Below are 114,434 nucleotides of genomic sequence, written 5' to 3'. Positions count from 1 at the left end.
GCGTCCGTTCTGTGGCTGCTGCTCGGAGTGTTCAACGGGGTCATCTCCGCGGTGCATCCACGCTCGCTGGCCGACCGCGGCCTGACGCTGTTCTCGTTGTTCTTCTACTCGTTCCCGTCGTTCCTGCTCGGCCTGCTCCTGCTGTACTTCCTGTACTTCCAGCTCACTCTGGCTGGGTACAAGTGGTTCCCGGCAGGCGGCTACACCGGCATCACCCAAGGCGTCGGGTCCTGGTTCCAGCACATGCTGCTGCCCTGGATCGCGCTGGCGCTCCTGCTCGCGGCGACGTACACGCGACTGACCCGCGGAGCGATGCTGGACGTACTCGGTGAGGACTACATCCGTACTGCGAGGTCGAAAGGTATCCGCGAGCGCCGGGTGATCGTGCGGCACGGACTGCGCAGCGCGCTGACCCCGGTGGTCACCCAGTTCGGTATCGACCTCGGTCAGCTGATCGGCGGCGTGGTCGTGATCGAGACGGTGTTCAGCCTGCCAGGCCTCGGCCAGACAGCGATCGTGGCGATCAACCAGCAGGATCTCCCGGTCATCATCGGGATCGTCCTGTTCGCGTCGGCGGCCGTCGTGGTCGCGAACATCCTGGTCGACATCGCGTACGCCGCCTTGGACCCGCGGGTCCGGTTGCACTAATGGACGAGCTGGCGGTACTTCGCGGGCGACTGTCCGGTGACGCGTTTGAAGGCGTTGCTGAATGCGCTCTCGGAGCCGTAGCCGAATCCCTGACCGGGGCGGTGGGGCGGGGCAGTATGACACTGGGCGACGGAGTACACCGTGCGGTCGGTGGATCGCAGGGCGCGGCCGGCCGCCTGGATCCGCCAGTGGGCCAGGTAGTCGAGCGGGGACATCCCGATCAGGGTCTTGAACCGGAGCGCGAAGGTGCTCCGGGACATGCTGGCCTTCTCCGCCAGCTCGGCCACCGTCCAGTGGCGGCCGGGCTCGCGGTGGAGCAGCTCCAGCGCGGGCCCGATGCTCGGGTCGGCGAGTGCGCCGAGCCAGCCGGACGGACGGTTGTCGGAGGCGATCATCGCCCGGAGCGCCTGGACGAAGAGCACCTTGGTGAGCTGGTCGCGCACGTTGGCAACGCCGGGTTCGGCGTGCGCGAACTCCTCGCCGAGAAGCTCAAGCAGTGGGCGGAGCGCGGCAGCGGGCTTGCTGTCGGCGGGGATCCGGACGGTGGTGGGTAGATGGTCCAGCAGCAGCGCGGCGGTGGTCTCGTCGAAGTTGACGGCGCCACCCACGATGACGGTTCGATCCGGAGCAGCAGCGGTGGTGTTGTAGCGGACGGTGTCCGGGTAGCCGCCGGCTTCGAGGACGGCGTGCCCGTCGACCGGCTCGACTTCGAGGCCGGCGGCCGCCCCGAACGCCCGGGCGCTGGCCACCAGATAGCAGTCACCCGTTGCCAGATGCAACGGTTCGCTGTCGGCCGCGGTGATCCAGCAGCTACCGGCCAGGACAGCGCCGACCTTGATGTCGGCCTACCCGTCGAACTGCAGGGCCCAGTCGCCTGCGGCCTCGAACCGGGACGGGAGAGCGGCCTCGATGTTGAGCAAGGCAAGCATCTCCGACAGCGGATCCACCCCGATGACTCCTCTCAGACGATCGATCAAGTAGTCCGGACGTCTACTCATGGAGTATCCCCCGTCATCCTCCTAGCGTGGTGATCAGACTACGAAAGGAAGACTTCGATGAAGTTCGCTCAGCTCGGTGCGACCGGGCTCTACGTGTCCCGGATCGCTCTGGGCGCCATGTCCTTCGGTGGGGCGGGGGTACCGCCGTGGAGCTGGACGAGGTCAGCCGCACGCCGCTGCGCTACCCCGGCTGGCTCCAGGCCGACCAGAGCTGGCGCTACCCCGCGGCCTGATGTAGGTGGGTTGGCGGCTTGATATGGGCAGGTCTTGCCGATGAGCCGGGGTGGCAGTTCGCCGTACAAAAGAGTCGCCGGGTTCCGTCTGGAGCCCGGATCGATTCTTTCCAGGGGGAAACTGAATGACGCTCTCAGCGGCGCAGGTGGAGAAGCTGCGCAAACTGGTCGACGGCCGGGTCGTCGGGGCCGACGATCCGGACTGGGATGCCGAGCGCAGCGCCTGGCACCTGCTGGTGGACCAGCGGCCGGCCACGATCGTGCACGTCACCGACGCGGACGACATCGCCGCGACGATCCGGTTCGCGCGCGAACATGAGTACGCCGTTGCCGCGCAGCCGGGTGGGCACGGTGCGACGGACGCCATCAACGGGACGATCCTGCTGCGGACGGGCGATCTCACCTCGATCGACGTGGACCTCGCCGAAGGCGTAGTACGGGTCGGGGCGGGTGTCCGGTGGCGGGATCTCAACGCCGCGCTCACTGGTACAGGTCTGAGCAGTCTGCCGGGCAGCAACGGGGACACGACTGTCGTCGGGTATGCGCTTGGTGGCGGGCTGAGCTGGTTCGGCCGGAAGTACGGGCAGGCGGCGAACACGGTCCGGGCGTTCGAGTTGGTCAATGCCGATGGGTATCAGCAGCGGGTCACCCGGGAGGCGGATCCGGAGCTGTTCTGGGCGCTTCGTGGCGGTGGCGGCGAGTTCGGCATCATCGTCTCGGCTGAGCTGGAACTGGTGCTCGCGCCGCAGATCTACGGCGGGCGGATGGTCTGGCCGGTCGAACACGCTCGCGACGTACTGCGGGCGTTCACCGAGATCACCGCGAATGCTCCCGATGAGCTGACGCTGTGGGCCTGGCTGCTGAACCTGCCCGATCTGCCCTTCGTGCCCGAGCCGCTGCGGGGCAAGTGGGTGACGGCGGTCGACGCGGTGTACCTCGGGAACGAGGAGGAGGCGGAGAAGCTGCTCACCCCGCTGCGGGCGATCGCCGAGCCGCTCGACGACGGGCTGGCGTCGGTGCCGCTCAGCGCGGTGGGGACGATCGCGCAGGAGCCGGACGACCCCACTCCTGGTCTGCTCAAGTCGGTGCTGCTGAACTCCTTTGACGAGGAGGCGCTGGACGCGCTGCTCGAGGTTACCGCGCCGGGGAGCGCGTCGCCGCTGTTCCTCTTCGAGATCCGTCACTTGAGTGGCGCGTTCGCCCGTGCGGATGAAGGGCATGGGGCGGCTGGGTCCTTCGAGGAGCCTTATCTGTTGCTCTTCGGTGGCATCGTGCCGGTCCCTGAGCTGGCCGGGGCGGTCGCCGCCGCGATCGAGGGTGTGAAGGCGAAGCTGGCGCCCTGGATCTCCGGTCGGACGCTGCTGAACTTCGCCTCCGGTGAGCCACTCGCCGACATCTTCGCGCCCGAGGTGCGGGACCGGCTGCGAGCGGTCAAGCAACGCGTCGACCCGCAGGCGGTCATCCGGGGCAACCACCCGATCGTCTGACCAATACTCCGAACCTCAGCGGCAACCGGCCAAGGCCGGCTGCCGCTGAGGTTCGGCCGTTCCCGGAAGGCAGGCCTCATGCGCGGGGAGGTCAAGGCGCGGGTAGGTCAGGGGCGGATGGTTAGGCGGGTTGGCGGTGGGGGCTTGGGGTTAGGTTTAGGGATTTGGCGGTTCGGGCTGCTTCGCGGCGGGTTCGGGCGTTGAGGCGGGAGAGGATGGCTGAGACGTGGTGGTCGACCGTGCGGACGGAGACGACCAGTTTCTCGGCGATTTCGGCGTTGGTCAGGCCTTCGGTGAGGTGGATCAGGACGTCCAGTTGGCGGTCTGTCAGGCCGGCTGGGTTGTTCCGGGAGCTTGCCTGGATGCCGCGTGGGATCCGCGCAACCCCCAGCTCCTTGAGCCGGCACCGGACCAGCGCCGCCGCCGGTGCCGCGCCGAGGTGGAGCAGGGTTTGCAGCGACTCGAGCATCCGGTCGCGATCACCCGACTCCGCCTGCGCCAGCGCACTCTCGTACGGCGTGTCCTCCCAAGGGTCTGTGTGACTCAACCCGTTGCAGCTGCCATCCCAGCCGGCGGCCGCTTCCGCCAGCGACAGATACCGCGCCAACTCCCGGTACGCCGGGGTCGTGAGCGACTCGGCGCTGAACTCCGCACCGACCGTTCGGGCGATGTCAGCACGGTCGTTGAGCCAGGCCCATTCGACATACCCGGTCGCGGCGTACGCGAGGCCCAGTACCGAGCGCTGTTGTAGAGCCTCCTCCCAGGCATCGGACAGCAGTTGCTCCGCGCCGGTGTCGCCCTGCCGCGCCAGCACCCGGCCGAGGCTGGACGCGCTGAGGACCGACAGCATGCCGGGCTCCTCGACCGTGTCGATCAGCCAGCGCAGGTGTGCCGCAGCGTCCGCGAGGTCGCCACGGCGCATCGTCAGCAGCGCGCGGTGGGTCTCCAGGTTGTAGATGTGCGAGCCGAAGCCGCGCTCCCGGGTGAACTCCAGCCCGGCCGCGACCGTCTCCTCCAACTCGTCCCAGCGCCTTGCCCGGTAGAGCATCTCGACGAGATTCGTGTACCCGCGGGCGACCGCCTCGTAGTCGCCGGTCGCCAGCGCGGCGTCGATGCTGATCCTGAGGTTCTCCAGCCCACCCGGCTGGTCGAGGTCGCACCAGGCGAGGCCGACGTAGTTGAGGCAGAGCGCGGCGAGATCGGTCCGGCCGGCCAGCAGCGCGAGAGCGTGCGCCTGCTCCAGGGCCGGAATCGCCGCCGCCGGTGAGCCGGTCAGTACCAGCATCATCGCGTGACAGCCGATCGCGGCCGGCAACACCTCTTCGTTGCCCTGGGCAACTGTGAGAGCGCGGTCCACGGCGGCCAGCGCGGCGTCGGTCTCGCCGGCCAGGTAGCAGTGCCGGGACAGCTGGATCAGCGACTCGGTGAGCGGTACCTGGTCGGCCAGTTGCTCGAACAGCGCCACCGCTTCCCGGCAACGCTCGATGGCCTCCGGGAAGCGATGAGCGATGTGGAGCTCCCACGCGAACCCGGCCAGTACTGACGCACGATCGCCCGCCGGTAGCTGGTCGGCGTACGGGATGACGGCCTCGTAGTGTGCCAGCGCCTGCCGGTGGGAGCCGGCCTCAGTCGCCTTGGCTGCGGCCTCCGGGGCGTAGCGGACGATCGTCTCCACATCACCGGCTTTGACCGCGTGGTGGACGAGGGCGTACAGCTCGCTGCCGATGTCGCAGCCCAGGATCAGCTTGACGATCGCCGCGTTCAGCGCTCGTCGCCGGATCGCCGGCAACGACTGCTCGACCGCCCGCCGGGCCAGCTCGTGCCGGAAGCGGACACCGTCCTCGTCGCTCTCCAGTACGCCGCGCTGCTCGGCTCGCGTGACCGCGTCGAGCCGCCCCTGCACCAGCGGATCGAGGTGGTTGAGCGCGACCGGCGTCGGGATCACGGACAGCAGCTCGACCACGGTCATGCTCTCCGGATCGAGCGTGTGCAGGCGCGCGAGCGTCGCGTCGACCACGGTCGCCGGTACTGCGTCCGCCGGCCCGGCGAGTGCCTCGGTCAGGTAGAACGGGTTGCCACCCGTCAGCCGGAACAGCTCGCCACCGTCTCGCCCGGAGTCGCCGGCGATCGCCTTGACCGCGTCCACCGACAGCGGTTCGAGGGCGACCCGGCGTACCCGGACGTCGGTCAGCGCACCGAGGAGTGCGCGCAGCGGGTGGCGGGGGTCGATCTCGTCGGCGCGATAGGTCAGTACGACGACGGCCGGGACCCGTTGCAGCCGGCGCGCCAGGTACCGGAGCAGGTCCAGCGTCGAGTCGTCGGCCCAGTGGACGTCCTCGATCACGAGCACGGTCGGTTCCGGCGTACTGAACTCCGCGACGATCGCCTCGAACAGCAAGCCGTTGTCGTCCTGGGCGAGCGCCTTGTCCAGCGGGCCACCTGACCCGCGGACGGCATCCCGCAACGGCTGCAACGGCGGCGGCGCCAACATGTCGTCACACGCACCCCGCAGTACCCGGACGTCCCCCTCCAGCCGCCCGAGCACCTCCCGCACCACACTCGTCTTCCCGACCCCAGCCTCCCCCGTCACCAGTACGAGCGACCCCGTACCAGCCCGCACATCACCAACAGCACCCAGCAGCTCCCCCACCGCCTGATCCCGCTCCCACAGCCGCCCCCGAACGTCCCCCACGCCACTACCTCCACCTCGCGAACAATCTTCCCCACCCCAAACCCTCCAGGGCACTGCTGTGGGAACTGCTAGGGACGGATCAGTGCGGTCGTCTGAGCGGACGGAACCGTGTCGAGCTCGTCGGCCAGGTGGGTGGCTAGGAGGTTGTACTGGCGGACTGCTTGGGCTCTGTTGCCGGCGGTGAGGTGGAGTTCGATCAGGGCTCGGTGGGCGGATTCCAGGAGGGGGTCGTGGGTGATGGCCAGTTCGTAGAGGGTGATGGCTTCCGCAGTGTGTCCTGCGGAGGTGTGAGTTTGGGCCAGCTGGAACAAGGCCTGTTCGAAGCGTTGGTGGAGGGATTGGCGGCGGGTTTCGATCCAGAGGGAGCCGCCGAGGTCGGCTAGGTATTCGCCCTGGTACAGGTCGATGGCCTGCTGCAGGTCGGTGGTGGTTTCGAAGGTTGTGACGTCGTACGTGTGGTCCAGCGAGTGGTTGAACTCGTACCGCCCGCGCCGGAACGTCACCCAGTCCGGCCGGCCGAGCGTCCGCCGGAGCTGGTGCAGGCAGCTGTGGAAGCTGTTGCGAAGGGAGGTCGCCGAGGCGTCCGGCCAGAGCTCGGCGCCGATCTGGTCCTTGCGGACCGGTCCCGACCCCAGCAGGTAGAAGAACAGCTCGCGCGGCTTCGCATACCCCCAGTCGGCAGCGTCCAGCACGGCCTCGTTCCGCCGTACTTCGGAACCGCCGAGCGCGACGATCCGCAACGGCTCCACCCGCGACTCAGCGATCGTCAGCGGTGCGGCCGCCGGGCGTGCGGTCGGCTCCTCACCGAGCAGCTTCTCCAGGGTGACCATCTCCCCCTCCGCCCAGAACCCCCGGTACTCCGCCGGCGGTACCGCCTCGCGCGCTGCCTCGATCACCGCCGACACGTCAGCTCGCTCGACCGCCGGAACCGGTACGCCGAGCCGCTCGCGGATCAGCGCCGCGTGCGCCACCAACCGAACCGCCCGCTGAACCTCCGACCGGGCAACCGCCACACCAGCGAGCCCCTCGAGCGAACTCGCAACCCGCCACCGATTCCCGGCGTCGTTGTGCAGCCGCAGACTCTGGTCGAGCAACCGGTCGGCCTCATCGAGCTCCCGGTCCCGCAACGCCTCAGCGCCGAGCAACTGCAACGACCAGGCCAGCGTCGTCAGCTGCCGAGTCGTCTCACTCCGCTCGCGCGCCTCGGTCAGCAACGCCCGCGCGACCTGCCGCTCACCCCGATAGTGCGCGACGCCGCCCAGCAGCATCGTCGCCCAGCCGAACCCCTCACTGTCCCCATCGTTGTCGTACCGCGCCCGCGCCTCCCGAACCAGCTCTTCGGCATGATCCAGCTCACCTGCCAGCAGCTCCCGCATCCCCTGGTAATCAAGGGCCCTGGAGTACTTCGCTTCGTTGCCGATAGAGCGCCAGAGCTCCAGACACCGCTCCCCGATCCGCCGCGCTTCGTCGTACTCCCCGCGGCGCATCGCCACCCCACCGAGCCAGTGCAGCTCCATCGCCTCGACCGCAGGATCGCCAGCTTCCCGGTACGCCGCGAAGCCCGCGCGCAACCGTCGTTCGGCGTGCGCCGCGTCGCCTTGCAGGTGCGCCAGCGTCCCGGCCGCGACCAGCACCTCGGCCCGCACCGTGATCGGCAACTCCGCGGGCAGCCGGAGGACCTCCTCGAGCCACTCGCGCACTTCGCCGTATCGGCCGAGGAGGTAGCACGCCCACCAGACTCCGACCGCCAGCCTGGCGACGGACTCGACCTCACCGCTCTGGAGGAACCACCGATGAGCAGCCCAGATGTTCTGCCGTTCGAGACCGAGCAGATCCAGCCACTCCTGCTGCTCCTCGCCTTCCAGCTTGCCCGCTGCCTGCTCGGTCAGCTCCAGCACGTACTGCGCCTGACGGCGCGCCGGCCCGGTGTCGCCGGCCAACTGCTCCGCGGCGTACTGGCGAACGGTCTGCAGCAACCGATACCGCACCTCGTCGCCCTGCTGGACCATCACCAGCGACCGATTCACCAACTGGGACAGCGAATGCAGCACATCCGCCTCGCCCAGATCGGCCACCGCTTCGACGGCGTCGACCGTGAAGCCGCCGGGAAAGACTGCTAGCTGGGCGAGCAGGGATTGCTCCGGCTCGGCCAGCAGGTTCCAGCTCCAGTCGAGCGCGCCGCGCAGGGTTCGGTGCCGCGGCATCGCCTCGCGATCACCGCCGGTCAGCACGCGTAGGCTGTCATCCAGTCGGTGCGCGATCTGGGCCGGCGACAACGCGGGCACCCAGGCGGCCGCCAGCTCGATCGCGAGCGGGACACCGTCAAGCCGTTGGCAGATCAGCGCGATGTCGGCTGCGTTCGCGTCGGTCTGCTCGAACCCGTACGACGCGGCGCGGGCGCGTTCCACGAACAGCGTCCCGGCCTCGGCCCCCAGCGGCGGTACGGCGAAGACGAGCTCGCCGGGATTGCCGAGCGGCTGCTGGCTGGTCGCCAGCACGGTCAGTTCGGGGCAGGCCCGCAGCAAGCGCCGGATCAGGCGCGCGACCGGGTCGAGCAGGTGCTCACAGTTGTCGACCACCAGCAGGATCGGCTGTCCGGCCAGCCTTCCGGTGATCGCCTGCTCGGTTGCCTCGGGCAACTCCAGCGCATCGGCGACGGCGGACAGTACAGCGGCTGGTCCGGTCAGGTCGGCCAGCCCGGCCCAGCGGACCCGGTCGTCGTACGCCGGGCGCAGGCGATCGGCCAGCGTCAACGCCAGCCTGGTCTTTCCGCCGCCTCCCGGTCCGGTCAGCGTCACCAGCCGGTGCCTGCGGACCAGATCCACGAGCTCGGCCAGCTCGGACTCCCGCCCAATGAAACTGGACAGCCGGACGGGGAGATGTCCCTCCGCCATCTGGTCAGCCTAAGCGATCAGTGGGCAGGGGTGGTGGGGATTTAGGCAGTGGTTACCGATGTCCCGCACCTGGGTGGTCGCGGAAGGTTACGAGACCAACGAATGCAAAGGATGCAGTCAGATGCCCAAGTTTCTTCCCCGGTTGCTCGCCGGCGGAGTGCTCGTCGCCGCCGTCGGCCTGACCACCGCTCCGGCCAACTCGCAGCTCAGCCCGCCCACCAGCGCGGTCAGCGAGGTCGCCGCCCTGCACCGCGCGCCCGGCACCACCTTTCTCCGGACCGAGCTGTACTTCGGGTCGCAGAAACCCAGAGGCCAGGTGAGCCCGGCCCAGTTCGACCGGTTCGTCGACCAGATCGTCACGCCCCGCTTCCCCGACGGCCTGACCCAGCTGACCGGCAAGGGCCAGTTCCTCGGCTCGACCGGCCCGATCGAGGAGAGGTCGTTCGTGCTGATCCTTCTCTACCCGGTCATCGATCAGACGGCGAACCGCGAGATCGAGGAGATCCGCGCGTCGTACAAGAAGCTGTTCGAGCAGGAGTCGGTGTTGCGAGCGGACAGCCGCGACCTGGTCTCGTTCTGATGACCATGACACGTCGCCGAGTGCTGCTCGCCGCCGGGGCTGCCGGCGCCGCGTCCTCGCCCGGTTCGGCGTTCGGGGCGCCGCCGGCCGAGGCGGGCATCCCGGAGACGCTCGCTGCCTTCTCCGGGACCGGCCGGCTGCTCGCCACGCCGGACTTCCCGATCGGCCATCTCGGCGTCAGTTGGAGCGGCCCTCGGCTCGGCGGGTCGTTCCGGCTCCGGCGGGTCCGGACGGGTTGGGGTCCGTGGCTGCCGTTGAGGCCAGGCGATCCATCCAACAGCGGCCGCCGTACTGCGCTCCTGCCGGCGGGCGGAGCCGTCGGCTACCAGCTGACCCCGCCGCCCGGAGCCGTCGACGTCCAGACGGTCGCGATCAACACCACCGACGGCCCGATCGTCGCGCAGCCGGCCGAGAGCAGGCAACTGCGGGGTTTCCGGTTCGTCAGCCGGGCGGGGTGGGGTGCGGACGAGGAGCTGCGGTTCGCCCCGGACGGCAGCGAGATCTTCCCGCAGGCCTACTTCGGCGTCCAGACGCTCACCGTGCACCACACGGTGACGGCGAACCTCGACCCCGACCCGCCCTCGACCGTCCGGGCGATCTACTTCTTCCACACGGTCAGCCAGGACTTCGGCGACATCGGATACCACCTACTGATCGACCAGAACGGCACGGTCTACGAGGGCCGGTACTCCGGACCGGACCCGGTGCCAATCTTCCACGGACGGCTCGGCGACGGGCCGCGGATGTGCAACGGCGCCCATGTCGGCGGCTTCAACGCGGGTAACGTCGGCGTCTCGCTGCTCGGTGACTTCACCGATTCGCTGCCGACTCCGGCGGCCCGAGCGAGTCTGGTCCGGGTACTGGCCGCGCTGGCCGGATCGACGGGGGTCGATCCGCTCGGCCAGGTGAACTACGTCAACCCGATCAGCGGTGCGACGCGAACCGTGCCGGCGATCGCGGGCCACCGCAACTGGTCAGCGACGGCCTGCCCGGGCGACTCCTTCTATCCCCATCTCCCCGAAGTCCGCACCGACGTCCAAAGGTTGCTCCTAGCAACTGATGGCTGAACGATCCAGCGCGGACCGTCGCCGACTCAGGCGACGGTCCGTTCTGCGCAGGCTGTGGCGGCCGCTGCTTCGCGGCGGGTCGAGACGTTGAGACGGTTGAGGATGGCCGAGACGTGATGGTCGACTGTGCGGACCGAGAGCACGAGCTTCTCGGCGATCTCGGCATTGGTCAGGCCTTCGGCGATCAGTTCCAATACGTCGGCCTGCCTGGCGGTCAGGCCGATGGGGTTGGCACGGGTCGCCGGCGCCGGTCCACGCGGAACGACTCGCAGCCCCAGCTTCCGAAGCTTTCTGCGAACCAGTTCGGCAGCCGGGCGCGCGCCCAACTCGTCGAGCAACCGCAACGCCTCCAGGGTCGGCTCAGTCTCACCAGACCTGGCCAGCTCCAAGGCTTGCTCATAGGTGTCGCCCAGCCGCGCCCACTCCTGCGCCGCACTCGCCCAGTCGCCGGTCGCCGGCTCCAGGCCCGCGCGGACGCAGTACCGGTGGATCTCGGGCCAGACCGGTGTCGACTCCAGCTCACGCCACTCGTCGCGCAGGGCCGCGACCCGGTCGACATCTCCAGTGAGAAATGCCTGCTCGATCAGGGCCGGCACCGCGTACGACGGCACGCCTTGCGGGTTGGCCGTGGCTCCCCGGCGTACGAGGATGCGGGCCGCGAGAGGTTCGATGCGTGCCTGGAGGTAGTTGCCTGCGCCGGGTCGCATTGCGGCGAGGGTTGCCTCGGCCGCAGCCCAGTCGCCTCGACATAGTTGCACCAGGCAACGAATTATCTCCAGCCGGTGCTGGTCCGGAAGGTTGTCAGGGGTCGCAAGACGATCCAGCTCGTCCCAGCGCAGCTCGTGGTACAGCGTTTCGAGCGGGTCGATGCGATCCGCCGACGCGTCCGCGAAGTAGTGGAGCTCGGTCGGCAGTCCTGCCGCGACCGCCTCGCTGAAGCGGAACGCGTTGAAGAGCTCCCACGCATACTGACCAGCGAACTCAGCCGGTAACACGCCGAGCTTCCAGGCAGCCTCGAACATCCGCAAAGCCTCGTCCCGCGCACCGGCCGCGGCCGCCTGCTGACCGGCTCGAGGCGCATACAGCGCAACCGCCGCTGCCTCACCGGACGCGATCGCATGATGCGCGAGCCTGGCCAGGTACCGGTCGCTTTCCTGTGCCTGTACGTCGAGCGCGCGGCGATGCAACGCCCGTCGCGCCAGCCTCGGTATCCCCTGCTCGATCGCCAGCCTGACGATCTCGTGCCGGAAGCCGATTCCCTCGTGCCGCGCCTCCAGCACCCCGTACTGCTCGGCCTCGGCCAGCAACTCCGCATCGCCACCGGTCAACTGCTCGGCCAACGTCAGGTCGATCGTCCCCGGCACCACGGCCAACTGCTCGACGACCGACCGGCATTCGTCAGACAGTCGCGCGGTCTTGGCCAGTACTGCGTCGCGGATCACGTCCGGTACGCCGGAACCGGGCGCAGCGAGCATCGCCGACAGGTAGAAAGGATTCCCACCCGTCAACGCATACAGCTGCTCCGCCTCGGAACCGGCGACCCGCCGACGGACCTCGTCGAGCCCCAAAGGTGCCAACGGCAACCTTCGGGCACCTGCGGTCGCCAGTCCCCCGAGCCAGCGATGCAGACGTTCAGGCAGCCGACTGTCGTCAGCCATGGTCAGTACTACGACCAGCGGGTGGCCGGCGACGCGGCGAGCCAGATACCCGAGGAGGTCGAGCGTGGCGTCGTCGGCCCACTGGAGATCATCGATCAGCAACGCCGTCGGTGACTCCCCCAACCGAGCCAGCGATTCCTGGTAGCCCAGGTCGACCGGCCAACCCGCTTCCCGCAACGGCCCCAACCGCGGCGGCTCGGCCACATCGTCACAAGCCCCCGCCAGCACCCGGAACTCCCCACCCAGCCGACGAGCATGCTGCTCCGGCGGCCCGCTCCCCTCCAACTCGGCCGCGAAGGCCCGCAGCAGACTGGTCTTGCCGAGCCCGCTCTCGCCGGTGACCAGCAGCACAGCTCCGGTCCCGCCCAACGCCCGCTCAGCAGCAGCCCGCACCACGTTTCGGGGGTTCATGCCACGGCTCGGCCGCGGCCTGGCGTACCAGCCATCTCTTCGCCGTGGCCCGCGCGGCTGTAGAGGTGGATCTCCAGGCCGTCGGGGTCGTGGAAGATGACCAGCCAGCCGATCGTGGCCAGGACCAGTTCGTACTTGATGCCCAGGTCCGTCAGGTGGTCCTGCCAGGCGTCGGCCGCTTCCTTATCCTTGATGCCGAACAGCACCGGGTCGAACCCGGACAGCCCTGCGATGTCAGGCCGCTCCCGCAGCGCGAAGCCGGAGTCGCCCAGCCCGGCCAGCTCGTACGCGACTCCCCGGACCACCCCGTCCTCGTCCGGGAACTCGAAGAGCTGGGTCAGCTCGAATACCTTCTCGTACCACTCCCGGCTCAGCGCCAGGTCCTTCACCGGGAGCTTCACCGCGAAGATCCCGTCCAGTTCGGCTTTCATCCGGTCCCCCGAAATCGTAGAGTTGAACTACATGCAATTAGTTTGAAGCTGATTCCAACGAACTGTCAAGGAGTTTGTCACCGTGACCGAGAAGCGCCGCTACTCCAGCGCCCTGCGCGGCGAGCAGACCGAGCTCGCGCGCACCCGGATCCTGACCGCCGCCGGGGCGCTGTTCCTCGATCGTGGGTATCTCGGGACGACGCTGGCGGCGATCGCCACGGAGGCCGGCGTGAGCGTGCAGACGGTCTACAACGTGATCGGCGGCAAGCCCGCCGTCCTGAAGGCGGTGTACGACGTCGCACTGGCCGGCGACGACGAGCCGATCCCGATGGTCGACCGGCCGGTCTACCAGGCGATCGGGGCCGCCACCGATCCGCGGCAATGCCTCCTGCTGTACGCCTCACTGGCCCGGCAGATCTCCGAGCGGACCACGCCGTTGATCCGGATGGCCCGCGCCCAGGCAGCGACGGGCGACCGGGATCTGACGGAGTACCTGAAGACCCTCGACGCCGAGCTCGAGTTCGGCTGCCACTACATGGCGGGGCGCCTCGCAGAGAAGTTCGGCCTGCGCACCGGCCTGGACACCGACACCGCGGCCGACCAGCTCTGGTCGATCAACGGCTCCGACCTGGCCCACCGCCTGGTCAACGAACGCGGCTGGACCTGGGACCAGTACGAAACCTGGCTCGGCAACACCCTCACCGACCTCTTGATCGGCCAGGCCGACTCCGACTCAGGCGGGGATCGCCTCCAGTAGGGAGAACCGATCGTCACAGCGGACCACCCGGCTGGGCCGGAAGCCGGCAGCGGCCACCAGCGCCGCCCACTCCACCTCCGTACGGTCGTTGCCGCCGGCAATCACCATCATCTCGACATCGTCGAACTTCGAGTAGTGCGGCTCGTTGCCCGCGGGGATCATCGTCTCCACCAGCAACACCGGCGCGCCACCGCGCCGTAGTACGCGGAGCAGCTCGATCGCGCGCTCGTCGTCGAAGTTGTGCACGCAACTCTTGATCAAATAGGCGTCGGCGGGCGGGACTTCCGCGAAGAAGTCACCGGCGACCAATTCGACCCGACCTTGCAGACCGTTGGCGATGAAGACCTCATCGGCCGCCGGGAGCACCTCCGGTAGCTCGAACAGCACGCCGCGCATCTCCGGATAGGCCTTGAGCAGCTCGACGAGCAGACCTCCCGAACCACCACCGACGTCCACGACCTCGCCGTACTTCGAGAAGTCGTAGGACGCGACGATCGGCGCGAGCGCCTGGCCGTGGAAGCCCGCCGCCGCGGCGCCGAAGATCTGCGCCTCACCCGGATTCTCCTGCAGGTATTGGTAGATGCTCTTGCCGTAGATCCGGTCGAACGCGGGCTCACCCGTCCGCGCGGTATGCACGATCTGCGCGTACGGCGACCAGAACGGCTCCAGGCCGAACATCATCGCCGCCGACCGCAACGAGCCGGGCACGTCGGCACGCAGCAGCTCCGCGGTCTCCGTCAGCTCGAAGTGCCCATCGGCGTTCTCGCGGAACACGCCGACACTCGCCGCCGCACGCAGCAGCCGGTAGAGCGGTCGCGGTTGCGCGCCGACCCGTTCCGCCAAGTCTTCGACCGCGCAAGGCTTCTCCGCGAGCTCGTCGGCCACGCCCAGCTCGGCCAGGGCGGCGAGCACCGGCGGCACCCACTTCGCCGTCAAGTACTCCATCAACTGCTGCCTCGGTGTTACCACGCTTCCCCCTAGAGTCAGGCTACCTGACCATGACGGTAAGGTAGCCTGACCTTCATGTCAACAGAGATCCCCCGGTACTTCGGGCTGCTGCGGGTGGCCTTCGACCAGGCGCTGGCGGCGGTACTGGCCGAGGTAGGGCCACGGCATCCCGCGTTGCGGCCGGCTCACGTGCAGCTGTTCAGGTTCGGTGGGATCGACGGGTCGCACACGGCCGAGCTCGCGGCGCACGCCGGGATGACGAAGCAGTCGATGCACGAGCTCGTCACGCACCTGGAGCGGCACGGCTACCTGGTGCGCCAGCCGGATCCGACCGACACGAGGGCACGCCGGCTCCGGCTGACCACGGCCGGCCGCAGGCTGGAGCGGCAACTCCACGACGCGATCGCCGACGTACTCGACAACTGGGAACGCGACCTCGGACGCGACCGCTTCGACCAGCTGTGGGCGATACTCCAGCAACTCACCGGCGAGACGACACCCCTGCCCGATCGAACCTTGATCCGCGTTGATCCGGTTGTATGAGTGGTGGCTGGCTGATTTGGTGAGGAGGAGGCGGTTGTTGTGACGATTGCGGTGTATGGCGCGGGTGGGATCGGCTGTTATGTCGGCGGGCGGTTGGTGTCCGGTGGAGCGGAGGTTGTGTTCATCGGGCGGCAGCGGCTCGCCGGTGAGCTGGCCGAGCATGGGCTGCACCTGACCGACTACCTCGGCGCGGACCTCGTAGTACCGGCTGTTCGGTACGAGACGACGCCGGCTGCGGCTGCTGAGGCCGATCTCGTGCTCGTCACGGTGAAGTCGGCCGGTACGGCGACGGCCGCCGAGGAGCTCAAGGCGGTGCTCAAGCCGGGGGCGACGGTGGTGAGCTTCCAGAACGGCCTCCGCAACGGCGAGGTGCTGCAGGAGCGGTTGCCGGAGCACACCGTGCTGACCGGGATGGTTCCGTTCAGCGTGCTCAACCGCGGTGGCGGTGCGTTCCACCAAGGGACCGAGGGCGCGCTCGACGTACAGAAGAATGCTGCCCTTTCGCCTTATCAGGCGGCCTTCGAGCGGGCCGGGCTCCCGCTGAAGCAGCACGACGAGATCCTGCCGGTCCAGTGGGCGAAGCTGCTGCTCAACCTCAACAACCCGGTCAACGCACTGTCCGATCTCCCCCTGCGCGACGAACTGGCCCAGCGCTCCTACCGCCGCTGCCTGGCCGCCGCCCAGAGCGAGACCCTCTCCCTCCTGAAGGCTGCCGGAATCACCCCGGCCCAACTCACCGCCTTGCCAGCTCACCGCATGCCGGCCGTACTGCGCCTACCGGACTTCCTCTTCAAGCGCCTGGCCAGCAAGATGCTCGCCATCGACCCGCACGCCCGCACCTCGATGTGGGAAGACCTCCAGGCCGGCCGCCGTACCGAGATCGACTACCTGAACGGCGAGGTGATCCGCCTGGCCGAGTCGCTGGGTCGCACCGCCCCGATCAACACCAAGCTGGTCGATTTGATCCGAGCAGCCGAAACCGGCCGATCCACGGCGATCCCCGGCCCCGAACTGCTCAGCCTCATCTCCGCCTGAACCGCTTCTCAGCTGTCCCTCAACTCGCTACGGCGGTGGGTTCGCGGAGGTGGGAGAGCAGGTCGGCCAGGCGGCGCTGGGCTCGGGCGGTTCGGCTTTTGACTGTGCCGAGGGGCAGGCCGAGTTCGGCTGCGACCTCTGTCTGGGTGTAGCCGTGGTAGTAGGCCAACTCCAGCACTTCGCGCTCCTCCGCGCGGAGTCGGCGGACCGCGTCACGAACCTGCCAGGAGCGCCAGATGCGCTCCATCGACGGTCCCTCGTCCGACAGTTCGCGGACCACCTGTAGCGATACCTGATTCGCCGTACGCCGCTCGCGCCGATACACGTCGACAGCCGCGCGCCGCGTGATCGCGTACAGCCACGGCTTCAGTTCGCGCTCAGGATCAAATCCGTCGGCCGCCCGCCATGCCTGCACGAACGCGCGCTGGACGGCGTCCGCTGCCTGCTCGCGATCGCCGAGCAGGCTGATCGCGGTCACGAACATCGGACCTGCGTACTGCTGGTACATCTCGTGCAGCGCGGCATCCTCCCCGCGCTGGAACCGTGCCCCCAAAGACTCTGCGTCCCCCGGTGTCATCCCTAACCCTCCTCTGGTCTCCTCTCCAGAGTTCGGGTGAACCACCTACCGGGGCATCGGTAAGCCCTACCTATCAACCTGCCCAGAGGTGCCCAATTGGGCCGCCGCGGGCAGCCGCCCGGAATCGGCGACCGGCCACTCCAGCGGTCGCGGCCCGAGCGTGGTCAGCTCGGTCAACTGCAGTACGCACCAGGGCGACAGATCGGTCCGCAATGCGACCTCCGACCACTCGACCCACTCGTACGTCGCCACCTCGGTCTCGTTGGCCACCGGCTCCCCCGCAGCCGTGACGCGGAACACCGGGCACAACTCGTTCTCGACGATGCCGTCGGGCATCTCCGCGCGATACCGGAACTCGGGAAGTACCAGCTCCACCGTGGCCGCGACCAGCCCGAGCTCATCGGCCAGCCGACGCCGTACGGCGGATTCCAGCGACTCACCCGGCAGCGGATGACCACAACAACTGTTGGTCCACACGCCCGGCCAGGTGCGCTTGCAGAACGCCCGCTGAGTCAGCAGCACCCGCCCACGCGCATCGAACACGTAGCTGGAGAACGCGAGGTGCAGCGGCGTCTCGGCGTGATGCACCGTCGCCTTGTCCTCGGTCCCGATCGCCCGGCCGGACTCGTCGACCAGAACCACCCGCTCCGTCTCCATCCGTTGAGCCTAACCGCTTCAAGATGGGCAACCACTACCGATGCCCTGCCCCCTGCCCGCCACCTACAAAGGTCAGGTGAAGAGGAGCACGAAGGATTCAGAGCTGACGCAACGCCTGGCCCGCCGGCTACCTGGGTGGGGCATGACCGGATGGACGCTCGAGGAGGTCGAGTACGCGGCGAACTCGCCGACCACCGCCGGCCTGTACCGGCTGCGGCTCGGCGATGACTCGAGGTTCGTCAAGGTGCTGCGGTCGTACAAGCGGTGGCCTCCGCTCGACCTGCTGCCCGGCGAGTTCCGGGCGATGGCACTGGCGGGCGACCTTTGGCGGTACGAAGCAGACGTCTACCTGGACGGCCTCACCTACTCGCTACCCACCGAACTTCGCCTGCCGGCGCTGTACCGCGTCGACCTACTGGACGACGACCACCTGGTGATGGTGCTCGAAGACGTCCGTACTACGGAACTGCCATGGGACCGCGAGCGCTACGGACGCGCCGCGGAACTCCTCGGCCGCCTGAACGTCAGGCTGACGAGGAACGATGCGTTGCCACCCGCTGCCGACCGGTCGCCCGGGCGGTTGACCAGGCTGATGGTCACTGGCTTCGTCGAGCAGTTCGCGCTGCCGCCGCTGCTCGCTCCGCAGACCTGGAAGCATCCGCTCCTGGCCGGGTCACGGCTTCGCGACGACCTGATCGAGCTGGCCGGCCGGATCCCGCAGTCGCTGCACGAACTCGCGCAGCGCCCGCAGCTGATGAGCCACGGGGACGCCTGCCCGCAGAACCTGCTCGTACCGGCCGATGCCCCGGACACCTTCGTCGGGATCGACTGGTCGCTGAGCGGGTTCGTCGCCGCCGGCGATGATCTCGGGCAGCTGCTGATCGGTCGCGCGCACTCCGGTGACCTCTCGGTCGACGAGCTGGCCGAGCTGCGTGAGCTGGTGATCCCCCGCTATCACGCCGGCCTGGTGGCAGAAGGCCGTGGCAACATCAGCGAGGACGAAGTACGGGCCGGTCTGGACGGCGCACTGGTCCTTCGGAACGCGTTCATGTCGTTGCCGCTGGACCGGCTGGCCGAACCGGTGACGGACGAGCTGGCCCGGCTGGTGGATCAGCGACTGGAACTAACTCGGTACCTGGTCGAGCTCGGGGCTGTTAGCCTCAAAAGGTGATCAAGCGATTCGCGCAGTATCGACCGGCTCTGGGACGAGCCGGCCTGCTGTAGTTCGCTTCGCCCAGAGCCTCCGAGGCAGGAACCGTCATGGTTCCTGCCTCTTCCCGTTGCCGGAGGCGCTTGACCCGGGTGCCTCTTCGCCCTTGAGAGGAACCACATGAACGAAGTACCGGCCGTGCTCGAGCGGCTGCGGCGGACGACCGACGCGATCATCGGCGAGGACGACCTGATCGAGCGGCTCACGTCCGGTCGCAAACTGCGGATCAAGTACGGCGTCGACTGCACCGCGCCCGATCTCCATCTGGGGCACGCCGTCAACCTGTGGATGATGCGCCAGTTGCAGGACCTCGGTCACCAGGTGGTCTTCCTGCTCGGCGACCTGACCACCAGGATCGGCGACCCGACCGGCCGCTCCGAGACGCGCCCGACGCTCACGCCCGCGCAGATCGAAGCGAATGCGGCGTCGTTCCTCGACCAGGTCTCACTCGTTCTGCGGACCGAGCCGGAGCTCTTCGAAGTACGCCGGAACTCCGAGTGGTACGGCTCGATGGAGGTCGCGACCCTGCTCGGGTTGTTCAGCCAGGTCACGCAGGCGCAGCTGATGGCGCGGGACATGTTCCGCGATCGGGTCGCCGCTGGGCGGGAGATCGCGCTGCACGAACTGATCTACCCGGTACTGCAGGGCTACGACAGCTTCGCGATGGACAGCGATCTCACCATCGTCGGGTCGGACCAGCTCTTCAACGAGCAGCTCGGCCGGCACTTCCAGCAGCGGCTGGGCGCTCCGTCGCAGGCAGTCGTCATCACGACGATCACGCCGGGGATCGACGGCGGGCCGAAGCAATCTAAATCACTCAACAACTACATCGCTTTGACGGATACTCCGAAGGACAAGTTCGGCAAGCTGATGAGCCTGCCGGACCCCCTTGTCCAGACCTACGCACACGTCTACACCGAACTTCCGCCGGACGTCGTCGCCGCGCTCGGCGAGGCCGTCGCGCACGGCGGTCCGGCGGCCCGCGACGCCAAGCTGAAGCTAGCCGCCGCGGTGGTGACCCGCTACCACGGCGCGAACGTCGCCAAGGCCGAACGGGTGGCGTTCGCCGAGCAGTTCAGCCATCGCAGCATCCCGACCGACCTTCCGGAGGTGACAGTGGAGACGTCGCAACCAACCGTTCTGGAGTTGCTGCAGGCCGCGCGTCCTGAGCTGAGCAACTCCGAACTCCGCCGCCTGATCCACCAGGGAGCTGTCTCGATCGACGATCAGAAAGTGCTCAGCCATGACCGACGCGTCCTCCTCGACCGGGCCCTCACCCTCCGCTCCGGCGCCCGCACCTTCCACCGGATCGTCCGGGCCCGTGTCTGAGCCACTGTCTGAGCCACTGCCCGAGACCATGACCGTGGAGGCGCTCGTCAGCGTCGGGGACCGGTACGCCGGAATGGTGCCGGCCTTCGAGGTGGACCGGCCGTGGTGGTCGGAGGTCGAGGGCATCACCCGGCACCTCGACGAACTGCTCGGAGTACCGACGTTCGTACTGCGCCTGGTATCCGCCGACAGCGCGTGGACGATGCGCGGCGGGCGAGTCGTGTTCCACGTCCAGGCGGCGGGCGAGCCGCGTCCCGGCGTACTCGATCTGACGCCGCGTCCCGACTGGCCGGACATCATCAAGCCGCATCCTCTGCGTGCCACCTGGGCCGAGATCGACGGCCCGCAACGAATCGTGGACTGGGCGACCGGCATCATCGGAAGCGCCGATGTGGGCAAGCCGATGCAGTTCAAAACCTGGAACCTCTCCTGCCTGATCCAGTTGCCTGCGGCAGGCGGTGGCGCGTGGGCGAAGGCGACCGGTCGCTTCTGCAGTGTCGATGCCGACGTCATCAACCACGTCCACCAGTACGACGTCGCGCTCGCGCCGGCCGTTCTCGGGGTCGACCTCGAGAACCGATGGTCGCTGCTTGCGCATGCGCCCGGAATCGACTGCTGGACACCAGATCCGGCGACCGTGCAAGACGTCGTCAGCCGCTGGGTCGCAGTACAGGCGTCCATCGCGGGCGACGAACTGCGCGTCCCCAAGCTCCTCCCGGAGGATCTGCCGGCGGAGCTGGATCGCTTACTGGCAGGTGAAGTGAGCGAGCGCCTCTCGCCCGCGGAACTGGCGAAGGCCCACGTACTACGCGACCAACTCCCCGGCATCATCTCCGACCTGAAAGCAGCCGGCCTCCCGAACACCCTGGTCCACGGCGATTTCCACCCCGGCAACTGGCGCTCGGACGGTACTGACCGGGTCATCGTCGACTGGGCCGACAGCTACCTCGGCCACCCCGCCACCGACCTCCAACGCCTGGCCAACTGGCTCCCGGAGGAGAAGCGCGACCTGGCGATCCAAACGTGGGTCGCTGCCTGGCAACAACACCTACCAGGCAGCGACCCCCTCCGTGCTCTCCCTCCGATCAGCATCCTCATCCACGTACTCGGAGCCCTCACCTACCAACGCTTCCTCGACAACATCGAGCCGAGCGAGCGCATCTACCACGAGAGCGACCCGACGGACGAGATCCGCGCCGCCGTCCTCGCAGCAGGTATCTAGTCGTGCTGGAAGCGGGCGGCAGTCCAGGCAAGGATCTCGGCCTTGGCTGCGCCCATCAGTCCGTTGTGGTCGATACCTGGGTAGATGTTGTAGGTGAGATTGTTGCCTGCAGCACGTAATTTGTCGGCGGTCGTGGTGGTGGCCGGAGCGTAGACGACTGTGTCGGCAGTGCCCTGGGCGAGGAAGATCGGTTCGGCGTGGTGCTCCACCGGTATCTCGGCGTCGGCGACCAAGAGGGACAGGAGGCGTTCGGCCTCGGGAGTGTCCACGTCGTAGAGGTCTTGGCTCTTCTTACCTGCGGCCAGCTGGGCGATGGCGGTGTAGCACTCGGTGGTGATCGCCTTCTGGTACAGGTCTTTACCGAAGTCCGTCAGATAACGGCCAGGGGCGAAGCTGTGCGGGTGGGACGCCTTGGTGCCGGCCAGCAGGAGGATGACGAAGGGGTTCGCGGGGGTGTCCGCGGTGAACGGGTGGACCGCGGCGAAGGTCATCCGCCATTGGGAGATCGGCGCGGTCGAGATCGTGCCGCGGTAGTCCAGCTCCGGCGCGTACCTGTCCTGCAACGCACCGGCGAACAACACCGCCTGCGCACCCTGCGACTGACCGGATGCGACCCACCTCCGCCCGAGCGACTTGTCGGCCTGGCGTCCGGCCCGGACGATGTCGATCAGCCCATAGGCCTCGGACTTGCCGTTCACATACGGGTGCGTGCCCGGCGTACCGAGGCCTTCGTAGTCGGAGGCGACGATCGCATAGCCGGCCGCGATCCAGCTGGTCAGGTAGTCGACGTCGCGCTGCGACCGGCCGTTGACCGAGTTCGCGCAGTTGTCCGCGATGCCGACGGTGCCGTGCGCCCAGCTGAGCACCGGCCAACCGCCCTTCGGCGCCTTGCCCGGCGGCACGAACAGCGCACCTGACACGACCGTCGGACGACCGTCGAAGCCGGTCGACGTGTAGTACAGGCGTTGAGCCTTCGCCGCCCCGGGCAGCCTCAAGCTCTCGGGCAACTGCTCGATCTTCACCACCTTGCCGGGTGGGCGATAGCCATCCGCATCGGCGGTCGACGCCAACCCGGTGACCAGTACTGCGGCCAGCAAGACGGCTCCCGCGATCCGCGCCAGCCGCCGTCCACTCTTCATTTCCCGATTCATACCGCTCGACTCCCGATCAGCCAGGCAGAGGACGCATAGGCGACTCCCCCGGCGGTTTGATGAGCTTCCAGATCCGCACGCAACGCCTCGAGCGCCCGCGTGCGCGTTTCGTCGTCCAGCCCGACGAGCAGCCACCCCAGTACGCCGAGCACGAACTGCTCGGCGGCGGGAACATCAGGGCCGAAGTACATCGGCTCGTCCAGCGCCTCGAACCCGGGCTTGGCGAAACCGGCCTCGGTCAGCACCTCCGCAACAGCCGAGGGATCGGCCTGCGAGAACGGCCCGGGCGCACCCGGAGGCGGCGACGGCAGTTCGCGGCCCGCCCTCAGAGCCGTCGTCAACGACAAGAACCACTCGTTCTCCGCGGCCGATCGCCAGCTGAGCAGCGCGAGCCGTCCACCGGGCCGGGTCGCCCGTCTGAGGTTCTTGAAGGCGGCGACCTGGTCGGCGAAGAACATCGTCCCGGTCCGGCTGAGAACGACGTCGAACTCCCCGTCGGCGAACGGGTGGACCTGAGCGTCAGCCTGCACGTACGCGAGATTCTCCGACCCCGCCGCCGACAGTGCCGCGATCGCGAGCATCGGTGACGACAGGTCGACACCGAGCGCAGTACCGGAGCCGGCCAACCGCACTGCTGCTTCGGTGACGCTCCCCGTACCGCAACCGACGTCGAGCACCCTGTCGCCGTCCTGGATCCCCGCCTGCCGCAGCAGCGCCTCGTCGTACCGATGCAACGCATGCTCGAACAGATCGGCTTCCTCAGCCCAGAACACCCCCTCGCCGGTGTCCCAAGCACGCAGTTGATCCGCGTTGGCCGGATCGATCTGGACAGACATACTGGTTCCCTCCTGCTGAAAATGCACCCAGTTCTGCACCCAGTACGCCGCCGATCCGGTTCGGGATCACCCTTTCGTCTGGCAATGTGGGCGCCGATGAAACCAACCCTGAAGTCCTGCCTGAACGGCGCCCGCTCGCGCGCCGAGCACCCCGCCGTACCGGTGACTCCGGCGGAGATCGCGCTCGCCGCGGACGGGGCTGCCGAGGCGGGTGCCGTCGCGGTGCATTTCCATCCGCGCGGGGCGGACGAGCGGGAGAGCTTGCGATGGTCCGATGTGCGACCGGCGGTGGAGGCAGTACGGGCTCGGTGTCCTGGGCTGGCGCTCGGTGTGGCGACTCGGGAAGAGATCGAGCCCGACCTGGAGACACGGCTGGCCCTCCTCGGTGAGTGGGAAGCGGGGCCGGACTTCGCGAGCGTCAACTGGCACGAGGAAGGCGCGGAGCGGGTCGCCGAGTTGCTGATCGAGCGAGGGATCGGGATCGAGGCCGGACTGTTCACCCCCGACGCCGCCCGGAAGTTCCTCGCCTGGCGCGGACCGGTCGTCCGCGTGCTGGTCGAGGCGTTGCCGGGGATCTCGCCCGGCCAGGACGGAGTCGCGGCAGCCAAGGCGACGCTCGCGGTACTTCCGGCGGGCTTCGAGTTGGTGGTTCATGGGGAGGCCGAGTGGGCCTGGCCTGTACTGGAGTGGGCGCGTTCGCGCGGCTACGGGCTGCGGGCCGGGTTTGAGGACATGCTGACCGGGCCGAACGGGGCCGGCGTCACCGACAACGGCCAACTGGTCGCTTTGATGAGGGGGAGCGCGTGACGATTCTGGTAACCGGGGCGACGGGTAATGCGGGTGGAGCGGTGGTTCGCGCGCTGGTCGCGAAGGGGGTTCCGGCCAAGGCGCTTGTGCGGAAGGCGGTGGAGTTGCCCGCGGGGGTTGAGGCTGTGGTTGGTGATCTCAATCGGCCGGACACCTTTGTCGAGACGTTTGATGGGGTCAGCGGGCTGTTCCTGCTCAGTGGGTACGAGCGGATGGACGAGTTGCTGGCCAACGCAGTAGAGGCCGGTGTACGCCGAGCTGTTCTGTTGTCGAGCAGCTCGGTGGTCGGCACGGATACAGACAACGCGATCGCGCAGTACCACGGTGCTGCCGAGACCGCTGTCCGGGAGTCCGGGCTGGAGTGGACGTTCCTGCGGCCGAACTCGTTCATGTCGAACACCCTGCGCTGGCTCGACCAGCTCGAAGCGGGTGAGGTGGTCCGGTTGCAGTTCCCCGAGGTACCGATCTCGACGATCCACCCGGACGACATCGCCGACGTGACGGTCGCCGCGCTGACCACGGACGGGCACGCGCGGACGGCGTACCGGCTGAGCGGTCCCGTGGCGCTGCGGCCGGCGGAGCAGTTGGCGATCGTGGCCGAGGCGATCGGACGGCCGTTGCGGGCCGACGAGCTGAGCCGGGCGGAGACGCACGAGGAGCTGTTCGGGTCGATGCCGGCCCAGTACGCGGAGGCGATCGAGGCGTTCTTCGGCGACGGGATCATCGACGAGACGACCGTGACGGACACCGTCGAGAAAGTGACCGGTCACCCGGCCCGGACCCTGCAGGAATGGGCCCGGGAGAACGCGGGACTGTTCGGCTGACCGAAGGCCTACAGCGAGGGGCTCAGGCGGGGCTACGGGCTAAACGTCGACGCGGTCGAGGGAGCGGACGGTGACCTCGTAGCCGAGGTTGACCACCAGGGCGAGTGCGACGCCGGTGCAGCGGTGGCACCAGCGCGCCTCGTGGTTGGGCCAGAGCGCGACCACGTCCGCATCATGACCGTGGCATTCGGCGCAGTCGTCTCTGGAGTGCGGGTACTGCGCAACGGGAGGGGCGGAGCTCTCGGCACCAAGCGTGGCCGGCTTCGTCATGCCCCTAGCGTGCTCTTACTTTCCCCGGGCGCGCAAACGGTCGGCGCGAGTTTTCTGTCGGCCAAGCGCTGATCTCGCAGAAAGTAATCAGATGGATACTTTTCGCTAGGGATTCGCCACCGTTTCACCGGATGTTTGGGGAACCGGTGTGCCGGTCGACCCAGCAGGCGTCGGCGTGAGCGTGTCCGTCGGCTCAGGCGTGGGCGTGTCCGTGGGCGTCGGGGTCGGCTCGGGCGTCGGGGTCGGGCTGGGAGTCGGCGTCGTCGGCCCGCCCGGATTGCGCGGCGGCAGCGGCGGCGGCTCGGGGAACTTGGGCGGTACGGCGGTCGGCTTCCCGCCCGGTACGCCGCCCGTCGGCCTCCCGCTCGGCGGCGGTACGGCCGGGACCGTCGGCTGGGTCGGCGGCAGCACCAACGGAGGCTTGACCGTCGACGGCTGGGTCTTGACGGGCTGAACCGGTGGCGGCAGCGTCGTCGTGGGCAAGCTCGGGGGGTCCGTCGGAGTGTCAGTCGGAGTGGCGGGCGGGCTGATCACGCCATCCGTGTCGGGCACGGTGATCGCGGACTGGCTGTAGGTCTGCATCCAGCGCAGCACCGTGGACACGTAGTCCATCGAGTGGTTGTACCGCAGTACGGCCTGCACGAGGCCCTGCGGATCCTTCAGGTTCGCGCCGCCCGAGCAGAGGTAGTCCCCCGCCGCCCGCGCCGCGTCGAAGACGTTGTGCGGATCCTTCACCCCGTCACCGTTGCCATCGGCACCAAAAGCCTTCCAGGTGCCCGGGATGAACTGCATCGGCCCGACCGCCCGATCCCAGCGGGTATCACCGTCGTACACGCCCTGATCGGTGTCCGAGATCGCCGCCATCCCCGGCCCGCCGTCGAGCGTCGGCCCGAGGATCCGGCCGCGGGTGAGCCCGTTCGCGTCGACCCGGCCGCCACTCGCATGCGCCGACTCGACCTTGCCGATCCCGGCCAGCAACGGCCAGGTGATCCCGCATCCAGGCACGGCGACGGCCAGATCGTTCGCCGCTTTCTGGTACGCCGCGAGCACGGTACCCGGGATCCCAGAGGGGTTGCCGACGACGGTAGTACCTGCCTCCGTGCCGCCAGGCACAACAGGCTGGCCTTCCGTGGTACCGGTGACCGGCACCTCGACCTGCGACCTCTGCTCGGTCGGGATGCTGCCGTCGACCCCGGTACCGCTCGGCAGTTCGGCGGCCAGGTCGTCGAAGACGGAGTCCGGGCGCGGCCCGATCGCTCGCGCATCGACCACGAACTCGTTCGCCGCGCCCTCGCCACCGAGCGCGATGACCAGCACCATCGCGCCGACCGGCGCGAGACACGCCCAGCCCGCGACGACCTTGATCCGCCAGGCGTCCCCCGCGCTGAACTTCTTCACCCGAACCGGCCTTCCACGTAGTCGGCGGTTCGCCGGTCCGCCGGGCTGGAGAAGATCGTTGCCGTCGGCCCGGATTCGACGATCACCCCGGGCGTGCCCTGTTCGGCCAGGAAGAAGGCGCAGGTCTGCGAGACCCGGGCGGCCTGCTGCATGTTGTGCGTGACGATCACGATCGTCACCTCCCGGCGCAGATCGTGGATGGTCTCCTCGATCCGCCGGGTCGAGGTCGGGTCGAGCGCCGAGCAGGGCTCGTCCATCAGCAGGACGTCCGGCCGGACCGCGAGCGACCTGGCGATGCACAGCCGCTGCTGCTGACCACCCGACAGCGCGCCGCCGGGCTGGTTGAGGCGATCCTTGACCTCTTTCCAGAGGCCCGCCTTGGTCAGGCACTCCTCGATCAAGGTGCCGCGCGCGCTGCCGGCCACCCGCGTGCCGGTCAGCTTCAGGCCGGCCATGACGTTCTCGGAGATGCTCATCGCCGGGAACGGGTTCGGCTTCTGGAAGACCATCCCGATCCGCTTGCGGGTGTCGGTGATCCGCCGCTGCGGCTCGTAGATGTCGTCACCGTCGAGCAGGACGCTACCGGCCAGCGACGCGCTCGGTACCAGTTCGTGCATCCGGTTGAGGATGCGCAGGAAGGTCGACTTACCGCAACCGGACGGGCCGATCAGCGCGGTGACCTGCCCGGACTCCATCCGCAGCGAGATGTCCTCGAGCACCTTGTGACTGCCGAACCAGGCGGCCACCCGATCGCTCTCGAGCACACTGCCACCACTGACAGGTGGCAACACCGTGGTCTCGTCATCCGCGATCGCCGGGACGGTTGGCAGTACCGCTGTCATCAAGGAGTTCCTTCCGAACTTGTACTACGGATGGGTGCGATCGGGTCAGAAGTTGCGCCGGCGGAACAGCCCTGCCAGCGCACGGCGTACCGGATGTCCTGGCTGAGCGATGATCCGGATCCCCGGCGAAGCGACACCGGCGGCGAGCCCGGCGACGAGCAGCGCCGGGATGCCCCACGCCAGCCAGCCCAGCGATTCCCCTTGGGTGACTTGCGAAACCGGCTTGATGCTGCCGCTGGCCAGCGGTGGCGCCTTGGTCGGGTTGGGCGTCGGGGCACCCGGTGTGGTCGGCGCACCGCTCGGTGTCGGAACGCCGTTGTTGCTGTTCGGCGCCGTCGGCTGGTTGTTGTTGCCGTTCTGGTTCGGCGCCTGCGACGCGGGCGGGTTCGTCGTCGGGTTCGGCGTGTCCGGCACCGGGTCGTCCGGCGGAATCGGCGGCGTCCCGGTCTGGTTCCGCACCGCCAGGGCAACAGCCGCCGCCTGGTCCTGCATCGGGCCGGTCAGCGCGAGATACCCGGCCGGCAACTCACCGGCCTCCTGCCCGTAGAGCTGTCCCTCCGTCGCCAGCCACTGGATCGTGTCTGCGTACCGGGTCGCCTCGGTGGGTTTCAGCGTCGCGGTCGGTACTTCGGCGTAGCTGATCATCGTGCCTGGATAGCCGCGCTTGTCCATCTTGGCCTGGTCGATCCGCCAGACCCCGGTCGCCTTGTCGGCTGTCGCACCGTCCAGCGCATACGACATGCTGTCGGTGGTCGGCGCGACGAACTCACCCGCCGAGTTCTGCAGCTTGACACTGGACATACCGGACTTCTCCAGCTCGGACGTGGTCGTCAACGCGAGCAGGTTCCGGAAGCCTGTTTTCTGGGCCTCTTCCCGCTTCGGCACAATCGGGCCACCGGTGGTCGGCAGCGACGGCGCCTGGCTCAACGGCCACGCGGTCAGCAGTACGTCGGCGGCCTGCGACCAGGAGTTCGAGGCCTGCGACCACAACTCCTGCGGAGCGAAGAACGAGTAAACTCCCTGGTCGGCCGGCACCTTCCAGCCGTCGTTGAGCTGGTACTCGTCGCGCGGCATCAGCCAGCCCTTGTAGGTCTTGTTGACTGTCATCCCCCACTGGTCGGTCTTGCCCTGCACGAAGGCGCGGGCGGAGGGATCGGCCCAGATCCACCGAGTCAGCGCCAGCAGGACATCGGTCTTGAACGGCGGGACAACCATCTGGGTGCCCTGGGCGCTGGTCAACCCGGTCCATGTCCGGGCATCCGGGTTCAGCTGCTGGAACTCGGGATCGTTGAGCAGGTTCGGCGGATTGGTGCCCGCGTTCGGATTCACCGGGTCAGTGCCGCCGACCCGGTACTTCCCCGGATAGGACTGGGTCAGCAGTTTGGCCACCAGCCGCTGGTTCAGCTTGATCTCCGGAACCTGCCCGCCACCGGCGTCTTCTGACTTGTCCCAGTTGTAGCCGATCGCGAAGCCGGAGATGCCCACCGGCGCGTAGGCGGGCTTGCGTTTCTCGACCACTCGCTCGTCCGAAGCCGACGGCTCGGTCACGATCGCGCCATCGGATTCGTAGCCAGAAGGGGCGAGCGGATCGGTCTGGCTGAGTTGGCGACGCGATTCGGGTTCCCAGCCGCGGGTGAAATCCAGACTCGACGGGCTGGACTTCGCACAACGGGCCGGCACCCAGCGACGCATCGCCTCGGCCATCAGTTCGGAGCCGATGAACTTGGCCGAGTCGCTGCGATCCAGGCACAGCGACCCGGGAGGCGCGAACGACAACTTGAAGACGTAACGCTGGTACCAGTTCGCCAGCAGCGGCCAGTAGTTCACCTGCGCGTCGACCTTGAACTCCGACTCGGAGGCGCAATATTCGCGCTCGGTCTCGCCGATGACGCTGGCCGGCAGGCACGGGTGCTGCGTTATCGGTACGATGACCAGCGAGCAGGGGACGTTCTGCGTGCACCCCAGTGAAGCGTTCTCGGCCTTGGTGTTCGCCCAGGTCTGCACCTCACCGGTGCCGTTCGGTCGGGTGAACCCGACCCGCTGGTTGGCCGTGCCGGGGGTGTAGTCGTCGATGCTGGATGTGGGCAGCACCTCCGACAGCCCGGTTCCCATCCACCCGAGAACGTCAGGCTCCAGTTCGGGGTTGTGAGCGGTGTGATACGTCCCGTCCTTCTTCCGGAACGGGAGGGTGTAGAGGGTGCCGGTTTCATTGCCAGGGAACAACTGCCACTGCGAGGTTTCCTTCGGGGCATAGCTGCTACCCCGGTAGGCGCCGGGCCAGTTCCCGATCTCGCTACTCATCCAGCAGTCCTCGCGGGTGGGCGCGAAGCCCCGGCACTGCATCACGGCCATCGGGAACGAGGTCGCCTCGGTCGGCGTCATGCCGGTCCAGGAGACGTTCAGGCTCTGCCGCGTCAGGCCACCGGTCCGAGATACCGACACGGCGCTGTTCCCCCGGGTCAGCGTCACCTTCGTACTCGACGGTTCCGCCACCAAGGCCTCATCGACCGGTACCGGCGGATTCTCCGGGTCGTCGGCCGCGACCACGGCCCGCGTCCCGGCTTCGCGAGGCGGGGCGGCCAGCGCCGAGGTACCGGACAGGGCGACCATGATCGCGACCAGGACGAGCGCAGCACCTCGGCTGCGTCGGCGGCGGATCAGCCTCACGTTGACCTCCAGATATTCAGCGCCCGGGCGGACGACACAGTCGATGGTCGCCGGGTCCCGATGCTCGGACCCCACGGTGGGGTGAACTGGACATGAACCGGTGGGCGGAGAGCTTGCGCTCCCCACCTACCGGATGGGTTACTGCGGCAGTCTCAGCCGTATTGCGGCGTCCCGGAGTTTGCGCGATGAGTCGTCAGATCCGGCCGCACTGAGGTGGTGCCGGAGCCGTTGCCGAACAGGGCCGACAGATACGCCGGTATGCCGGAGCCGGAGCCATACGGCCGCGGGATCGTGACGCCCGGGCGGATGGTGATGTTGGGGGTACCGGTGGCATTGAACGACGCCAGCCGGCGGACAGACGCCGGTGTTTGGCTGTTGTAGAGCGTAGCCAGGTCATTCTCGAAGAATTGGCTGGTATCCGAGCCGACCATCACCAGATCGTCGGCATCCGGAGTGAACGGGGCATCGGCGGCAGCCGGGAGTGTGGAGCCGGCGACCAGGGTGAGCGCGACCATGGCAGAAACGACGATTCGCATCCGGGTTTCCTTTCGGTGGAAGGCGAAACGGCAGTGGGCCGGGGAACGAGTCCCCGGCCCACTGCGTGTTTACGACTGCGAGATCAGATCCGGCCGCACTGACCGAGCGCGAGCTCGAGGAAGCCGTTGGCCTTGATGATGTCGCCGGCCGTGGTGGTGGCCGGGTTCGTGTCGGAGCGGGTGCAGATGAACGGCACGCCGCCGGTGGAGGTGGTGCCGGAGCCGTTGCCGAACACGGCCGACAGGTACGACGGGATCACACCGCTGACGGCCTTGACGACCTGGAACAGCGTGCGGTCGTAGGAGGTGGAGTCGGGGGTCGGGATGGCACCCAGGTAGGTACCGGTCTTCTGCGCGGGGGTGAGCAGGTTGTACCGGCCGACCGAGAACGGCACGATCGAGTTCGGCGTACCGGCGATCGGGGCCGAGGCGTGCTCCTGGATCGGGGCGCCGGCGTAGACGTCCTTGACACAGGCCGGCAGCGTGGTGGCGTTGATGCCGACCTGGGTGGCCCAGAAGTTACGGGTACCGGAGTTGATCTGCGGGATCAGCGGCTTGATCGTGGTGCCGACCGGGATGGCCGGGTTGATCGTGTTCCAGTCGGTGATCGTGCAGTTGTAGATGCCGGTCAGCTGCGCGTCGGTCAGCGAGACGACCGAGCCGGTGCTGGTGTTGGCGGCCCAGCGGAGCTGGTCGGTGGCGAACTTCAGGAAGCGCGAGTCGGCGCAGTCCGAAGCACCCTTGGGGCGCGACGAGCGGGCGACGTCGATGTTCGTGCTGCCACACAGCGCGGTGATGCCGGCGCCGGAGCCGTTCGGCCGGTTGATCGAGACGCCCGGGCGGATGGTGATGGTGGCGGTGCCGGTCGCGTTGAACGAGGCCAGCTTGCGAACCGGGGTCGGGGTCTTGCTGTTGTACAGCGCCGACAGGTCGTTCAGCACGAACTCGGAGGTGTCCGAGCCGACCTGCACGATGTCATCGGCATCCGGAGCGAACGAGGGGTCAGCGGAAGCCGACAGGGCGGAGGTGGCGACCAGCGCGACCGCGGCAGCGGCGATGGCGGCGGTACGGACGGTACGGGTGAAACGCATCTCGGGAGTTTCCTTCCTCACCTGCGTTTACGCGGTCTTGTGGACCGCGGTGCCGCGTCTGGCGGCAACGACCCCAATCCATCGTGGCAACGCCACCGTGGCCCGGCCTCCAGATGAACCACACATGGCCTCATGGCTAGCCAAAAACGGCGCTACCTGCCCAATCCCCCACCACAGAAGGAAAAAACAAACGGCCGGATGAGAGGAGCAAGAGCCAGGCCAGAAGAGAAGCAGGGCCGTGGAGGGCAACTCCAGCGCGGCCCTTCCCAAACAGCACGCCTTCAGCCGTACCCTCCGTCTGGTCCGCACCCTCCTCAAGAACCCAGACTGAGCTGTTCAAGCCCATATCTGGTGGGCTTGAACACCAACCACAGCAGCCACAACGCACTTCCGGCGAAGGGAAGCGCAGCAGGCGTCGCGAGCCGGATCCAACGCCGAACCTCAACGCAGGCTGCCTTGTGCGTACTGGTTCGAGCGCTCGAGTACGTCGCGCGCGTACTCCGAAGAGCGGTTGTACGTCGTGATCGCCGCCCACCAGCCGGCGCCGGTGCTCATCGTCGACGTTGACGCGCAAAGGTAAACAGCAGCAGTAGCCGCAGCATCGTCGAGGTCATGCGGCCGCGCCACCCCATCACCGTCACCGTCCACACCCCAACGCCGCCACGTACTCGGCAGGAACTGCATCGGCCCAACCGCCCTGTCCCACCGAGTATCCCCGTCGTACTGCCCGCCATCGGTATCACCAATCGCCTGTACGCCGGGCCTGCCGTCGAGCGCCGGCCCAATGATCGCCGGACTGCTAGTCCCATCCGCTGCGACAGTTGCACCATTGAAGCGCCCATGCGCGGACTCGACCGAGCCGATCGCCGCAAGGGTCACCCAGCTCAGCCCACACGACCCGAACTGCTCCCCAACCGCATAGGCAGCAAGCGCACGCGGCTCAACAGAAACCTTGCCACCGACCCGATCCGCCCACTCGCGATAGCGACCGGCAGCACCCCAACTGTCCGCCTTCACCGCCCGGCCGGCAGCGGGCATCGGTACAGGCGGAGGCGGCTCGGGCGGCACCCCACCCGAAACCACCAAAGCATCGGAAGTGGCGCGCCCGGAGCCCGGGCGCGCCACGATCAGGAAGGTCGTCGCGATCAGCAGAACGGCGATGACGCCGATCAGCACCACTCTGCTTCTCACGATGTCCAATCAGGGTCTCAGCAAGGCTTGCTGAGACCCCAGGCGGCGACGTTCAGCGTGTCCTGCGTGCCGGTCAGACCGGTCGCCGGCGAGTACGCGTCCTTGCCGAAGTCGACGTCCTTGTCGTCAGCGGTCCCGCCGATGCCGTCGGCGCCGACCCCGAAGAAGGCCGGGAAGTTGCCATCGGCATCCATCAGGTCGGTGACGGCGTTGTCGGGGTCGGTGTCGAAGTTGCCGACCAGGTGGCCGATCTCGCGCGACACCAGGTTGCCGAGCGCCTGGCCGACGAAAGCGACGCGGTTGCTCGCAGGAGTCAGGTACTGGTTGAAGCTGTACGGTCCGTCCGGCTGGCTCACGAGATCGAGCTGTACCAGCGCGGTCTCCTCGTGCGCGAAGTTGCCCGGATCGACCGACTGCGACGTACCGATCGTGCCGAGGCCGGACTCGGCGGGAGTACCACCGACGACGACCCGCGAGACGTTCGTGGCGCCGAAGGTGTCGGCGTCGTCACGGCTGTTCTTGAGGTTCACCGCGACGTCGGGGTTGAGGCCCTTGTTGATCAGGTCGGTCTTGACGTTCTCCTTGACGACGGCGACGGCCTTGCTGATCACCGCGGACTCGTCCGCGGCGGTCAGGCCCCAGCTCGGCAGGAAGGACGACAGTCCGGACAGCTGGCTGACACCGGTACCACCCAGCGGAGCGGTGTCGACCTGGCCGCCGTTGAAGTCGAGGAAGAACGTCTGCGGGCCGACCGGGTCGGTCTGCGTGCCCGGACGCGATGAGACCAGGTTGAGGTCGTACGCGCCGAAGCCGTCGGTGACGGCGACGGTGTACCAGCCCGCCTTGCCGGCGACGTAGGAGAAGTCGACGTCACCGCGCGGTAGCGGCGACACGGCCGGCACCGAGAAGGTGGCGCTGAGGTCGGTGCTGATCGCGACGCTGTTGTTCGGCTGGATCACAGTGAGACGCTTACCGGAGTCGGCCAAGCTGCCACCGAGAACGTCACCCTTGTTGAGGTAGACGCCGTAGTAGTCCTTGTCGACCGGAGCCGCCGCGATCAGTACCTGGTAGGCACCCGCGTCCGGGTCGCCAGGACCGCTAGCCGAGTTGTTCGGGTCGGTCGGGAAGTCGTTCACGGCGCTCTTGCCGGTGACCAGGACGTAGTAGTCGCCGCCCGCGGTCAACCGGTACGCGAGCTTGCCCTGCAGGCCGAAGCCGCCGTCGTCGTCCGAGGCCAGCAGTTGGCCGGCCGCGTTGTAGACCGCGACGACCGTGTTCGTGCTGGCCAACGAGCCGTCCGTGCTGACGGTCAGCGTCTGCCCAGCGACGCCGGTCACCTTGTAGAAGTCGAAGTCGCCGGTCTTGTCGCCGAGGGCCCCGTGGGGGCCGTCACCGAGCTGGCCGGTGGCGGTGATCGCCTTGCGGCCACCGGTACCGATACCGGTCGCCGTGGCGAGCGGGATCGAGCCGTTGTCCTCGTCACCGGCGGCGATCGCGACCGGCGCCGGGGACAGCGTGCCGTGCACGGTGGCCGTGCCGGTCTTGCCGTAGCCGGTGCCGAACGCGCCCAGGTTCTGCTGCTTCGCGATGGTGTCGTTCTGGCCGGCGGCGGCGGCCGCCTCGTTCTCGTTGTAGTTCAATCCGCTCGTCGTGGACGCGGAGGCGCCCTGCACCGAGACGGCGACCGCGACGACGACTGCCGACGTGGCCAGCAGCGTGCGCCTGATCCTTGGGTTCATGCTGAGTTTCCTCCCAGAAAGCTCACGGCCGCAGGCGGAATTACCCGCGGCCGGCACCACCCCCGAGCAGGTCCACCCCCAGCGAACCCGTTCCAAATGCTAAGGAGAAAGCACCCGCAAAAGCCTTTTGCGTAAGGTTGTTCAGGTAATGGGAATGACCAGTTAAACAAGATTCGGCAGGAGTCCCGCCACCTGCTCGAAGACCCTCCACAGCAACGCGAGAACGATCGGCGCGCCGAGCAGGTACGACTCCCACTTGCCCACCCGGCTGCGGAACCACACGATCGCCGCGACGGCGACGATCAGCGCCTCCAGCCAGAGCACCAGTGGCAGTACGCCGGACAGGTCGACACCGAGCGCCTGCTGGCTCTGGGGCACTCGCGAGACCCGCTGCCCCGGGTCGGGTTGCACCTGACCGTCGAACAGTTCGGCATCCAGATACACAGTTGCTGAGGGCAATGGCTTACCTTCGGCCGTGACCAGTGTGAGTCTCGACGTACCGTCTGCTGGTGGAGCCGGCAGCGGGTCGCCGGCCCGGCGTACGCCGATCACGCGGTACCCGTACTGGCCCTGGCCGGTGACGACGTCGATCCGCGAGCCCACAGCGAGCTTCGGCACCGAACGGAACGGTGCACCGAAGGTCAGGCCGCGTCCGTAGATCACCGAGACGCCGGCCTGGCCGGGCAACGCGGTGTCCGATCGATGGCCCGGGCCGTCCTGCAGGACGGCGCCAGTCGTTCCTTCCTTGATCACCTGCCGAATGCCGAGACCCGGTATATCCAGTACTGCGACCGGATCGCCGGGCACGATCCCCGGGCCCAGGGGCGCGGTCGCCTCGGCGAGCTGGCCGCGGAGCTTGTCGTAGGAGACGTCCTGCGCGCGGTTGTACTGCAGCGCGCCGAGCATCAGGACATAGATCAGGAAGGCCGCGATCCCCAGTGCGAACAGGCGCAACGCGTCGGAAACGAGCTGCGGCCGAAGCTCGATCTCACCCTTGACCTTCGCCTGCACGCGGGCCACCGTCCGGGCTGGAACCGAGGGTCTCGCAGTGCCGGGAGGTGCGGTACCGATCGCCGTCACTTGCCTGCCCGCTTCTGTTGCAGGTAGCGCGAGACGATGGTCGGGATGAGGAGCAACAGCAGTATCTCTGCGGCGGTCAGCAGCCCGAGGTTGCGCAGCATGTTGCCGCCGCCGCGGTTGGAGTTCAACTCGGTGACGCTTCCGGTCGGCTCGTAGGCGCCGTTGCTGCCGCCGGCCTGGACGACCTGGCCGGTTTCGGGGTCGATCGACGTCTGCGGGGCGCCCGGGGTCGGCTGGCCGGTGCTCGGATTCACCCCAGGGTTGTTGGTGTTGCCGTTGTTGTTCCCGTTGTTGTTGTTCCCGTTGTTGCCGCCGTTGTTCCCGTTGTTGCCGTTCTGGCCGGGGTTCGCCGGGTTGACGGTGGTGACCTGGCCGCCGGGGTTCGGCTGGCTGGGCGCCTTCACGCAGACGCCGTTCACCGCCGGGCCGGCCCCGTCGCGGTCACACGGCAGTGGCTGCGGCGCGACCTCGGCGAGCAGGTTGCGGTTCAGGTTCTTGCCGTCGAAGGTCGGGTTGCCGCACTTCTTGATATCGGTCGACGTGGTCGGGCTGCCCGGTATCTTGGCCACCTGGCCGAACGCGGACTGCACCAGGTTCAGCGGCAGTGGCGAGTAGCCCAGCGGTGCGGCCTTCTGTTGTCCCTTGCAGAGGAAGTACGACGCGAAATCGGCCAGCGTCTGGCCCTTGTCGGCGCTCAGGTTCGCGGTCGGCAGGATCATGTACGAGTACGACGACAGCGGGTACGTCCGCGGGTCGGTGTGGTTGTACACGCCGGTGAGCTTCTGGGTCAGGTACAGCAGACCCGGCTTGGTCTCGATCTGCGCTCTCGTCAGTGCGACGGCGGTGTTGTACGCCGTCGGCAGCGTGTAGTAGCCCGCCGTGTTCTTGACCTTCGCCACCGGGTAGTCCTTGCCCAGCGCGTAGGAGTACTCGACATACCCGATCGCGCCGTCGGCGTAGTTCGCCGAGATGTAGCCCGCCATCTGGCTCGAGCCCCCCTGGGCCTTCACCGCGGGGAAGTTCGTCGTCGGGAAGTACGAGGTCTGGCCACACTTGCGGCCCTGGGTGGACTGGCAGAAGCCGTCCCAGACCGCCTTGTGCTGGGTGTTCATCCAGAGCGTGAACTGGGCAGTCGTGCCCGAACCGTCCGAACGGACCACCGGGATGACCTTCTTGTTCGGCAGCGCCTTGCCGTTGTTGTCCCGGGTGACCTGCGGGTCGTTCCAGTTGGTGATCTTGCCGGTGAAGATCTTGGTGATCGTGTCGCCGGACAGCCGCAGGTCACGGTAGAGCTTGCCGGCGACCTTGATCTGGTACATGAACGCCGTACCGCCGGCCACGATCGGCATGTAGGCATACGGCCGGCCGGCCGAGGTGTCGAGGTTGCCGGTGAACGGATCCTTGCCCTGGTAAGGGATCTCGCTGATCGCGAAGTCGACCAGCTTGTTGGCGTAGTCGAGCCGGCCGCGCGACGATCCGCCACCGCCGTACTCGACCCGCATCCCAAGCGGTTCGACGTCCCGGATCCATTGGTCCAGCGCGTTCTGCGACCAGGTGGAACCGGTGCCGTAGATCGGGGCATAGGCAGTGCTCCCGGCGTTGGCGGGAGCAGTACCGGCCAGCGCTGCTGCGCAGGTGAGCAGCAACGCGAGCACCAATGCCCCGGTTCGGGGCACGAGGTTGCGGAGCCGACTCCCGGCGCGGAGGGTCGGTCGTCGCATGAGTGTGTCCTCTCAGAGGGTGATCAAAAGGTGGATCAGCGGGAGCCGGACCGGCCGCGGCCGGCCATCCAGCGGGAGAAGGCGAACAGCACCAGGACCAGCAGGAGCAGGAGGGCGGCGGCTCCGAAGGCCCGGCTGATGTAGTTGTCCTCGGGTGATTGCGACATCTTGAAGGTGAACAGCGGCAGTGAGGTCATCGGGCCGGAGAACGGATTCAGGTTCAGGTACGTCGTGTAGCCGGCCGTCAGGAGCACCGGGGAGGTCTCGCCGATTCCGCGGGCGGTACCGAGCACCAGGGCCGTGGCGAGGCCGGGGCGTGCGGTCGGCAGCACCACGGACCAGACCGTTCGCCATTGGGTCGCCCCGAGTGCGAGGGAGGCTTCGCGCAATCCGCTCGGCACCAGGCGCAGTACGACCTCGGCGGAGCGCGCGATGATCGGCAGCATCATCACCGACAACGCCATCGCCGCGACGAAGCCCGACAGGCGAAAACCCAGTCCGATCAGCAGTACGACGTACGCGAACAAGCCGGCCACGATCGACGGCAGCGCGGTCATCGCCTCGACCACCGAGCGGACCAGCTTGGACGCGCGGCCGCCGACCTCGGTCAGGTAGACCGCACACAGGACACCGAGCGGCAGGGTGACTGCGATCGCCATCGAGATCTGGATCATGGTGCCGGCCAGTGCGTGCAGGGCTCCACCGCTCGTCAGCGGCTCCAGCGGGCCCGCGGTACTGAGGTCCTTGGTGAAGAAGTTCCAGTGGACCAGCGATTTGCTGCCGCGGATCAGGGTGTAGCCGATGACGCTGGTCAGTGCGATCCCGACCAGGCCGGCGGCGCTGTGCGCGATGATCACGGCGAAGCGGTCGGCCAGCACGACCCGGCCGCGGCGCAGACCGGTGATGAGGGTGTACAGCGCAGTGAACGACATCCACCAGCAGACGATGAAGCCGAGCGTCCCCTCGGTCGGCAGGATCCGGCTGTAGAGCACCCAGGTCAGGCCGAGCCCGGCAGCGACCGAGCCGAACAGGCAGGCCCGATCCTCGACGTCGACCACCCGCAGCCGCCGGCGTTCGGGCTCCGGCTCCGGCTGCAGAGCCAGCTCCTCGAGCGGCTCGTCCGGGAGACCATCGACTGCCGTACGGCTCGAGGGCAGCGGCGGCAGGAACGGGCTCTGGCCGCTGCCGGGTCGCGGCGGTTCGTACCGGGGTCCCGTTGAGGGCAGTGTCCTCATGACGGTTCAGATCTCCGTTCCGGCGCCGCTGCGGCTGCGGGAGACGACGAAACCCGCGACCAGGTTGACGATCAAGGTGATGATGAACAGCACCAGGCCGGCGGCCATCAGCGCGTTGAGCTGGGATCCCGACGCCTCCCCGTAGCGGAGGGCGATCATCGACGAGATCGTGATCGAGCCGGACTGCAGGACATGCCAGTTGATCTCGAACAGCGGGGACACGATCATCACCACCGCGATCGTCTCGCCGAGCGCGCGGCCGAGGCCGAGCATCGTGCCGCCGATGATGCCACCGCGGCCGAACGGCAGTACTACCGCGCGAACCACTCCCCAGCTGGTCGAGCCGAGCGCCAGCGCGGCCTCGCGCTCACCCATCGGCGTCTGGTCGAAGACCTCGCGCATCACCGCACAGGCGATCGGCATCACCATCATCGCGACCACGACGCCGGCGATGAACGCCGAGGACGCATAGGTCGCGCCGTCGAAGATCGCGGCGTCCGGGTCGGTGTCGACCCTGAAGACCGGGATCCAGCCGAACCAGTCGGTGATCCAGCGGGACAGGTGGATGATCCGCGGCTGCAGCAGGAAGAATCCCCACAGACCGTAGACGATCGACGGGACGGCGACCATCAGGTCGACCAGCGCGACGAGCGACTTCTTCAGGCCCTTGGGCGCCCACTCGGTGATGAACAGCGCGGTGGCGAGCGCGACCGGGAACGAGATGGCGATCGCGATGGTGGCGATCACGATCGTGCCGAACAGGACCGCGGCGACGCCGATCTGGTTCGCCTCGGGGTTCCAGGACTGCTCGGTGAAGAACTTCCAGCCGTACGTCTGCAGGGTCGGTTTCGCCTGGTACGCAAGGAAGATCCCGATCCCGCCGGTGATCAGCAGGACGAGCCCGCCACCGCCGCGGGCGACCCAGCGGAAGATCAGGTCGGAAGGCGCCAGCGAGGAACGCAACCGGCGTGGGGGTGGTGGAGTGTTCGCGGGTGGCGGAGTGCTCGCGTCGCCGCCGGCCGGTGGCGGGGGTGCGGTGGTGGTCACCGGGTGGTCTCCCGGTGACCGGCCATCGTGACCTCGGCTTCTTCGACTGCCTGGGTCAAACGATGGAATGCCCGGCGTGCGTCGATCCGGCGCGCGAACACCCCGGGACAGCGCACGTCGGGACCGCCTGCCGAATTGAGCTCCCAGCGCCAACGCCCCTCCGCGTCACGCCGCAACTTCGGCTCCGCCTCCCGGACCAGCCGCCGTACTGCGAGCAGCTCGTCCCGTGGCGACATCGTTGTACTGCGGCCCATGGCCAGCGGCCGGTTGTTCCCCGACAGCAGCCGCCATCCGCGATCACCTCCTCGCGGATTCTCGAGGAACTGCATCCTCACCCCCACCCTTCTCCCCTTCTCCCCTTCTGCTCTCTCCCCCAGAGTGATCAGATCTGGAGAGTCACCGGTGGGAGACAACGCGTGGTGAACCACGCCGAAGCGGTGCATGAACAGGACTGCGACTCAGTCGCAGAAGGAGAGAATGACTTTTCAGGCCGGGCTGAGGGCGGCGACGTATTCCGTTCCGGTACAGGTGATGCCGAACTTCGGGAAGATGTACGAGACCGCGAAGTCATGCGCGGCACCGTCGAGGCCGGTCATCGCGTCGGTGAGGTAGACCGTGTCGTAGCCGTGTTCGTCAGCAGCGCGGCCAGTGGACTCGACGCCGAAATTGGTCGCCATCCCGGCCAGTACGACGGTTCTGATACCGCGCGTTCGCAGGATGCCGTCGAGGCCGGTCAGGTGGAAGGCGCCGACCGTGCGCTTGACGATCTCCACGTCGCCCGGCTGCGGGTGCAGCTCGCTGCCTTCGGGCTGGACGTCGATGCCCGGGCGTTCGACCCGGCCGGTCTTGCGGACATCACCCTCGTCGCGAGTGAACCAGATCATGGGCGGACCTTACGGTCTGGGAAATCGATTTCTCAGCTGTTCATCACCGATTCGGAGGGCTTGAGAAGTGTTCGCGGGAATGGGAACCGTGTCCCAGCAGTTGGCCACCCGATGGACCGCCGTGTTGCTTCGCGCAGCAGACTGGGTCTCGCAGTCAGACTTCCAGCACTCACCCGCAGGAGAAATCCATGAGTTCTGCTCCAGCCCAGATCGCCGTCACCGGACTCGCGGTGATGGGCCGCAACCTGGCCCGGAACCTGGCCCGCAACGGTTTCCGCGTCGCCGTCCACAACCGGTCCAAGGCTCGTACGGACGCGCTGATCGAGGAGTTCGGCCACGAGGGTGAGTTCACCCCGGCCGACGACCTGCCCGCGCTCGTCGCCGCGCTGGAGCAGCCGCGCAAGATCATCATCATGGTCAAGGCCGGCGAGCCCACCGACGCGGTGATCGACGAGCTCGTGCCGCTGCTCGACCAGGGCGACATCGTCATCGACGCCGGTAACGCGCACTTCGCCGACACCCGCCGGCGCGAGGACGCACTGAAGGCCAAGGGGTTGCACTTCGTCGGCGCCGGCGTGTCCGGTGGCGAGGAGGGCGCGCTGAACGGCCCGAGCATCATGCCGGGCGGATCGGTGGAGTCGTACGAGTCGCTCGGACCGATCCTGACCAAGATCTCCGCGCACGTGAACGGTGAGCCGTGCTGCGTGCACGTCGGCCCGGACGGCGCCGGCCACTTCGTGAAGATGCTGCACAACGGCATCGAGTACGCCGACATGCAGCTGATCGCCGAGGCGTACGACCTGCTGCGCAGCGTGCTCGGGCTCAGCGCCCCGGAGATTGCCGACGTGTTCCGCGAGTGGAACACCGGCGACCTGGAGTCGTTCCTGATCGAGATCACCGCGGAGGTGCTCAGCCAGGTCGACGAGTCGACCGGTGGGCCGTTCGTGGACATCGTGCTCGACCAGGCAGAGCAGAAGGGCACCGGGCGCTGGACCGTACAGGTCGCTTTGGACCTGGGTATCCCGGTCAGCGGGATGGCTGAGGCTGTCTTCGCGCGGTCGCTGTCGGGCGATGTCGTGCGGCGGGAGGCGGCGGCCGGAGTACTGGCTGGGCCTTCCGAGGGCAAGGTGTCGGTCGATCGGGACGCGTTCATCGAGGACGTGCGGCACGCGCTGTACTCGTCGAAGCTTGTTGCGTATGCGCAGGGGTTCGACGCGATCCGGGCGGCTTCGGACCAGTACGGATGGAACATCGACCTTGGTGCGATGGCGAAGATCTGGCGTGGCGGGTGCATCATCCGGGCGCGGTTCCTGGACCGGATCAAGGAGGCGTACGACCGGGACGCGGCGCTGCCGTCGTTGCTGGTTGACGACTACTTCAAGGAGGCCATCGTGACCGGGCAGGACGCTTGGCGGCGCGTGGTTGCGACGGCGGCGACTGCGGGCGTACCGGCTCCTGGGTTCTCGGCTGCACTGTCGTACTACGACGGGCTGCGGGCTGAGCGACTGCCGGCTTCGTTGATCCAGGGGTTGCGGGATCTCTTCGGGGCACACACGTACCACCGGATCGACCGGGAGGGTGCGTTCCACCTGGACTGGTCGGGGGATCGCAAGGAGCACTCGGCCTGAGCCAGCCTGGCTTGAGCCTGGGGGCTTGAGCCTGGGGGCTGGAGCCTGATGGCTTGATGCGGCGTGGGATTGGCGCTGAGGGTCGAACGTATGTTCTAATAGACTCTCAGCGCCAGCCCGCTTCGGCGGGGACATGTCACCCAGGGAGATCGCCGCAACGATGACTGTAGACACCTTTGCAGTAGAAGCTCAGACCGACGCCGCCGACACTCCCGACGCGGCGCTCGACTCTTCGTCGACGACCGACGCGCCTTCCGCGTCAGCGACCGACTCAGCCGTCGCTGACACAGCCGTCACCGACGCGCCGGTCGACAGCCCGGCCGACGACTCGGACTCCGCTTCCGAGTCCGGCCCGGTCGCCGCCGAGAAGCCGAAGAAGGCACCGGCCAAGAAGGCCGCCCCGAAGAAGACCAAGACCCTCGAGCTCACCCTGACCGTCACCGGCACCGCCGACGGCGAGTGGAAGGCCGAGCTCAAGCAGGGCAACAGCTACATCGCCAAGAACCTCCTGGTCGCCGCCGCAGCCGTCTCCCGCGCAGCCAAAGAGCTGCACGAAGACCTGTCCGGCCCGATCGACGAGGTCATCGACGCCGCCCGCGAGCAGCAGGCCGCCAAGGTCGCCGCCCTCGAAGCGGAGCTCGAAGCAGCCCGCAAGGCCCTCGCCGAACTCGACGACTAGTTCCCCCAACCTGCCGGCTCATCACCAGCAGGCACCACCCGCCACCCGCCCGGCTCGCCCCGGCGGGCTGGCGGGTGCACTAGCCAACCACTCGCGATACTCACCCACACCGACACCATGCTCGCTCCTCCATCGCTCGCACGGCACTAGCTCCCACCCGCCCAGGCGCAGTCTCCTCTGTCGCCCACTAGGTGAAAGCGAACCGTTGACCCCGGCGGTTGGGCGGTTGAGGTAGGTGCTTGCACGAGCTGTCCCCGCAATCGCAGCGCCGTCAGAACCGAGGCTGAGTGGTTGCTGAACTCGTCGGCGGTACTGCTGATCGCTCGGCTCAGCCGGTGACTGCTGGACCCGTCGGCGGTGCTAGTGGTCGCTCGATTCGCAGGTGGTTGCTGGACTCGTCGGTGGTGCTGGTCGTTGCCCGGCTCGCTGCTGCTGGTTTGCTCGGCCCGCCGGTGGTTGTTGGTGGGTTGCTGCTCTCGTCGGTGGTGATGGTGGTTGCTCGGCTCGTTGCTGGTGGGCGGTGGGGTGCTGCGGTTGCGTGGTGGCGGTTGTTGGACTGTTTTGAAAATTGACTCGCCTGGCGGTCGGCACCTTCCCTGTGCTGATCGTCGGGTGGTTTCTTCGATGCGCTGCGCCAGAGGCGTCCGGTGCGGCACGTCGGAGAAGGTGATGAGGAGGTGCCGGGTCGGTTGCCTGCGACCGAACGCAGTGCGACCGATCCGGCCCGCCCTTGTCCTGTCCCATAGCTCGCCCGGTCTGTCCTGTGGGTCGTCCCGGAGGATCGCGTGGCTTGTCACGGGGGCCGTGGGTCGTCCGGGAGGTCCCGAGGCCCTCAGGCCAGGCCGGCACCGGCAGTGCGCCGTACGACGATCCGCCGCCCGAACGTGTCGTGACCAGTCTGGGCGCCGACCAGGACGCGGTACGGCGCCAGGGGGTGGAACGCCTCATCGAGTATCTGCCTGGGCTGACTCTTCAGCAGGCGACGGATGCACTCAAGTCGGCGAGCTGCGATACGCCGCAGCGCTTGAAGGTGCTGAATGAGCACCTGGGCGAGTTCCCGGAGTCGCTGCTGACGGCGTCATCTCAGGTCCCGACGGCGCTGGTCAAGCTGGCGTATGCCCTGCGCGGTCACGGCAGGCATGACGTCGCACTGCCGATCTGTGCCAGGTGTGGCGAGGCCAAGCGGAGGTTGGCGTCGGTCGACGGGACGGGTGGCCGGTTGTGCGAGCGATGCGCGCAAGGGTTGGTCCAGAAGCAACCGTGTGCGTGGTGCGGCCGGCTCCAGCGTGTTGAAGCACGCCGCCCGGAAGGCGGGATCTGTAGCCGCTGCCACCAGGCCGACCCGTCCAAGCACGAACCCTGCGCTACCTGTGGACGCACCCGCCGGATCGCCCACCGCCTCACGGACGGTTCCGGACTGTGCCAGGCATGTGGCCCGAGACGCGTGTATGTGTGCAGCGGCTGCGGCGCGACTGCTCCGGCACACAAGATCGGCGAGCAGGGACCCGTTTGCGAGACCTGCTACCGCCGCCCCGAACGTCCCTGCGGCGCGTGTGGCCAGACCGCGCGGATCTACCACCGCGCGACCGCCCACACGCCGGATCTGTGCGACAACTGCTACCAGGGAATCGAAGCAGCGTGCACCGTCTGCGACCGCACCCGGTTCTGCCGCCGCAACCGCTCCACCGGCGACCTGGTCTGCGATGGCTGCCGCCCAGAACCCCAGCAGCTGTGCAGCTTCTGTCACCGAACCAGACGCATCCGAGCTCTCTGGCCAGCCGGGGCAGCCTGCAGAGCGTGTTACCAGACCGTCCGCGCCACCCCCGCACCCTGCACGGACTGCACGACCGTCCGTGTCCTGATCGGCAAGACCCCCGCCGGTGACCGGATCTGTGGACCGTGCGCGGGAGTCGACATCGACTACACCTGCCGGGCCTGCGAGCAACCAGGCGACTTCTACGTCGAGGGCACCTGCGACCGCTGCCTGCTCAAAGAGCGCATCGACGACCTCCTCACCGGGCCTGATGACACTATCGATGCCCGCCTGGAGCCGCTTCATCAAGCGCTGCAGGCCGTCCCGCGGCCGCGGTCGACGCTGAAATGGCTGAAGAGGTGCCCCGCCGCGCGGCTCCTGGTCGCGCTCGCCCAGCAACCCGACCTGATCAATCACGACCACCTCGACCGATCCCCGCACACCCAGGCCGCGCACTACCTGCGCGGAATCCTCGTACGCACCGGCGTCCTGGCCGAACGCGACGAACACCTCGAACGGATCGGCCCATGGGCCGACCGGCTCCTGATCGAGCAGCCACAGCATGCCCACCTCATCCGGCCTTTCACCCACTGGTACCTGCTCCCCCGTGCCCGGCGACGAGCCCGGCAACGCCCATTCACCACCTACTCGGCGCAAACGCCCCGCGCCCAGGTGCGTGCGGCACTGGACCTACTCAACTGGATCCACGACCACGACACCACCCTCGACCGCATCGACCAGCACGACATCGACCAGTGGCTCAGCACAGGACCATCGAGCCGCTACCACGCCGCCCTGTTCCTGCGCTGGGCCACCAGCCGCCACCTCACTGCACCTGGCGCTGGACTCACCGTCCCCATGCGGCGGACCAAGGCCCCTGGACCGTTCCTCGACCCCCAGCAGCAGACCGCCCAGCTGCACCGCTGCATCCACGACACCGCCCTGCCCCTCGACATCCGCGTCGCCGGGGCGCTGATCCTGCTGTTCGGCGTGCCAGTGTCACGGATCACCACCCTCACGACCAAAGACATCAACATCAACGACAAGAGCGGCCCTCAACTCCGCCTGACGCTCGGGAACGGCCCCTGTCCACTTGCCACCCACACTCGCCGGCCTCATCCTGCAACTGCTCGACGAGCGACACGACCCGGCCGCCGTCAGCCAGGGAGCCAGTCACGCCACCGGTCCTACTCCGTACTTGTTCCGGGCATGATCGCCGGCCGGCCGAGCAACCCCATCGCCCTCACCTGCAAACTCAACCGTCACGGCATCACCGCGATCGCCGCCCGGAACACCGCTCGACGCGCCCTGGCCGAACAGCTACCCGCGTCCGTGCTCGCCGACCTGCTCGGCATCAATGTCTCCACCGCTATCAGCTGGGCCCGCCAAACCAAGACCGACTGGACCACCTACATCGCCGAACGATGACCCAGACCGCAAGGAAACCTGGCAGGACAGTCGCACGCATCTTCGAATATGAGTTCCGTGGTGGCATGTTCGGACGATTCACGGTGCGCCCGAAGGGTGCTATGCGATCTGGGACGGCGCCGTGGGCGGTTGGCGAGCCCGCGGGCTCCAAGACGAACTCACCGCAGCCGAGCAGGCAGTCGAGCTGGAGATCCAGTACGACGCCACGGCCCACGCTCCGCCGACTCGGTGCGGCTCCTCCCGATCCCACAGCCGGTACGCCGCGCAACCTGGTCCGAAGGCCAGATAGAAGCCTGGGGGCGAGACACCGGCACCGGAGCCTGGTACGCCAAATTCCGCGACCCATCCGGCGTGGTCGGCCTCGTCCTGGGAAACGACGTTCGCCCGATCAAAGACGTACGACACTGAATGGCCGGTAAGCAGCCGGCCTGTCTCGACTCCGGCCGCAAGGCCGAAACTTCGCCGAGCCAGGTGACCCGGCCTACGCGGGGCACCCCCGGCCCGTTGCTGACTGCACCAGTCAGCCGCCGAGTATCAATCAACCGCATGGCTAGGGCCCAGGATTGTGACGGGGCGCCTACGAGGTTGCCAACAGTCTCTGCGACAAGCTGCAGTTCGCGTGACGGGTGTCCGCGTGAGACGTCGATTCGGCGGGTGCTGGCCACTAGCGGCGACCCACCTGTCGTCGGTGACTGTCCTTCCTTTGGGTGGCGTGAGACTGGTGTTTCGCCGTGTATGTCTTGGATCGTTCACAGTTGGACCATGTGCGGTGGTTCCCGCTGGCCCCGGGCTGTAGTGGTCGCATCCGTCATTCTCGTGACTGGTCTCGAGGCCGACAACCAGCACACGCCGCTCCCGCTGCTGACCCAGTACGGCCCGTGGCGAAGAGAAACCGCCGGGCGCCGAGGAGGTTAGCCGAACCTGCGCGTCAGATCGGGAAGACATGACACGCCGAGAACAACAGGAGGCCGCGGTAGGGACCCAACAGGACTCTGCCTCGCTCCCCAGACGGACCCACCCATATCGGCTCGCTCGACCAAGCTGGAGGCGTCGGGCAGCCAAGATGGCGGGGCGGTTCGCCAGGGTGATTAACCGGCGGCCGTGGTTTCGTCCGTGAGCTTGCGCTGGATGTCCTGTCGCAGTTCCTTCTTCGACACCTTGCCCACATTGGACAACGGAAGAGCAGTCCTGAGCTCGACGCGTTCGGGGAGCTTGTACTTCGCTAGGCCGTGGGACAGGAGGAATTCGCCGAGGGATCGTACCGTCAGGACCTCGGCGCTAGGGGCCATGACGAGGTAGGCGCAGACCCGCTCGCCCAGTACCGGGTCGGGCATCGCGACGAGCGCGGCATCGGTGATGTCCGGATGGCGCATCACCAGCTCCTCGACTTCGTCGGCGTGGATTTTTTCGGCGCCGCGATTGATGACGTCTTTGATCCGGCCGTCGATGGAGTAGTAGTGGGTTCCGGCAATCGTGTGCCGCCGGGCGAGGTCGCCGGTGCGATAGAAGCCGTCGGCGGTGAAGGTTTGGTAGTTGTGTCGTTCGGCTCGGTAGTAGCCGCGGATCGTGTAGGGACCGCGGACGCACAGCTCACCGAGCTGCCCGTCGGGCACCTCGACGTCGTCGCCTGGCTCAAGGATGCGAACCTCGTCACCGGGGGAGATGGGAGTGCCGACTGTGTGGTGCCGGACGTCCTCGGTGGCGTCCGCCGGGGTCACGAGGAACATCCCTTCGGCCATCCCGAACTTCTGCCGGATGGCGATGCCGATTTCGTCACGGAGGCGCTCGGCGATGTGGATCGGCAGCTTCTGACCGCCGACGACGAAGTCCTTCACGGAGGACAGGTCGACGTCGCGGCTGCGCACTTCGTCGAGCAACCTGATCGCCAGGGCCGGAGGCACAAGCGGAATGGTCTCGGGCCGGGTCGACTCGATCAGGTCGAGCACGACGCCGACGTCGGCCGATGGCGCCAGTACAAGGGTCGCGCCGCTGAGCAGCACGGGCTGCAGGGCCACCGAGACGCCGGCATTGTGCATGATCGGCAGCGGGTACAGCACGACCGTGCCTGGACCCCAGCCGAGGACGTTCGCCCAGGCCCTCGCGTTGTAGGCATACTCCTCGTGCAGCCGGGGCGCGACCTTGGGCAGCCCGGTGGTCCCGCCGGAGAGCTGGAACGCCACGATCTGCTCGGGGTCCATCGTGCGATATGGCAGCTCGGCGGGATTACTGTCGTGCCCGAGGAGCTCGTCATATCCGAGGGCCGGACCGAAGGTCGCGCCGCGAGCGACGATCAATTTCTCGATCGCCCCGTCGGACAGCAAGGTGCGAGCATTGCCGGGCAACTGCCCGCGGCCGAAATCGGCCTGGATGATCAGGCCGCGCGCACCGACGTGGCGAGCGAGTACGGCGACTTCGTGGACGCCGTGCTGCGGCAGGGTGCACACCGGACGGATGCCGGCCAGCAGGCAGCCGAGGTATGCCACCACCGTCTCGGCGACGTTCCCCATCTGGAACATCAGCGCGTCGCCCGGCTCCAGCCCGGTCTTGGCCAGCAGACCCGCGGCGAACTTCTCGGCGTTCTCGGCCAGCTCTCGATACGACCAGCGAAGCTCCGGCGTGATCAGTGCGGTCCGGTCGGCATGGGCCGCGGCTGCTCCCATCAGCTCGGCGGGCAGCGACAAACCACGCCAGTACCCCTTGGCGCGGTAGTGGGCGCGCACGTCAGCCGGATACGGCACGAGTCCCGCGTCGTCGACTCTGTGGTCCGGAACCGAACTCGCCATGGTCTTCGACATGAGCGACAAATTACTCTCGTCGACGCTCATTGTCCACAGATATGTAGAAGTATTGACGCAGACGTCAATGCAGTGTCGGCTTGGCCCTCCGGCGACACGCGGGTTCTAATGCCTCATGCCGAAACCGACGACGAAGACCCCGGTTCGCCGCGAGCTGGTCATGAATCAGCTGATGGAGGCGGCCGAACGGCTGTTCGCGCAGAAGGGCGTGGCCGGCACCTCGTTGCAGGAGCTGGCGGACGCGGTCGGACTGACCCGGACGGCGATCTACCACTACATCCGTGGCAAGGAAGACATCCTCGAAACCCTGGTCGAGGGCTTCACGCTGCGCACTGCGCGCGATCTGCGAAGGCTGGCCGCGTCGAACACCGGCTCGGCGATGGATCGGCTGCGTGAGGCGGTGACCGGCATGGCGTTGATCGTCGCCCAGCATCCGCAGCGCTTCCGGCTGTTGCTGACCAGTGAGGGTGCGTTCCCCGAGCCGCTCGCGAAGCAGTATCGCCGGGCTCGACGGGAGACGCTCGCCGCGCTTGAGGAGCTGATGGTGCAGGCGATCAAGGAGGGGTCCTGCCGGCCGGTCGACCCCGAACTGGCTGCGTTCGCGCTGGTCGGAGTGTCCAACTGGGTCGCCTTCTGGTATCCGCGGCCTGAGGGTGCGGGAGCCGCAGAGCCCGAGCGGTTGGCGGCGAGTCTGGCCGACATCGCTTTGCAAGGCGTGCTCAGCGAGCGAACGGCGAGTGGCGACGGTGTTGCACACGTCATCGGGTTACTGCGCGACGACCTAGGCCGGTTGGAGCGGATGCTCGAAGGCAGCTGAGGCCCGGCCCGGCCGGAAGCCTTCACAATTTGACTCTGTCGTCGAAAACTAGTCACTAGTGTCGACGCGAGAGGATTTGGCGATGCCCGCACCGGTCCGGATCGGCCTGGTCGCCCCGAGCTCCAACGTGACGATCGAAACCGAGATGCCCCGGCTGCTCGTCCCCGAGAGCATCGCGGGTGCCTATGCCGAGTCCCTGGTGACCAGGGCACGCAAGCTGGCCGTCGGCAACCCGGCCGAGGCGGAGGTCCAACTCGGGCCGATCGTGGACGCGCGCCAGGCGGCCAATGTGGACCGGATCATTGCCGGCTGGGCGCAAAGGCCTCGTGGGAGGGACCCGCGACGGCCCTTTCAACCCACCGACCGTAATGGTCGATGTCACGCCGAGGATGCCCGCGTTCGATGAGGAGGTCTTCGGCCCCTATAGCGGCTGTCACCACCTGCACCGAGATCCCGGCGTACCCGTACTGACGAGAGCACCTCGGAGTTGATCTTTACGTCTGAGGTGATCTTCAAGCGGAGTAGCACGACTGATACCGGGTCCTCGGCCCGGGGACTGAACGGAGCACCACGATGACAATCCCGAACTTCTACACGCCGCGAAGCCTGGGCTCCACCGGCCCGCTGGTCGGGCCTCTGGGTCTGGGCATGATGGGAATGTCAGAGTTCTACGGGCCGGCCGATGAGGCCGAATCGGTCGCCACCGTCCATGCCGCCCTGGACGCCGGGGTCACGCTGCTGGACACGGGCGACTTCTACGGCATCGGCCACAACGAACTCCTCGCTCGCGACGCCCTACGGGGCCGCAACCGCGACCACGCCGTGATCAGCGTGAAGTTCGGCGCGCTGCGCGACCCTGGCGGCGGCTGGGCGGGCTACGACGGAAGGCCCGTGGCTGTGAAGAACTTCGCCGCCTACAGCCTGCGCCGCCTCGGCACCGACTACATCGACATCTACCGCCCGGCACGACTGGATCCCCACGTGCCGATCGAGGACACCGTCGGCGCCATCGCGGAACTTGTCCAGGCCGGCCACGTCCGTCACATCGGCCTGTCGGAGGTCAGCTCCGACACGTTGCGCCGGGCCGCGGCGGTGCACCCGATCACAGACCTGCAAATCGAGTACTCCCTGCTCTCACGGGGAATCGAAGCCGACATCCTGCCCACCGCCAGGAAACTGGGAATCGGGATCACCGCCTACGGGGTGCTGTCCCGCGGACTGCTGTCCGGCCACTGGAACACCTACCAGAAGTTGACCGATCACGACTTCCGTGGATACAGCCCACGCTTCCAGGGCGAAAACCTCGAGCGAAACCTGGCCCTGGTTGACGCGTTGCGCAGCGTGACCGAAGGAAAGGGCATCACGGTGGCGCAGGCCGCGATCGCCTGGGTCGCCGCCCAAGGCGCGGACATCGTGCCGCTGGTCGGGGCTCGGCGCCGCGACCGCCTCACTGAAGCACTCAGCGCAATAGAGGTGACATTCACCCCGGAGGACCTGGCTGTTATCGAAAAGGCCATCCCCAGTGGCGTGGCCGCAGGCACGCGCTATGCCGCTCTCCAGATGAAGGACCTCGACAGCGAGCACTGAGCAGACCGGCGGACGACATCGTCGGGACCGTCCTGGAACGCAAAGGAGGTGCAGTGATTCAGAGTTCACAGGTCGGTCGCCAAGCAGCGCGGCGACGCCGAGTACGAGCTCGTCGACATCGCCGAGTACCACCTCCCGCACCTCGACGAAGCCGTCCCGCCGTCGCTGGGGCAGTACGCGCACCCGCACACCAAGGCATGGGCCGAGAAGATCGGCTCCTTCGACGGCTACGTTTTCGTCACGCCCGAGTACAACCACTCCACGTCCGGCGCACTGAAGAACGCGATCGACTTCCTCTACGGCGAGTGGAACAACAAGGCAGCCGGCTTCGTCAGCTACGGCAGCGCCGGCGGCACCCGTGCCGTCGAGCACCTCCGCCTGATCATGGGCGAGCTGCAGGTCGCCGACGTCCGGGCGCAGGTCGCGCTCTCGCTGTTCACCGACTTCGTCAACTTCAGCGAGTTCAACCCGGCCGCCCAGCAAACCGACGCCGTCGGCAGGGTGCTCGACCAAGTGGTGTCCTGGAGCGCTGCGCTCGCCGCAGTCCGGGCGTAGCCCCGGTGGGATGAAGCTGGACGTCCCGAATCCGGCTCGCCAGGCGGACGAATTCATGCACGCGCCGGGGCGACGCGCCACGGTAGTACTGCAGGAGGCGCAGGTCCGCGCGCAGTTCGGGAGGCATGGAGGAGGACAGGTCCGGCGTGATGAACGGCTCCGCCGTCACCGTCCGGCCATGACCGCTGGGACCTGACGCTCCCCAGGAGTAGAACAGTGGGCTCTCGGTGGCGGTGCGGCGCCAGTCGAGGCCATGATGTTCGCCCCAGATCGAGAGCTGGTTTCTGGGGTTCCCCGCCGAGAACGGCCTGATCGCATACGGCGACGTCAGCGAGGCGGGCGGATCGGTCCGGCGGCCTCAGCTGAAAATCACGAGTGTCGAATTATTGACACTAGCGTCCATTCCCTGTCAGGGTGGCTGCGTGCCCTTCGCAAGTTCTCCAAGGCACGGAACGAGGCGAGCCATGATGTCCATCGAGACAGGTTCGGCAGCACGGCTGGATGCTTTGCCGGAGAAACCTGAAGCAACTCAGGTCGGAACCATGCATGCGTGGAGGCGATGGGCTACCAGGCATCGGGTGGCGGCTGCGATGCTTGGAGGCTTGGCCGGCGTTCACATCGCCAGCCTGCTGGGCTTCTGGTTCGGTGGCTTCGGCCTGACCCGCCTGGACTACAACACCGCCAACGGCATGGTCTATCTGCCGGATGGCACGCACCTGCAGCAGTTCCTGGTCGGCGGCTTGAGCCATTACGTCGACGGGGTGCTCTTTGCCGTGATCTTCGCGATCGCGATCGCGCCCCGGCTGCCCTTGCCGGCTACAGCGATGGGCAACGTGGGGAAGGCCCTGCTTTTCGGCACGGTGCTTGGAGTCCTGGCGTTGTTGGTCACTGCTCCCTTCGTGTTCGGGCCGGCAAGGGGTGTCCATGACGCTCTGATCGCCTTTCACTCCGGGTGGGAGTACGTGCTGAGCGTCTTGATTTTTCACTGGCTCTACGGCCTTCACCTCGGACTGATCTACAACCCGCTGGACGGCGAGGCCGTCCTTCCTCCGGACCGACAAGGACAGAGACAGATATGAAGACGTTGGACGTGACCGCGTATGGCGGGGTCGAGGTACTGCAGGTCGTCGACCGCGACGACCCGCCTCCGGTGGAAGGGCGGGTTCGGGTCCGCATGCACGCCGCAGCGGTGAACCCGGCCGACTGCCGGATCCGGCAGGGCCTGATGGCCGCCCGCACGCCCGACCTCCAGCTCCCGTTCGTGTTGGGATTCGATGTGGCCGGCGTACTGCTGGATGGCGCCGCGGGCCTGGTGGAGGGACAGCGAGTCGTCGGCATGATCCCGTGGTTCGCTGACCCCGGGCACGGATCAAACGCCCAGGTGGTGACGGTCGACCCGACGTGGCTTGCTCCGCTGCCCGACCAGGTGGCCTGGGAGATCGCCGGCTCGTTTCCGCTGAACTCCCTGACCGCCAGTCAAGCTCTCGAGCTCGGCGCACTCGAACCGGGACAGACCCTGTTCGTCACCGGCGCGTCCGGGGCGGTGGGAGCATTTGCGGTCCAGCTCGCCACGGCGCACGGAGTTCGAGTGCTCGCCACGGCCTCGGCAGGAGACGAAGATTTCGTTGCCGGTCTTGGCGCCCAGGTCATCACCCGCACGGAAGCGGCAAGCATGCTGACAGCGGTGAAGGAGTTCGCCGCGGAAGGTGTCGACGCCCTCTTCGACGCTGCCGCGATTGGTGGTCCGATTCTGCCGGCGGTCAAGGACGGCGGGGCCTTCGTGGCGCCGGCTGCCCCGGCGGCGCCACCAACCGAACGTGGCGTACAGGTGAGCGCTGTGCAGTCGCGGCCGGACGCCGCCCTGCTCGCCCGCCTGGCGGGCGAGATCGCCGCCGGGAGCCTGGTCAGCAGGGTTGCTGATTTCGTGCCGCTCGACCAGGCTCGTTCGGCCCACGAGCAGACCCAGGCGGGTGGCCTGCGCGGAAAGCTCGTCCTCGATCTCTCCCATGGCCGCTGAATTGAACACTGTGACGCTCAACAACGGCGTCACGATGCCCACCTTGGCGTTCGGGACGTTCCAGGTACCGGACCCAATCGCGACCCGATCACTGCAGACGGCGTTTGCCAGCGGCTACCGCAGTGTCGATACCGCCGCGATCTACGGCAACGAACATGGTGTCGGGCAGGCGATCGCCGCGTCCGGTGTACCGCGAGAGGACCTGTTCGTCATTACGAAGCTGTGGAATGCCGATCATGGCCACGACGAGACAATGCGCGCCTTCGAACAGAGCCTGAGCAATCTCGGCCTCGACTATGTCGACCTCTACCTGATCCACTGGCCCGCGCCCCGCAATGGGCTGTATTCCGAATCGTGGCGAGCCATGGACGAGCTGCACCGTAGCGGCCTGGCACGCGCGATCGGCGTGTCGAACTTCCTTCCTGAGCACCTGGAACGAATCGCCGATCTGGGCCTGACGGTACCCGCTGTCAACCAGATCGAGGTCCATCCCACCTTCGCGAACAGTGATGGCCGGAGCGCCAACACGAAGTACGGGATCTTGACCCAGGCATGGGCACCGCTGGCGCATTCCAGGATCCTCGGCAACCCCGTCGTGAACCGGATCGCGCACGAGCATGGCCGGACCCCCGCTCAGGTGGTACTCCGCTGGCATCTGCAGCAGGGACGGCCCGTCATCCCGAAATCGGTCACGCCGGCCCGGATCGTGGAGAACAGCAAGTTGTTCGACTTCGAGCTCAGCCCGGCCGACGTCGCCTCGATCGACACCCTTGACCGCGGCGCGCGGATGGGGCCGGACCCCAACCTGCTGCACTGACTCCTACCGGTGCCCGCCCCCCGCGGACGCGGGGAATCGGGTGCCGAGCCAGTGCGCCATCGCCTGGCCCGCCAAGGTGGCTCCAGAGGTGGCTCCCTCGGTGAGCGGAGCTCCGAAGTGCTTGCCTTCGACCCGCACATGGGTCACGTCGGCGGCGGCGAAAGCCGCCACCATTGCCTGCGCGTCCGCCGGAAAACACGCCTGGTCGCCGGTCAGCTCGACCAGCAGAACCGGCACCCGGACCGAAGGGGCGCAACGCAGCAGGGCCGCCCGGCTCGACCGGCCGGACCAGGTCGACAACCAGGCTTCAGGTGTCGTCAACCTGCCGAACCCGATCACGCCGTAGTTGGTGAGATCCGGACGGCCCCCAAACAGCGATCCGTACGGACGGTCGTTGGCATCGAGGGACAGGTCGACGCCACGCAAGTCGGCGTCGGTTCGGTGTACGACGATCACGCCGGACGCCAGCGCCTCCCGCCGGTCTCCCGGGTCATTGCTGCTCGAGTAGCGCCGCCGCGCTGCGTCCGCGGCCGCGGCCCGCTCATAGGCCAAGGCGTCGATGCGATCGACCCGGCGCTGCTGGGCCGCTCGATACTCCGCGATGAAGTCACCGGAGTAACTCGAGGACGCCGGCGGGACGACGAATCCGTTGCCCTCGGCATACGGATCGAGCCTCGGATCGATCGACAGGGGGTCTGACTCGTCGACCACCGAGGGATCGATGACTCGCAGCAGCAGCTCGCCCTGCCCGGGGTGTGGCGCCATCAGCATCAGCCCGTCGGGCACCGGCATCGTCGCCTCGGCCAGCGGGACCGGTTTGCCGCCCGGCGTCGCCGTGAGCCGAGCGGACGAGGTGAGCGCAGCCTGCTCGATGTAGAAGGCAGCCAAGGATGCGCCGCCCGAATGGCCCACGGACACCACGGACTCGAAGTCGCGCCGACGAAGGAAGGCATGCCCTGCGGCCATGTCGAGTACGGCTTGTTCGTGCAGCAACGTAAGGTCGTTACCCATGGACCTCGAGCCTTGCGTCCACACGGCGTAGCCCGCGTTGAGCAGTTCAGGGACCAGGATGTGGTGTGAGAAGTCCTGCCGGGGATGCATCAGGAAGGCCACTGTCGTGGCTCCCGGCACGACCCTGAGCAGGCCGTTGACGCCGGCACCGTCGTGAGTCGTCAGTTCGTGCGCGGACGTCACCGTACTGGTTGGCATCCGGGCCGAAGCGATGTACCGGCCCGCGCCCAGGCGCTCTTTCTGGTCCGACGTCATCGTGCCGCGACCCGTAGCGCATCTTTGTCGTGCTGCACGATGATCGACCGCTCTAGACCGGCGACAACGCTGTACCAGACCGCGTGACGGCACCCCGTCGCCTGCCGGTCGATCACCAGGTCGTCCTGGGCACTGATCCGGAAGTAGGGCCCCAGCTTGTCGATGGCGACGATCGGGTCTCGAGACGCCACCTTCACGATGCTCTCGTTCTCCGGCACGTCCAGGACGTAGATCCGGGCGGTCACGACTTCACCGGCTCGCGGTCACGCAGGCCTGCCTGGCCGTCCTCCCAGGCGGCTGCTCGCGCCACGATGAGTTCGGCCTTGCGGGTCAGCAGCTTGTCCATGGTCGGATCGTCGCCCGATGCCACCTCGCACAGAGCGTCGATCGTCAGCGCGGCGTCGAGATCCTCCTGCGGCGTCACCGGACGCAGCGCACGGGTGATCTCGATCATGTAGCCGTTGGGGTCGTGGGTGTAGATGGACTCGATGGTCTCGTGCATCACCTGCATCTCCACCGGCCACTCGGAATCGTCGAGGCGGCGGCGGTACTCCATCAAGTCGTCCTCGTTGCCGACGTGGATGGCCAAGTGGCGCGAGTTGACGAAGAAGTCCGGCGTGTCGTGGCCGAGGCGGCCCCAGGCGTCGCCGGGTGCCGACTGATCGCCGAACGGCTCGAGCCCGAAGTAGTAGAAGAAGGCGATCCGGTCGTCGTTGCCGATGTCGAAGAAGAAGTGGATGAAGTCGGGGTGCTTGTCTGGTCCCCAGCCGGCCGCGCAGATCGAGTGAACGACCGGGAACTTCAGCACATCGCGGTAGAAGCGAACGGTCGCCACGGGGTCGAACGTGGGGAAGGCGGCGTGGTCGACCCCCTGGACCCGGTGTTCCTTCTGCACTGTCATGTTGACCATCTCCTAGCAAGTAAGCGATCAATGACCCCTCAGGCCACGGTGAGCGGCGCGTCGGTGCGCAGCAATGAGCCGGCATCCGGAATGTCGACAGGCAGACCGAGGCTGCGGAGGATGGAGTAGGCGCCCGCTGTCGCGGCAGAGAGCACGGGGACCCCGAACTCGTCCTCGGCTGCTTGCACCAGATCAAGCGACGGCATCTGGACGCAGCAAGAGATAACCAAGGCATCGACGTCGGCCAGGTCGAGGCTGCGCGCAGCAGCCATCACCCGCTCCCTCGGGATACAGCCGACATCGCTGTTGTCGGCCACTTCGAGAGCGCGCCAGTCGGCTACCTCGATGCCCTCCGCTTCGAGGTAGCCGACCACTTGCTCCGCGAGCGGCCTGAGATAAGGCATCACCAGCGCGACTCGCGACGCGTTCATCGCATGCAGCGCGCCGACCAAGGCACCGGCGCTGGAAAGCACCTTGGCCGTCGAACCCCCGGTCGCCAGCTGCTCGGCGATGGCGATTTCGGTACGGCGATGCTCAGCGGGACCGGAAGCCATGATGGCAACCAGGCAGGCATACAACACAACGTCTACACCGGCGTCGCCGATCTCGAGAACGCAGCGCTCCCGTTGGGCGTTCATGGCCCGTAGCTGCTCAGGAGTCACCGAGTGCATGCGCATCCGGCTCGAGTGGAAGGTGAACTCCACTTCCGTGGAGCGAGCCAGGATACGTGGCAGCTCGGATTCGACAGTGACGTTCGAACTCGGAACGACGAGGCCAACACGCTTCAGAGCGGACACGGTTTCTCCGTTCGACATATTCCGACGATAGTGTCAAGTATCTGACATTACCGTCATATAGTCAACGGATGCCACTCCGCGGCTGGGAGCTCAGAGCCGGACGAGACCGCCGTCAGCCATGATCGTCTGGCCGGTCACCCAGCCGCTGCTGTCGCCCGCCAGGAACAGCACAGTCCCGACGACGTCCTCCGCTGTCCCCGGACGCTTGATCGCCTGAGCCTGAGCTAGTGCGTCGATGTGTTCTTCGTCGATGATGGCCAGTCCTCCCGGCGTCTTGGAAGCAGTCGGGCCGACGGCGTTGACCGTGATGCCATGCTCGGCGACATCGTTGGCCAGGCCGCGGGTGAAGCCGATGACGCCGGCCTTGCTGGACATATAGTGCGCGAGGCCCGGGATGACGAGACCGATCGAGTTCGACGTGATGTTGACAATGCGCCCCCAGCCGCCCTGCTTCATGAGCGGAAGCACGGCCTTTACCATCAGGAACTGCGAGTCGAGGTTGATCGCATGCACTCGCCGCCAGAGCTCGAAGTCCACCTCGTCGATGCCGACGTTAGGGTAGATGCCGGCGTTGTTCACCAGGATGTCGCAACGACCGAACTCCTGCTGGAGAAGGGCAGCTACCCTCTCGGTGGAGCCTGGATCAGCGACATCGGCGACGAGACTGACCGCGCGTCCGCCATATGTCTCGACCTCGGAGGCGGTTTCCTTCGCCTCAATGAGATCGACTACGAGAATGTCGACGCCGGTTCCGGCGAGACCGACACTGATCGAGCGGCCGAAGCCCTGTGCACCTCCGGTGACGACCGCGACTCTGCGCGCTTCCGGCATGGGATGTCCTTTCGAACTCGGGCGCGCTCAGAACGGGTACGAGGCGATCTCGTCGCGCACGGTCATCCACTTCCACTCGGTGAACTGGTCAGCGTTCGTGAGGGTGCTGTGGTTGAAGCCGTTGCCAGAGGCACCAACGCCGCCGATGGGGCCGTAGACCTCGTGCAGGACAGGCTGGTCGTTGATGTGGACGATTCCGGCATGGATGCCGTCTGCGATGCGCTGGGCCCTGGCCAGGTCCGGTCCGACAACAGCGGCCGCGAGACCGTAGCTGGTCCGGTTGGCCAGGTCGATCGCCTCGTCGTCGGTACTGAACGTCGCGATCGGTGCGACCGGTCCAAAGATCTCCTCGTCGAAGGCCGGCATGCCTGGCCTGACGCCGGTCATCACAGTCGGCTTGAAGAACAGGCCGTCGCGATCGCCACCCACCAGGATCGTCGCGCCTTGCTCGACGGTCTCGGCGACGACCCGGTCGACGTTGGCCGCCTGCCGCTCGTTGACGATGGGACCGAGATGGACCTGCCCGGCGTACGGGTCACCAACGGCGAGACTCAACGCATGCTTGACGAGCGCTTGGGCGTACTCCTCGGCAATGCTCTCGTGTACCAGATGGCGACCGGCCGTGAGGCAGATCTGCCCCTGATGGAAGAAGGATCCCCAGGCGCCCGCACTGGCCGCCGCCTCGATGTCGACCCCCGGAAGGACGACGTACGGGTTGTTGCCGCCGAGTTCCAGGGACACCCGCTTGAGCATCCCGCCGGCTGCGGCTCCGATGAGCCGTCCGGCACGTGTGGACCCGGTAAAGCTGACCATGTCCACGAGAGGTTCGCTCACCACCGCTTCACCAGTGGGAGTATCGCCCGGCAGCACGTGAAACAGCCCCGCCGGCAGGCCGGCCTCCGCCAGCAACTGGGCGAAGATCGCACCACCGCACACGGGCGTTTGGGGGTCCGGCTTCAACAGCACCGCATTTCCCGTCACGAGGGCCGGCCCGATGGCGCGCATTCCTAGCAGGAACGGCGAGTTCCAAGGAGTAATGATGCCGACCACGCCAATAGGAACGCGCCGCGCGAAGCTACGGCGCCCGACCTCCGCCGTCGCCGCCATAATGCCGATGGGCTCGCTCCCCAGGTTGGCCGCCTCGAGAGACTCGCGCGCCGTCATCTGAACTTCCCACTGGCCCTTCGGTCCGATGGAACCTGTCTCGCGGACGATCTGCTCGGCGATCTCATCGGCACGCTCGAGCACAAGCCGGGAGAAGTCGCGCAGGACATCGCCGCGGAGCGGACCGGGGACCTGTGCCCACTCGACCTGCGCAGCACGCGCTCTGGCAGCTGCGGCAGCGACGTCGCCGCTGGACGCAACGCCGATCTCACCGAGGCTGGCTCCGGTGGCTTTCTCGGTGACGTCCATGCTCCCGTCGCCGGGCAGCCGCCAACCATCGCTGTAGATCTTGCCGCTCCAGGCCTCCTGGCCGGCGAGCCATGTGTCGCGCATCTTCGTCCTCAGTTCTCTTGGTCGCCGTGCCCTGAGCCCCCATCGGCCCGGAGCGAGTGTGGCGTGGTTGAGATGATCCGCCCGGTGTGGAGCGCCGTCAACCATCTGCGTCAAATTTTCGACAGGTAAGTGAAATGCAGCAGGGCGGTCACCCGGAGCTGCTGATGGTATTGATGACGCGTCACCAGTATGGTGGTGACATGTCATCAAATACCGAGTACGCCCCCAGCCCGACGTCGTTCGTCGCGGACATGGTGGAGAAGATCGAGCAAGCAGGAACGACCACGGTGATCGACCATGGGAAGGGCGTCGTGCTCCTGACCATGCGCGGCGCCAAGTCCCTCAAGATCCGCAAGGTCCCGTTGATGCGGGTCGCGCAGGACGGCCACTACGCCGTAGTGGCATCGCTCGGCGGCGCACCGAAGCACCCGGTCTGGTACTACAACCTGAAGGCCGAGCCGAAAATCCAACTGCAGGACGGCGAAGTCACCAGCAAGTTCGTCGCCCGGGAACTGGAGGGCGAGGAGCGCGACTTGTGGTGGACGCGATCGGTCGAGGCATGGCCCGACTACGCGAACTACCAGACGAAGACGGACCGGATCCTCCCCGTCTTCCTCCTCGAACCGGTCATCAACTGAGCAACACACACCGAGGTGTCCAATCCTCTGTTCCGGGCCTCGCCTTGCTCTGGCGGCTCGGGACGCGAACGTCGTGTCCGACCACCCTCAACTGTTCGACCGTCATGACGGGTCGTCCTCGTCGAACCGGAAGAACAGCACCGCCCGGACTCCTTCGGAGCTGACGGCAACCAGTCCCGGTTCACTGTCGGCCTGGGCGAAGTACGGAACTCATGGTCGGCCAGCAAACGTGGGCTAGCGTGGAAGACCTCAGCTAATGGACTCGACCACGGTCGCCGTACTCAAATCGTTGGACGAGGACGACGATGATCAGTGATTCCGTGCCCACTGAAGGAGAGGCTAGCGCTCTGGACAGGGCACGCATGTTTCATCGTGAGTGTTGCCGCCTGCGCTCTGAGCGCCGGTGACTAACTGGCGGAATCCCCTACTGGAGCACGCCGACTGGCTCCCCGGGGGACTCCAGAGTCGCACTCTAAGCCAAGCGCGACTGATCGGGCCTCTGGCCAGCCGTTGCAGCGGTTGTCCGCGGAGTCAAGGAGTGGCTGGCGATTGGCAAGCCGCCGAATACGACACGAACGGAATAAGTCATCTGCGCCGGTACCAACGTATGAGTACGTCACCGTCGTCAACCGGCGTGGAGTGGGCTGACGGGGCGGTTGTTCGGGTTGGGGTTCTTGTTCCGTTGAGTCGGCCTGGGTGGGGTGAGGCGGGGCGGCATTTGCTTGCTGGGTTTGAGTTGGCTGTTCGCGAGGTCAATGAGGCCGGTGGGATCGGCGGGAGGCCGCTTGAGCTGGTCGTTCGGGATACCGCAGCTGATCCGCAGAGGGCCGCGGCGGCTGTAGATGAATTGGCTGGGATGGGCGTGGCTGCCCTGGCTGGGGAGTATCACAGCGTTGTCGCTCGTGCTGTTGCTGCCAGGGCCGATGCTCTTGGGCTGCCGTTCCTTTGTTCGTCCGCGGTTCTTGACGCGCTCACCGAGCAGCCGACGGACTGGGTTGCGCGGCTCGCTCCGCCGCAATCTCGTGGCTGGCAGGTCTATGCAGACTTTCTGCTCCGCGCGGGGCACAGCCGGATCGCCGCCGCTTCCCAGTCGAGTGTTTATTGGGCAGCTGGGACTCGCATTCTGCGGGACTACCTCGCTTCACGCGGCGGGAGCGTCGTCGAGCTCGATCTGGGCGTGCTCACCCCCTCGGCGGTGTGCGACGAACTCGTCGACAATCGTTCGACGGCCGTGCTTCTTCTGGCCGGTCATCCGGAGCCGGCGGTGTCGATCGTCAAGGCTGTCCGCCATGACCGGCGCCTCGCCGGGATCATGATCGGTGCTCCGGCCGGGCAACCGGAGTTCGCTGAATGGGCGACGCTGCTGGGCGAGGACGGCGCCGCGATTCCGTTCTTGCGCTACCTGCCTGAGCGCCTGAGCCCACTCGGTGAACGAGTCGAGGCGGCGCTGCGTGAGCGGCTGGGCGCAGCGCCCTCCTTCGTTGCGTTCGAGGGCTACGACACGGTCGCCGTACTCGCCGAGGTTGTCGGGTGGGCAGCGGCAACGACTCCCGCTGCGCTGCGTTCTGATGGCGCGGAACGGGCGCGCATTGCCGAAGCCTGGCCGCAAGTTGCGGTCGAAGGGACTCGTGGGCAGATCCAGTTCTCACGGGTGCCAGGCATCAGCGTTTGGCAATGGGCTCAGGCGCCGATCCAAGTTGTTGATCGAGACCCGGCGCACTTCGATCGCTTTCGGATCCTTCACGCCCGTTGAGGGGGCATGGAGGTGTACTGCGGTGAAACGGGGTGTGACCGATCCGGCACGCCGTTGCGCTGGGCGAAGCGGTGACGGGCGACGTACCTTGTTTGCCTGGGCCGGTCCGATCGGGCCCTGACCGCTCCGAACAGAAGAGGTCAGATGAGCACATTCCAAGACCTGGGATCGTTGTTGCTCGTTCGTGGTGCCGATGAGCTGGAGCACGCGGGTGGCACGTTGTATGTGCACCTGCATCGGGTCGCCAAGCGGCTCGGCTCGCTCGGGGGTTCCGAGACGCTGGTACTGGCCGGGCTCGCGCACGCGGCGTACGGGACGGATGGGTTTCCGACGCATCTGTTCGACTGGCAAGAGGAACGTCCGGTGCTCGAGGCCGTGATCGGGCCGGAGGCGGAGCTGCTCGTCTACCGCTACGGTTCCTGCGATCGCGAGACCAGCTGGCGTGATCTGGCCGAGCACAGCACGGTCACCGATCGCTTCACCGGTACGGCGGAGGAGCTGACGTCGAAGGAGTTGCGCGACTTCGTCGATCTGACCATCGTCAACGAGCTCGACGTTCTCGACCACGCCCCGGACCTCAAGCCCAAACTCCACGCGTTCCTGCAGGAACAGATCCCCCGCTGGCAGTCCCTCGCCTCCCCCGCAGTACTGGCCGACGCCAACCGCGCCCTCGCTCTCTAACCGACGGCTCCGCGCCGGCTGGGTGCTCAAAGTCGCGGGGACGGGTGTCTCGGGAATGCGGCGAGGGTGGTCGACGAGGTGCCGGGCTCGGGGGCGGTTAGTCGGCTTGGGCGAAGGTTCGGATGGTGGTGATGACGAGGGCCAGCAGGGTGGTGGCGACGGTGGTTGCCACGCAGAGCCAGAGCGGGAGGCCGGTCAGCAGGGTGATGGCGGCGAAGGTCAGTGGGGCTGCGTAGAAGCCGGCGACTCGCGGGTGATTGTTGATCCAGCGCAGTACCACGGGGATCGGCATCCCGATCGGCGCCAGCAACCCGCCTACCGCCAGGGCGACCGGCCAGCCTCGCTGGCTGAGCACCAGCGCGACGATGAGTAGCCAGCAGAATGGCGCGAAGGCGAGCAGCCACCAAGGCGGTTGCCAGGGATCAGCGGGATCCGCCGGGTTCTGGGCGGGATCTTCTTGCGTCACGCCCATCGCCTCCTCAGTCGGCTGGGCCCGCCTGTTCGAGTCTGGCACCTGCCCGACCGATCGCTGGAAAACGGACGGCTGCCGACGCATGATCGGAACATGGCTCGCTACGAAGTGATCGCCCGCGCCGCCGTCGACCAGCACCAGTCCACGTCCGCCTACTTCACCCTGGCCATGCTCTCCGGGCGCCTCGACAACGGCATGCACCTTTGCCGGATCGAGGACCTGCCCGACGGCCGGGTCGCGCTCGTTCTGCAGCACAAGTTCAGCCCGCGGAAGCAGGACCAGGCGGCGCTGATGGCGAACCGGACGCTCGCCCAGCTCGGCATCCCGGCCAGCCAGGTCCTGCAACTCGACCTGCTCCGGTTGTCCCGCAAGGGACCTGTCCTGGTCCGCTCCTGGACCGGCCCCGGCAACCCGCCCGGTCCCGACCTCAGCGGGGACCGTGAACCCCGCAACCCGCTGCCCAATCCGCCGCACTTGAACGCCTCACTCGATCTCCCCAAAGACTGACAGGACGCAGCCGCCCTCTCCGTAGATACGCACGGGGTGAGTGGCTGGTTCAATTCGGTACTCCGGAAGCCGCCGGACGGGGCTGCCCACGGAGCAGAGGCCGGTGCAATGTCACCGGCTCACAGCATCAGACGGTGAACACCTCGAAAGCCGCCGCGTACGTCGTACCGAGCCGGGTGCCGTGGGCGCGACTGATCCCTTCCAGGAACTCGGAGGCATCGAAGTGCGGCCAGTTCAGCCCGTCGATATAAGCCTTGTGCGCCTTCAGCGAGTCGACGCCGACCTCGAAGGTGCCGGTCGTGTCGACGGCGTGCTTGCTGGTCGGTGAGCCACCCGCCCACACCTGCCGGACGCCGCCCCAGCGCTCGCCGTCGTCGGGGAAGATCCACCGGTTCGCGGCATCCCGGACGGCGTCCAGAGTCGCCCTGCCGGTGTTGATGTGGTCGGCCTGGTTCAGTATCGCGTCGCCGTCCCAGGTGTCGTGGAAGTTGTTCGTGATGACGATCTCCGGCTGGTACCGCCGGATGACGCCCGCGATCAGCCGGCGCAGCGCCACGTCGTACTCGATTGTGCCGTCGGGCTGGCCGAGGAACTCCACCACCGAGACGCCGACGATCCGGGCCGACTCGATCTGCTCGGCCTCCCGCAGCGGCCCGCACTCGGCCGGCGCGACACCGTCGATCCCCGCCTCGCCCGAAGTGAGCAGGACGTAGATGATCTCCTTGCCCTGCCCGGTCCAGCGCGCGATGGCCGCAGCCGCGCCGAACTCCAGGTCGTCGGGGTGGGCGACAACTGCGAGGGCCTTGGTCCAGTCCTCGGGCAACGCTTCGAGCGGCTCCGGTGCAGTCATGGCGAAAGGCTACGACCGCGACGGCTCCACGGGGTAACGCTTTGCCCCGGAAGACCGGATCAAGCCCAGAAGAACCTCAGGATCCGAAGACCTGCCGGGTGTAGGGGTTCGCGAACGCACGCTGCGGATCGAGCCGGTCACGGACAGCGAGGAAGTCGTCGAACCGTGGATACCGCTCGCGGAAGTCCGAGGCGCCGAGCGTGTGCAACTTGCCCCAGTGCGGCCGCCCGCCGAACGCACCCGCGATCTGCTCGAACGCGTCGAAGTACTTGTCGTGCGCGAGCCGGTGGTACTGGTGGATCGCGATGTACCCGGTGTCTCGCCCGTACGCCGTCGACAGCCAGATGTCGTCGGCAGCGGCGACCCGGACCTCGATCGGGAACGGCAACCGCTCCCCCGACCGCTCGACCCACGCGCGCAACTGCTGCACGACCTCGACCACGTGCTCCCGCGGTACGGCGTACTCCGACTCGCGGAACACCACGTTCCGCTCCGAACAGAACACCTTGTACGACGAGTCGACGTACTCGCGCGCCGACAATGCCCGCGACGCCAACTGGTTGATCCGGGGCGTCAGCCCTGGCCGCCGGGTCACCAACCGGTTGGTCAGCTCGAAGACGCGGTTGGACAGCAGCTCGTCGTCGACCCAGCCGCGCAGCCGGCTCACCGGCGAGGCGCCGACGCCGTCCGCGACCCGGTTGTTCCGCTTGGTCAGCGCGAGGCCGGTGTGCGGGAACCAGTAGAACTCGAAGTGATCGTTGCCATCGGCAAGTTCATCGAAGCCGGCCAGGACGTCGTCCAGCGGCAGCGGCATCTCCTGCGCGCGGAGAAGGTACGCCGGTACGGTCTGCAGGGTGAGCGCGGTGATCACGCCGAGCGAGCCGATCGAGACGCGGGCGGCGTTGAAGACGTCCGGGTTCTCCTCGGCCGAGCAGTGCAGCACCGAGCCGTCGGCGGTGACGAGCTCGAGCCCGACGATCTGCGTCGCGAGTCCACCGAGCTTCGCGCCGGTACCGTGCGTGCCGGTCGAGATCGCTCCGGCGATGGTCTGCTTGTCGATGTCGCCGAGGTTGGCCATCGCCAGGTCGAACGACGCGAGCCCGGCGTTGAGCTTGGCCAGCCCCGTCCCCGCGCCCAGTGTCACCCGGCCGGACGCCTGGTCGGCACTCGTGATCGAGGCGAGCCCGTCGAGCCGGACCATCACCTGCTCAGGTACCGAACAACCGGTGAAGGAGTGGCCGGAGCCGACCGCCTTGAGCTGCTTGCCCTGCTCGGCCGCCGTCTTGACCATCGCCGCGACCTCGTCGACCGAGGACGGCCGCAGGAGCTCCACGCCGGTCGCCGACTCGGTACCGGCCCAGTTGCGCCAGGTGCTCATCCGAAGTTCTTCCCCTCACCCCGGTACGTCACGAGCTCGGTCAGCTCGGTGCCGTCGATCGCGTGCAGTGTGTCGAATCGTTCCAGCATCTCGCCCGCCTTGGCATAGCGCATCCAGACCCGGTCGCCGATCTTCAGTCCGCGCGCGTTCTCGCCGGCGACGGGTGTCTGGACCTCCCCCGCGCCTTCGGTGCCGAGCAGACTCAAGCCGAGCGGCCAGCTCGGCGACGGCTGGCGGGACTTCTTGGCCGGGCCGGACGCGATGTAACCGCCGCCGAAGAGGGTCGCGATCCGCGGCGTCGGGCGGCGGACCACCCCGAGCGCGTACGCGACCGCGTGCTCCGGCTGGAAGACGTCGTACTTGTCGAAGAGCGTCGGGCCGTAGAGGCCGGACCCGGCGGTGACCTCGGTGACGGCCGGATCGGCACTGCTGACCTCGATACTGCCGGTACCACCGGAGTTCACGAGTCGCAGCGGCGCGACCTGCTTGACCGCGTCGACGACCAGGCCGCGGCGGTCGGACAGCTCATTGGCCGACAGCTTCTTGACCAGCCGGACGGCGGGCGAGGTGTCCGGCAGCCCGGCGATCTGGGCCTCGTAGAACATCACGCCGATCAGCTCGAAGGCGTCATCGGCGACCACCCGGCGAGCCAGGTCCATCACCTGCTCAGGTGTGCGCAGCGGCGATCGGCGGACGCCCAGATGCTGACCGAAGATCCGCAGCGACGCGTCCACGTCGAGGCAGACCCGGATCGGCTCACCGCCGCCGGTCACCGACTTGATGAAGGCAAGCTGCTCGAAGTCGTCGATCATCAGCGTGATCCGCGATGCCAGCTCGGCATCGCCGGCCAGCTCCTTGAGCGCCGCCCGGTGCACGGTCGGGTAGCCCATCAGGATGTCGTCGACACCGTCGCGGGCCAGCCAGATCGCCTCGGGCAGCGAATAGCTCATCACGCCGTGGAACCCGGGGCGGTCCAGCGCGGCCTTGACCAGCGCGCGGCACCGGACCGACTTGGACGCCACCCGGATCGGCGTACCGGCGGCGCGGCGGACCAGATCGTCCGCGTTGCGGCGGAACGCGGCCAGGTCGACCACCGCGTACGGCGGCTCCAGCTCAGCCGTCAGTCGCGTGTACCTGTCGAAGTCAGCCATGTCCTGAGCTTAGGTCCAAAAAATACTGAAAGGTAGTACATCTTTACGGCAAATCGATCACAGCCTCCAGCGCCGGTACGACGCTCCGCGCCCAGGCAGCCTGGGTGTCGGGGGTGGTCGAGGACTGTGCCAACAAGGCCACGGTAGAGCCCTTAAGCGCAGAAACCTCGACAAAGGACTCAGCATCTTCGTAGGAGCGCACCGACGCGGCCGCCTCCGACGACGACCAGAGCTGCTTCACCTGGAGGCTGCCCTTGGCTCCACAGGCTGCCATCCGCGCCTGATAGCCGCCGTAGTACCCCTTAGCCCGCCCTGCGTCGGCGAAGCGCAGTACGAGGACTGTGGCCGGCTTGCCGGCGCCGGTGAGGTAGGAGCCCTGCAGTGCGTGCTCCGGGACCGGCAGGGAGCTAGTCGGCAGCGGATTGCCGCAGCCGACCGGGAGAGCCTCGTAGGCAGCCTGCTGGGGTGCACGGCTGCGGGTCCAGGTCTCGTTGCCCACGAAGCCGGCCTCGGCGCCACCGGGGTCCGTGTAGGTCTTCCAGCCGGTACCGAGCTTGGCGGGAGCTGGGAGGTTCTTGGACGACACCGGGCCGGCCGCGGCGGGTGGAGGTGCTGTTGCTTGCTCCGGGAGCTCTGGCGGCTGAGCGGCGTCGGTCGGCGCGACTGTGCTCAGTGTGTTGGTCGGGATGGGGACAGTGCCTCCGGCCGACGCAGCCGTAGTCGGCGGCGACGACGACGGCCCTGCCGCTGGGCTGGAGCTGCAGCCGGCTACGACAGCCAGTAGCCCGACCCCAGCGACCAGCAGGCGAGCAGCCGCTAGCTGCGCTTTCATCAGGGCTCGAAGTGCTGGTAGTCGGGCTTACGCCAACCGGCGCCCCAGAAGTAGCCCGCGGCGCGCAGCGACTTCGTCGGCACGCTCGTACTGAACAACATGCCGGGACGGACGACAGTGCGGTTGCGGTAGGCGAGCCCGTTCGACGGGTACCAGACGTTGTTCGCCGCGAGGTACGGGTTCTCCACGGTGTTGATGTCGATCGCCCAGCCGTACGAGTGCGGGGACAGCGCGTACGGGTTGCCGGTCACCTGGCGGCAGTTGAAGACCGAGGTGTTGTCGGCCGCCATCGCCTTGATGTCGCTGCCGCCGAACAGGTCGACCCGCTGCATCCGCCGGATCGGGAACTTCGCGTTGAAGGACGCGGTCCAGACGGTGATCATCTTCGCCACCGCCGCGTCCCGGACGACCAGCTCGCCGCGATGCACGAGTCCGTCGAAACCCCAGTAGTTCAAGGTGAGATAGCGCAACTGCGACGGCTTCACCGGGCAGCCGGCCCGATAGGTCTTGTTGATCGACGCCGCCGAGATGAGCGACACCTTGGCGTTGACCAGGGCCTTGATCGTGATGACGGCGTACGCGGAGGCCTCGACCGCGGTGGATGCGACGTTGAGCGTGACGACCTGCACGGTCTTGGTGGAAGGCAGGCTGTCCGGCACCGGCACTGCGAATGTCCCGTTCGGCGCGATCCACGCACTCGTCAGCGTCCGCCATCTGCCGTGGTAGCGGTCCTGCAGGCCGACCAGCTTCTTGCCCGGCTCGGGCGGGGTGAGCTTGCCGGTCATCTTCACGCCGGTCACCACGATGTACGACGCGGCCGGCTTGGTCATCACCAGCTTGCGGTCGAGGACCGTGACGATCCGGTCCGGGGTGTTGCCGACGGTGCTCGGGAACTTGGCGCCGATCACCACACGGAAGGTGGCGGCGCCGGGGTTCGGGGCGGTGTAGAGGAACTTGTACGCGCCGTTGGCGACCGTACGGGTCGAGCCGTGCAGCACCCAGCCGGTCGGCCGCTTCTCCCACAGGGTCAGGTACGAGTGCACCAGACCCGTCTCGAGCCGGCCCGTGAAGGTGATCGGGCGGTCCTCCCAGGTGGCGGCCGGCTGGTTCAGCGTGATCGGCAGCATCCCGGGCGTGACCGTCGGGGTGGGCGTAGGTGTCGGCGTCGGCGTCGGCGGTGGCTCAGCCGGGGCCGGCGTGGTGACCGCGGGCGGAGTACTGATCACTGCGGCCGGTGGAGTCGGTGGCGGCGTCTCCGTTGCCGTGGCGGTCGTCGGCGCCAGTCCTAGGCAAAGCGCCGCCACCACAGCAGCCGATCCCAAAGCGCGAGGCTTCATGGGTCAGTCCTCCCCACATCGGGAGGGCCACCCCAGCCCTCCTCTCACCTACTAAGAGGCTTGTACCCAGGAAGACGTCACAACTGACCCAAAATGTTCGACTATTCGTGCAATCTCTTGACGGCGGCGTCGATCCGCTCGTCGGTTCCGGTCAGCGCGACCCGCACGTGCCGCTCGCCCGCCGTGCCGTAGAAGGCTCCCGGCGCCACGAGAATGCCGCGATCGGCCAGAGCCGCAACGGACTCGTAGGCGTCATACGACGGGTGCGAGGCCCAGAGGTAGAGGCCGCCGTTCGACAGGGTGATCTCCCAGCCGGCAGCAGTGAGCGCCTCCCGCAGTACGGTCCGGCGGCGGAGGTACCGGGCGCGCTGCTCGTCCACGTGGGTGTCGTCGGCGAAGGCGGCGGCCATCGCGGCCTGGATCGGCGACGGCACCATCAGGCCCGCGTGCTTGCGGACTGCCAGCAACTCGGCGACCACTGCCTGGTCACCCGCGACGAAGCCGGCGCGGTAGCCGGCCAGGTTGGAGCGCTTGGAGAGGGAGTGCACCGCGAGCAGGTTGTCGAAGCTGCCGCCGCACACGTCTGGGTGCAGTACCGACACGGGCACCGAGTCCCAGCCGAACTCCGCGTAGCACTCGTCGCTCACGAGCAGTACGTCGTTCGCCCTGGCCCACTCGACCGCAGTACGCAGCTCGTCGGCCGGAGTGATCTGGCCGGACGGGTTGCGCGGGGAGTTGAGGTAGGCGACCCGCACCGGGCCGTCGTACTGCGTAGGGTCGGCGACCGGCACGCTCGTCGCGCGAGCGAGCGCCGCGCCGGCCTCGTACGTCGGGTAGGCCAGGTCGGGGATGAGCACGGTGTCACCGGCGCCGATGCCGAGCAGCGTCGGCAGCAGCATGATCAGCTCCTTGGTGCCGATCACCGGGAGGATGCCGGTCTGCGGGTCGACGTTCGGCACGTCCAGCCGCCGGGCCAGCCAGTCGACGGCAGACTGGCGGGCGGCCGTCGTACCGATGGTCGTCGGATACGCCGGTGCATCGGCCGCGTCGGCCAGCGCCTTCTTCACCAGCTCCGGCACCGGATCGACCGGACTACCGATCGACAGGTCGACGATGCCGTCGGGATGCGCTGCCGCCTTCTGCTTGAACGGGGCGAGCTTGTCCCAGGGGAAGTCGGGCAGACGACTGGAGGTGGGTGCGAAGGTCACCCCTGCATTGTCTCCTGTACCGCCTGCTCGCCGGCACCGACCGCCCGCTCTGTGGATAAGAAGGCAGCGGTCGCGCTGACTACCGCCGGGTCCCGGAGGATCCGGTTGTGACCGAGGCCGTCGGTGAGGCGGAGTCGAGCACCTGGCCAGAGTTCGACGAGCCGCACGCTGCCGGCGGCAGCCGTCTCGCGATCAGAGCGATCGTGGAACACCTGCAGGGCGGGCAGTTCGCGCTCCTCGACGAGCGCATCGATCATCGGCGTCACCGCGAAGCTCTCCATCGGGCCGAACTTGCGGGTGAAGCGCCGCAGGAAGCTCGCCCGGATCCGCGGCCCGAAGCCGAGATGCGCCTGGTACTGATCCAACCCGTCACGGAAGTCGGTGGCCGTCGCGAGGAACACGATCCGCCGCGCGCTGAACCCGTCGCGCAGCGCCAGCGTCACCGCGGGCGCGCCCAGCGAGTGCGCGATCACCCCGTACGCCGGTCCGTAGGCAGCGACGACAGCCTGGAAGGCATCAGCCAACTCCGGCAGGTTCGACCGCTGAGCGCCTTCACGACCGGGCGCGGACTCCCCGTGGCTCGGCGCGTCGAAAGCGATGACCTGGAAGCCTGCGTCGAGCAGCGGCGGGATGAAGGCGGCGAGCTGGAGCCCCCAACCACCCCAGCCGTGGACGAGGTACACCGTCGGGCCGTCGGCCGGGCTGCGCCCGGTGGCGCTCCAGCTGCGCCCGCGGATGACGCCGTTCTCGAAGGGCAGCTCGAGTTGCGTCGCCTCGGGCAGCTCCACCCGCAGCCGCCTCGCCTTGTCGGACACCTGCGGCAGGCGGAACCAGATCGAGTCCAGCAGCTTCCCGCCCAGCGCGGGCGCGACCCGCTCGAACAGCCTGAAGAGCTGCTGCTGTCTTTTTTGAGACCGACCGTTCGTGCTTTTCTTTGCCGACATCGCCACTCCTGACAGGGGAAAGGATCTTCAGAGTTTGGCGGCCTGGAGCAGCGCGTCGAACGCCGTGCGCGCCCGGTCCTCGGCCTTGGGGTCGGCCAGCAACCGGCTGGCCAGGTGGTACGACATCAGCACACCGCGGATGTCGAAGGCATATTGCTCGGGATCCGCGTCGGCGCGGAACTGTCCCTCACTGATCCCGGTCCGGAAGACGGTGGAGATGGTGTCGATGTAGTCGCGCTCGATCCGCACCACCCGATCGCGGACCGGACCGGCCGGAGCGTCGTCCAGCTCGGCCGAGACGCTCGTGAAGAAACATCCACCGGGCAAGGCGAGATCGCCGTTGTCCCAGCGCAGCTTGCGATCGAAGAGCTCGCGCAACCGCGGCTCACCGCGAGGCAGCTTCAGCGCCGGCCGCAGCACCCGCTCGGCGAACAGCTCGCCGGCCCAGTCGATCACCGCGACCTGCAACTGCTCCTTGGACCGGAAGTGCCCGAACAGCCCGCTCTTGGACAGCCCGGTCGCCTCCGCGAGCACGCCGATGGTGAGCGCGCCGAGCCCGGCCAGGCTGACCTGACGGGCCGCCTCCTCCAGCACTGCGGCCCGCGTCTCCTCGCCTTTGCTCACGCCACCAATAAAAGCACGATCGTTCGCACCATGGCAAGGCGATTCAGCAGGGCTTGCCCGGATCGACCTTCCGGTGGATCTGATCACCGATCACCTTGAGCTGCGCCAGCTGCTCGGGCGCGAGCGCATCGATCACATACTCGCGAACGGCGGCGACATGTCCGGGCGCCGCCGCGACCACCTGCTCATACCCGGCGCCGGTGAGCTCGGCGACCGTGATCCGGCCATCCTCGGCATCTGGGCGCCGTACGACGAAACCGCGCTTCTCGAGTCGCTTCACGACATGCGACAAGCGGGACAGCGACCCGTTGGCGAAGCCGGCCAGGTCGCTCATCCGGCGGGATCGATCCGGCGACTCCGACAAGCCGGCCATCACCAGATACTCGAAGTGCGTCAGCCCCGAGTCGCGCTGCAACTGATAGTCGAGCGCCGCGGGGAGCTTGAACATCAATGCGGCCAGCGACAGCCATGCGTCGAGCTCGTCCGGCTCCAGCCAGCGCACCTCGTCATCCGCGGTCATGGTCACAACTCTAACCGAGTTAGTTGACGCTTCAAGTCATTAGGTCTACCGTTTGTGTTGATACATCAACTAACATAAAGAGAGCGGATCGTCACTGATGAATGTGTTCCTCTGGATCGTCGCCGGCGTGCTGGCCGCGTTCTTCCTGGGCGCGGGCTTCACGAAGCTGAGCCAGTCGAAGGCCAAGCTCGGCGAGAACCCGCAGATGGGCTGGACCAAGGACTTCTCCGCCGGAACGCTCAAACTGATCGGTGCCGCCGAGGTGCTCGGCGCGCTCGGCCTGATCCTGCCCGGCGCCTTCGACATCGCGCCGATCCTGGTCCCGCTGGCCGCGTCCGGCCTGGCGATCATCATGGCCGGCGCGATCATCACCCACGCCCGCCGCAAGGAGTACCCGGTGATCGGCATCAACACCATCGTGCTGATCCTGGCCCTGGTCGTAGCAATCTTCCGCTTCGGCCCCAACAGCTTCTGACCCTCCACATTTCGGCGGTCAACCGCCAAGCTTGCGGGTTGTCACCCGTGCTCCTCACCAATCGCGAACTGACTCACGACCAGCCTGGCAAAGAGGGGACAACCCACCATTTCGGCGGTTAACCGCCGAAATGGCGCGGGAGGGGAGTTACAGGTAGAGGCCGGTTTGGCCGTCTTCTAGGCGGCCGGCGGCTACCGCGTGGAGGTCGCGTTCGCGGAGTAGGACGTAGTCGTCGCCGCGGACCTCGACCTCGGCGCGGTCCTCGGGGTCGAACAGCACCCGGTCGGCCACCTCGACGGTCCGGACGTTGGCGCCGATCGCGACCACCTTCGCCCAGGCCAGCCGGCGGCCCATCTGCGCGGTCGCGGGGATCAGGATGCCGGACGACGACCTGCGCTCACCCTCGGTCTCGATCGAGACCAGGACCCGGTCGTGCAGCATCCGGATCGGCAGCTTGTCGTCGGACAGCTTCTTGCGAGCGGTCACCGGCGACCCACCAGCTTGCGGATCATGATCAGCATGCCGAGGACGCCCACCGCCGCGGCACCGACGGCGACCAGCTTCTGCGTCCGCAGCTGCCCGCGCTCGTCGAACACCTGGGCCCTGGCCTGTTCGACCTGCCGCTTGGCGACGTTCTTCGGGTGCGCCCGGTCGACGAGTTCGTCGACGGTCGAGGCCAGTCGTGCACGGGTGGCGGCGATATCCGCCTCGATCTGCTCGGTGGTCCGAGCCTGCGTGTCCGACACCAGGGCTCCCTTCACAGTGTTTGATCACATCTTTGCAGGTCAGGCTTGGAGATCGACGACCACCTTGATGTCACCGGGCTTCTTGACCAGCGCGGTGGGCCAGTTCGACAGCGGCACCGACCGGGTGAGGAGCCGCTCTAGCCAGGCTGGATCAGCAGCCAGCAAGACCTCCACGGCTTCCGCGTAGTGCCGTTTGGCCGCGTTCACCGTCCCGACCAGCACAGCGTTCCGTACTACGAGCTGCCGCGTCAGCGCATCCAGCTGGACGTCGATGGACGCCGGGCCGGGCGAGATCCCGGTCAGGCACATCACTCCGGCCGGTGGCAGCAGCTTTGCGCAGTCGAACACGAGCTGCCCGGCGCCGGTCGCCTCCAGCACGACGTCAGGCGCCACTGCCAGGTCGGAGAGGTCATTGAGGTACTCCGCGCCGAGGTCTCGCACCAGCTGCGGCTTCGGGCCGTCGGTGGCGAGGTCGAGCACGTGGACCGTGTAGCCGCGCTGCTTGGCGATCAGTGCGGCCAGCAGGCCGATCGGGCCGGCTCCGGTGATCAGTACGTGCTCCGGGCCGTACCAGGATCGTGCGCCGACCTGGTCGATCTGGTCCCACGCCTTGGTGAGGATGCTGGCCGGCTCGATCAGGACTCCGAGGCGCCCGAGCTGCCTTGGCACCGGTACGGCGTAGTACGGGTCGACCCGCCAGCGCTCGGCGCCATAGCCGTCCATCTCCTTGATGCCGCGCTCGGTGTAGCGGCCGTTGCGGCAGAAGTCCCACTCGCCGCGGGCGCAGGCTGGGCAGGGCAGTGGGTCGGGGCGACGGACTATGCCGGCGACCAGGTCGCCGCTGGCGAAGCCTGAGCCCGCAGGGGCCTCTAGGACTCGACCCAGCGACTCGTGGCCGATCACGAGCCTGTCGGCGCCGGGGCGGCCGCTGCCGAAGAGGCCGCTGCACAGCTCTATGTCCGTGCCGCAGATCCCCGCGAGCAGTCCCTCGACCAAGATCGAGCCGTCGGACTCCGGCGGCTCCGGTACCTCGCCGACCGACGCAGAGTCGGCCTTGCCCGGCACCACCGTCATCGCCCGCATGTGACCACTCTGCCCCAATCAGGCCAGTTGACACTGTCAGTTGACGGCTCAGGCCAGCCGGGTGATGTCCACCGTGACATCGATTGCCGTGGCGGCTCCTCCCGAGTAGATGCCCTTCAGTGGTGACACGTCGCCGTAGTCGCGACCAGTGGCGACCCAGACGTGCCGGTGAGCGATGGGGATGTCGTTGGTCGGGTCGTACCCCCACCAGCCGCCGGTCCAGGCCTCGATCCACGCGTGGCTCTCACCGACCACGGTCTCCCCCACCGCCGCATCAGCCTTGGTGTGCAGGTAGCCGGAGACATACCTGGCCGGTACGTCGACAGCGCGCAGCATCGCGAGCGTCAGGTGCGCGTAGTCCTGGCAGACGCCTTCACCGGCCTGCCATGCGTCTACTGCCGACGAGTGCACGCCAGTGGTGCCGCGCTGGTAGGTCAGGGTGCCGTGCACCCACTTGGAGATGGCCAGGACCGTCTCGGCCGGGCTGAGCCCTTTGCGGAGAGCTCTCGCGATAGCGGCGAGCTCCCTGTGTTTGGGGACGTACTCCGCGAACTCCAGGTACTCGCCGTACCGGTCGAGGCTTTGGGGCGAGCGGACGTCCGCCCAGGTCGCCTCTTCCTCCGGGGTCGGCTGGGCGGTGGTCTCGACGACCGAGGCCGCGATGACCTTCAGCTCGGTGTGCGGAGCGTGCAGGTCGAAGGAGTTGACCTCGGTACCCCAGTAGTCGGTGTAGCGGTAGGACCGGGTGGCCGGGACTGTCTCCAACCGGGCGACCATCAAGTTCTGCCGGTCGTCACTGCGTGGAGTGAGCCGCGCTTCGTTGTAGGACTGCGTTACTGCTGTGGCATACCGGTAGCCGGTGGTGTGCACGACCCGAAGGCGCCACTTCATAGGTTCACCTCCGCGTTGTTCCACTCGACCCAGGGCACCGTATGGAAGTACTGCTGCGAGACAGCCTCGCCGACCTCTTTCACTGTCGTCTGCAAAGCCTGCAGGCGCCCGGTGAGGTCGTCGAGCAGCTCTGCCGGTCGCAGGAACTCCAGATCGCTCCGGGCTTTGCCGAGCAGCCGACTCGCCTCCGCGCTCGCTCCGATGCGAGCGGACGGGCCACGGTCGAGCTCCTCCAGGCAGGACTCGGCCTTGGTCAGTGCGTGGAACACAGACCGCGGGAACAACCTGTCCAGCAGCAGGAACTGCACCACGCGGGATGCGTCGAGAGCACCCCGGTACGTCCGCAGGTAGGTGTCGTGAGCACCCGCAGAGCGCAGTACTGTCACCCACCCCGGCGACGTGGGCTTGTCGCCCACCCGGGACATCAGGAGCCGCACGATCATGTCGACGCGCTCCACCGACCGCCCGAGCACCAGGAAGCGCCAGCCGTCGTCCCGGCTCATCGTGGAGTCAGCGAGACCCGCGAACATCGCGGCCCGGTCCTCGACGAAGGTGAAGAACTCGTGCGGCCCCACCCGGCGAGCAGCGCGCTGTCGCTCGGGTACTGCGTTCCACATCGAGTTGATGCAGTGCCACAGCTCGCTGGAGACGACCTCCCGCGCCACCCGGGTGTTCTCGCGGGCACTGGAGATGGACGACACGATCGAGCCGGAGCGGTCCGGGGACATGGCGACCAGCTCGGTCAGCGTCCACACGTCCAGGGAGGTCCCCTTGGGCGGCTCGATGCCGAGCACCGCCAGCAACCTTCGGCTGGCCGTGTCGGCGTCCACCGTCGCGTCCTCGAGCAGTTGGTGCACCGACACGTCGAGGATCCGGGCCGTGTCGTCCGCGCGTTCGACGTACCGGCCGATCCAGTACAGCGACTCGGCATTGCGTGCGAGCATCGTCAGCACCTCCCCATCACTGTTGCTGCTGTTGGGCGACGTTGAGCTCCGGGCCCTGCTCCGGAGTACTGGCCTCGTCCGAGCGCAGACCGGCCGCAGCCAGGCCACGGCCGCGCAGCTCGGCGTTCCCCGCAGACGCCCTGGGCGCCAGCACCCAGGTGTCCTTGGAGCCGCCGCCCTGGGACGAGTTCACGATCAGGCTGCCTTCCGGGATCGCCACCCGGGTCAGGCCACCGGGCAGGACGAACACGGACTCGCCGTCGTTCACCGCGAACGGCCGCAGGTCCACATGTCGCGGCTGCAGTCGCTCACCGACCTTGGTCGGCACAGTGGACAGCTGTACTACGGGCTGCGCGATCCAGCCGCGTGGGTTGCTCCTGATCCGGCGGCGCTGGGCGGCGAGCTCCTTGGCCGACGCGTCCGGGCCGAACACGATGCCGTAGCCGCCCGAGCCCTCCACCGGCTTGGTGACGAGCTCGTCCAGCCGGTCGAGCACCTCGTCGTGCTCGGCGGGCAGCCAGCAGCGGAAGGTGTCCACGTTCGGCAGCAGCGGGGTCTCGCCCAGGTAGTACTTCAGGATCTCCGGCAAGTAGGTGTAGACCAGCTTGTCGTCGCCGACGCCGTTGCCGATCGCGTTGGCGACCACCACGTTGCCGGCCCGCGCCGCGTTCACCAGGCCCGCGACGCCGAGCACCGAGTCGGGTTCGAAGTGCACCGGGTCGAGGAACTCGTCGTCGATCCGCCGGTAGATCACGTCCACCCGCTGCTCGCCCTCGGTGGTCCGCAGGTAGATGACGTTGTTGCGGGCGAACAGGTCCCGGCCCTCGACCAGCTCGACGCCCATCTGCCGGGCCAGCAGCGAGTGCTCGAAGTACGCCGAGTTGTAGACGCCAGGGGTCAGTACGACCACGTTCGGGTCCGTAGTACCAGCTGGGGCCGACGCGCGGAGGGAGCGGAGCAGGTGGACGGCGTAGTCGCCGACCGCGCGCACCCGGTGCTTGGCGAACAGGTCGGGGAACACCCGGGCCATGGTCCGCCGGTTCTCCATCACGTACGACACCCCGGACGGGCTGCGCAGGTTGTCCTCCAGCACCCGGAAATCGCCCTGCTCGTCGCGCACCACGTCGATACCGGCCACGTGGATCCGGACGCCGTTGGGCGGGGCTATACCGGCCGCCTGGCGGTGGAAGTGCTCGCAGGAGGTGATGAGGCGGCGCGGCAGTACGCCGTCCGCCACGATCTGCTGGTCGCCGTAGATGTCGGCCAGGAACGCCTCCAGCGCCCGGACCCGCTGGACGATGCCGCGCTCCAGCCGGGACCACTCCGAGGCCGTGATGACGCGCGGGACCAGGTCGAGCGGGAACGGCCGCTCCTCCCCGGACAGCGAGAAGGTGATGCCCTGGTCGACCAGCGCCCGGTCCAGCGCCTCGGAGCGCGAGGTGAGGTCGGCAGGCAGCAGCGGCGTCAGCGACTCGTGCAGGCGCCGGTACGCCGGGCGGACCTCCTCCGCCGGGTCGAACATCTCGTCGTACGCGTCGGCATGCGGCCGCCCCGGATCGAGGTAGCCGTCGAACAACTGTGGGCCAGCGGGGCGGATCGGTGCGCGGCTCATCTCCGCATCTTCACTCACCGGCGGCCGCCTCGCACCAGGATCGGGCGTCAGTTTTCCCGCACGTAACAAGCGAACCGCATCCGTGTAACACAAGCGCTTGCACGAGGCCCTGAAACGCTTGTCGGCGGCGTACGGCAGAATGTCGGACAATCACCCGAACCGCTCCGTTCCGCTCCGTGGAGGGCACCTGATGTCCGAACGTCTGTCCGTCGGCGACGCCGCACCTGACTTCACCCTTCCCGACGCCGATGGCAACGACGTCTCGCTGGCGTCGCTGCGCGGCAAGAGCGTGATCGTGTACTTCTACCCGGCCGCGATGACGCCGGGCTGCACCAAGCAGGCCTGCGACTTTCGCGACTCGCTCGACTCGCTGCAGGCCCACGGGTACGCCGTGCTCGGCATCTCGCCGGACAAGCCGGCCAAGCTGGAGAAGTTCCGCGACCGCGACGGCGTGACCTTCCCGCTGCTGAGCGACCCGGACAAAGAGGTGCTCACGGCGTACGGCGCCTTCGGGGAGAAGACGATGTACGGCAAGAAGGTGACCGGCGTGATCCGGTCGACCTTCGTGATCGACCCGGACGGCAAGGTCGCCGTCGCGCAGTACAACGTGAAGGCCACCGGCCACGTCGCCAAGTTGCGCCGCGATCTCGGCCTCGACTGATTGTCAGGACATTTCGCGAAGGTAAACCCGTACCGTTTCATGGCCCCGGCCCACTGAACGGTCGCTTCAACGACTCGGCCGTGTGAGTTGGATCACAGCAGGTTCTCACCTGTTCGCAGCGGAAACACTACGTTCCGTCACATTTCCCGGCCTCTGAGGGACGAGTAGTACCGCGAGCCCAGTCGGAGTTCAATTACAACCCCCCATCCACGGCGTGAACTTCGGCGTCGCTCTTCGCCCTGACCAGTGCAAACCGGGTAATCTGCGCGCGCAGTCTTGCCTCTGGGAGGGAGGGATCTGCCGCGATGGGAAAACACTCCTCTGCGGTGACAAAAAGTAACACCAGCAACAACAGCCGGCGTCCGCTGTACCTGACCGCCGTCGGCCTACTGGTGCTGTCATTGGGCGCCGTCTTTGTGGTCCGCTCCTTCGGATCGGAATCGGGCAGTGACGGATTCCTGGGTGGCAAGTCGTGTGACGACCCGACCCAGGTCCGGCTCAGCACCACGCCCGAGCTCCAGCCCTTGCTGGAGGCTGCGGCCAAATCGCTGGCGGCCAAGAAGGACGACAGCACCGCCGCCTGCCTGCAGTTCAGCATCACCGCGGCCCCCTCGTCCAAGGTGGCCAGGGACGTCGCGAACAGCACCGAGGGCCGGCCCGATCTGTGGGTGCCGGACTCGACCCTGTGGGTGTCCCAGGCCGACGACGGCCAGAAGATCCCGGCCGTCGCCGTTCCGTCGATCGCGAGCTCGCCCCTGGTGCTCGTCGGTCTGCCGCCCAACTTCGCCAACACCGCGTCCTGGCTGGGCGCGTTCACGAAGGCGGCACCAGCTCTGCTCGACCCGTTGACCCAGTCGCCCGGCGCGCTGGCGCTGCTGGCCATCCAGGCGGAGCGGACCAAGACGTCGGCCACCGACACCGACGTCAGCGAGGTCATCGTGCCGACGGCCCAGAAGCTCGGGTCGATGGCGAAGCCCTACACGGACGTGAACGGGTTGTTCGGCCGGGCCGCGCAGGCCGGCAGCAACCTGGTCGTACCGGCGTCGGAGCAGAGCTTCGTCAAGTTCCAGGACGAGCACCCCGACTCGGAGCTGAAGGCAGTCGTGCCGCGGACCGGCACCTTGCTGCTCGACTACCCGATCGTGGTCACCGCACAGTCGAACGACGAGACGTTCTCCGAGGCGGCCAAGGCGCTGGCGGCCGAGGTGAGCGGTCCGGCGTCCACCCAGGCGCGCGACGACGCCGGCTTCCGCGACTCGGTGGCCAGTGACCTCGGCGCGGGACGTGGCGTCGGAACGATCACCCGGCTGACCGCGCCGGCGACGGCTGCGATCAACAAGGTGCTCGGCGACTGGACCCGGCTGTCACTGTCGGCCCACTCGCTCGCGGTGGTCGACGTGTCCGGCTCGATGGCCGAGATGGTCGGCAACAAGACCCGGATGCAGCTCACCATCGAGGCGGCGGTGGGCGGCCTGGGGCTGTTCCCGGACAACGCCGCGCTCGGCCTGTGGACGTTCTCGACGAAGATCGGGCCGCTGGACTCCGACTTCAAGGAGCTCATCCCGATCGGCAAACTGTCCCCCAACCAGCGACAGAAGATCACCACCGCCCTGGCGGTGCAGAAGCCGATCAAGGGTGGCGGAACAGGTCTGTACGACACCGCGATCGCCGCCGTCCGGGCGGTTCGCAGTGGCTACGACTCGAGCGCCGTGAACGCCGTCCTGCTCTTCACCGACGGCAAGAACGACGACCCGGGCAGCCTCAGTCTGGCCAAGACAGTGCAGACGCTGGAAGGTCTGCGCGACCCGGCCCGGCCGGTCCGGATCATCGCGCTCGGCATGGGCCCCGACGCTGACGCCAACGAGCTGCGGGCACTCGCCGCGGCGACCGGCGGCCAGAGCTACGTGGCGAAGAACCCGCAAGACCTGCGGAACGTGTTCATCAGCGCCCTGCAGAGCCGCTGAACTGAAGGATCGGGGTCCCCCTAAGATGTTTCCCGGGGGGACGCCGATCCTTCCTGGCCAGAGTGGTGGAATGGCAGACACGCCGGCTTTAGGTGCCGGTGCCCTCGGGCGTGCGGGTTCAAGTCCCGCCTCTGGCACACACGCTGCGCATACCTGCGCTACGAGAAGTATCAAGTAACCCGGCTTCGTGAAGCGCTTCGGTGCTTCACGAAGCCGTCCTGCGTTTGGCCGTTGGGGGCCACCCGATGAGCGCCCCGGTCGACCTGCGTATCCCGGCGCTTCGAATGCCTGCAGCAGCAGGCAAGTTGGCCCCTTCCTCACTGCCTGACCGCGGCCCTCTTCCCCTGCCCATATTGGCCGCACGACGTACCTCGGCGACCATCTACGGCTTGTCGTCGATCGATCACAGCGGTCGCCTAACCGACGCCCGCATCATGCGTCAGCTGGCCTGGTCGCACGACCTCGCGCTGACCTTGACTGCGGTACGCGGAGTCCTTCTGCTCAGACCTGAACCCACTGGATCCTTCTACCTCACGTCACAGGGCCATGTGTGCATCCCTGCACCACTGCGGCACCTCTGCGCACTCACCACCGGAGATCGAGTTCTCCTGGCTGCCGACCCGACTACCTCTCTGCTGACGATCTACCCACCAGCCACCCTCGACACCCTCCTGGCTGGCGGAGCTGGACTATGACCCAAACCAGCAGCGCCGAAATCGAAGCCGCCCGCCTTCTGCTCGCACGTCTAGGCGTCAGCGTCGCCGACCTCCTGGCAACCGCCGCCCCACCAACAGCCGTTCCTACCTTCGCCGAATACGTCCCCATCGTCAGCGCAGCCGTCGGAGCCGGAACTCGCCGCGTCTACAGCTCCTACTGGAACCGCCTGGTCGAACACTGGGGCGCACGCCGCCTCGACGAACCCACCCCCACCGAAATCCGGCAACTCACCGAAACCCTCAAAACCGCCGTCACCGTCCGCCGCAATGCCCGCGGCGGGCGCTCCGCAACCGAACACTTCATCGCAGCCCTCCGCTGCGTCTACACCAACGCCGAGAACGACGGCCTCATCAGTCCCGGCGCCAACCCGGCCCTCAAGGTCGCCAAACCCCGCCGCCTCACCTCAACGCGACGAGCAATCCCCGACGCACAACTGGCCGAGATCAACCAGATCGCAGCCACGACCGGAAACGACCCCGCCCTCGACAGCCTCATCCTCAGACTCCACACCGAAACCGCCTGCCGACGCGGCGGAGGGCTCGCCCTGACTCCCCGCGATCTGGATGCCACCCAGTGCCTAATCCGGCTCAACGAGAAGGGCGACACCGTGCGCTGGCAACCGGTCTCCCCCACGCTCATGTCCCACCTCCTCCACCACGCCGAATCCCGCAACGCACCACCAAACGGCCAACTCCTCCGCTACTCCAACGGCCGTCCCATCACCAAACGCCGCTACGACTACATATGGGAGCGCATCGGACGACAGCTGCCCTGGGTAGCCACCCAACAAATCTCCACCCACTGGCTCAGACATACAACCCTCACCTGGGTCGAACGCAACTGCGGCTACGCCCGCGCCTTCGCCGGCCACACCGACGCCCCCGCCGCAGGGACAACCGCCACCTACGTCAAAGCCACCCTCCCCGAACTCGCCCAAGCCCTCGCTACCCTCACCGGCGAACCACACCCACTGGCCAACAGCTGACCCACAAGTCCAAGCCACAAGACTCGGCCCTCCAGCACGGTCTGCGTTGCTGGAGACGGTGTGGCGGTGCAAGGTAATGAGCTGGGTAGAGTGGTGGCATTCGAGCAGGGTCCGCGGTGGCGGGTGGTGTTCCCGGACCTCGAGCCCCTGGCGGCGTCGGACCGGAGGCGGCGACTGGATTCTCCGGCCCTGACGTTCAGAGCATCGTCTTGCTCGGAGCAGCTGGTGATTATGGCAGGAGAGCTTCGTGGATTTCATTGATGGCGACGAGGTTCGACGTACGCGCTATCTCGACGGCCAACGTGGTTGTCCGGGCCGGCGGTGACGCGTTGGTCGTAGTGCTCGACCAACCCGACGAGCGCGGCGCCCGGGAGCTGGTCGAACGCATCCGCGCGGCCGCCGACCGGGTGTGGCAATCGCCGCCGCGGCCGAGCCATGGCCCGCGATGCTGCGGCTGAAGATTGGTCACGCTCCAGCACAGACGGCACCCCAAACTCCCAGCTCCTCGGCGAGGTCGGCAGCCGCATGTACGAGGAGAAGCGCCGCCGCCGGATCAATCCCGGATTGAGCCTCAGTTCCCCGTCCGGCGGGCCTGAATCGCGATACCGATCAGCACCAGCCAGAGGCCGATTACCAATCCGATAGCGGGCGACCAGGTGTCGTCGTACCGGGTGTCGCCGATGCTGTGATCGTCGATGGCGAGCGGCAGGGTGAGGAGGACGATCATCAGGCCCGCGATTCCGGCGGTCAGTGAGGTCCACCGTTCCGGTGGCCGGACGACGGCCAGGACCAGAGCAGCCAGATACACGACGAGCACCAGGGGCTCGAGGAGGTAGAGGTCCAGCCCGGTGCGGTGGAGGTGCTCATCGGTCAGTCCGTCCGGCGACGACTTGATCACCCGGCGGTCGACCCAGCCGGAGCCGAGCAGCACGAGCAGCCCCACCACCGTTGCGAACGCCGTGGCCCGATACGTTGCCAACCGCACTGCGCCACCCGGCGAGTGCAGGTGGTATCGGGTCTCCAGCTCGAACTGACTCATGTTCCGGATGGTGTCATCCAGCGGGGTCGCCGCCGGGAGACCAGGATGTGCTGTACGTCAGGAGCAGCGGCTGACTTGTCGGTGAGGCAGGCACTTCAGAAAGCCCGTGGGTTGTCAGCCATACCAAGGCCCCATCCAGACAGGGAGCACTTCTCGATGACCGCCAAGCGCCCCGCCGTTCCAGGTGTCCCAGTCGGTGCTCTCCAGCACCGTACAGGTGAGGGCGACAGCGTCCTCGACGTCAGGCTACTCTCCAAGTCATCCGCGGCGGCCGACGACTCTCGACGCCGCCTTGGTGCCCCTCCGGCGACGGGCAATCGAGTGGAGCCTCTGCCGGTACGTGCGGCACGAACCGGCGTCTCGAACTGGCCGTTCACCCCTGCTCCAGCCGCCAGCACAGTCCGTAAACCGTGTCGAGGACCCGGTCGCTGGGGAAGGCAAGACCGTCCGTCACACGAGGGGTCTACCCTGACCAGACAGCCGTCGACAAGAGCTCAGCGAGGGAAGCCGCATCATGACCGCACCCAGTCAGCATCGCGGCCACAACCTTGGAATGTACGGATAGCCCCCGCCCACCGGACAAATCGACGGACCCTTTATGTGAGATGGGCGATCGCGCCCGAACTCCGCCATTTCGCGGGTGGCTGGATGATGGCCCGAACAGCGAGTTCAGCTGCGCGCGCGCTCAGGGTGCGTCAGGCAACGATGAGGATACGGCGTTCCATCACAGCAGGGGTGGTGTACTCACGCATCCGTGTTGCCGCCATCTCTTCAATCTGTCGGTTCCGATCTCGCGGGAAGCGTGTCACGGATCGCCTTCACGGAACCTTCAGAGCACCGTCACCGCTCATCCGCTACTTCCTCGACGCAAGATCGCACCGAGGCCCGCGATCTGCCGTGGCGAGATCTCGGCGGACAGAAACGTCTGCGAGCCGTGGAACGTACAGGGCCACTGGTGCTGCTCGACCGAGACGCCAACCTCGAGGAGGCGCAGCGCGCACTGGATGTTCTGGTCGCGGCTGCGGGCCATGCTCGCCCCACCTCGCAATGCCAGCGCGGCAGCGATGTTCCGCCCCGCCCTATGCCACCAACCGGGATACAACGCAGGATCGAGGCCAGGGTTTCAGCATGCTCACTCGCCCATCGCAGTACGGCGTACGTGTCGTCGACAGGGATCACTTTCACGACGCCTCCGAGGGGGCTTTGTGCTGGGCTCGAGCGCTTTGCAGTAAAGGAACGAGCGACGCGAGTATTAGTGCGCCGCTGAGCGGCATCAGGTTGAGGCCCGCGACGATAGCGGAGACGCCGAGGACAAGTACGGCCGGAGACCAGAGTGGCAACCGACCCTGCAGGACAAGCAAGACCATCAGGGCATGGAGTCCGCACAAGAAGAGGAGCGGTCCGACCGGGTAGAGCGCGTCATAGACGCCGAGATCGCCAGGCCAGCGATCATAGGCGTCACGGAGATCGGACATCATTTGGTGATCGCTCGATCGCAAGGCCACCAGCAGGTCGATCATAATGATCCTGACGAAGGAGAGCACCCCGAGTAGTCCGGCCACTAGCGCGATCGACGCGACCAGCCGCGCGCTGATCACCATCCGGCGGATGGTGACAAGGACAACGGCGAACAGCAGGAACCCGGCGAGGAACAACAGATGCCCTGCCGTCCAGGCCGGACCGGGCCCGTACTCGCCGTCAGCACCGTCGATCCATTGGACGAGGCCATAGGCAGTCAAGAGGAGCGGGGACAAAACCAACGTGGCTACCATCCCGCCATCACGACGTTCCACATCAACCGTTCGCTGAGATGGAGGAGTCACCTTCGGTCAGCCAATTGCCGGCGGATCCAGGGCAGGCCGCGGTGGTTTGGAGAGAGCTCCTCACACTCCTGCAGCGCAGCCTCGAGATCGACTGACGGCCCGAGATCATAGAGCGCCACGACGATCAGCCAAGCCCGCTCGCGGGGGTACATGCGGTTGGCGGGGTCTCGAAGGAGGGCTATCAGATTCCGTCGATCAGCAGTCGCCCAGAGCAGGCGGTCTCTCAGCCCACAGAGCAGGTCGCGGAAAACGACGATCGAAGCGGTGTCGTCGAGATCGAGACCCCAGGTCTCCGTCGAATCCCCAAGCTCGGTCAGGTGATGAGTCCAGGTGTTCCCCATCGTGATGCCCGTGCCTTCTTCCAGCGCGTCCAGTCCCGCCGGCCAGATGCCTGCATCCACGTGGAACTCGGCCTCGTAGTAACCAAGCTTGTAGGAACGAACAGTCACCCACGCTTGGGTTCCGTCGTCTCTGGTCAACGTGAAGCGGTGCCCGGACCGGGCGAATCCGGCCTCCTTGAGCAGTGGCGCGACGTGATCGCGCACGACGGTTCGGAGGGCGTTTCGGGGGGGGTCTCGGGGGGTGTTCCTTTCGACCCACTCAGGTACGGCGGGATTCTCCCAGTTGGGACCGATCCTGCCCCGAAGCAGGCGATCGTGCTTTTGCCGAGCGGCGGGCGACTGCAGCAGGTCGTGCTCGCGGGACAGCAGACGTCGGATCGAGGTCGCGTACTGCGTGCGGACGTCGGCCGCTCCATGTGGCTGGTCCGCTCGCGCGATAATCGCGCCCGCCAGCGTGACCGCCTGCAAAACATCATCGGGATCCTCGGCATCGATCCAGTCCGCCAGCCAGGGCAGCACGGCGAAACTCGCCGAGTAGACGATGCCGTGGCCGCACAGCATCGACCAGAGGACATCCCAATCCCTCGGGCTCGCGGACGACATCCGGTCCAAGATGACCGGCAGATCTTCTGCGGACCCGTTTGCGTGGCGAAGCGTCGGCCAATCTGGCGGCTGATTCATCGGGATGCCTCCGACAACGGTCCACGAGTGCGGATGCACACGTTGTTCGACCATGCTGTGCGTAAACCACGGCGGATCGCATAGGTCAATCGCCCTATTCGACCCGAAGGGGGCGTTGCTCGAAGGGGGCGTTGCCCGAAGGTCACTTTGTCTCGATCACTTTGACGACCTTCCCGCCTTGTCGAAGTAGGTACTGTCTGGCCTTTCGCCGTGCCCCTCCGAGCATCTCCGCGGTCTTGCCTGACGGACGAGCCTTCGTAGTACCTCAGGACCGCGCAAGACGCGTTGGCTTGGGGGCTGTGGAGGGCATTCGGCACCTCAGCCGTCGAGGCGTCTCGTCTCCACGGGCGGCGGCTACGGTCATAGGCTGAGTTGACAACCGTCAGTCGGAAGTACAGGTACGGATTCCATAGCCGTCGCACCTTTCGGCTAGGCCAGGTACAGCTTGCAGAATGCGTCCTGGACAATACGGTCAGCCTCGCGCCTATCTCCACAGACCACCAAAAGGCCCCATCTGGTCGCATTCATGTCCGCGCCGATAACAGGCCGCGACCAACCAGCCCGATCACAATGGCCAGGAGCGTGCCTACTGCCCCCACGATACCTACTGCAGTCGCTGGGGTGGTCAGGTCGGCGAGAATTCCGGCGAAAAGGATTCCCAAACCCTGGGCGCCTTGGAGGCCCGCAGAAGCCAGGCCGATGACCTGCCCGCGTTGACCGTCCGGGACCATGCGGACGAACATCGTGTGCACAATCAGGGTGTACGACGACACGACGCCGACAAGGGTCCACAGAATGACGGCACCAAGCACCGAGGGGAACAGAGCGCTCATCACCAATGGGATTCCAGATGCTGCGGCCAGAGGCATTAGCATCCGGTGACGCCATTCCGCAGGAATCACGCGGATCACCAGCCAGGATCCGATCATCGCGCCGATAGGATCGGCCGCCATCAAGATGCCGATGGCGTGACGACCGGCGTGTTCGCCGGCAGCGAAGGACGCAGCCAGCCCTTCGGGGGCGACATACAAGCCGTACAGGTACAGCAGTCCCAGAAGGCAGCGCAAACGACGATCGCCCCAGATCAGCCGTACACCCTCAGCCAGAGAACGACTCAAGGATCTCGGCATGGCGATATCTGGACGATGGATTCCGACGCGACTCTGCACCAGACCTGCCGAGATCAGGAAGGTGAGCGCGTTGAGGCCTAACGCCGCATTCGGACCGGTCAGCCCGATCAGCAACCCTCCGCCGGCGAAGCCGACTATTTGGACCAGACTGTCTGTCGCGCTTGTGAGTCCGACGCCAACGACGTACCGCTCGCCCGCGAGTACCGATGGCAGGATCGAGTTGCGGCAAGCGCTGTAGAGCGGTTGAGCGCTGACCACGATGGCCAGCAATCCGGCCGTCACGACGAGTGGTAGCCCGGGAATGGCCATGACGGCCATCAGAGCCGCACGGCAGACCTCGGTCACCACCATGAGCGTCCGTCGCGGAAAACGATCCGCGAGCCCAGTCAACAGAGGTGCGCTGATGAGCGGCGGTAAGAGCGATGTGGCGTACACGAGTGCCGTCAGCGCTGCCGAGGAAGTCCGCTCGAACACGAGGATGCTGATCGCCACCCGGCCGATTTGATCCCCGAGCCGAGATTGCGCGTGCGCGAGCCACAACGCTCGAAACTCGGCGATGCTCATTACCTCGCGGACGATTGGACGGCGGCTGGCCATCTGCCGATGGTAAGCAGCGCCGCCTTCATCTCACCTACGGGATGAAGGCGGTTTGAAAGCGGTGACGGCCATCATATGTTCAATTGTCGATTCCCCAAGAGAAAGGTTCCTCCGATGGCTGACCGCGATCTCTAGATCTGGGCTATGGGCTATGGGCTATGGGCTATGAGAAGTCCACTATCGTGCACTGCATCTCGTGAGCGCAGGAAGGCGCCCGACCGGCACTACCCGGTCGAGCGCCTTTCCTCGTTTCGCAGCAGATCTTCTTCAACCGTCGCGCGATCCAGAACAGCTTGCCAGCGACGCGCGCCTGTTTGCGAATCATCCATCCGCCTGAACAGTCGTATCTGAGTTCGGACCAGCGGCAAACAAGTCTGCCGTGTCAAGCTTCGAGATCCTGCTTACCATTCGCGTTCGGCCATTGGCACCTCCCCAGCTCCGGTTCGGCAACCGCGTCGCGGCCGAACACACCAGAAGATACGGACCATCGCCTTCAACGAGGCTGCGTCGCGCCATCATGACCGAGGTCGTCAGCCAGCTGCGTCGTGTCATCGTCGAGCAACTCTCTAAGCACGCTCATCGAGCGTTTTACGCCCAGCGGCTTCGCCGAGCTTGACTGGCGAACGGGGCCACCTGACCGCTACTCAAGCCGTACCCAGCCTTAGCCCGACACCACAAGGCCCGGGCGCGGCGCTACCTTCGACGTACCTACTACGTTCCTGATTGACCTCGATGGCATCTTTGTGCTCACTCAGATACGGCAAGGACCGGCCTCCGGTGGGAAGGGAGCGCCGTAGGAACCTCCATTATTGTGTGACTTCCAAAGGTATCCATCGACCCGCACCCTGCCGCACGCGCTGCGCCGCCTCGACACCGGCGATGATGCCTTGGCCGAACTGGACGTGCTGGTCGGCTATGACGACGACCTGGCCGCCGACGCGACCCGGATCAGCAGCGGCATCCGCGGGTTGCTCACCGGCATCCATCCCGCCCTCGAGCGAGCGCGCTAGGCCCGAAAGCCACCCATTCCGTAGTACTGGCAAACCCCCGTCGGGTGCGGCGGACCCACCGGCATCCGTACCGCCATCTGCCGCAAGCTGATCGCGATCGCGACCAAACACGCCCACGGATGGGTACCAACTCGTCAACGACATCCTCGCCGCAATCGACCAACAGTCCGTCATCGTTCCCGGCACCATCGCTGCCGGCGCCGTCCTGCCGCGACTGGCCGAGAGCCTCAAAACCGTCCTGGCACAAAGGAAGACCGTCGTGGCTGAGGTCGAGGAAGTCCTTGATGCGCACCCTCTTGACCAGGCCCTGATCTCGGTGCCCGGCATCGCTGTCAGGACCGCAGCCCGTATCCTCCTCGAGATCGGCGATGCCTCCGCCTTCAACCCGCTGCCGGTCAGCAGCACGAGTCGCCGCCGGTCGACCGCGTCGGCGATCGACCCGCCGAACAACCCCAGCACGAGCGTCGGCACCAGCGAAGCCAGACTGATCGGGCCGACGGCGACCGACGAGCCGGTCAGGTCGTAGGTCTGGATGGCGACCGCGACCATCGTCATCATGCTGCCGATCGACGACAGCGACTGACCGGCCCACAACCACCGGAACTCCACCGACTCCCGCAACGGGCTCACATCGGCGAACAAACTCCGCGGCCCAGGCACAAGAATCGATTCTGCTCGCGCCGCCCCGCCCAGGCAAGCGAATTTGACTCACCGGGAACTGTTGAGCCTGTGCTTTCACAGTGTTTTCAGGCGGCAACGCGCTGTGAGACTCTCGCCGGGACGCCGCCAGATCGGCGGTGGGTCAGGAAGGAGAGATCGATGCGCAAGACAGTGCAACGGCTGGCCGACCGAATGGTGAGTGCGGTGGCTCCGAAGGCGACAGCTGGTGCGTGCCCCTGTGGCGACACGTACGTCGGCTACTGCGGCGGGTGCGGTAGCCGGAGAGCGCACCTCTACCGGACCAGCTGTGACTGCAGCCGGACCACCAGCATCGGCTGCGTCAGCTGCTGACTGATGAACCGCACCGTGTCCTCAGGACACCTCGGTTGTACTGCGGACTGACCCTTGACCGGCACCTCGATGGCCCTGATCGCCTTGCTGGGCACGGTTTTCGCGGCCTCCGCGTACGGGAAGGTTCGTAGTACGGTCGCGTGGCGGTCGTTTGCGTTCTCCTTGCGGCCGCTGCTCCCGGCGCGATGGGTCCGGCCGGTTGCCGTGCTGCTGCCGGCGACGGAGGTGGGGCTGACTGCGGCAATGTTCTGGGCGATCGCGGGAGGCCTTGCGAAGCTCCCAGGCACCTTGGCCGTCGTGCAATGGGCAGCTCTCGCGGCAGCGGTGCTGTTGGCGATCCTGACCGCCGGGGTCGCGATCGCGGTCGCGCGGGACAGCAAGGTGGCTTGCGCTTGCTTCGGTGCGAGCAACCGTCCGCTCGGGCGACTGCACGTCGCACGGAACAGCGCCCTGGTGGTCATTGCGGTTCTGGCATCGACCGTATCCGGTCAGGCGTCGTCACCGGGAGGTCTGCTGGTGGGGCTCGTGGCCGGTGCGATCGGTGCGCTGTTGATCATCCGGCTGGAGGATCTGGCCGAACTGTTCCACCCCGCCCCAGCCTGAGGAGGCTGAAGTGTCCGTTCTGTCCGCTGCCGTCGTGCTGGTCGGTCTGATCGGCTTGCTGAACCTGGTGCTGACCTTCGGTGTCATCCGCAGACTGCGCGAGCAACCGGCGAGCCAGCACCCGCACCCCCACCAGGGCATCCCGGCGAACGACGTCCGGCCCACAACCCTCGAGCTCGGCGAACAGGTCGCCGGCGTCGACGCCGTGACGATCGACGGTACTGCGGTCCAGTTGCCCGTCGCCGGCCGGAGCCTGGTCGGGTTCTTCTCGCCGAGCTGTTCGACCTGTCGCGAGCAGATCATTCCCTTCGTCGTCACCGCCGAGCGCGAGCCTGCCGACGTTCAGGTGCTGGCAGTCGTCGCCGGCCCCGATGACGATGCGGCATCGTCGTACGTCGAGGAGCTGCTGGCCGGGCGGTCCGAGGTGCTGGTGATCCGCGAGGACGAGGACGGGCCGGTACAGAAGGCGTTCGGGATCAAGGGGTTCCCGGCGTTCGCGATCGTCGAGGAAGGCGACCTGCGCGCGACCGACTTCCAGGTCTCGGCCCTCCGCCCTTGACCCCACCCGACCAGGCCGCACCCAACGCGCTCGGCCCGCCAGACAGCTCAGCCCCACCCGACGAAGCGGCTGCATCCGGGGCCGGCCGGCGGTTCAGGTGGGTGGCGGGGATCGGTACGGCGTACCGGCTGGCGTGGGTTGCCTCGGGGGTGCGGCTGATCGGCTATCTCGGGATCACGGTGGTGAGCGCGCTGCTCCCGGTGGCGTCGGTCTGGTTCCTCAAGCGGCTCCTCGACCGTCTCGCGCTCGGCGGCGACGGTGTGCCCTGGAGCGGGATCGGGCTGGTCGCACTCGGCTTCCTGGCCGCGCTGCTGCCGCCCGCACAGCGCTATCTCCACAACGAGGTCGGCAGGCGAACCGGGCGTCGTGCGCTGTCCGACCTCTACCTCGCGACCGGCAGGCTGACCGGCCTCGCTCGCATGGAGGATCCCGCCTTCCGCGACCGGCTGAGAATGGCGCAACAGGCGGGTCGATCCGGCCCGGCGCAGACCGTGGACGGCGTACTGGCGGTCGCTCAAAGCCTCATCACGCTGATCGGCCTGGTCGCAGTACTGGTGGCCGTTAGTCCCATGCTCGCCGCCGTCGCGGTGGTCGGTGGTCTGCCCTCTCTCATCGCCCAGCTCAGGCTGAGTCGCAGCCGGGCCACGATGCTCTGGCGGATCAGTCCGGTCGAGCGCCGGGAGATGTTCTACGCCGACCTACAACTCGAGCTGCCGGCAGCGAAGGAATTGCGGCTGCTCAACCTGGGCGACTTCTTCCGCCTCCGGATGCTGACCGAACTCGGCAAGGCCGACGGTCAGCGCCGCAGCCTGGACCGGCGTGAGCTGCGGGCCCAGGTGTTGCTTGGCATCCTGTCCGCGGTGGTCAGCGGTGCCGGCGTCCTCTGGGCAATCGTTGCTGCAGGCAATGGTCAGCTGAGCGTGGGCGACGTGTCCGCCTTCGTCGCGGCGCTGACCGGCGTGCTGGCCGGTACCGGCGCCCTGGTCGGGCAACTTGGCTTCCTGAACCAATCGCTGATCACCCACGAGCACTACCAAGCCGTGATCACAATCCAACCGGATCTCACGTCAGCGCCTGACGCCCGGCCGGTCCCGGAACTGCGCACCGCGATCGAGCTGCGGGATGTCTGGTTCCGTTACGGACCCGACCAGCCGTGGGTACTGCGTGGCGTCGACCTCACCATCCGGGCCGGTGAGTCGCTGGCGCTGGTCGGTCTCAACGGAGCCGGGAAGAGCACATTGGTGAAGCTGCTCTGCCGCTTCTATGACCCGGACCGCGGCACGATCACCTGGGACGGCCAGGAGCTGCGGGAGCTGTCCGTCGAAAGCCTGCGCGACCGGATCGGCGCGGTCTTCCAGGACTTCATGACCTACGACCTGACCGTTGCGGACAATATCGGCATCGGCGACCTGCCGGCTCTGACCGACGAGCCCAGGGTCCAAGCTGCTGCCACCCGCGCCGGCTTCGACCAGACCGTCCAGGCGATGCCGCGCGGCTATCGAACCCTGCTGTCCCGGGCCTTCATTTCGGAAGAGGACGAAGCCGGCGTCGGCACGATGCTGTCCGGTGGGCAGAGTCAGCGGCTGGCGTTGGCCAGGGCGTTCATGCGCGATCGCCGCGACCTGCTGATCCTCGATGAGCCCAGCTCCGGGCTGGACGCCGAAGCCGAGCACCAGATCCATCGCGGACTCCGCGAGCACCGCGCCGACGCCACCAGCGTGCTGATCTCGCACCGTCTGGGAGCCGTTCGCGACGCAGACCGGATCGTCGTACTGGCGGAGGGCCGGGTGGTCGAGCAGGGCACACATCTCGAGCTGATCGGCAGCGAGGGCGAGTACGCCCGGCTGTTCAGCCTTCAGTCGGAGGGCTACCAGGACGTGAGCACCAGATGATGAGCCCGTGGCGCCTCGGCACTGTGGTCGCGTTGGCGGCGGTTGTACTCGCGGTACGCCGTCGCTATGTCAGCGTCCGAGTCGTCGGAACCAGCATGTCGCCGACCCTCCAAGCCGGCGAGCGGATCCTGGTACGACGGGCTGGCCCGGATCAGCTGCAACGCGGGCAGATCATCGTGGTCGCCCACCCGTCCGCCATACCCGGCGACCCAGAGTGGCTGGTGAAACGCCTCGTCGCCCTCCCCGGCGACCCGGTGCCACGCGACGAAGTAGCAGCTCTCCGGGACGCCCCCGACGACGTAGTACCGGCCGGCCGACTCGTCCTGCTCGGCGACAACCCCACCGCCAGCTTTGACTCCCGCACCACCGGCTATTTCCAGACCCACAGCCTTCTCGGCATCGCCGTCGGCTGGGCGCTCTTCTAGCGTTTGACGGTGTAGTCCGACTGGGTGAGGCCGGCGCCGAGGGTGCGGGTGGCGTTGTGGGTGAGGGCGACGTGCGCGCAGAGCTCGCCGAACAGCGGGATGCCCTGGCCGAGCAGGACGGGGACGACCGTGATGGTCAGCTCCTTCAGCAGGCCGGCTCGCAGGAACGTCTGGATCACCCGGCCGCCGTCGGCGTAGACCCGCTTGGCGCCACGGTCCTCCAGCGTCTGGACCAGACCGTCGACGGTGCGGTGCACGATGATCCGCTCGTCGGCGTCGGGAGCGAACCACGGCTCAAAAGCCACCGGCCCGAGCACCTCGCTCCCGCCGGCCCCCGCGCCGGCCGGGGGGTTCAACGACGCCGATGTCACGTTCGCGACCCAGATGATCCCCCACCACCAGCAAGCCGTGCAGATGGCAACGATGGCGGCCCGCAAGGCGACCACAGCCGAGGTCAAGAAGCTCTCCACCGCGATCAAGGCCGCACAGGACCCCGAGATCAAGACCCTGTCGGGCTGGCTGACCAGCATGAACATCACGAACTACGGCTGCCGTACTAGCCGGGCGGATCTGCCGGAGCGGTTCGTCGTCGACACGCCGAACGCCGACGAACTACGGGGCAGGACTGCAACGTCGCTCCAACCAAGCAGGCACCAGTCGTGATCGCCCGCCTCCCCAAGGATGCCGGCGAGGACGACTGGTGCCTGTCCGGCAACGGTCAGCGCATCGGTGTCAGAACGCAGGGGCCGAAGGTGCCGTTTTTCAGGAAGCCCATCCTGTTGCTGAAGAGTACGGTCGGCTGCCCTGGCGCCGTTGCGTTCGAGTTGGATTGCTCGATCACCAAGGTGGCGTCCTTGAACTCGGACGGCTTGAGCGTGTACGAAATTCCGTGCGACCGTTGTCCGTCCCAGTTGTCGGCGCTGCTCCACTGGCCGTCGAACCCAACACCCCGCGGCGACCGTTCGCAACGCATGCCGCGCGGGAAGTAGACGACCTCGGCCCGGAGCCCGGCCTGGGCGAGTCGGCGTTCCAGTCCGTCGGCATCCTCGGCCCGGTAGATGGTGACCGTGATCTTGCCGTTCCCGGCGTCGGTCACCGCGTACGCCGGTGAGGCGGTCTCCCCGCCACCTACCAGGGGTGCGGCGACCACGATGCCGGCCACCAGGGCACCACCCGCCGCGACGGCGACGGCCAGACGCCTCCGCGACCGCCGTACCGGACTGGGTTGCCGGACGTCACCGACTGAGCCCCCCTCGGCTGGGATGCCGATAATTCGCTGGAGGTCGGCCTCGGCACGGGCGTCGAGCGAGGGTGCCGCGTTGGCGGCGGGATCGTTGCTGCGGAGTGTGTCCATCCTCGAAATACGCGTCATGAGCTGTGTCCTGTTCTCTGAACGGGTCCGTCGACGGAGGGCGCGGGGCCGACTACCGGCGGGGTGGAAGATTCACGATCGGTACCGACGGCGGACTTGAGCCGTCGCCGGGCACGGTGCAGCCGAACTCCGGCCGCCGTGGTGGAGCATCCGAGCGCGACAGCCAGCTCGTGGCCGGAGAGACCTTCCCAGGCATTGAGCAGCAGGACCTGCTGATCCTTGAGGCCGAGTCGGCCGAGCGCCGTGGTCACCTCGGCCAGCGCATGTGCCGCCTCCACCTGCTCCGCGGGGCCTCGCGTGGCACTGTCCGTGGCGGTCTCGGTGGCGAGCCGTCGCAGCGCTTGGAGTTCGCGCTGGTCACTGCGGTACCGATGTCCGAGCCGGTTGGCCGCAACCCGGTACAGCCACGGCAGTACGTGTTGGGCCGGGATCTCGTCGCGGCGTCGCCACGCAATCTCGAACACCTCCGAGACAACGTCGCGAGCCGCCTCCACGCCCACCGTCCGGCGGACGACGTAGGTCAGCACGGCCTCGTAGTTCGCCCGGTACAGCTGCTCGAACTGCCCGCCTGGTGTTGTTTGCTTCACACCCTCATATCCCCACAGCAGAGATTCGCTTACATCCCGGCCTCAGGTCGCTCATCGAGACTGCCGCCCCGTCGAACGTCTTGCAGCCGTGCCGGATGCAGCTCTTCGAGAAGGTGGGATTCCACTCATCTGCCGCAGCCTGGCAGGTTTCCTGCGCCTCATCTACCCGAGCATCCGGGGAGATCTCTCCGTCGAAGAGCGACGGCGAAGACCCGCACGGCGACGCTGGTTGCTCTTGACCGGCAGCTTCGCCGCTCCGCCAGCGTCCAGCAGTTCTTCACTGCCAACCCTGACATCAACCCAGCGACCCCATCCCGCGCCAGCCGCCGCAACTCCACTCGCGCGAACCGAGACGCGATCCGCACCATCAACCCAACAAACTCCACCCGCCAACGACCAGGCTCTATGCTTTGCCCCGCGGCCACCGCGAGATCTTCTTGAGCCCACACAACCCGAGATCATCAAACGGTGGCCGCGCTACGTCCGGGACCGCCACACCGCCAGATCACGAACTACGGCTGCCGTCCTAGCCAGGGCACTGCCGAGCAATCCCGCTGTTGCTACAGCCGCCGAAATGACACGTCGCTTCATCGGGGTCTCCATTCGAGGTTTGCTGACGGGACTGCCCCTCGGTTCGGTTGACGGCTAGCCCTATCTGGCGGCCGTTGTCGTAGCAGAAGACTGGACCTGCCGCGCTCGCAGCCTCGCCATGGTCCACCGAGACGACGCGGCACCCGATGCTCTCCTCACCGCCGAACGGCTCGCTCCGGCCCACGTGCACAACCGGCCCATGGCCCGGCAACTCGTCATGGACCTCCTCCACCGAGGCAAGCGATCAGCACCGCCGGTACGGCAGCTCGCCAGAAGAATGGGTCCGGCGACCTAACTCCACTCAGTCCAGCTGTTCAGGTCGAAGGGCGGTTCTCGAGCAGCTGAAAGGTCACGCCAGGCATCACAGAGCCCCGGAGGCCTTGCCATAGCCTAGGGCAGTTCGCCGCCCACCCACCCCGTATGACGGGAGTGGGTGGGCGGCGTGTGGTGGGTTCACTTTGTGGGCGGGCGGATGGGGGTGATGCGGGTGAGGATGGAGGTCTCGAGGGCGATGTCGCCGGCGCGGAGGACCTGGTAGGGGTGGCCTGCGCTGTCGGTGGTGGGCTTGCCTGGGTGGTCTCGAGTGACGACCAGTCGGTAGCCGATGGCCTTGCCGTCTGATGGAGAGATGATGATGTCGCTGCGGTACCCGTTTCTTTCGAAGCCGACCGCGCGGCCGTGTCTGCCGTCCAGGGTACGTACGTCGGCCTGGAGCTGGATTCCCGGGATCTTGCGGGCCGCCTGGTAGAGGGCAGCACGCAGGTCAGCCGGTACGAGTCCTGTGCCCAGGCCGGTGGAGATGTGCCAAAAGGCTCTTTCATCGGGCTCGAGCGTCCCGGCCCCCGACTCGGTGTTGTTGCGCAGCGCGGTCAGCAGGGCATCCGGATTCCTTGGCTGGCGGGCGAGGAACTCGGGGGTCGGGTTTCTCCAGCTGGGTTTGCAGAACGTGTCCCGGGCGCCGCCCGGCCGCTTACTCGAGACCACGAGGGTGGGATTCCCGCACTGCTGGTCGAGGTAGAACTTGGGCTTCTCGTCCACGAACAGATAGGACGCCAGCTTGAGGGCCGCCTGCCGGGCCTCGGGGGTCGGAAAGTCCACCTTGAAGTTCTCGTCGACCCTTGTCGGGTACTGCCTGCTCTTGCCCGCCGGGATCCACTTGTCGATCCGGGTGTACAGCGACGCCCGCTGGCCCGGGTTGGTTCCGAACGAATCGATCCGGACCATCTGAATCGTGGTCTGGCGGTAGTGCCCGGCCGGGATCGGGGCGTCGGGATTGGCACTGGACAAGCTGGCGGCGTCGGCGAGGAAGGTGCTCGCGTCGGCGACCGTGCCGGGCAGAGGGCTGCTGTCGTGGCGGACCACGTCGGCGGCCAGGAGGGCGCCGGCCAGGGTGAGGGCAAGGCTGGCGGCTACCAGGACGCGCGGTAGCGTAGCGCGGCGGCGTACCGGGGGAGAGGTCAGGAGGCGCTGGCGGGCTCGGGCCAGGGCTAGTGGATCGGGGTCCGGTACGTCGTTGCGTACCTGCTTGAGCAGGTCGAGTTCGTTCATGAGAGGTTCTCCTCGAAGTCGGGGCCGAGCGCGGAGCGGAGGGCTCGGCGGGCTCGGTGGAGGCGGGACCGGACGGTCCCGATGGGCAGGTTGAGGGCCTCGGCGATCTCGGCGTAGCTGAGGTCTTCCCAGGCATAGAGCAGCAGTACGTCGCGCTCCGCCTGTCGCAGGTTGGCCAGTACGCCGGTAAGAACCCGGGACGCTGAGGCGGCATCGACTCGCGCTGCGACCTCCGTGGCGAGCGGGTCGTCGTGCTGGTCGAAGCCGGCCGGTTCGGAGCGGGTGTAGGCCCGGTACTGACGGACCTCGTCGCGGCGTCTGCGGTGGATCAGGTTGGTGGCGATGCCGTAGAGCCAGGCCTGCACGCCGGCCGCCGAACCGACGTACTGGTGTTTTCGTTCGAAGGCGATCAGGAAGGTCTGGCCGAGCAGGTCGTCCGCCTCGGTGCTGCCGAGCCGGCGGGCAAGGTACCGGTGGATGGTGACGGCATGCCGGTCGAACAGATGGGCGAAGTCGTCGGGCGCCTCACCGACCTGGATCTGCTCGGCATCCGTCGGGGGTTCAGGACCGAGCTTGGGCAAGAAGCTGCCCGCGAGGACGGGCACGATCGGGCCGGCCTCCGCGGTGGCGGGTTGAAATGGGTGCATACCTGTTATTGCCCGCTCGGCCGAATCCGGTTCCCGCCCATTTTCGGAGCCTGTCACGCCGTTGGGCCGGCGCCCGGACGGTTCTGCGGAATCCACGTCATGACCCCGGTACTGGTCCGTCACCACGGGTGAACCCGTCCCCACAGGGAAGTGGAAGTGATCGACGTGGACTGCCGAGATGGGTCTACCCCGTTTGACGGACATCCGAGATCAGGAGCGGTTGCTCCGGAGGGATGTTCATCATGGAGTCCATGGGCAAGACGAAGCCAAGGCCTCGTCGTTCGTTCACACCTGACTTCAAGGCCGAGATCGTCGGGCTGTGTCAGCGCGGTGATCGGTCGGTGGGTCAGGTCGCGAAGGATTTCGATCTGGCTCAGACCGCGGTGCGTGAATAGCTGAAGCAGGCTGAACGTGACGTCGGAGACCCGGTGAACTGTTACCCGTTCATCGAGGCGGAAAAGGCCGGCAATCACAACGTCGCCAGGGCTTGTGAGCTGCTCTAGGTCTCCCGTTCCGCCTACTATGCCGACCCCGGATCGCGCCATGCCCGACGCGACGTCGAGCTGACCGCGAAGATCGTCGAGATCCACGAAGAGTCCCAACAGACCTATGGCTCCCCGCGAGTCCACCACGAACTGCCAGACCAGGGGCAGCGGTGTTCCCGCAAACAGGTAGCGCGCCTGATGCGCCAGATCGACCGTTACGGCCGCACCCCACGACGATGGAAGAAGACCACCATCGCCGACCCGGCCGCCGCCACCGCCCGGACTGATCGGCCGTGACTTCGCCATCGACCCCAACCAGCCAGCAGCCCTGGACACCCCGCTGGTGCGGCGACATCACCTACATCCACACCTGGCAAAGCTGCCTCTACCTCGCCACCGTGATCGACCCCGCCTCGCGCCGGGTAGTCGGCTGGGCAGTCGCAGACCACCTACGCACAGACCTGGTCGCCGATGCCCTCACCGACGCGGTCAACCGGCGCCGCCCAGCACCCGAGGTGGTGTTCCACTCCGGCCGCGGCTGCCAATACACATCCACCGAATACGCCAACCTGGCAAAGGATCTGGGCGTCGTCTTGTCGGTCGGACGACGAGGCCAATGCTGGGACAACGCCGTGGCCGAATCGTTCTTCTCCACCCTGAAAACCGACCTGATCCACCGCCGCCCCAGGGCGACGAACAGTATCCTTCCCCGTCGCGTCATCAAGACGACTCCGTGCGGCGCACCATGTAGGTAAGCCACCGATCCCCGGAACCATCGATGTGGAACGATGTCCACTCGACTTGCAGGTCGGCTCCTTCAAACGCAGCGGTGAGGTCCTGCTCGTGCCACAGTGCCGTGAACCACGGGCCTGAGACCTCGGCGCCCGTGCCCTCCCGCATCGATGCAAGGAACACGCCATCTGGCGCAAGCGCGTCTCGGATCCGACCGAGGACGGCCTCGAACTGTACCGGGTCCACATGGATCAGAACGCACAGTGCCATCACACCGTCGTAGGGACCGCCCAAATCGTCGGTGATGACATTCAATAGCTCGGCTTGCTTCCCGCGCTCTGCCTGAATCTCGCAGAAGGCGCGAGTGGCGTCCGTCCGTCGAACCTCGATCCCGAGGTGCTCAACGAAGTCCGCGTCATGGCCTGTGCCAGACCCGACCTCAAGAATCCGGCCGAATCGCGGAAGCGCGGCGACGAAGGTGCGCAACGTCTTCTCGCTCTGGGCGGGCAGCTCAGATCCACACAGGCGCGCGTAGTTTCGTGCTTCGCCCTCATAGGCCGCGACTGTTCGCTGATTCCGCTGAATCGCACCTCGGAACGCGTGACTTGTCGACTCGGTGCTCCCGGTCGCGGACATGGTGTGCCTCCTGTTCTCACCAGATTCGGCGTCTCCCACGGTTGCCGTAAGCCGGCGCCAAATACATAAGGCAAATGCCTAGTTCCCGTCAGGTGCGCACCCCCAAGGCGCCATGCTCCGCCACTTTTCTGGTACCCCCTCCTACAGTGCGTTGCGTTCCGGCAGCCACACGCACGGCAGAGGTGGTGCGAACGAACACTGCCTCCACCACGACTGCCAGGGGCAAGTCCGCCGCCCTCAACCAGCAGTCAGCTAGGACGACCGCTGGAATGACGCGGTGAAACCCGTGGGCACCAAGAGGTTGTGAAACTCCGGACCGGACCTGGCTGCGGCAGGGGCGGACACTTGGTAGTTCCGTGCCAGCCAGAACGTGGCCAGGGTGAGCTGGAGCATTCCTAGCTGGGTACCCACGCATACCCGCGGGCCCGCGCCGAAGGGCAGGTAGGAATGCCTACGTGGGGTCATCGCCGGGTCCAGCCAGCGCTCCGGATGCATCTCGTCCGGGTCGGTCCACCAGCGGGGATCGCGGTGGATCAGGTACGGGCTGAACATCACCTGGTCTTCCGGCTGCAGCGCCCACTGCCCCAGCGTCGTGGGCCGCAAGGCAATGCGGCCCATCAGCCACGTGGGTGGCCAAAGCCGCAATACCTCCTTGACCACCGCCTCGGTCTGAGGCAGGGCGGATAGCGGAGGAACGCTCGCACCATCCCATTGGGACGCCTCGGTGGCGACCCGGTCCCAGAGATCAGGTCGCGTGGTCAGCGTCCACACTGTCCACGTCATCGCCGCAGCCGGGACCCCAAAGGCCGCCAGCAGGATCCCGCGGATGAGGCGCTGCACCTGCAGTTCGGACAGGCCCGGTACCGCGAGAAGCACATCGAGCAGGTCGCGCGCCTCAGCGGGCGCTGGTTCGGCCGCGCGGCGGCGGATCCGTGCGGTGATGCTGTCGAGCGTGTGATCGCGAGCGCGCCGAAAGCGGGCGATCCTCTTGGAGGGAAGCCATGCCGGGAACAGCTGTGAACTGCCCGACAGCGGCTCGATCGCGGCTGTGTTCTCCGCGATGACCTCCGGCATCCCGCCAGCATCGGGCCCGAGACAGAAGTCGGCGGTTGCCCGGCCTGAGAAGGATTTCATCATCGCCAGTACGTCGACGGGCTGGCCCAAGGTCTCCTCAATCGTGCGCTCGAACAGCGCGCCCAGTCGGATTGCGTGCGCCTGAGCAGTGGCGCGGTTAAGTCCGCGCCAGCCCGCGCGTCGAGCTGCCATCCACAGCTCGGCGTCTTCGGCGCTGCGCTCGGCGTCGAAGCGGGTGGCCACCGCCGAGCTTTCGCTGGAGAAGTCGCCGTTGGTCCTGGCCAGCAGTTCGTGCACGAGATCGGGCTCGAACACCACGATCGTGCGGCTGTCGAAGGAGAACACGTCGCCGTACTCGGCGCTGGTGCGGCGCAGGAACCCCATCCGGTCTCGGTCGTACTCGACTGTATTGCCCACCAGCAGGCGGCCTTTCGGTCCGGGTGGGCGCAAACTCGTCTTGGTGCTCAACGCATCCTCCCGCAGTGATCGGAACCCGGGGCGGGGCAAGACGCCCCGCCGCCGGTGCGACATCAGTCCGCGATGTCCCAATAGTTGTAGAAGCCACCCATTCGGGTGTTTCCGAGCAGGCGAGCGGTGACGTGCCGGACGTAGTGCACCATGTTCCTCCAATTGAGCGAGAGCCGAGGCTCGTTGACGGATAGCCACGCTGCCAGATGCCGCCTTCACATGGCCTTCACACCAATTCGCCGAGTCAGCAGGTTTTCGCATTCGGAGAGGCGCCATTACTGCTGGCGTCGCACCTCAGCATGCGGACGGTGATGGGAGGCAGCCTGGATCGCGCCGAGGGCATGCAGTCGCGGACATCTCCGTGAACAGCTCCTGGGCTTCGGCGAGGGCCGTTGCAGCCCCGCTCGGGTCGCCCTTGTTGACTTCTGACCCTTCGGAGGCAGGCCGGCCAACGGTCGCTTCGGGCCTGCCTATACGGGTTCGCTAGACGGATGTGTCACCACCGACCTCGTCGGCGCCGGCAGTATGTGCCGTTCTAACGGCTACGACGCGGAGCCGGTGTATTCGTACGTCCCGTTACCCCGAACGCCGATCTTGATCCAGGGATACACGTGCGCGTAGCACTTTGTTGGGATACAGAGCTCGATATGACGTTGAATGTGTGACCATGCCGACGATGTCCCGATTCCCCACTCCTGGTTGACGGTCTGTTCCTTCCAGTTGACGATGCTCTGTTGGTACGAGAGGTAGTCGTAGCGGCTCTGCCATGACGTCACGCGAGTCCCGTCGCGGCAGTAGACCACGCGCTGGTGGTACTGGTAAATTGTGGAGCCCGTCAGGCTTCGGTGGCGGTACCATACGTCGACCCACGCACCGCATATGGCCTGGATCGTGCGGTTGTCATTGGTATCGGAGCCCATCTCCACCTTGGCTGTCGGGTCGGGCACCTGTGCGGCGATCTCTGGATAAGACCGGAGTAGATCGAGGTCGGCGGCGGTGTAGGTACCGTCGGCAACGCGCTCGAGTGCCTCCGTAATCGGTTCCGCAGCGAAAGCCGCTGTCGTGGAGCCGCTGAGTAGGACGCCGAATGCCAGGCAGACAGCCATCAATGTGCGCAGAGTGAACCGTCCGGTGCTGCGTCGAGACCGTCGCCCGGCCGAGGCCGAAAATCGCATCGACATGGTGCTCCTCCTTGTGTCAGCTTGGTTCTGTTGCCAACACCAAAACAGACGGCTCCTTCATTTCGCATACAGTCCTCTGTCAGCTCGCGCAGGTAGTCAACGGCCAGGTCGCGTTGGCTTGTCGTTCGGGCGTCGAGTGCCTCGTGGGTTTGAGTGCGCAGGCTCCGGTTCCGACGTCGGTGAGTATCTGGCGAGCAGTGGGTGATTCACGCAGGTAACGCAGGAGGCGTCCCGGGCTGTGCTTGAGCAGAAGCCTCGCGAGTTCGGGGTTGTCTGGCAGCACCTTCGTCAGGTGTCGGTGCGCGGCGCATCCGCGGCAGAGACCGAAGTGGAAGAGTCTCTCGACGGCTCCGACGATGTCGCCCTATCGGGTGATCAGGCCTTGATGAGGCCCGCGGTGGTGACGAAGGTCTGCCATTCGGCGGCCTGTTCCGGGGTGAAGTCGGACTTCGGGAGAACGATGGCGCTGATCCCCGACACTCCGAAGCGCCAACTGTTGTGGCTTTGCCGGATCGATTTGAACGCGGCCCAGGCGAGATGGGTCGTGCTGACCGCTGTCGTCGCCTCGATGCCAGACTCCGTCAGCGTGTAGGTGTAGGTCTTGCCGAATCGCCGCGTTGCAAAGTGCCCGATGACGGCCAGCAGTTCGGGACCGAAAAAGTACACCACACCGAGAACCAGGAAGAACCCATCGAAGTTCAGGACGAAGATGCCGAGGGCCAGCAAGCCGAGACCGATCAGCCTCGCGATCCAGCCGATCCAGAACGTCCGCTCGCGCACGTATTGCAGGCGTTTCCCCAGCGTGATGTCGACCGTGATCGTGATGTCCATCGTTCCCTTTCAGACAGCAACGGGTGGTCGTCGGCCGTCCATTGCGTCGGCCACAATGAAGCAGGCCGGAGTTGTCATCGGCATGGGGTCCTAGTGCAGGTACAGCGCCTCGACGTCTGCCTCATGCTTCTTCATGACGATGTGTCGGCGCAGCGATAGTTTGAGGGAGAGTTCACCGTTTTCCTGGGTCCAGTCATTTTCGAGGGTGCTGAACTTCTTGATCGCTTCGGCTTTGGAGACGGTGGTGTTGGCGTCGTCGATGGCGATCTGGATCTCCGCGATCAGGTCCTTGTCGGTCGCCAGGGCCGACATGACCGTGGATTTTCCGTGTTGCCGGCCCAAGCGCCGATGGTCTCGGGATCGATGGTGATCAGCGCCGCGATGTAGGGCTTCGCGTCGCCGACGACCATGCACTGGCTGACCAGCTGGTGCAGGCGGATCCGGTCCTCGATGACTGCAGGGGCAACGTTCTTGCCGCCAGCGGTGACCAGGACTTTCTTTCTTCCGGCCGGTGATCTTGATGAACCCATCGGCGTCGAAGTCGCCCAAGTCGCCGGTGTGGAACCAGCCGTCGGAGTCGATGGCCGCCGCGGTCGCCTCGTCGTTCTTCCAGTAGCCGAGCATGACCTGCCCGCCCTTGAAGCAGAGCTCGCCGTCATCGGCAACGCCAACAGTCACACCGGGCAGCGGCTTGCCGACCGTCCCGATCCAGATGTCGTCCGGCAGGTTCACGCTGAGCGCCGCAGTCGTCTTGGTCGGCCCGTAGCCCTCCAGCACCGGTACGCCGATGCCGCGGAAGAAGTGGCCAAGGCGCTCACCCGGCGGCGCTCCACCGGCAATGCCCTAACTGCGCTGCGCGGAGCGCGCCCAGTTCCCCGGGCTCGCCGACAGCGTGACCAGTGCGAGCAGCGGTAGGCGAGCTCAGCAACCTCGGATCCGAACGAAAACCCTTGCTTGCCCAAGCACTCGTCACCGCCTCTGCCTGCGGCGCCGGGTCAGTGGCCTCCACGGGCTGGTGCACAGATGCATCGCCTGATCCCACAGCGCAACCTCTTCCAATGGATGCCCGGCGCGCCGTTGGTCGTCCCCGGCAGCCCTGTCACCAGCAGGGTGGCCGTAAACCGCCTCCCCGCATATCGGGCATCCGCCCTATCCACGAGCCCCTTGACCGCTAGCCTGCCTACATACCTGCCGACCGGCACCGCCCTCCGCCGTTCGCCTTTCTGGAGGAGGTGCCTTGAACCGCCGAGTGAGCCCCTTGCTGGCCGGACGCCGGACCGAGCTGGCCCTGCTGACCGAGGCGTTGAAGGACGCCGGTCAGGGAAGCAGCCGAACAGTGCTGATCAGCGGTGAGGCCGGTGTTGGCAAGACGAGGCTGATCCGCGAATTTGCCGACCGGTTGCCGTCCGGAACGCGCTTGCTGACCGGAGCCTGTCTCGACCAGAGCGACACGGGTCTGCCCTACGGGCCCTTCCGGTCCATCCTGCGTGACGTAGCACGGGAGTACGGCGGAGCCGGGATCGCCGCCCTGATCGGAGAGCCGAGCCGTGACGAGCTTGCCCGCCTTCTCCCGTCTCTAGGCGCTACTCCGGTCACCGACGATGCCGGCCTGGCCAAGGCAAGGATGTTCGAAGCGTTCAGGTCGCTGGTCGAAACGACCTGCGATACCGGAACCTGCGTCCTCGTCATCGAGGACGCGCACTGGGCCGACCCGGCCACTCAGGACCTGCTGAGCTACCTGGTCTCCACCCTGACCGATTCCCCACTCCTGGTCCTCGTGTCCTTCCGGACCGAGGAGGCCCAGACCGCGAACCACCTCCGCAGGGTTCTCACCGAACTCAGCCGCCTCGTGCAGGTCATCCGCATCGACCTCGCCGGACTTACGCAGCCTGAGGTCGCCCAGCAACTGAACGGGATTCTTGGCGAACCGGCCCCGCCCGAGGTGGCAGCCGTGGTGCACCGGATCAGCGAAGGCGTTCCGCTGTTTACCGAGGCCCTGATCGGGCCGGACGGTACGGTCCGCGGCAGCCTGCCCGCTTCACTCCACGGTCTGCTGCTGAGAATGGTCGAGGACCTCCCCGCCGGAACCCAGCAACTGCTCAAAGCGGCAGCGATAGGCGGCACGGTCGTCGAGCACGAAGTACTGGCTCAGGTCGTCGGGCCCGAGGCCACAAACCTGACAGCCACCATCGGGCCGGCGATCGCGGCGAAGGTTCTGGTTGGCTCCGCCGACGGGTATGCGTTCCGCCACGGGTTGATCCGTGACGCCATCGTCGCCGGCTTGCTGCCTGGTGAGACCATCGAGCTGCACCGGCGGTACGCGGAGGTTCTTACCGCGACAGCCCTTGACGACCCGCGGACGTGGCGGGCTGCGACTGTCGCACGACATTGGCTGGCCGCCCGTGAGCAGGCCCGTGCGTTCGCCGCCGCCTGGTCCACCTGCGGAAGCAGGGATGTCCAGATCGGTGCCGACGAAAAGCTGCAGATGCTCGAGATGGTCCTTGACCTCTGGAACCAGGTCGACGAACCGTCCGACAAAGCGGGAGCGAGCCGACTCGACGTACTGCAACTTGCGGCCGACGCAGCCTGCTGGGTCTGCGAGAGCGAGAAAGGGCTCGTCCTGGTCGAGGAGGCTTTCAAGGAACTGGCGGAACAACCGGCCACTGAGCGGAGCGCCGAATTACTGTTGGAGCGCGGCGTCATGCGCCGTCAAATGGTTGCTCCGGGAGAAGTCGAGGACTTCCAGGACGGTGTACGGCTGGCCAGCCAGCCCAGCATCCTGCGTGCCGCACTACTCGGGCTACTGTCTCGCGCTCTGATCGCGCGCGGTCGCCACGATGAGGCCCGGCCCTTCACCGCCGAGCTTGCCGAACTTGCCGATCGTCTGCCTTCGCCCGAGACACGGCTCGAAAGCCAAATCACGTCGGCCGCTCTGGCACTCCACGACGGTGGCGATCCCCAGCTCGCCTTTGCCGATGCTCTCGTCGACGCGCGGGCGCACGGGTATGGGGACGCCGAAATCCTGGCGTACCTCTGCCTTCTGCACTTCCTCTGCAACCTAGGTCAGCATCCAGTTGCGATCGACTACGGCCGGGTAGCGCTTGCTCGGGCTGTCGATCTCGGCAGGACCCGGTACGGCGGCCCGATGGTCGCGAATCAACTCGTGAACTCACTCGTGGCGATCGGCCGGTGGGACGAGGCTGTCGAGGTGATAGACAGCGCGCTGCTGATGAGGCCACCTGTCATCGAGCGGTTGAAGCTGCTGGTCTGGAGCGGCATCGTCGCCGTTGGGCGTGGTGACTTCGACGCGGCCGCGCGCGTGCTGCGGGAGCTGAAACCGCCGACGGGCCTGGACGCTGATGACGGCTCTTACCGTTTGGGCCGGATGCGATTCATGATCGAACTCGCCGTGGCCGAGGGGCGAGCCGATGACCTGGCGGGGCTGGCGTCCGGACTACCTGCGGTGATTCCGAACGCCGACGCCGGCAACGCCTGGCCGGCGGTGATGGCAGCCGCGCTGGCTGTCGACAGCCTCGCCGGAGGCGAGCGCCTTCGCGAGGAACTGCAGGTGGCGGCGGCCGCTCTGAGACGGCTGGGACCTCTCGAGAACGCATTTGCAGAGACGGTTTCGGCATCCGTCCTCTCTGCGACATGCACAGACGCGGTTGAGCGTTGGCTCGACGCGGCCCAGAGCTGGCTCGACCTGGGGCAGCCATACAACCGGGCGCAGACGCTGGTGTGCGCGGCTGCGGCGCTCGTCGCGGCCGACGAACGCCAGGCCGCCAAACCCATCCTGGTCGAGGCTAGCCAGCTGGCGCGAGATCTCTCAGCCCGGCCGTTGACCGAGCGGATAGCGACTGTCGCGCGACGAGCCCGGATCTCGCTCGGCACCGAGGACCAGTCCGCGCCCAGCGCACCCTTCGGTCTGACCGAACGCGAATGCGAAGTACTCCGCCTGCTGGTGGGCGGACTCAGCAACCGGGAGATCGCGGCGGAACTGACCATCTCGCCGAAGACCGCGGGTGTTCACATCTCCAACATCCTCAGGAAACTCGACGTCCCGACCAGGGCCGCTGCCGCCAGCGCAGCCCACCGTCATCACCTGCTGTAACCCATCGAAGGCGAGCGGCAACGCTCCGACTTGCGGCGCCGGCAGATAGGTCGATCACCCGATGCGATTGCCAGGGGTTTACGCAGACCGTGGTCGACGTACCAGCTCATCCACGGTCCACCGACCCTGACGAAGGCAGCACGATGACCCACCAGCCGATGCCGCCGGTCACCAGTATCGACGACTGGGCGACCGCCCGGGCGCTTCTCCTTGTCGAGGAGAAGCAGGCCACGCGCACCCTGGACGCACTTGCCGCCAAACGTCGACGACTGCCGATGACACAACTCCAGCGCGCCTACGTATTACACGGTCCAGCGGGAGAGGTGAGTTTCATCGAACTCTTCGGCGGCCGCAGGCAGCTGATCGTCTACCACTTCATGTACGGCGCAGCCTGGACCGATACGTGTGGTGGTTGCTCTCGCCGGATGGACGACGTCGGGCGTCTCGACCATCTGCACGCGCGGGACACGAGCTTTGTCGCCATCGCAGCCGCTCCCTACCCGAAGATCGTCGACCTCTGGACACGCAAGGGCTGGACCGTGCCGGTCTACTCCTCCCACGGCAGCAGCTTCAACACCGACATGGGAGTGACGCTGAACGGTGAAGAGAACTTCGGCCTCAGCGTCTATCTCCGCGGCGAGGCGGACGACGTCTACCGAACGTACTTCACGTCCGGGCGCGGGGTCGAGCCGGCCGGATTCCGCCAACTGCTCGACCTCACCCCGTACGGCCGCCAAGAAGATTGGGAGGACTCCCCCGACGGGTGGCCCCAATCACCAACCTACGGATGGGGATCAGAACGTGACGAATGACAACAGGTCATTCACACCAACAGTGTGGACCCGTGTACCCAGACCTTCGGCGACAACACCGATCCGGCGATCCTGCTGATTCATGGGGCATGCGCTTCGATGCTTTGGAGGGACGAGGGCCTGTGCCGAAAGCTAGCCGCTCAGGGACGCTTCGTCATCCGCTACGACAACCGCGACACCGGTCGGTCTACCGACTACCCGTCCGGGCAACGCGCCGTACAGCATCACCGACACGGCCGAGGACCCGCTCGGGATCCTTGACGTCTACCCCGATCGAGCACGGCCAGGCCCTCTGTTCCCAGATCCCGGGTGCCAAGCTCCACCCACTCCCCGACGCCGGTCACGAGGTGCAACACCCCCTCTGGGACTCCTTCGTCGCCGCCCTTGTCGTGCGCACCAAGGAACGCTAGCTTTCGAGACTTTGGGCCGTGTGCTGCGGGCCGTCGAGCAGCGCACGCCCGAGGTCGGTCAGGTCGTGCAGCACGGCCTGACCCGCTCGACGGCTGCTGATCAGACCCGCGTCGCGCATGATGCTCACCTGACGGCTCGCCCCGGCCACGGAGATCTTGCAGCGCCTGGCCAGCTCCGTCGTATTACACGTCTCAGCGATGGCTTCTAACGCGACGGCGCGCGTCGAACCGAGCAGAGCGGATAGGGATTCGCCTCGGGACTCTATGGGGGTTTCGAGCCGAACACTCGGGCTGTGATGGACGGGGTACACCAGGACCGGCGTCAACCGAGGATCCATCAGCTTGGTCGGGAACTGCCAGCAGAAGACGGACGCCTGCAGGCGGAGCCCCCGGCCCTCCAGGTAGAGGTCCTGGTCGGGAAGTCCCATCACCTCCAGCACCGGTGCCTCCCACCGCGTTGTCGCGTGGAGCTTGCCCAGCAGGCCGTCGATGCCGGCGTCGTACAGGTGACTGGTCTGACGCCGAAGATCGGCGCGGACCAGGCTCCGGATGGATTCCCAGTACGGCGCCAGCGCGTACCGGTGGTAGGTCCTGAGCGCCTGGCCGAGTTCGTTGACTGCATCGGCCCGGCCCTCGGCCAGATCTTTGGTCCATTGCGAAGAGGGCCGCCGGACCAGTTCCAGTTCGTGCCGGATCCGCTGACGGGAGGTGGACTGGACCCGCTCGACAGCGGCATCGAACGACCCGGCGGCGTAGGCCGGGGTGAGGAAGTCGGGCGAGTAGCCGCTCGGCGGAGCCAGTTGCAGCAGCCGCTCGCCCGGCCGGGGAAGCTGCCGACGGGTCCTCAAACGCCATCTCCCGTAGTGGCCCGCGCCATCCCGGCCCTGGAGTTGGTGCAAGCTGAGCAGCAACTCCCAGAGCGGGTCAGGCTCGTCGGCAAGGGTCGTCCGGGCCAGATCCTGGCCGGTGAAATGGATCCGCAACAACTAGAACACCCCCTCCCCGTGCAGAAACGGCAGCGTTGAACACCAGTGCGGCATCCAACGCTGCCGATAGAGGTCTGTCAGTTCCACCAAGGCGTGCAGACGTAGCCGACGTAGCCGTCGTACCCACACGCGCGATAGCTACCGTTGAGAAGGACCACAGAACTCCCAAGCGTCGCCCAAGTCCGACCGTAGTCCTGGCTCCGGTCCAACCACCGAGCCCCTCTCTCCGCTGTCACTCTGCCGCCGGGGTCGTATCTGATGTTCAGGATGGCGGTGGTGAAGCCTCTTGTTGTCCTGCAACTGGCGCCATATTGCGACCGGGTGCACTCGCCTTGCGCCGACGCAGCACTAGAACTCGTGGCCTGCGCCTGCGGCGCGAGAAGTCCACCGAAGACAACAGCTGCTGACACCACGCCAGCGCCAGCGCGCCAAACCCTCTGCATTCTCGATTCTCCGATCGTCTGCAGGTCCAGACCCGATAGCCTGCACCAGTACCGGACACACTGCCAGGCGACGCCTTCACAACGCCTTCACGGACGCGAACCATGAAGACCTCGTCGCGGTCCAGCGTGTGCGGATCCTTGCCGCGCACGCCGGATTCGAGCGTCAGTCGCCAGGTGCACAGCCCAGCAGAACCGAGACTCGGCGCCGCTACAGCGCCACCTCAAGGTGGCAGCAGGTCGGCGAACCCGTCCACGCCGGACGGAGATCAGCTTCTCCGTGGCGATGATCCGCTCGGTGTCCAACATCCAATAGGAGATGTAGGGCAACAACCGCCGGTGCAGATCCATCCCGGCCTCCTCCTCACCGGATCTCAGCAGGCGCCGCATCTCCAGGTAGATCTCGGTGGCCGAGCATCCGGGCTGAGTGCCGACAGTGCCACGGCGTACTGCGTCCGGGAGTTGAACTCCGGCGTAGCACCTCCGCGTCGAGCGCCGTCCCGGTCTCGGTCGGCGCGTATTGCAGGACGACCAGTGACGAGCTCACCGCCTCCAGAACGGCTTGATGTGCAGCACCAGTACTCGTCGCGACGGTGAGAGGAAATGAACCACCCCGGGTTTGATGCACACCTCCTTCGTTGGGAAGGTGGCATCTATGCCGAGCAAGTACGACGAGCAGACCAGGGCCAAGGCGGTCCGGCTGGTCACCGAGCACGTTCAGGATTACGACTCTGAGTGGGCCGCGGTCGACGCGGGACAGGCCGACGGGGTGTCGTCGGAGTCGGCGCCTGAGATTCGTGAGTTGAAGCGGAAGAACGCTGAGCTGGAGCGCACGGTCGAGATTTTGAAGGCGGGGACGGCTTCACATTCGGCGTGGTGGCCGGTGTCGCGGCTGTCGCACGAATCGGAGGCTGCTGCGGGCGTTTCGCGATCAGATGGTGGGGTCGTTGCCGGGAGAATCGTTGTGTGGCTTATAACGTCACGCGGGTGGATCGTGAGCAGTTGATGTTTGATGCCGCCGTCAGTGGCGGATTGGTTGCCTGAGGGCCATTTGGCGTGGTTCGTGGTCGACGTGGTGGCTGAGCTCGACCTGTCGGGATTCCTGGCTGGCTATCGCGTTGATGGTCGGGGCGGAGCCGCTTACGACCCGGAGATGATGCTCGGTGTGCTCATCTACGCCTACTGCGTTGGGGGAACAGTCCAGCCGCAGGATCGAGAAGCGGCTGGTCGAGGACATGGCGATCCGGGTTGTTGGTGCGAACCAGCAGCCTGATCACGCCACGATCGCCCGGTTCCACGCGACCCACCAGACCGCGATTGCGGGAGTGCCTTCATACTGCCAACGATGACGCTCGGCGCCTTCACATCGCCTTCACAACACCTGCTGCCAGTTCTCGTTTGCCGTCGCCCCGCTGAATCCCGTGGTTGCCGTCGACTCAGGGCGCCAAGGTCGGCCTTCAGCACGCTTTCGCAGCAGCGTCGGCGCGCTATCCCTAGCCTTCACTGTGATGAATTGAAGGGTATCCTCTGGGCACTCTGGGCGTCGATACGAAAGGTCGACAATTGAAGCCACGAACGTTTGTTCTCCTCGGAATAGCCCTAATGGTCATCGCTGCGACCGTACGGCGACGGCTGGTACTGATCACCGTGCAAGGCGGCAGCATGCTCCCCACCTTCAGCTCCGGTGACCGCGTCCTAGTCGATCAGATCGGCGCACGGAGGCTGCGTACCGGACAGATTGTCGTACTACAAGGCCCGCACCCCGACCACCGCGATGGCTGGGGCTGGAGCACGGACCCCATACCTAGAACTGGCCTGGCCAGCCATGATTGGTTGATAAAGCGTGTGATCGCAGTCCCATCCGACCCGGTGCCTGAGGAAGTGCAAGGGGTGCTCGGCACCGGAGCTGAGTCGCGGGTACCAGTTGGACGACTCGTTGTGCGGGGAGACGCACCTCATAGTGCGGACTCGCGGCAATGGGGTCTCGTTCCGGTGGATCGCGTTCTTGGTGTCGTCGTCCGCCGCGTCCGGCCGGCTACTGCCCCGGCCTGACTGGCGCCGCGTATCCACTCGCCTGGAGTGAGAAGAGCCGTGCGTACTCGCCACCGGCGGCGGTCAGCTCATCATGCGTACCTGTCTCGAGTATCCGGCCACCGGACAGTACGACGATGGTGTCGGCGTCGCGGACTGCGCTGAGTCGGTGAGAGATGAGTAGGCTCGAGCGGCCGGCCCGGTATCGCATGAGATCGAGATGCAGTGCATGCTCGGCCTCCGGATCGAGCATGGCGCTCGGCTCGTCCAGGATCAGCAGGTCCCGTCCCGCCCGCAGATAAGCCCGGGCGAGCGCGACACGCTGCCATTGCCCACCGGACAGAATCACTCCGGCACCCGGGTCGTCGGCCCCCGCGTGGTTGATGAACACACGGCTCAGCATGGTGTCGTACCCGCTCGGAAGCCCGCTCAGCAATCCATCGATATCCGCTCGATCGGCAGCCTCCCGGATCGCACCGCGGTCACCGAGAGAAGCGAGTTCGCCGACGCCGATGTTCTCCGCCGCGGTCAGCTCGTACCCGACGTGGTCCTGAAAAACACCAGAGATCCGATTCCTGAGATCGGCAGGATCGAGATCACGCAGATCCACTCCGTCCCATCGGATCGTGCCACGCTGCGGGTCGTAGAACCTGCAAAGCAGCTTTACCAGCGTTGACTTCCCGGCACCGTTCAGTCCCACCAAGGCGACAGCCTGTCCCTTGGGGATCACCAGGTTCACCCCTGCAAGGACCCAGGGGTGCTGGTCGTCATATCGGAACCAGACATCGCGCAGCTCAACGGCACCGCTCAACGCCGGCAGGGGCGTCGGCTGATCGGGCACCGGCAAATCGGGTTCGGACCTCACGACCTCCAAATAGTGGCCGAAAACAAGCAGCGACTCGGCCGTACCGGCGAGCAGACCGATGATGCCGCCGAGCCCCGTCTGGAGGCCAGCGACAGCTGCAACGAAAACGGTCACATCACCTGGCGAGAATTGGCCGGAGCCAGCGCCGGCGACCATCCAGACCAGTCCGCTACCCGCGACGACCGCCCCGATCGCGACCAGAGCGGTCTCGACCCTCATCGTCCGCCGATCCATCGCGCTCTCCGCCTCATTGGCCGACCGCAACTCGGCGATCAGACGACGCCGGAGGAAGGAGCCCAAGCCGAACAGGCGCACCTCTTTCGCAGTGCCGGCGTCTGTCAGCAGCCCCGCATAGAAGATCTGGCGCCGGAACGAAGGGCTGACCTGCCACGCCAACCTCGCCCGCTGCCTGGCAAGAGCGAACTGGGCGTAGACGACAGGCAAAACTGCGAGGATCACCAGCCCAGTCATTACAGGAC

105 protein-coding genes, 1 tRNA gene and 4 pseudogenes (2 of these 110 only partly in view) are annotated in these 114,434 nt (G+C 67.0%); 43 read left to right on the top strand and 67 right to left on the bottom strand.

All coding sequences use genetic code 11. The annotated features are described in order from the left end of the window. Positions 1-648, top strand: the 3' portion of a protein-coding gene (locus G3I17_RS06815; RefSeq protein ID WP_164595006.1) for an ABC transporter permease. The gene continues 312 nt to the left of window position 1, outside the view; only the last 648 of its 960 coding nucleotides appear in the window; its start codon lies beyond the left edge, outside the window; its stop codon occupies positions 646-648. Here the strand turns inward: G3I17_RS06815 and G3I17_RS06810 are convergent. Together G3I17_RS06810 and G3I17_RS06805 are read right to left on the bottom strand one after the other, a co-directional pair. Then, positions 645-1,487 (bottom strand): AraC family transcriptional regulator, encoded by an 843-nt coding sequence (locus G3I17_RS06810; protein ID WP_343238230.1) that lies wholly within the window; start codon positions 1,485-1,487, stop codon positions 645-647. The genes G3I17_RS06815 and G3I17_RS06810 overlap by 4 nt on opposite strands. Before the next feature lie 6 nt (positions 1,488-1,493). Next, the gene (locus tag G3I17_RS06805; protein ID WP_164595004.1) at positions 1,494-1,646 is read right to left on the bottom strand and encodes an AraC family transcriptional regulator; all 153 of its coding nucleotides are present in this window, start codon (positions 1,644-1,646) and stop codon (positions 1,494-1,496) included. Between the two features lie 358 nt (positions 1,647-2,004). Between G3I17_RS06805 and G3I17_RS06800 the strand changes: the two genes are divergently transcribed. Next, positions 2,005-3,366, top strand: coding sequence for an FAD-binding oxidoreductase (locus G3I17_RS06800; protein ID WP_164595003.1), 1,362 nt, complete (start codon positions 2,005-2,007; stop codon positions 3,364-3,366). A gap of 121 nt (positions 3,367-3,487) precedes the next feature. Here G3I17_RS06800 and G3I17_RS06795 read toward each other — a convergent pair whose 3' ends face one another. Further along, positions 3,488-6,058: a LuxR family transcriptional regulator gene (locus G3I17_RS06795; RefSeq protein ID WP_164595002.1), complete on the bottom strand. Its 2,571-nt coding sequence runs from the start codon at positions 6,056-6,058 to the stop codon at positions 3,488-3,490. Between the two features lie 68 nt (positions 6,059-6,126). Then, entirely contained in the window at positions 6,127-8,952 is a 2,826-nt protein-coding gene (locus G3I17_RS06790; RefSeq protein WP_164595001.1) for a BTAD domain-containing putative transcriptional regulator, read from the bottom strand. 121 nt (positions 8,953-9,073) lie between these two features. Here G3I17_RS06790 and G3I17_RS06785 point away from each other — a divergent pair, with 121 nt between their 5' ends. Both G3I17_RS06785 and G3I17_RS06780 read left to right on the top strand, forming a co-directional pair. Next, the gene (locus G3I17_RS06785) at positions 9,074-9,532 is read left to right on the top strand and encodes a DUF3574 domain-containing protein (RefSeq protein ID WP_164595000.1); all 459 of its coding nucleotides are present in this window, start codon (positions 9,074-9,076) and stop codon (positions 9,530-9,532) included. After that, entirely contained in the window at positions 9,532-10,599 is a 1,068-nt protein-coding gene (locus G3I17_RS06780) for a peptidoglycan recognition family protein (RefSeq protein ID WP_164594999.1), read from the top strand. Before G3I17_RS06785 ends, G3I17_RS06780 begins: the two co-directional genes overlap by 1 nt. Positions 10,600-10,625: 26 nt before the next feature. On the opposite strand, the gene G3I17_RS06775 is transcribed toward G3I17_RS06780, so the two are convergent. Together G3I17_RS06775 and G3I17_RS06770 are read right to left on the bottom strand one after the other, a co-directional pair. After that, entirely contained in the window at positions 10,626-12,668 is a 2,043-nt protein-coding gene (locus tag G3I17_RS06775; protein WP_164594998.1) for a LuxR family transcriptional regulator, read from the bottom strand. Continuing rightward, positions 12,665-13,099: a VOC family protein gene (locus tag G3I17_RS06770; protein ID WP_164594997.1), complete on the bottom strand. Its 435-nt coding sequence runs from the start codon at positions 13,097-13,099 to the stop codon at positions 12,665-12,667. The genes G3I17_RS06775 and G3I17_RS06770 overlap by 4 nt, the downstream gene beginning before the upstream one ends. 82 nt (positions 13,100-13,181) lie before the next feature. Here G3I17_RS06770 and G3I17_RS06765 point away from each other — a divergent pair, with 82 nt between their 5' ends. Beyond that, positions 13,182-13,856, top strand: a complete 675-nt coding sequence (locus tag G3I17_RS06765) for a TetR/AcrR family transcriptional regulator (protein WP_164594996.1) — start codon at positions 13,182-13,184, stop codon at positions 13,854-13,856. On the opposite strand, the gene G3I17_RS06760 is transcribed toward G3I17_RS06765, so the two are convergent. Next, the gene (locus tag G3I17_RS06760; protein WP_164594995.1) at positions 13,833-14,801 is read right to left on the bottom strand and encodes a methyltransferase; all 969 of its coding nucleotides are present in this window, start codon (positions 14,799-14,801) and stop codon (positions 13,833-13,835) included. The two genes, G3I17_RS06765 and G3I17_RS06760, sit on opposite strands and share 24 nt — an antisense overlap. Positions 14,802-14,879: 78 nt before the next feature. On the opposite strand from G3I17_RS06760, the gene G3I17_RS06755 reads away from it, so the two are divergent. After that, a complete protein-coding gene (locus G3I17_RS06755) occupies positions 14,880-15,347 on the top strand; it encodes a MarR family winged helix-turn-helix transcriptional regulator (RefSeq protein WP_164594994.1) in 468 nt (155 codons plus the stop codon). 39 nt (positions 15,348-15,386) lie between these two features. After that, positions 15,387-16,382: a 2-dehydropantoate 2-reductase gene (locus G3I17_RS06750; RefSeq protein WP_164594993.1), complete on the top strand. Its 996-nt coding sequence runs from the start codon at positions 15,387-15,389 to the stop codon at positions 16,380-16,382. A 19-nt stretch (positions 16,383-16,401) separates the two neighbouring features. On the opposite strand, the gene G3I17_RS06745 is transcribed toward G3I17_RS06750, so the two are convergent. Then, complete coding sequence (locus G3I17_RS06745; RefSeq protein ID WP_164594992.1) at positions 16,402-16,959, bottom strand: sigma-70 family RNA polymerase sigma factor; 558 nt, start codon at positions 16,957-16,959, stop codon at positions 16,402-16,404. A gap of 66 nt (positions 16,960-17,025) precedes the next feature. Next, entirely contained in the window at positions 17,026-17,616 is a 591-nt protein-coding gene (idi, locus tag G3I17_RS06740) for an isopentenyl-diphosphate Delta-isomerase (protein ID WP_164594991.1), read from the bottom strand. A gap of 76 nt (positions 17,617-17,692) precedes the next feature. On the opposite strand from idi, the gene G3I17_RS06735 reads away from it, so the two are divergent. The 3 genes from G3I17_RS06735 to G3I17_RS06725 all read left to right on the top strand — a co-directional run bounded on the left by G3I17_RS06735 (position 17,693) and on the right by G3I17_RS06725 (position 21,377). Continuing rightward, positions 17,693-18,787 (top strand): phosphotransferase, encoded by a 1,095-nt coding sequence (locus G3I17_RS06735; protein ID WP_164594990.1) that lies wholly within the window; start codon positions 17,693-17,695, stop codon positions 18,785-18,787. Positions 18,788-18,946: 159 nt separating this feature from the next. After that, a complete protein-coding gene (tyrS, locus tag G3I17_RS06730) occupies positions 18,947-20,155 on the top strand; it encodes a tyrosine--tRNA ligase (protein WP_164594989.1) in 1,209 nt (402 codons plus the stop codon). Next, the gene (locus G3I17_RS06725) at positions 20,148-21,377 is read left to right on the top strand and encodes an aminoglycoside phosphotransferase family protein (protein WP_164594988.1); all 1,230 of its coding nucleotides are present in this window, start codon (positions 20,148-20,150) and stop codon (positions 21,375-21,377) included. The genes tyrS and G3I17_RS06725 overlap by 8 nt, the downstream gene beginning before the upstream one ends. Here G3I17_RS06725 and G3I17_RS06720 read toward each other — a convergent pair. Together G3I17_RS06720 and G3I17_RS06715 are read right to left on the bottom strand one after the other, a co-directional pair. Further along, positions 21,374-22,516 carry a lipase family protein gene (locus tag G3I17_RS06720; RefSeq protein WP_164594987.1) on the bottom strand — a complete coding sequence of 381 codons (1,143 nt, stop codon included), beginning with the start codon at positions 22,514-22,516 and terminating at the stop codon, positions 21,374-21,376. The genes G3I17_RS06725 and G3I17_RS06720 overlap by 4 nt on opposite strands. 8 nt (positions 22,517-22,524) lie before the next feature. Further along, the gene (locus tag G3I17_RS06715; protein WP_164594986.1) at positions 22,525-23,364 is read right to left on the bottom strand and encodes a methyltransferase domain-containing protein; all 840 of its coding nucleotides are present in this window, start codon (positions 23,362-23,364) and stop codon (positions 22,525-22,527) included. A 96-nt stretch (positions 23,365-23,460) separates the two neighbouring features. On the opposite strand from G3I17_RS06715, the gene G3I17_RS06710 reads away from it, so the two are divergent. Both G3I17_RS06710 and G3I17_RS06705 read left to right on the top strand, forming a co-directional pair. Further along, positions 23,461-24,171, top strand: coding sequence for a 3-keto-5-aminohexanoate cleavage protein (locus tag G3I17_RS06710; protein ID WP_164594985.1), 711 nt, complete (start codon positions 23,461-23,463; stop codon positions 24,169-24,171). After that, positions 24,168-24,995: an NAD(P)H-binding protein gene (locus tag G3I17_RS06705; RefSeq protein ID WP_164594984.1), complete on the top strand. Its 828-nt coding sequence runs from the start codon at positions 24,168-24,170 to the stop codon at positions 24,993-24,995. The genes G3I17_RS06710 and G3I17_RS06705 overlap by 4 nt, the downstream gene beginning before the upstream one ends. Positions 24,996-25,034: 39 nt before the next feature. Here the strand turns inward: G3I17_RS06705 and G3I17_RS06700 are convergent, their stop codons facing one another. The 14 genes from G3I17_RS06700 to G3I17_RS06635 form a co-directional block, all read right to left on the bottom strand. Beyond that, the gene (locus G3I17_RS06700) at positions 25,035-25,265 is read right to left on the bottom strand and encodes a hypothetical protein (RefSeq protein ID WP_164594983.1); all 231 of its coding nucleotides are present in this window, start codon (positions 25,263-25,265) and stop codon (positions 25,035-25,037) included. Positions 25,266-25,370: 105 nt separating this feature from the next. Continuing rightward, positions 25,371-26,663, bottom strand: a complete 1,293-nt coding sequence (locus tag G3I17_RS06695; protein WP_239062219.1) for a lytic transglycosylase domain-containing protein — start codon at positions 26,661-26,663, stop codon at positions 25,371-25,373. Beyond that, complete coding sequence (locus tag G3I17_RS06690; RefSeq protein ID WP_164594982.1) at positions 26,660-27,505, bottom strand: phosphate ABC transporter ATP-binding protein; 846 nt, start codon at positions 27,503-27,505, stop codon at positions 26,660-26,662. Before G3I17_RS06690 ends, G3I17_RS06695 begins: the two co-directional genes overlap by 4 nt. Positions 27,506-27,550: 45 nt before the next feature. After that, positions 27,551-30,172 (bottom strand): hypothetical protein, encoded by a 2,622-nt coding sequence (locus tag G3I17_RS06685; RefSeq protein WP_164594981.1) that lies wholly within the window; start codon positions 30,170-30,172, stop codon positions 27,551-27,553. A gap of 152 nt (positions 30,173-30,324) precedes the next feature. After that, positions 30,325-30,708, bottom strand: a complete 384-nt coding sequence (locus G3I17_RS06680) for a hypothetical protein (protein WP_164594980.1) — start codon at positions 30,706-30,708, stop codon at positions 30,325-30,327. Between the two features lie 83 nt (positions 30,709-30,791). After that, the gene (locus tag G3I17_RS06675; protein WP_164594979.1) at positions 30,792-31,799 is read right to left on the bottom strand and encodes a substrate-binding domain-containing protein; all 1,008 of its coding nucleotides are present in this window, start codon (positions 31,797-31,799) and stop codon (positions 30,792-30,794) included. 441 nt (positions 31,800-32,240) lie between these two features. Further along, a complete protein-coding gene (locus tag G3I17_RS41540; RefSeq protein WP_164594978.1) occupies positions 32,241-32,990 on the bottom strand; it encodes a lytic murein transglycosylase in 750 nt (249 codons plus the stop codon). 17 nt (positions 32,991-33,007) lie between these two features. Continuing rightward, positions 33,008-34,729 (bottom strand): PPC domain-containing protein, encoded by a 1,722-nt coding sequence (locus G3I17_RS06665; RefSeq protein ID WP_164594977.1) that lies wholly within the window; start codon positions 34,727-34,729, stop codon positions 33,008-33,010. A gap of 162 nt (positions 34,730-34,891) precedes the next feature. Continuing rightward, the gene (locus tag G3I17_RS06660; RefSeq protein ID WP_164594976.1) at positions 34,892-35,740 is read right to left on the bottom strand and encodes a sortase; all 849 of its coding nucleotides are present in this window, start codon (positions 35,738-35,740) and stop codon (positions 34,892-34,894) included. A 65-nt stretch (positions 35,741-35,805) separates the two neighbouring features. Further along, positions 35,806-37,530 carry a phosphate ABC transporter substrate-binding protein PstS gene (locus tag G3I17_RS06655; protein WP_164594975.1) on the bottom strand — a complete coding sequence of 575 codons (1,725 nt, stop codon included), beginning with the start codon at positions 37,528-37,530 and terminating at the stop codon, positions 35,806-35,808. Positions 37,531-37,565: 35 nt separating this feature from the next. Beyond that, the gene (gene pstA, locus G3I17_RS06650; RefSeq protein WP_203589808.1) at positions 37,566-38,765 is read right to left on the bottom strand and encodes a phosphate ABC transporter permease PstA; all 1,200 of its coding nucleotides are present in this window, start codon (positions 38,763-38,765) and stop codon (positions 37,566-37,568) included. Positions 38,766-38,771: 6 nt separating this feature from the next. Continuing rightward, positions 38,772-39,812 carry a phosphate ABC transporter permease subunit PstC gene (gene pstC / locus G3I17_RS06645; protein ID WP_343238220.1) on the bottom strand — a complete coding sequence of 347 codons (1,041 nt, stop codon included), beginning with the start codon at positions 39,810-39,812 and terminating at the stop codon, positions 38,772-38,774. Beyond that, positions 39,809-40,141 (bottom strand): hypothetical protein, encoded by a 333-nt coding sequence (locus G3I17_RS06640; protein ID WP_164594974.1) that lies wholly within the window; start codon positions 40,139-40,141, stop codon positions 39,809-39,811. Before G3I17_RS06640 ends, pstC begins: the two co-directional genes overlap by 4 nt. Before the next feature lie 156 nt (positions 40,142-40,297). Continuing rightward, positions 40,298-40,696, bottom strand: coding sequence for an isochorismatase family protein (locus tag G3I17_RS06635; protein WP_164594973.1), 399 nt, complete (start codon positions 40,694-40,696; stop codon positions 40,298-40,300). Positions 40,697-40,884: 188 nt separating this feature from the next. Between G3I17_RS06635 and gndA the strand changes: the two genes are divergently transcribed. From gndA to G3I17_RS06620, 3 genes are all read left to right on the top strand, one after another. Then, positions 40,885-42,324, top strand: a complete 1,440-nt coding sequence (gndA, locus tag G3I17_RS06630; protein WP_164594972.1) for an NADP-dependent phosphogluconate dehydrogenase — start codon at positions 40,885-40,887, stop codon at positions 42,322-42,324. A 160-nt stretch (positions 42,325-42,484) separates the two neighbouring features. Next, entirely contained in the window at positions 42,485-43,003 is a 519-nt protein-coding gene (locus G3I17_RS06625) for a DUF6319 family protein (protein ID WP_164594971.1), read from the top strand. Positions 43,004-43,793: 790 nt separating this feature from the next. Continuing rightward, on the top strand, positions 43,794-46,184 hold the full coding sequence (locus G3I17_RS06620; RefSeq protein WP_164594970.1) for a hypothetical protein: 2,391 nt from the start codon (positions 43,794-43,796) through the stop codon (positions 46,182-46,184). 1,088 nt (positions 46,185-47,272) lie between these two features. On the opposite strand, the gene G3I17_RS06615 is transcribed toward G3I17_RS06620, so the two are convergent. Further along, positions 47,273-48,979: an AMP-binding protein gene (locus tag G3I17_RS06615; protein WP_203589807.1), complete on the bottom strand. Its 1,707-nt coding sequence runs from the start codon at positions 48,977-48,979 to the stop codon at positions 47,273-47,275. Positions 48,980-49,094: 115 nt separating this feature from the next. Between G3I17_RS06615 and G3I17_RS06610 the strand changes: the two genes are divergently transcribed. The 7 genes and pseudogenes from G3I17_RS06610 to G3I17_RS06575 all read left to right on the top strand — a co-directional run bounded on the left by G3I17_RS06610 (position 49,095) and on the right by G3I17_RS06575 (position 54,772). Next, entirely contained in the window at positions 49,095-49,796 is a 702-nt protein-coding gene (locus G3I17_RS06610; RefSeq protein WP_164594969.1) for a TetR/AcrR family transcriptional regulator, read from the top strand. Positions 49,797-49,878: 82 nt separating this feature from the next. Beyond that, a complete protein-coding gene (locus G3I17_RS06605; protein ID WP_164594968.1) occupies positions 49,879-50,202 on the top strand; it encodes an aldehyde dehydrogenase family protein in 324 nt (107 codons plus the stop codon). A 167-nt stretch (positions 50,203-50,369) separates the two neighbouring features. Beyond that, a complete protein-coding gene (locus G3I17_RS06595; RefSeq protein WP_164594966.1) occupies positions 50,370-51,383 on the top strand; it encodes an aldo/keto reductase in 1,014 nt (337 codons plus the stop codon). Between the two features lie 48 nt (positions 51,384-51,431). Continuing rightward, positions 51,432-51,938: pseudogene (locus tag G3I17_RS42010) on the top strand (NAD(P)H-dependent oxidoreductase). Between the two features lie 464 nt (positions 51,939-52,402). Further along, the gene (locus tag G3I17_RS06585; protein WP_164594965.1) at positions 52,403-53,017 is read left to right on the top strand and encodes a hypothetical protein; all 615 of its coding nucleotides are present in this window, start codon (positions 52,403-52,405) and stop codon (positions 53,015-53,017) included. Further along, the gene (locus G3I17_RS06580; RefSeq protein WP_164594964.1) at positions 53,014-53,955 is read left to right on the top strand and encodes an NADP-dependent oxidoreductase; all 942 of its coding nucleotides are present in this window, start codon (positions 53,014-53,016) and stop codon (positions 53,953-53,955) included. The genes G3I17_RS06585 and G3I17_RS06580 overlap by 4 nt, the downstream gene beginning before the upstream one ends. After that, positions 53,945-54,772, top strand: coding sequence for an aldo/keto reductase (locus G3I17_RS06575; protein ID WP_164595142.1), 828 nt, complete (start codon positions 53,945-53,947; stop codon positions 54,770-54,772). The genes G3I17_RS06580 and G3I17_RS06575 overlap by 11 nt, the downstream gene beginning before the upstream one ends. A gap of 3 nt (positions 54,773-54,775) precedes the next feature. Here the strand turns inward: G3I17_RS06575 and G3I17_RS06570 are convergent, their stop codons facing one another. The 6 genes from G3I17_RS06570 to G3I17_RS06545 all read right to left on the bottom strand — a co-directional run bounded on the left by G3I17_RS06570 (position 54,776) and on the right by G3I17_RS06545 (position 60,064). After that, positions 54,776-56,038 carry an alpha/beta hydrolase gene (locus G3I17_RS06570; RefSeq protein ID WP_164594963.1) on the bottom strand — a complete coding sequence of 421 codons (1,263 nt, stop codon included), beginning with the start codon at positions 56,036-56,038 and terminating at the stop codon, positions 54,776-54,778. Next, on the bottom strand, positions 56,035-56,283 hold the full coding sequence (locus G3I17_RS06565) for a hypothetical protein (RefSeq protein WP_164594962.1): 249 nt from the start codon (positions 56,281-56,283) through the stop codon (positions 56,035-56,037). The genes G3I17_RS06570 and G3I17_RS06565 overlap by 4 nt, the downstream gene beginning before the upstream one ends. Further along, on the bottom strand, positions 56,280-56,939 hold the full coding sequence (locus G3I17_RS06560) for a VOC family protein (RefSeq protein ID WP_164594961.1): 660 nt from the start codon (positions 56,937-56,939) through the stop codon (positions 56,280-56,282). Before G3I17_RS06560 ends, G3I17_RS06565 begins: the two co-directional genes overlap by 4 nt. Positions 56,940-56,977: 38 nt before the next feature. Beyond that, positions 56,978-57,754: a maleate cis-trans isomerase gene (locus tag G3I17_RS06555; RefSeq protein WP_164594960.1), complete on the bottom strand. Its 777-nt coding sequence runs from the start codon at positions 57,752-57,754 to the stop codon at positions 56,978-56,980. A 72-nt stretch (positions 57,755-57,826) separates the two neighbouring features. Further along, positions 57,827-58,567, bottom strand: a complete 741-nt coding sequence (locus tag G3I17_RS06550) for an SDR family oxidoreductase (RefSeq protein WP_164594959.1) — start codon at positions 58,565-58,567, stop codon at positions 57,827-57,829. Positions 58,568-58,594: 27 nt separating this feature from the next. Next, positions 58,595-60,064, bottom strand: coding sequence for a benzaldehyde dehydrogenase (locus G3I17_RS06545; protein WP_164594958.1), 1,470 nt, complete (start codon positions 60,062-60,064; stop codon positions 58,595-58,597). 200 nt (positions 60,065-60,264) lie between these two features. Between G3I17_RS06545 and G3I17_RS06540 the strand changes: the two genes are divergently transcribed. The 3 genes from G3I17_RS06540 to G3I17_RS06530 all read left to right on the top strand — a co-directional run bounded on the left by G3I17_RS06540 (position 60,265) and on the right by G3I17_RS06530 (position 63,136). Next, positions 60,265-60,702, top strand: a complete 438-nt coding sequence (locus G3I17_RS06540; protein WP_164594957.1) for a nitroreductase family deazaflavin-dependent oxidoreductase — start codon at positions 60,265-60,267, stop codon at positions 60,700-60,702. A 607-nt stretch (positions 60,703-61,309) separates the two neighbouring features. After that, positions 61,310-62,455, top strand: a complete 1,146-nt coding sequence (locus tag G3I17_RS06535; RefSeq protein WP_164595141.1) for an ABC transporter substrate-binding protein — start codon at positions 61,310-61,312, stop codon at positions 62,453-62,455. 144 nt (positions 62,456-62,599) lie between these two features. Further along, positions 62,600-63,136: a DUF6817 domain-containing protein gene (locus G3I17_RS06530; RefSeq protein ID WP_164594956.1), complete on the top strand. Its 537-nt coding sequence runs from the start codon at positions 62,600-62,602 to the stop codon at positions 63,134-63,136. A gap of 97 nt (positions 63,137-63,233) precedes the next feature. Here the strand turns inward: G3I17_RS06530 and G3I17_RS06525 are convergent, their stop codons facing one another. Then, positions 63,234-63,602, bottom strand: a complete 369-nt coding sequence (locus G3I17_RS06525) for a hypothetical protein (protein ID WP_164594955.1) — start codon at positions 63,600-63,602, stop codon at positions 63,234-63,236. Positions 63,603-63,701: 99 nt separating this feature from the next. Here G3I17_RS06525 and G3I17_RS06520 point away from each other — a divergent pair, with 99 nt between their 5' ends. Continuing rightward, positions 63,702-64,115, top strand: a complete 414-nt coding sequence (locus G3I17_RS06520; RefSeq protein ID WP_164594954.1) for a hypothetical protein — start codon at positions 63,702-63,704, stop codon at positions 64,113-64,115. A 127-nt stretch (positions 64,116-64,242) separates the two neighbouring features. Here G3I17_RS06520 and G3I17_RS06515 read toward each other — a convergent pair whose 3' ends face one another. From G3I17_RS06515 to G3I17_RS06475, 9 genes are all read right to left on the bottom strand, one after another. Continuing rightward, positions 64,243-64,965 (bottom strand): PIG-L deacetylase family protein, encoded by a 723-nt coding sequence (locus G3I17_RS06515; RefSeq protein WP_164594953.1) that lies wholly within the window; start codon positions 64,963-64,965, stop codon positions 64,243-64,245. Between the two features lie 76 nt (positions 64,966-65,041). Further along, on the bottom strand, positions 65,042-66,343 hold the full coding sequence (locus G3I17_RS06510; protein ID WP_164594952.1) for a D-arabinono-1,4-lactone oxidase: 1,302 nt from the start codon (positions 66,341-66,343) through the stop codon (positions 65,042-65,044). Next, a complete protein-coding gene (locus G3I17_RS06505) occupies positions 66,340-67,494 on the bottom strand; it encodes an amino acid deaminase/aldolase (RefSeq protein ID WP_164594951.1) in 1,155 nt (384 codons plus the stop codon). The genes G3I17_RS06510 and G3I17_RS06505 overlap by 4 nt, the downstream gene beginning before the upstream one ends. Before the next feature lie 43 nt (positions 67,495-67,537). Then, complete coding sequence (locus G3I17_RS06500) at positions 67,538-68,326, bottom strand: hypothetical protein (protein ID WP_164594950.1); 789 nt, start codon at positions 68,324-68,326, stop codon at positions 67,538-67,540. After that, positions 68,326-69,663, bottom strand: coding sequence for a M15 family metallopeptidase (locus G3I17_RS06495; RefSeq protein ID WP_203589805.1), 1,338 nt, complete (start codon positions 69,661-69,663; stop codon positions 68,326-68,328). Before G3I17_RS06495 ends, G3I17_RS06500 begins: the two co-directional genes overlap by 1 nt. 101 nt (positions 69,664-69,764) lie before the next feature. Continuing rightward, complete coding sequence (gene dapC, locus G3I17_RS06490; protein ID WP_164594949.1) at positions 69,765-70,871, bottom strand: succinyldiaminopimelate transaminase; 1,107 nt, start codon at positions 70,869-70,871, stop codon at positions 69,765-69,767. Then, positions 70,868-71,815 (bottom strand): alpha/beta fold hydrolase, encoded by a 948-nt coding sequence (locus tag G3I17_RS06485; protein WP_164594948.1) that lies wholly within the window; start codon positions 71,813-71,815, stop codon positions 70,868-70,870. The genes dapC and G3I17_RS06485 overlap by 4 nt, the downstream gene beginning before the upstream one ends. A 27-nt stretch (positions 71,816-71,842) precedes the next feature. Beyond that, positions 71,843-72,439 carry a TetR/AcrR family transcriptional regulator gene (locus G3I17_RS06480; protein ID WP_164594947.1) on the bottom strand — a complete coding sequence of 199 codons (597 nt, stop codon included), beginning with the start codon at positions 72,437-72,439 and terminating at the stop codon, positions 71,843-71,845. 43 nt (positions 72,440-72,482) lie between these two features. After that, the gene (locus G3I17_RS06475; protein WP_164594946.1) at positions 72,483-72,959 is read right to left on the bottom strand and encodes a MarR family transcriptional regulator; all 477 of its coding nucleotides are present in this window, start codon (positions 72,957-72,959) and stop codon (positions 72,483-72,485) included. A 97-nt stretch (positions 72,960-73,056) separates the two neighbouring features. Here G3I17_RS06475 and G3I17_RS06470 point away from each other — a divergent pair, with 97 nt between their 5' ends. Then, positions 73,057-73,434, top strand: coding sequence for a DoxX family protein (locus tag G3I17_RS06470; protein ID WP_164594945.1), 378 nt, complete (start codon positions 73,057-73,059; stop codon positions 73,432-73,434). A gap of 147 nt (positions 73,435-73,581) precedes the next feature. Here the strand turns inward: G3I17_RS06470 and G3I17_RS06465 are convergent, their stop codons facing one another. The 6 genes from G3I17_RS06465 to G3I17_RS06440 are packed head-to-tail and all read right to left on the bottom strand — an operon-like array spanning position 73,582 to position 78,620. Then, positions 73,582-73,875 (bottom strand): co-chaperone GroES, encoded by a 294-nt coding sequence (locus tag G3I17_RS06465; RefSeq protein ID WP_164595139.1) that lies wholly within the window; start codon positions 73,873-73,875, stop codon positions 73,582-73,584. A gap of 41 nt (positions 73,876-73,916) precedes the next feature. Beyond that, positions 73,917-74,180 (bottom strand): DUF3618 domain-containing protein, encoded by a 264-nt coding sequence (locus tag G3I17_RS06460; protein ID WP_343238219.1) that lies wholly within the window; start codon positions 74,178-74,180, stop codon positions 73,917-73,919. 39 nt (positions 74,181-74,219) lie between these two features. Next, on the bottom strand, positions 74,220-75,263 hold the full coding sequence (locus G3I17_RS06455) for a glucose 1-dehydrogenase (protein WP_164594943.1): 1,044 nt from the start codon (positions 75,261-75,263) through the stop codon (positions 74,220-74,222). A 48-nt stretch (positions 75,264-75,311) separates the two neighbouring features. After that, positions 75,312-76,154 carry a transglutaminase family protein gene (locus tag G3I17_RS06450; protein ID WP_164594942.1) on the bottom strand — a complete coding sequence of 281 codons (843 nt, stop codon included), beginning with the start codon at positions 76,152-76,154 and terminating at the stop codon, positions 75,312-75,314. Then, positions 76,151-77,098, bottom strand: a complete 948-nt coding sequence (locus G3I17_RS06445) for an alpha-E domain-containing protein (RefSeq protein ID WP_164594941.1) — start codon at positions 77,096-77,098, stop codon at positions 76,151-76,153. Before G3I17_RS06445 ends, G3I17_RS06450 begins: the two co-directional genes overlap by 4 nt. 16 nt (positions 77,099-77,114) lie before the next feature. Continuing rightward, the gene (locus G3I17_RS06440) at positions 77,115-78,620 is read right to left on the bottom strand and encodes a circularly permuted type 2 ATP-grasp protein (protein ID WP_239062294.1); all 1,506 of its coding nucleotides are present in this window, start codon (positions 78,618-78,620) and stop codon (positions 77,115-77,117) included. Between the two features lie 280 nt (positions 78,621-78,900). On the opposite strand from G3I17_RS06440, the gene bcp reads away from it, so the two are divergent. The 5 genes from bcp (at position 78,901) to G3I17_RS39705 (ending at position 83,495) form a co-directional block, all read left to right on the top strand. Next, the gene (gene bcp, locus G3I17_RS06435) at positions 78,901-79,371 is read left to right on the top strand and encodes a thioredoxin-dependent thiol peroxidase (protein WP_164594940.1); all 471 of its coding nucleotides are present in this window, start codon (positions 78,901-78,903) and stop codon (positions 79,369-79,371) included. 326 nt (positions 79,372-79,697) lie between these two features. Next, positions 79,698-81,335 carry a VWA domain-containing protein gene (locus G3I17_RS06430; RefSeq protein ID WP_203589804.1) on the top strand — a complete coding sequence of 546 codons (1,638 nt, stop codon included), beginning with the start codon at positions 79,698-79,700 and terminating at the stop codon, positions 81,333-81,335. 56 nt (positions 81,336-81,391) lie between these two features. Beyond that, positions 81,392-81,472, top strand: a tRNA-Leu gene (locus tag G3I17_RS06425). Between the two features lie 554 nt (positions 81,473-82,026). Then, on the top strand, positions 82,027-83,037 hold the full coding sequence (locus tag G3I17_RS06420) for a site-specific integrase (protein ID WP_164594939.1): 1,011 nt from the start codon (positions 82,027-82,029) through the stop codon (positions 83,035-83,037). A 260-nt stretch (positions 83,038-83,297) separates the two neighbouring features. Then, positions 83,298-83,495, top strand: coding sequence for a hypothetical protein (locus G3I17_RS39705; protein ID WP_203589803.1), 198 nt, complete (start codon positions 83,298-83,300; stop codon positions 83,493-83,495). Between the two features lie 113 nt (positions 83,496-83,608). Here G3I17_RS39705 and G3I17_RS06410 read toward each other — a convergent pair whose 3' ends face one another. The 5 genes from G3I17_RS06410 to G3I17_RS06390 form a co-directional block, all read right to left on the bottom strand. Next, complete coding sequence (locus tag G3I17_RS06410; protein WP_164594938.1) at positions 83,609-84,076, bottom strand: hypothetical protein; 468 nt, start codon at positions 84,074-84,076, stop codon at positions 83,609-83,611. 847 nt (positions 84,077-84,923) lie between these two features. Continuing rightward, complete coding sequence (locus G3I17_RS06405) at positions 84,924-85,106, bottom strand: alpha/beta hydrolase (RefSeq protein WP_164594937.1); 183 nt, start codon at positions 85,104-85,106, stop codon at positions 84,924-84,926. A gap of 151 nt (positions 85,107-85,257) precedes the next feature. Beyond that, positions 85,258-85,848: a hypothetical protein gene (locus tag G3I17_RS06400; protein WP_164594936.1), complete on the bottom strand. Its 591-nt coding sequence runs from the start codon at positions 85,846-85,848 to the stop codon at positions 85,258-85,260. Between the two features lie 47 nt (positions 85,849-85,895). After that, a complete protein-coding gene (locus G3I17_RS06395; RefSeq protein WP_164594935.1) occupies positions 85,896-86,975 on the bottom strand; it encodes a hypothetical protein in 1,080 nt (359 codons plus the stop codon). Positions 86,976-87,445: 470 nt separating this feature from the next. Continuing rightward, on the bottom strand, positions 87,446-88,648 hold the full coding sequence (locus tag G3I17_RS06390) for an MFS transporter (protein ID WP_164594934.1): 1,203 nt from the start codon (positions 88,646-88,648) through the stop codon (positions 87,446-87,448). 833 nt (positions 88,649-89,481) lie between these two features. Between G3I17_RS06390 and G3I17_RS40490 the strand changes: the two are divergent. Further along, positions 89,482-89,666, top strand: a pseudogene (locus G3I17_RS40490) (transposase); the annotation flags it as partial. A gap of 418 nt (positions 89,667-90,084) precedes the next feature. Here G3I17_RS40490 and G3I17_RS40485 read toward each other — a convergent pair. Further along, a pseudogene (locus G3I17_RS40485) lies at positions 90,085-90,267 on the bottom strand (MFS transporter); the annotation flags it as partial. A 210-nt stretch (positions 90,268-90,477) separates the two neighbouring features. Between G3I17_RS40485 and G3I17_RS06375 the strand changes: the two are divergent. The 5 genes from G3I17_RS06375 to G3I17_RS06355 are packed head-to-tail and all read left to right on the top strand — an operon-like array spanning position 90,478 to position 94,148. After that, positions 90,478-90,669: a hypothetical protein gene (locus G3I17_RS06375; RefSeq protein ID WP_164594933.1), complete on the top strand. Its 192-nt coding sequence runs from the start codon at positions 90,478-90,480 to the stop codon at positions 90,667-90,669. Between the two features lie 54 nt (positions 90,670-90,723). Beyond that, positions 90,724-91,272, top strand: a complete 549-nt coding sequence (locus G3I17_RS06370; RefSeq protein ID WP_164594932.1) for a MauE/DoxX family redox-associated membrane protein — start codon at positions 90,724-90,726, stop codon at positions 91,270-91,272. 10 nt (positions 91,273-91,282) lie between these two features. Next, positions 91,283-91,831 carry a hypothetical protein gene (locus G3I17_RS06365; protein WP_164594931.1) on the top strand — a complete coding sequence of 183 codons (549 nt, stop codon included), beginning with the start codon at positions 91,283-91,285 and terminating at the stop codon, positions 91,829-91,831. Further along, entirely contained in the window at positions 91,828-93,723 is a 1,896-nt protein-coding gene (locus tag G3I17_RS06360) for an ABC transporter ATP-binding protein (RefSeq protein ID WP_239062217.1), read from the top strand. Before G3I17_RS06365 ends, G3I17_RS06360 begins: the two co-directional genes overlap by 4 nt. After that, positions 93,723-94,148 (top strand): S26 family signal peptidase, encoded by a 426-nt coding sequence (locus G3I17_RS06355; RefSeq protein WP_203589802.1) that lies wholly within the window; start codon positions 93,723-93,725, stop codon positions 94,146-94,148. Before G3I17_RS06360 ends, G3I17_RS06355 begins: the two co-directional genes overlap by 1 nt. On the opposite strand, the gene G3I17_RS06350 is transcribed toward G3I17_RS06355, so the two are convergent. Beyond that, positions 94,145-94,453, bottom strand: a complete 309-nt coding sequence (locus tag G3I17_RS06350) for a dihydrofolate reductase family protein (RefSeq protein ID WP_203589801.1) — start codon at positions 94,451-94,453, stop codon at positions 94,145-94,147. The two genes, G3I17_RS06355 and G3I17_RS06350, sit on opposite strands and share 4 nt — an antisense overlap. Between G3I17_RS06350 and G3I17_RS42005 the strand changes: the two genes are divergently transcribed. Further along, positions 94,407-94,811, top strand: a complete 405-nt coding sequence (locus tag G3I17_RS42005) for a DUF305 domain-containing protein (RefSeq protein WP_164594929.1) — start codon at positions 94,407-94,409, stop codon at positions 94,809-94,811. The genes G3I17_RS06350 and G3I17_RS42005 overlap by 47 nt on opposite strands. Before the next feature lie 55 nt (positions 94,812-94,866). Here G3I17_RS42005 and G3I17_RS06340 read toward each other — a convergent pair whose 3' ends face one another. The 5 genes from G3I17_RS06340 to G3I17_RS40475 form a co-directional block, all read right to left on the bottom strand. Then, complete coding sequence (locus G3I17_RS06340; protein WP_164594928.1) at positions 94,867-95,520, bottom strand: hypothetical protein; 654 nt, start codon at positions 95,518-95,520, stop codon at positions 94,867-94,869. Next, positions 95,517-96,107 carry a sigma-70 family RNA polymerase sigma factor gene (locus G3I17_RS06335; RefSeq protein ID WP_164594927.1) on the bottom strand — a complete coding sequence of 197 codons (591 nt, stop codon included), beginning with the start codon at positions 96,105-96,107 and terminating at the stop codon, positions 95,517-95,519. The genes G3I17_RS06340 and G3I17_RS06335 overlap by 4 nt, the downstream gene beginning before the upstream one ends. Positions 96,108-97,151: 1,044 nt before the next feature. After that, positions 97,152-98,246 (bottom strand): CU044_5270 family protein, encoded by a 1,095-nt coding sequence (locus G3I17_RS06330; RefSeq protein WP_164594926.1) that lies wholly within the window; start codon positions 98,244-98,246, stop codon positions 97,152-97,154. After that, complete coding sequence (locus tag G3I17_RS06325) at positions 98,243-98,893, bottom strand: RNA polymerase sigma factor (RefSeq protein WP_164594925.1); 651 nt, start codon at positions 98,891-98,893, stop codon at positions 98,243-98,245. Before G3I17_RS06325 ends, G3I17_RS06330 begins: the two co-directional genes overlap by 4 nt. A 119-nt stretch (positions 98,894-99,012) precedes the next feature. Then, a complete protein-coding gene (locus G3I17_RS40475; protein ID WP_239062215.1) occupies positions 99,013-99,684 on the bottom strand; it encodes a hypothetical protein in 672 nt (223 codons plus the stop codon). Between G3I17_RS40475 and G3I17_RS06310 the strand changes: the two genes are divergently transcribed. After that, a complete protein-coding gene (locus G3I17_RS06310; RefSeq protein ID WP_164594923.1) occupies positions 99,672-100,133 on the top strand; it encodes a DDE-type integrase/transposase/recombinase in 462 nt (153 codons plus the stop codon). The genes G3I17_RS40475 and G3I17_RS06310 overlap by 13 nt on opposite strands. On the opposite strand, the gene G3I17_RS06305 is transcribed toward G3I17_RS06310, so the two are convergent. The 5 genes from G3I17_RS06305 to G3I17_RS06285 all read right to left on the bottom strand — a co-directional run bounded on the left by G3I17_RS06305 (position 100,099) and on the right by G3I17_RS06285 (position 105,140). Next, positions 100,099-100,746, bottom strand: coding sequence for a class I SAM-dependent methyltransferase (locus tag G3I17_RS06305; RefSeq protein ID WP_164594922.1), 648 nt, complete (start codon positions 100,744-100,746; stop codon positions 100,099-100,101). The two genes, G3I17_RS06310 and G3I17_RS06305, sit on opposite strands and share 35 nt — an antisense overlap. A 252-nt stretch (positions 100,747-100,998) precedes the next feature. Then, positions 100,999-102,288, bottom strand: a complete 1,290-nt coding sequence (locus G3I17_RS06300) for a cytochrome P450 (protein WP_203589800.1) — start codon at positions 102,286-102,288, stop codon at positions 100,999-101,001. A 542-nt stretch (positions 102,289-102,830) separates the two neighbouring features. Continuing rightward, a complete protein-coding gene (locus G3I17_RS06295) occupies positions 102,831-103,469 on the bottom strand; it encodes a hypothetical protein (protein WP_164594920.1) in 639 nt (212 codons plus the stop codon). Between the two features lie 375 nt (positions 103,470-103,844). After that, the gene (locus G3I17_RS06290) at positions 103,845-104,300 is read right to left on the bottom strand and encodes a YcxB family protein (protein ID WP_164594919.1); all 456 of its coding nucleotides are present in this window, start codon (positions 104,298-104,300) and stop codon (positions 103,845-103,847) included. A gap of 90 nt (positions 104,301-104,390) precedes the next feature. After that, positions 104,391-105,140 carry an AMP-binding protein gene (locus G3I17_RS06285; protein WP_343238229.1) on the bottom strand — a complete coding sequence of 250 codons (750 nt, stop codon included), beginning with the start codon at positions 105,138-105,140 and terminating at the stop codon, positions 104,391-104,393. Positions 105,141-105,537: 397 nt separating this feature from the next. On the opposite strand from G3I17_RS06285, the gene G3I17_RS41525 reads away from it, so the two are divergent. Further along, positions 105,538-108,411 carry an AAA family ATPase gene (locus tag G3I17_RS41525; protein WP_164594918.1) on the top strand — a complete coding sequence of 958 codons (2,874 nt, stop codon included), beginning with the start codon at positions 105,538-105,540 and terminating at the stop codon, positions 108,409-108,411. 143 nt (positions 108,412-108,554) lie between these two features. Further along, complete coding sequence (locus tag G3I17_RS06275) at positions 108,555-109,223, top strand: DUF899 family protein (protein ID WP_203589799.1); 669 nt, start codon at positions 108,555-108,557, stop codon at positions 109,221-109,223. 406 nt (positions 109,224-109,629) lie between these two features. On the opposite strand, the gene G3I17_RS06270 is transcribed toward G3I17_RS06275, so the two are convergent. Beyond that, a complete protein-coding gene (locus G3I17_RS06270) occupies positions 109,630-110,619 on the bottom strand; it encodes a winged helix-turn-helix domain-containing protein (protein ID WP_164594917.1) in 990 nt (329 codons plus the stop codon). Between the two features lie 1,095 nt (positions 110,620-111,714). Between G3I17_RS06270 and G3I17_RS06265 the strand changes: the two are divergent. Continuing rightward, positions 111,715-111,918, top strand: a pseudogene (locus G3I17_RS06265) (IS3 family transposase); the annotation flags it as partial. A gap of 1,176 nt (positions 111,919-113,094) precedes the next feature. Here the strand turns inward: G3I17_RS06265 and G3I17_RS06255 are convergent. After that, positions 113,095-114,434, bottom strand: partial view of an ABC transporter ATP-binding protein gene (locus G3I17_RS06255; RefSeq protein ID WP_239062214.1) — the 3' portion only. 370 nt of this gene lie beyond the right edge of the window; the window shows 1,340 of its 1,710 coding nt (coding positions 371-1,710); its start codon lies off the right edge, out of view; the stop codon is at positions 113,095-113,097.

Source organism: Streptomyces sp. SID13031, assembly GCF_010548305.1.
Lineage (GTDB): Bacteria > Actinomycetota > Actinomycetes > Propionibacteriales > Kribbellaceae > Kribbella.
The sequence above is the reverse complement of the archived record's forward strand: the minus strand, read 5'-3'. Positions and strand labels throughout refer to the sequence as shown.

Coding starts and splice junctions, on each gene's coding strand:
- G3I17_RS06615 (WP_203589807.1), bottom strand. CDS start 48,979: ATGTCGAAGACCATGGCGAGTTCGGTTCCGGACCACAGAGTCGACGAC.
- G3I17_RS06585 (WP_164594965.1), top strand. CDS start 52,403: ATGATGTCCATCGAGACAGGTTCGGCAGCACGGCTGGATGCTTTGCCG.
- G3I17_RS06745 (WP_164594992.1), bottom strand. CDS start 16,959: ATGACACCGGGGGACGCAGAGTCTTTGGGGGCACGGTTCCAGCGCGGG.
- G3I17_RS06325 (WP_164594925.1), bottom strand. CDS start 98,893: ATGCACCCATTTCAACCCGCCACCGCGGAGGCCGGCCCGATCGTGCCC.
- G3I17_RS06470 (WP_164594945.1), top strand. CDS start 73,057: ATGAATGTGTTCCTCTGGATCGTCGCCGGCGTGCTGGCCGCGTTCTTC.
- G3I17_RS06290 (WP_164594919.1), bottom strand. CDS start 104,300: ATGGACATCACGATCACGGTCGACATCACGCTGGGGAAACGCCTGCAA.
- G3I17_RS06690 (WP_164594982.1), bottom strand. CDS start 27,505: ATGACAGCGGTACTGCCAACCGTCCCGGCGATCGCGGATGACGAGACC.
- G3I17_RS06755 (WP_164594994.1), top strand. CDS start 14,880: ATGTCAACAGAGATCCCCCGGTACTTCGGGCTGCTGCGGGTGGCCTTC.
- G3I17_RS06305 (WP_164594922.1), bottom strand. CDS start 100,746: ATGTCCGCGACCGGGAGCACCGAGTCGACAAGTCACGCGTTCCGAGGT.
- G3I17_RS06785 (WP_164595000.1), top strand. CDS start 9,074: ATGCCCAAGTTTCTTCCCCGGTTGCTCGCCGGCGGAGTGCTCGTCGCC.
- G3I17_RS06595 (WP_164594966.1), top strand. CDS start 50,370: ATGACAATCCCGAACTTCTACACGCCGCGAAGCCTGGGCTCCACCGGC.
- G3I17_RS06455 (WP_164594943.1), bottom strand. CDS start 75,263: ATGCGGGCGATGACGGTGGTGCCGGGCAAGGCCGACTCTGCGTCGGTC.
- G3I17_RS06405 (WP_164594937.1), bottom strand. CDS start 85,106: ATGGCCCGCAGCCGCGACCAGAACATCCAGTGCGCGCTGCGCCTCCTC.
- G3I17_RS06275 (WP_203589799.1), top strand. CDS start 108,555: ATGACCCACCAGCCGATGCCGCCGGTCACCAGTATCGACGACTGGGCG.
- G3I17_RS06355 (WP_203589802.1), top strand. CDS start 93,723: ATGAGCCCGTGGCGCCTCGGCACTGTGGTCGCGTTGGCGGCGGTTGTA.
- G3I17_RS06570 (WP_164594963.1), bottom strand. CDS start 56,038: ATGACGTCGGACCAGAAAGAGCGCCTGGGCGCGGGCCGGTACATCGCT.
- G3I17_RS06605 (WP_164594968.1), top strand. CDS start 49,879: ATGCCCGCACCGGTCCGGATCGGCCTGGTCGCCCCGAGCTCCAACGTG.
- G3I17_RS06395 (WP_164594935.1), bottom strand. CDS start 86,975: ATGGTCGAACAACGTGTGCATCCGCACTCGTGGACCGTTGTCGGAGGC.
- G3I17_RS39705 (WP_203589803.1), top strand. CDS start 83,298: ATGGCGACGAGGTTCGACGTACGCGCTATCTCGACGGCCAACGTGGTT.
- G3I17_RS06520 (WP_164594954.1), top strand. CDS start 63,702: ATGGCTCGCTACGAAGTGATCGCCCGCGCCGCCGTCGACCAGCACCAG.
- G3I17_RS06675 (WP_164594979.1), bottom strand. CDS start 31,799: ATGCGTTTCACCCGTACCGTCCGTACCGCCGCCATCGCCGCTGCCGCG.
- G3I17_RS06715 (WP_164594986.1), bottom strand. CDS start 23,364: ATGTCTGTCCAGATCGATCCGGCCAACGCGGATCAACTGCGTGCTTGG.
- G3I17_RS06535 (WP_164595141.1), top strand. CDS start 61,310: ATGAGTACGTCACCGTCGTCAACCGGCGTGGAGTGGGCTGACGGGGCG.
- G3I17_RS06720 (WP_164594987.1), bottom strand. CDS start 22,516: ATGAAGAGTGGACGGCGGCTGGCGCGGATCGCGGGAGCCGTCTTGCTG.
- G3I17_RS06495 (WP_203589805.1), bottom strand. CDS start 69,663: ATGAAGCCTCGCGCTTTGGGATCGGCTGCTGTGGTGGCGGCGCTTTGC.
- idi (WP_164594991.1), bottom strand. CDS start 17,616: ATGGAGACGGAGCGGGTGGTTCTGGTCGACGAGTCCGGCCGGGCGATC.
- G3I17_RS06390 (WP_164594934.1), bottom strand. CDS start 88,648: ATGGCCAGCCGCCGTCCAATCGTCCGCGAGGTAATGAGCATCGCCGAG.
- G3I17_RS06530 (WP_164594956.1), top strand. CDS start 62,600: ATGAGCACATTCCAAGACCTGGGATCGTTGTTGCTCGTTCGTGGTGCC.
- G3I17_RS06330 (WP_164594926.1), bottom strand. CDS start 98,246: ATGAACGAACTCGACCTGCTCAAGCAGGTACGCAACGACGTACCGGAC.
- pstA (WP_203589808.1), bottom strand. CDS start 38,765: ATGAGGACACTGCCCTCAACGGGACCCCGGTACGAACCGCCGCGACCC.
- G3I17_RS06800 (WP_164595003.1), top strand. CDS start 2,005: ATGACGCTCTCAGCGGCGCAGGTGGAGAAGCTGCGCAAACTGGTCGAC.
- G3I17_RS06555 (WP_164594960.1), bottom strand. CDS start 57,754: ATGTCGAACGGAGAAACCGTGTCCGCTCTGAAGCGTGTTGGCCTCGTC.
- G3I17_RS06560 (WP_164594961.1), bottom strand. CDS start 56,939: ATGACAGTGCAGAAGGAACACCGGGTCCAGGGGGTCGACCACGCCGCC.
- G3I17_RS06500 (WP_164594950.1), bottom strand. CDS start 68,326: ATGAAAGCGCAGCTAGCGGCTGCTCGCCTGCTGGTCGCTGGGGTCGGG.
- G3I17_RS06775 (WP_164594998.1), bottom strand. CDS start 12,668: ATGAACCCCCGAAACGTGGTGCGGGCTGCTGCTGAGCGGGCGTTGGGC.
- G3I17_RS06475 (WP_164594946.1), bottom strand. CDS start 72,959: ATGACCGCGGATGACGAGGTGCGCTGGCTGGAGCCGGACGAGCTCGAC.
- bcp (WP_164594940.1), top strand. CDS start 78,901: ATGTCCGAACGTCTGTCCGTCGGCGACGCCGCACCTGACTTCACCCTT.
- G3I17_RS06540 (WP_164594957.1), top strand. CDS start 60,265: ATGTCATCAAATACCGAGTACGCCCCCAGCCCGACGTCGTTCGTCGCG.
- G3I17_RS06700 (WP_164594983.1), bottom strand. CDS start 25,265: ATGACGAAGCCGGCCACGCTTGGTGCCGAGAGCTCCGCCCCTCCCGTT.
- G3I17_RS06545 (WP_164594958.1), bottom strand. CDS start 60,064: ATGCGCGACACATGGCTCGCCGGCCAGGAGGCCTGGAGCGGCAAGATC.
- G3I17_RS40475 (WP_239062215.1), bottom strand. CDS start 99,684: ATGGCGAAGTCACGGCCGATCAGTCCGGGCGGTGGCGGCGGCCGGGTC.
- G3I17_RS06400 (WP_164594936.1), bottom strand. CDS start 85,848: ATGGTAGCCACGTTGGTTTTGTCCCCGCTCCTCTTGACTGCCTATGGC.
- G3I17_RS06515 (WP_164594953.1), bottom strand. CDS start 64,965: ATGACTGCACCGGAGCCGCTCGAAGCGTTGCCCGAGGACTGGACCAAG.
- G3I17_RS42005 (WP_164594929.1), top strand. CDS start 94,407: ATGATCCGCTCGTCGGCGTCGGGAGCGAACCACGGCTCAAAAGCCACC.
- G3I17_RS06510 (WP_164594952.1), bottom strand. CDS start 66,343: ATGAGCACCTGGCGCAACTGGGCCGGTACCGAGTCGGCGACCGGCGTG.
- G3I17_RS06295 (WP_164594920.1), bottom strand. CDS start 103,469: ATGTCGATGCGATTTTCGGCCTCGGCCGGGCGACGGTCTCGACGCAGC.
- G3I17_RS06805 (WP_164595004.1), bottom strand. CDS start 1,646: ATGAGTAGACGTCCGGACTACTTGATCGATCGTCTGAGAGGAGTCATC.
- G3I17_RS06655 (WP_164594975.1), bottom strand. CDS start 37,530: ATGCGACGACCGACCCTCCGCGCCGGGAGTCGGCTCCGCAACCTCGTG.
- G3I17_RS06635 (WP_164594973.1), bottom strand. CDS start 40,696: ATGATCTGGTTCACTCGCGACGAGGGTGATGTCCGCAAGACCGGCCGG.
- G3I17_RS06610 (WP_164594969.1), top strand. CDS start 49,095: ATGCCGAAACCGACGACGAAGACCCCGGTTCGCCGCGAGCTGGTCATG.
- G3I17_RS06440 (WP_239062294.1), bottom strand. CDS start 78,620: ATGTTCGACCCGGCGGAGGAGGTCCGCCCGGCGTACCGGCGCCTGCAC.
- G3I17_RS06640 (WP_164594974.1), bottom strand. CDS start 40,141: ATGCAGTTCCTCGAGAATCCGCGAGGAGGTGATCGCGGATGGCGGCTG.
- G3I17_RS06450 (WP_164594942.1), bottom strand. CDS start 76,154: ATGAAGTGGCGCCTTCGGGTCGTGCACACCACCGGCTACCGGTATGCC.
- G3I17_RS06575 (WP_164595142.1), top strand. CDS start 53,945: ATGGCCGCTGAATTGAACACTGTGACGCTCAACAACGGCGTCACGATG.
- G3I17_RS06710 (WP_164594985.1), top strand. CDS start 23,461: ATGAAACCAACCCTGAAGTCCTGCCTGAACGGCGCCCGCTCGCGCGCC.
- G3I17_RS06665 (WP_164594977.1), bottom strand. CDS start 34,729: ATGAACCCAAGGATCAGGCGCACGCTGCTGGCCACGTCGGCAGTCGTC.
- tyrS (WP_164594989.1), top strand. CDS start 18,947: ATGAACGAAGTACCGGCCGTGCTCGAGCGGCTGCGGCGGACGACCGAC.
- G3I17_RS06420 (WP_164594939.1), top strand. CDS start 82,027: ATGACCCAAACCAGCAGCGCCGAAATCGAAGCCGCCCGCCTTCTGCTC.
- G3I17_RS06760 (WP_164594995.1), bottom strand. CDS start 14,801: ATGGAGTACTTGACGGCGAAGTGGGTGCCGCCGGTGCTCGCCGCCCTG.
- G3I17_RS06580 (WP_164594964.1), top strand. CDS start 53,014: ATGAAGACGTTGGACGTGACCGCGTATGGCGGGGTCGAGGTACTGCAG.
- G3I17_RS06465 (WP_164595139.1), bottom strand. CDS start 73,875: ATGCTGCACGACCGGGTCCTGGTCTCGATCGAGACCGAGGGTGAGCGC.
- G3I17_RS06790 (WP_164595001.1), bottom strand. CDS start 8,952: ATGGCGGAGGGACATCTCCCCGTCCGGCTGTCCAGTTTCATTGGGCGG.
- G3I17_RS06485 (WP_164594948.1), bottom strand. CDS start 71,815: ATGTCGGCAAAGAAAAGCACGAACGGTCGGTCTCAAAAAAGACAGCAG.
- G3I17_RS06375 (WP_164594933.1), top strand. CDS start 90,478: ATGCGCAAGACAGTGCAACGGCTGGCCGACCGAATGGTGAGTGCGGTG.
- G3I17_RS06770 (WP_164594997.1), bottom strand. CDS start 13,099: ATGAAAGCCGAACTGGACGGGATCTTCGCGGTGAAGCTCCCGGTGAAG.
- G3I17_RS06340 (WP_164594928.1), bottom strand. CDS start 95,520: ATGACGCGTATTTCGAGGATGGACACACTCCGCAGCAACGATCCCGCC.
- G3I17_RS06505 (WP_164594951.1), bottom strand. CDS start 67,494: ATGGCTGACTTCGACAGGTACACGCGACTGACGGCTGAGCTGGAGCCG.
- G3I17_RS06680 (WP_164594980.1), bottom strand. CDS start 30,708: ATGCGAATCGTCGTTTCTGCCATGGTCGCGCTCACCCTGGTCGCCGGC.
- G3I17_RS06410 (WP_164594938.1), bottom strand. CDS start 84,076: ATGAGTCAGTTCGAGCTGGAGACCCGATACCACCTGCACTCGCCGGGT.
- G3I17_RS06625 (WP_164594971.1), top strand. CDS start 42,485: ATGACTGTAGACACCTTTGCAGTAGAAGCTCAGACCGACGCCGCCGAC.
- gndA (WP_164594972.1), top strand. CDS start 40,885: ATGAGTTCTGCTCCAGCCCAGATCGCCGTCACCGGACTCGCGGTGATG.
- G3I17_RS06780 (WP_164594999.1), top strand. CDS start 9,532: ATGACCATGACACGTCGCCGAGTGCTGCTCGCCGCCGGGGCTGCCGGC.
- G3I17_RS06550 (WP_164594959.1), bottom strand. CDS start 58,567: ATGCCGGAAGCGCGCAGAGTCGCGGTCGTCACCGGAGGTGCACAGGGC.
- G3I17_RS06445 (WP_164594941.1), bottom strand. CDS start 77,098: ATGCTCGCACGCAATGCCGAGTCGCTGTACTGGATCGGCCGGTACGTC.